Source organism: Polaromonas sp. JS666 (assembly GCF_000013865.1).
Classification (GTDB): Bacteria; Pseudomonadota; Gammaproteobacteria; order Burkholderiales; family Burkholderiaceae_C; genus Polaromonas.
Map to the genome: position 1 here is coordinate 4,294,990 of NC_007948.1, position 112,016 is coordinate 4,407,005.

The window sequence follows — 112,016 nt, forward strand, 5'->3', positions numbered from 1 at the left end:
GACACACAGGCCGCAGCCAATGCCGGTGCTCCAGGTGACGTAGGCGCAGTTGCCCATGCCCTGCAACGCACCCCAGCGGCGCTCGGCTTCCAGCGCGCCTATGCCGTCGTTTTCAATGCGCAGCGTGGTGGGGGTGCCGCGAAACTTCTCGCGCAGCGGCGCCTCCAGCAAGGCGCTGGTCCAGTCATTGGGCAGGCCGCGCGCCGGCCCAGCCAGGCCGCCGCAGATGTTGGGTGCCGCGAGCTCAATCATGCCCGCCTTCATCACAAACGGGCCGCAGGACGACACGCCAACCGCCACGATGTCATGCTCGCCGATGCCAGCTTCCGCGCAAGCCTCGCCCAGCATGCGCAGGATCTGCCGTGCGACGGCGTCCGGTGTGCCGGTCTTGGCGGTGGGCTCGGAGCGACGGGCCTGCAGCGCGGACAGCGGCGGCACGGCGGCAGCCCCGGTCAAGCCGCGGGTCAGGCTGAGCGCTACCTTGGTGCCTCCCAGATCCACGCAGGCTTTCATGGCAGACCTCTCACATTCCTCAGATCAACTGGGCAATCAGGCTGGCGACAAAGCTCAGCAGGATCGTGGTGGTCAGCGGGATAAACCATTCCCGCCCAAACAGGCGAAAGCGCAGGTCGCCGGGCAGCTTGCCAAAGCCCAGTTTCTGCAGCAAAGGGCTGAACCAGCTGATGAAAACCAGCGCGAGAAAGATGACGATGAACCAGCGGATCATGTTGCTAGTTTAGGGGTTGAAGCCCGCTGCGGGGAGCGCGCGGCGAAAGCCCTGTAACAGGCCCTGTAACAAGCCCTGTAACCCCCTCCGGCATCCCCGGACGGGCTACAGGGTATGCGTGCGGTCACCAGCGGAAAAGCCCATGGGTTCCCACGGTGCACCTTTTGAGAATGCGATGACCTTGAACAGCTCGCCCATCTCGTGCTCGGCAATCAATTTCTGCACCATGGCGCGCTCGGCGAGGTTGGCACTGTCAACACCGCCTTCCATACCCTCCAGCAGCCCGCAGTTGAGCAGGAAACGGCCCTGGCTGGTGTAGCCCAGCACCTGCAGGCCGGCGTCCTGCCCGGCCAGTGCGATGCCGGTGAAGTTGACATGGGCGGTGATGTCCTTGCTGCCCACATCCAGCAGCGCATCGGTGTCCGACAGGTGGCCACGATGGCACATCACGGTGCCCATGCTGCGCTGCGGATGGTAGTACTCGTGCTCGGGAAAGCCGTAGTCCAGCAGGAACACCGCACCCGCTTCCAGCCGGTCGGCCAGCGTGCGGATAAAGCCTTCGGCCTGCGGGTGAATTTCGGTGAGGTAGTCGTGGGCGCCGGCCACTTCCAGCGGCGGCCGCAACTCAGTGCGCTGGTCGGCCCAGGTGAAGCGTTCTTGATGGACCACCACGCCGCGCTCATGCCAAACCTTTTCCAGACGCGACAGCAGCTTCACCGGCATGGCATCGAGCACTTCATTGCCCACCACGACGCCGCGCATCTCCGCAGGCAGCTCGCTGGCCCAGTGCACCTTGCCAGCATGCGCAGCCAGCCGTTCGCGCTGGCGCTGCATGAGGCTGCCGGACACATCCACAATGGTGTAGCGCGCCACCAGCGGCCCGAGCGTGTCCAGAAGCTGCAGCGCCAGGGCGCCGGAGCCCGCACCGAATTCCCAGACTTCCGAGGTGCCGGTGGCCTGCAGGGCCTGGGCCAGCTGGCGCGCCAATGCCTGGCCAAAACGCGGCGAGAGCTCGGGCGCCGTCACAAAATCGCTCCCGCCGTCCTTCACGCCACCGGGCATCAGGCCGAATTTGCGCGAATCATTGGCGTAGTAGCCCAGACCAGGTGTGTAGAGCGCCAGCGCCATGAACTGGTCAAAGCCGATCCAGCCGCCGGCCTCTGCAATGGCCTTGGCAATGTGGGCCTGCAGGCCGGTCGTTAAAATGGGGGGGTGGCTGTTGTTGGTCACGCCCCTGATTGTCGGCGATACCGCCCTGGCCCCGCCACCAGCCCCTGCCCAAAAACCCAACCTCCAGCCTGATGACCGCCACCCCGTCCCTCCCCGTTGTTCTCGTGACCGGCGCCGCCAGGCGGCTGGGCCGCGAGATCGCGCTGGCGCTGGCAGCCGGCGGCTGGCAGGTGGCGGTGCATTACCGCGGCTCCGAAGAAGATGCCCTGAAAACGGTCGCTGATTGCACCCGTTTGTCGGGGGCTGCCGCCGCTTTTCAGTGTGACCTGGAACAGGAAGCCGGCGTTCGCGCCCTGCTGCCCCGCGTTGCCGCGCATTTCGGCCGCGTTGACGCGGTGGTCAACAACGCCTCGACCTTTGAGCAGGACAGCGCCGCCAGCTTTGGCTTTGCCGCCCTGGACAAGCACCTGCACAGCAATACCGGCGCGGCCATCCTGCTGGCCCAGGCGCTGCATGCGCATGTGAGCAGCCGCAACGCCAGCGGCGCCGTCGTCAACCTGCTGGACCAGAAGCTGTGGAACCAGAACCCCGATTTCTTCAGCTACACCCTGTCCAAGGCCGCGCTGGAGGCGGCCGGTACCATGCTGGCGCTGGCGCTGGCGCCGCAGGTGCGCGTGGTCGGCGTGGCGCCCGGCCTCACCCTGACCAGCCACCTGCTGAGCGACGAGCAATTCGAGGCGCGGCACAAGCTGTCGCCGCTGGGCCGCTCCTCCACGCCGGCCGACGTGGCTGCCGCGGTGAAGTTCGCGCTGGAGAACAGCTCCATGACAGGCACCACCCTGCTGGTGGACGGCGGCCAGCACCTGATGAAATTTGAGCGCGACTTCTCGCTGATGTGAACGCAAACGCTGGAAAACCGCCTGCACACCCCGGCCCCAATCACCCCCAGACTGACCCCATGTACAACACCCTAGGCACCCAGATCCTGACGCTCACCGGTTTGCGCTTTGACGCCAACCTGGGCATTCTGGATCACGAAAAAATCGCGCCGCAACCGATCCAGGTTGATGCCGAACTGAGCCTGGGCACGCAGCCGCTGCTGCCCAGCGACGACGACATCATGCATGTGCTGGACTACCGCAAGGTGCGCCAGATCATCATCAACGAGTGCACGGCCGAGCATGTGAACCTGCTGGAAAGCCTGATCGGCAAGCTGGCGCACCGGCTGATGCTGCTGCCCGGCGTGCTGGGGGTGCGGGTGAGGATTGCCAAACTTGAAATTTTTGACGACTGCGAAGTAGCCATTCGCGTCGAGACAGGACAGTGGTGACACCGATGAGCGCCGTATGGATGGACGAACAGGTTGAGAGTTCTGCACGGGTGCAGAACAGCCTGAAGATCGAGCGTGAGGACCACAAGCTTGAAAAGCGCCTGTGCCGCGAAGTCGGCCGTGCGATTGTCGACTTCAACATGATTGAAGAGGGCGACAAGGTGATGGTGTGCGTCTCTGGCGGCAAAGACAGCTACGCCATGCTCGACATTTTGCTGAAACTGCAAAAGCGCGCGCCCATCAGGTTCGACCTGATCGCCGTCAACCTGGACCAGAAGCAGCCTGGCTTCCCGAAGCATGTGCTGCCTGACTACCTGGGCAAGCTGGACGTGCCTTTCCACATTGAAAACCAGGACACCTACAGCATCGTCAAGCGCGTGATTCCGGAAGGCAAAACACTGTGCTCGCTGTGCTCGCGCCTGCGGCGGGGCATTTTGTACCGTGTGGCGGGCGAACTCGGCGCCACCAAGATCGCGCTGGGCCATCACCGTGACGACATGCTGCAGACATTCTTCCTGAACATGTTTTTTGCGGCCAAACTCAAGGGCATGCCACCCAAGCTGGTCAGCGATGACGGCAAGAACATTGTGATCCGGCCCATGGCCTATGTGCCTGAAAAAGACCTGACGCGCTGGGCCCAGGTGCGCGACTTCCCCATCATTCCGTGCACGCTCTGCGGCAGCCAGGAAAACCTGCAGCGCAAGCAGGTCGGCAACATGCTGCGCGAGTGGGAGAAAAAGCACTCGGGGCGGCTGGAGAACATGTTTTCTGCGCTGCAGAACATCGTGCCCTCGCACCTGATGGACAGCAAGCGCCATGACTTCAAGAACATCCGGACCACCGGTGTTGCCGATGCCGAAGGGGACAAGGCATTTGACGCGGAAGAGTTCAGCGAGCCGCAGCGACCCGGCCTTTCCGTGATTGACATCGCATCGCGCTGAGCAACAAAATATTCAGAAAAGTTAGCCTGCAGCCCTTATGAAACGAGCATTTTTAGCTGCTATTTCAATAGCATTTCTCGCGTTCCTCATGGGAGGCTGCTCGACCACGCGCCTGGTCGACAGCGACGTCACGGCTTTTCCCAAATGGACCGCTGCGCCGCCTGGTCCCGGCACCGCTTACCGGTTTGAACGTCTGCCCTCGCAGCAGGCCGCCGGGGCACAGCAGGACCGCATTGAAGCATTGGCCCGCACCGCCCTGTCCCGGGTGGGCATGGAACTGAGCCCCACGGTGGCGCGCTACGGCGTGCAGGTAGTGCTCAATACCCAGGTCATCGACCGCGGGCCCTATGACGACTTCGGCTTTGCGACCCCGGGAGTCTTTATGGCTGGCGGCAGCCGTGGCGCTTCCGTTGGCTTTTCATTTCCGATGCGTTTTCCGGAGCCGCCTTATTTCAGGCGCGAACTGGTCATCCTGATGCGCGACCTGACAACCCAGCAAGTGGTCTTTGAAACCCGCGCATTGCACGATGGCGTATGGAGCGATTCCCTCAGCGTGCTGCCGGCGATGCTGGACGCCGCACTGCGCGGCTTTCCCGAACCGCCGCCGGGCAGACGCCACATCAATGTTGAAATCCCCCGATAAAATGCGGCCCCCACGTTCGCTCACTGCGTGTAGCTCTCTGCCCCCCGAGGGGGCCGCTGCGCCTGCGGTCTGGCAAAGCCAGTCCCGCGGCCCCTGCTGGGATGAAGAGCCCCCACGTTCGCTCACTGCGTGTAGCTCTCTGCCCCCCGAGGGGGCCGCTGCGCCTGCGGTCTGGCAAAGCCAGTCCCGCGGCCCCTGCTGGGATGAAGAGCTCCCGCGCTCGCGAGACGCTTCGCCTCTGTCGCCTGTCGCAGGGCACCCGCCAAGGAATCCCGCCCGATGACTGAAGCAACCCGCATCATCGCCATTCGCCACGGCGAAACCACCTGGAATGTGGATGCGCGCATTCAGGGCCATCTCGACATTCCGCTCAATGACACCGGGCATGGCCAAGCCAGGCGGATGGCCCAGGCGCTCGTGGATGAACCGATCACCGCAATCTACACCAGCGATCTGAGCCGCGCCTGGGAAACCGCGCAGCACCTTGCTGGCGCTCTGGGCGTGGAGGTGATCAGGGAACCGGGCCTGCGCGAACGCTGCTTTGGCGAGTTCGAGGGCAAAACCTTTGCCGAGATCGAGGTGCTGCTGCCCGAGCAGTCACTGCGCTGGCGCAAACGCGACCCGGAATTCGCCCCACCCGGCGGCGAATCGCTGCTGGACCTGCGCCGCCGCGTGGTGGGCACCGCGGAGCGGCTGGCCGCGGAACACCCCGGCGAGCTGATCGCGCTGGTCGGCCACGGCGGCGTGATGGACATCCTGTACCGCGCGGCCACCCGGCTGGACATCCAGGCGCCCCGCACCTGGGCGCTCGACAACACCGCGATCAACCGCCTGCTCTGGACACCCGAGGGCTTCACGCTGGTGGGCTGGGCCGACACCCAGCACCTGAACGGTGACGCACCCCATGACAACCGATTTACCGACGACGCCGCCCCCGCTCCCGGCACCACCCACACCCAATGAGTGAATCCCCGCACACCATGAGTACATCGTCGTCCCGTTTGTCCGACCTGATAGGCAAGCCCGTCACCGAGGTCGATACACCCGCCCTCGTCATTGACCTGGACGCGATGAAGCGCAACCTGGGGCGCATGGCCGAGTTTGCGAAAAAGCACAGCATTCGCTGGCGTCCCCATGCCAAGATGCACAAGAGTGCGTCACTCGCCAAACTGCAGATCAAGGCCGGCGCGGTGGGCGTGTGCGTGCAAAAGACTGCCGAGGCCGAGGCCATGGTGGCCGGCGGGGTGTACGACGTCTACATCAGCAACGAGGTCATTGCGCCTGCCAAGCTCGCACGGGTGGCGGCACTGACGCAGAAGGTCGCGCCCCATAGCGGCAAGCTGGCCATTGCGGTGGACAGCACCCAGGGCGTAAACCGGCTGGCGCAGGCCATGAACGAGGCCAGGGCCAGCAGCGGCGTGAGCACGATCATTGACGTGTTCGTCGAAATCGACGTCGGACAGGGCCGCTGTGGTGTGGAGCCTGGAGCCGCCGCGGTGACGCTGGCGCTGGAGATCCGCAAACACCCGGCCCTGCACTTTGCCGGCCTGCAGGCCTACCATGGCAAGGCCCAGCATATTCGCAGCGCGCAGGAGCGGCGCGACGCGATTGCCCAAGCCGCAGCCGCCGTGCAGCGCACGCGCGACCTGATCGAAGCCCAGGGCATCACAGTCGGCCTGGTCACCGGCGGCGGTACCGGCAGTTTTGTGCTGGAGGCCGCCAGCGGCGTTTACGGCGAATTGCAGGCGAGCTCCTTCATGTTCATGGATGTCGACTACGCGAAAAACGAGCGCGACCCGGCGCAGCCGCAGTTCGAGCACGCCCTGTTTGTCAAGACACAGGTCATCAGCACCCGCAGCGGCCATGCCGTGTGCGACGCCGGCCACAAGAGTCACGCCATCGATTCCGGCCTGCCGCTGGTGCATACCCTGGATGGCGAGGATGCGCTGGAGTACTTCAACGGCGGTGATGAGCATGGCATCTTGCGGCCCGCTGCGGGCGGCACGCGCCTGCCGGGGCTGGGCCACATCCTGTGGCTGATTCCCGGCCATTGCGACCCGACCGTCAACCTGCACGATGTGATGATTGCGGTGGGCGGTGGCCTGCGCAGGGGCATTGTGCAGCGCATATTCCGGGTGGATGCGCGGGGCGCACTGACCTGAGCGTCGAGGCTCACCAACGAGGCCTGGCGGCGAGTAGCGAACCTGCACGCCAAAGCGCGCCAGCCGCCCATGCAGCGCCGTCAGGTAAACATGTCGTTGCCGCTCACCGGGGGCGCCACACCGAGGTGGCGGTAGGCTGCCAGCGTGGCAATGCGGCCGCGCGGCGTTCGCTGCAGATAGCCCTGCTGGATCAGGTAGGGCTCGATCACATCTTCAATCGTGTCGCGTTCTTCGCCAATGCTGGCGGCGATGTTGTCCAGCCCGACCGGGCCACCGTCAAAGCGGTGGATCACGGCTTCGAGTAGCTTGCGGTCCATCACGTCAAAACCCTGCGGGTCCACATCGAGCATGGCCAGGGCCTTGTTGGCAATGTCCAGGGTGATCTGGCCCGTGCCCTTGACGTCGGCATAGTCGCGCACGCGGCGCAGCAGGCGGTTGGCAATGCGCGGCGTACCGCGTGAGCGGCGTGCAATCTCAAAACCGCCCTCCTCATCCATCGGCGCATTGAGCAGGCTGGCGCTGCGCCTGACGATGCGCCCGAGCTCCTCGGCGGTGTAGAACTCCAGCCGCGCGACGATGCCGAAACGGTCGCGCAAGGGGTTGGTCAGCATGCCGGCGCGCGTGGTGGCGCCTACCAGCGTGAAGGGCTGCAGGTCGAGCTTGATGCTGCGCGCCGCGGGACCTTCACCAATCATGATGTCGATCTGGTAGTCCTCCAGCGCCGGGTAGAGGATTTCCTCGACCACCGGGCTCAGGCGGTGGATTTCGTCGATGAAGAGGACGTCGTTTTTTTCCAGGTTGGTCAGCAGCGCCGCCAGGTCCTTGGGTTTTTCGAGCACCGGGCCCGAGGTCTGGCGCAGATTGACGCCCAGCTCATGCGCAATGATGTGCGACAGCGTGGTCTTGCCCAGGCCCGGCGGGCCGAACAGCAGCACATGGTCGAGTGCTTCACTGCGCTTCTTGGCCGCGCCAATGAAAATCTCGAGCTGCTCGCGCACCTTGGCCTGGCCAACGTACTCGTCAAACAGCTTGGGCCGCAGCGCGCGCTCGATCGCTTCCTCATGGGGCGAAGCGGGCGCGGCCGACATCACGCGCTTGACGGGCGGCAGATCGGCTGCGGAGAAATCGTCGGTCTGAATGCTCATGATGTTTCACACCAAAGTTTCGGTCGCTGCGCTCCCACGATACTTTGGCGTGGGCAACCCAGCAAAAAAGCTTGGGGCGGCCCGGCGCTTTTTTGAGAAATAAGAACCATCAGGAGAAACATCATTTCGCCAGAGCCTTCAGCGCCAGCTTGATGCCATCGCTGACGCCGATATCCTTGGGCAAGGCTTTCAGCGCCAGCGCCGCATCGCGGTCGCTGTAGCCCAGCGCCACGAGTGCCTGCAGGATGTCGGACTGGCTGTCGCTGCTGACACTAACCTGCACGCCGATGTCGGCGCCCAGCTTGCCCTTGAGCTCCAGCAGCAGCCGTTCGGCGGTTTTCTTGCCGATGCCGGGCACCTTGATGATGCGGCCGGCCTCCTGGTGAGTCACGGCCTGGGCAAGCTCCTCGACGCTCATGCCGCTCAGCACACTCAGCGCGGTGCGCGGGCCGACGCCCGAAATCTTGATGAGCTGGCGGAACGCGGCGCGCTCGGTGGCGCTGCCAAAACCGTAGAGGATTTGCGCGTCCTCGCGCACCACAAAATGGGTCAGCAGGCTGACTTTTTCGCCCAGCCCGGGCAGGTTATAAAAGGTGCTCATGGGCACCAGCACCTCATAGCCGACGCCGTTGCAGTCCACCAGGACTTCCGGTGGATTTTTTTCGGCCAGCTGGCCTGAGATTCTTCCGATCATGGCCAAATCTTATCAGTCAGGCAGGCGCGGAAATTTGGGGGGACAATCTCGCGAGAACCCACCCTTTCAGAAAAAGCCGCGCCTTGATCCTTCGCTACACCTTCACGCCGCCCAACAACACCCGCATGGGGCATCTGTGCGGGCCCATGGACTCCCATATCCGCACCATCGAGGCCGCGCTGCAGGTGACGATTGCGCACCGGTTCGAGCAGTTCAAGATCGACGGCCCCAAGGTCAGGGCCCAGCAGGCGCTGGAGGTGCTGCAGGCGCTGTACGAGATGGCCCAGCGGCCCATTGCCGAGGAAACCGTGCAGCTCATGCTGGCCAGCGACACCCCGATGAGCGCGGCGCCCGACGGTGCCATGGCGCTGTCGACGCGGCGCGCCGACCTGCGCGCCCGCACCACCAACCAGGGCCAATACCTCGAGAACATTGCCACCCACGACATCACCTTTGGCATTGGCCCGGCTGGCACCGGCAAGACCTACCTGGCGGTCGCCTGCGCGGTCGACGCACTGGAGCGCAGCACCGTGCAGCGCATCGTGCTGACGCGCCCGGCCGTGGAGGCGGGCGAGCGCCTGGGCTTTTTGCCGGGCGACCTGAGCCAGAAGGTCGACCCTTACCTGCGCCCGCTCTATGACGCGCTGTATGAACTGATGGGCTTTGAACGCGTGCAAAAAGCCTTTGAACGCCAGCAGATCGAAATCGCCCCGCTGGCCTTCATGCGCGGCCGCACGCTGAACCACGCCTTTGTGATCCTGGACGAGGCGCAGAACACCACGCCCGAGCAGATGAAGATGTTTCTGACCCGCATCGGCTTTGGCGCCAAGGCGGTGGTGACCGGCGATGTCAGCCAGGTCGATTTGCCGCGCACGCAGCTCAGCGGACTGATCGACGCCGAACGCGTGCTGCGGCGTGTCAAGGGGATTGCGATCACGCGCCTGACCAGCGCCGACGTGGTGCGGCACCCGCTGGTGGCGCGCATTGTGGACGCCTACGACAAACAGCGCACTCCCGAAGTGGCCTCGGTTGACGCTATCGATTCAATAGGCCCCATCAAGCGCCCTTCGCGGGTCAGGAGCCGAAATGGCTCCTGATGTTCCGCTCAGGCAGCTCGACCTTTCCCTGCAGTTCGGCCAGTTCCCCGGCGTCGCCCGGCATCGCGCCGCCCTGCCGCGCCGCCGCGTGCAGCGCTGGATCAGCCATGCACTGAAAACCGATGCCGAAATCACGGTGCGCATCGTCGATGCCGAGGAGGGCCAGTCGCTCAACCGCGACTACCGCCGCAAGGACTACGCCACCAACGTGCTGACCTTTGACTACACCCGGGAACCCGTGGTGACCGCCGACCTCGTGCTCTGCGCCCCGGTGGTGGAGCGCGAAGCCCGCGAACAGGGCAAAACACTGGAGGCTCACTACGCCCACCTGCTGGTTCACGCGACGCTGCATGCGCAGGGCTACGACCATGAGACCAACGAGCGCGACGCACTGGAAATGGAAGCGCTGGAGATCCTGCTGCTGGCTTCGCTGAGATTTGCCAACCCCTATTGAAGCGGAGGGCCCTGCAACGGCGGCTACTTCACCGGCGGGCTCTTCAGGCGGTAAAGGTGGATCGCATTTTCGCTGGCCACCTTGGGCGCCAGGTCTGGCGGCAGTTGCTCGATCAGGCCGCGCAGATTGTTCAGCCCCTCTTCGCTGGAGCCCCGGGCGATGCCATTGCGGGCATAAAACGAATCGCTCCCCAGCATGAAGCGGTCGGGGAACTCCCGCACCAAATCGGTCCAGGTGGCCTTGAGCTTTCCGTCCGGGTCCAGCGCTGCGGCCGGCCGCGGCGCGCCGCGGTTCAGGCGAAAGCTCATGTACAGGTTGGGATAGTCCTGCAGCATTTTCCGCACCCGCTCGGGGTGACGCGTCAGCAGGGGTTCAAACCCGACGTGCACCCAGACTATTTTGGTCATGCTGTTGTGGGAGAGCAAACGCCGGAAGGCAGGCAGGTTGCCCTCCAGCAAGGGAGGATTCAGTGCGTTCGCACGGAGCATCTCGGGCAGCGGCATGTCTTCCGGCACGAGATCGCAATGAAGATCAATGGGGATATTGTTTTCAGCCGCAATGTCTGCCAGCAGCAAGAGCAAAGGGTGATCCGCAGGGACATTTTCGTAGGCATGCCGGGGGCCCATGGCCGGTATGGACAGATGCAGTACTGAGATCTCGCCAAATCCGACCGCACCGAGCGCCACAATGTCCTGCGCACGCTTGCGAAAGCGGGCACGCACGGCGTCATCCACCGCGTCGGCCGGCGTGCCGTGGATCATGAGGTTCAGCGAGCTGCCCCCCAGCACGGCAAACCGTTCCGGGTTGGCCTTGACGGTGAAGAGAAGGTCTTCGATGTCGTAAAACCACTGCGGCGTCAGCGTGGCAAACGGTTGCGGCATCAGCAGCGACCGGGCGATGTTCATGCGGTCCATGGTGGCCAGCGCGGTCTTGTGAGAAGCTTCAAGTTCCTTGTAGGGAATGGTCTGAAAGTGGGCGTGGGTGTCGATGAGGGGCAAGGCGTCAGCCTGGGCCCAGGCCGCGAATACGGCCAGCGTCGTTGCCACAACTGTTTTTTTCATCGAAGCTTCTTTTTTCAGGACTGATGCGGGGACTGCGGGGCAAGCAAGGTGAGCGGGGTGAGCCGGGCAGGCCATCCATCGCGACAAGCCATCATATCGACCCAAACCGGCCCCGCCCTCCGATTGGAGATCACCGGCCAGCGCGCTCAATTTTTCATGCAAAAGCTGTCTGCAAGCCCTGTAAAACACACGCAATACGCTACTGAATTAATAGCATTCGGCGTTCCGGTCAGGCTGCCGGATCGATGTGCAAGGGAATGGTCACCGGCCCGTCATTGACCAGGTGCACCTGCATGTCGGCGGCAAACTGCCCGGTCTGGACCATGGGATGCAAGGCTAGAGCCTGCGCCACAAAGTAGTCGTACAGCCGGCGCCCCTCATCAGGGGCCGCAGCATCCGTGAAGCTGGGCCGGTTGCCGCCCGACACATCGGCGGCCAGCGTGAACTGGCTCACGATGAGCAGGCCGCCCTGCTTGCCTGCGCCATCGAGGTCTTGCACGCTGCGGTTCATCTTGCCGGCCTCGTCCGAAAAAATCCGCAGCTTGAGTATCTTGGCCAACAGCTTGTCGGCCTGCCCTTCTGCGTCGCCGCGTTCGGCGCACACCAGCACCAGCAAACCCTGACCGATCTGGCCCACGGTCTCACCGGCAACCACCACGCGGGCTTCGGCCACGCGCTGCAGCACGGCCTTCATGGCAGCGTTCTCTTGTCAACACTCATTTCAAATCAGGTCTTTCTCGTCGTCAAAATGGGCCTCCACATCGCTGGGCAACAGCTGGATGGTCGCACGCAGCCCCGGCACGGCGCTCATCAGCGCCTGCTCGACGCTGGTGCGCAGCGCAGCCGCGCGGCCCAGCGACCAGCTGGCCGGCATGTGCATGTGCATGTCCACAAAACAGCGCTGGCCGGAGCGACGCGTGCTCACGTGGTCAAAACGGATGGTGGGGTGCCTGAATTCTTCCAGCGTCCTGTGGATGTCGGCCAGCACCTCGGGCTCGACCGCCTCATCCATCAGCCCCTGGGACGAGCGCCACATCAGCCGCGCGCCTTCCCGGAGAATGTTCAACGCCACGCCGAAGGCCACCACCGCATCGAGCCACAGCCAGCCGGTGACCAGCACGGCCGCTATGCCGACCACGACGCCGACGGAGGTCCAGACATCGGTCACCAGGTGCCGGGCATCGGCTTCCAGGGCAATCGAGCGATGCGCCCGGGCCGAGCGAAACATCACCCATGCCAGCAAGCCGTTGAGGCCGGAGCTGACAATAGACAGCGCCAGGCCCCAGCCGAGCTGCTGTAGCGGCTGGGGCTCAAAAATACGGTGCCCCGCGGCCCACATGATGGCCACGGCGGCGCCAATGATCAGCGCGCCCTCAAAACCGGACGAGAAATACTCGGCCTTGTGGTGGCCGTAGGGATGGTCCTCGTCGGCCGGTCGCTGGGCAATGGTGACCATGGCCAGGCCAAAAAGCGCGCTGGCCAGGTTGACAAAGGATTCCATCGCATCCGACAGCAGGCCCACCGAGTCGGTGATGTACCACGCGCCGGTCTTCAGCACGATGGTGATCGCCGCCACCGCCACGGAGGCCTTGAGCAGGCGTTGCGGCGTCAGAAATTGCAGGTCCAGTCGACTCATGCGCCCATTGTGAGCGATGCCGGGCCACGCCAACAAGCTATGCAAGAATGCGGCGATGCTGCAACTGCGACAACGTTGGCTGGTCTGGGCCGTCCTCTGGTGCGCCATCACGGCACTGGGCTGCGTGGCGCTGGTGCGCCTGGAGCTGGCCCAGCTGCGCGAGAATTTTGAAACCGACGCCCGCATTGCGCACCGGCTGCTGAGCCAGCGCGTGGTGCAGCACGACGCCGTCCTGGCCACGCTGGCGCTGCTGCAGCCCGCTGCCGACGCATCCCGTCCCGAGCAGCGCCTGCCGTCGGTCTACCCGCAGATCATTGGCGTGCACCGGCAGGACCGCGATGCCGTCTGGCCCAATGAACGCCTGCGCAATGCGGCGCCCCTGTCGCGGGCCCTGCGCAGGCCGGTGCTGGCGGAGGCGGATCTTGCCCGCGGCCGCTATCAGCTGGTGTTGGCCGCCGACCCTACGAGCTACGCGCTGCAACTGGACTTGCGTGCCGTGGTGCCCTGGAGCGAATGGCCCATGGCGCCGGACACCAGCCCGGTGCGCGTGACGCTGGAGCATGAAGGGCAGATTTTCGTGCTGCAGCCCGGCCATCTTCGCGAGGGCGGCTGGCGCTTTGAATTCCACAAGCACCTGGCCGCCGAGAGCCAGCCGTTTGACGTGTTTGCGCTGCGCCAGGTCGGCTGGGGCGAACTGCCCTGGGGCTGGATGCTGGCCTGGGCGCTGCTGGTGGCTGCCGTGCTGGCGGCCTGGCAGGCCCTGCTGCGCCAGCGCGCCGAGCGCCAGCGCGCCGAGGAACTGCTGCGGCTGGGCCAGGTGGGGCGGCTGAACACGCTGGGCGAACTCGCGGCCGGCATGGCCCACGAGCTGAACCAGCCGCTGACCGCCGTGCTCGCCAACACCCAGGCCGCTGGCCGGCTGCTCAACGACGAGCCGCCCGAGCTGGCCAGCGCCCGGGCCGCCATGGCCCAGGCCGTCGAGCAGGCCCGCCGCGCGTCCGAGGTCGTGGGCCGCTTGCGCCGTGCGGTAGAGCGCCCAGGCCTGGCTGCGCAACCCGTGGTGCTGCAGGGCGCGGTGCGCAACGCGCTGTACCTGCTGGAGCCCGAGCTCAAACGGCGCGAGATAACGCCCCAGCTGGAGATGCCGTCCGCCCCCGTCACGGTTCTGGCCGAGCCGGTGGCGCTGGAACAGATCATTCATAACCTGCTGATGAATGCCCTGCAGGCCCTGGAACAGGTCCCGGCCACCGAACGCCGGCTCGGCGTGACGCTGGCTGAGGCAGACAGGCAAGGGGTGGTGACCATCAGCGACTGTGGCCCAGGCATGGCGGCCGACGTGCTGCCGCGCATTTTCGAGCCCTTCTTCACCACCCGCGACGCCGGCCTCGGGCTGGGACTGAGCCTGTGCGAAACACTGGCCACCGGCATGGGCGGCAGCCTGACGGCGGCACACAACCTGCCGCGCGGCGCGGTATTCAGGCTGTCCTTACCCCTGGCAGACACACCATGAAAGAACGCTCCGGCAACGCACCCCGGGGCGCGGCGGGACCCCATGAGGAAAAAACCGCGGGGGCCCTGCTGTCACCGCTGATCCACCTGATCGACGACGACGAGGCGGTGCGCAGCAGCCTGGCGCTGCTGATCAGCACGGTCGGCCTGCGGGTGCAGAGCTGGAGCGACCCGCAGGCCTTCATCAGCGGCTTTGACCGCCAGGGCATTGGCGCCATCGTGCTGGACGTGCGCATGCCCGGCATCAGCGGTCTGACCATACTGGACACGCTGATGGCCCAGGGCGTGGACCAGCCGGTGATCATGCTGACCGGGCACGGCACGGTGGACATGTGCCGCCGCGCCTTCAAGTCCGGCGCGGCCGAATTCCTGGAAAAGCCCGTCGATGACGAGCAACTGCTGGAGGCATTGCAAAACGCGGTCCGCCAGCATGTGAAGTCGCGCGAGCGGCGCCAGACCGACCAGCAGGCGCGGCAACGCTATGCGCAGCTGTCGGAGCGCGAACGCGAGGTGCTGGGCCTGATCGTCGCCGGCCTGACCAACAAGGAGATCGGCCGGGCGCTGGCTGTCTCGCCGCGCACCGTGGAAACCCACCGCGCCAACCTGTTTGCCAAGCTGGAGGCCGAGTCATTGGCGCAGCTGATCCGGCAGTATGCGACGCTGGCAGACGAAGCCGACGGTCGATAGGTATTCACCGAAAGCCAGTCCAAGCCGCGGAACCGGCTTCGCCGGGCCGCAGGCGGGCGGCCCCCTCGGGGGGCAGGGAGTTACGCGAAGCGAAGGACCGTGGGGGCAGTATTTCTACGGAGCCTGGCGCGTAACCCTACGAATAGGCAAAACAGCGGCCATTTCTTAAAGTTCTCCCACGGTTGATCGAACCGCCTTGAACGGTTTTTGAACCGTTTCCAACAACTACTTTCTGGAGAACACCATGCGCAACATCATCAAGGCTTCCGCCCTTGCCCTGTCCCTCGCGGCCACCGCGGCCAGCGCCCAGGCCGTACGGACCGAAAAAAACATGTCACTCGAGCTGGCCAACCAGATTGCCGCCGCCAGCGTGGCGGCCTGCGCTGCCAACGGTTACGCGGTTGCTGCCACGGTGGTGGATCGCGCGGGCACCGTGCGCGCCGTCCAGCGTGCCGACAATGCCGGCCCGCACACACTGGGTGCCAGCCTGCAAAAGGCGTTCACCTCGGCCTCCGCCAAAAACAACACCCAGGCCATGCTGGAGATTTCGCAAAAGAACCCCGGCGCGGCCACCCTCGGTGACATCCCCGGCTTCCTGCTGCTCGGCGGCGGCGTGCCGGTGAGGGTCGGCAATGAAGTCATAGGCGCCGTCGGCATCGGTGGCGCGCCCGCCGGCAACCTCGACGAACAGTGCGCCATGGCCGCGCTGGACAAGGTCAAGGATCTGCTGAAATAAGCCCCCGGAGCGCCACCATGAACCGACGCCCTGCCGGACTGCTCCTGAATGCCCTGACGCTGGCCGCTGGCTGCGGGCTCGGCGCCCTGGCGAGCGCGCCCGCCGCGGCTCAGGTGGCCCCGAGCGCCGCCGAGGCCGCGCACTACAAGGGTCTGCACGCCGCCGCCCACCAGGGCGACGTGGCCCGCATTGACAAGCTGGCCGCGGCCAAAGCCGATCTCGATGCCCGGGATGGCAATGGCCGCACACCGCTGCATGTCGCCACCTTTGCGAGGCAGCCGGGCGCGATTCGCGCGCTCGTGAAAGCAGGCGCCAGCCTCAACCTGCTGGACCATGACCGCTACGACGGCGTGACGATTGCCTCGGTCGCCGATGACGAGGAAACGCTGCGCGTGCTGCTGGCCCTGGGCGCCAGCGCGAAGCAGGTGACCAGCCGTTATGACGGCACCGCACTGATCGCTGCCGCCCATCTGGGGCATGACGGGGTGGTCCGGCAGCTGATTGCCGCCGGCGCGCCACTGGACCATGTGAACAACCTGCACTGGACGGCCGTGATCGAATCCATCGTGCTCGGCAATGGCGGCGCCCGCCACCAGGCCACGCTGAAGGCCCTGATCGACGCCGGGGCCAACCTGCAGCTGACCGACCGGCAGGGCAACACACCCTTGCAGTTGGCCCGCTCACGCGGCTACGGCGAGATGGTGAAGCTGCTGGAAAAGGCTGGCGCGAAGTAGACGAGCGACGGGACAGAATGCGAAGGCTTACTGCGCGGGCGCTACAGGCCGGTTCGGGTACACATGCAGGTGCGGCATTGACTGCGCCAGGGCCAAAAAATCACGGTCGTTATGCACCAGCAAGGCCCCCTGTTCGAGCGCAATCGCGGCAATCAGACAGTCGGTCGATTTGCGAATCGTCAGACCCTGCTGGCGGGCTTGCCGGTACAGCTGCGCGGCGGCCGCGAAAGTTTCCAGCTCGTCCAGCGGCAACAACATGGTCTGAGCGCCCAGGATCTTTTGCGTGACCGCAAACTGCCGCTCCGACGACACGCCCTGCAGCACTTCGAGGTAAATCATCTGGGTCAGGGCCAGTTCTTCCTGCCCCTCTCTGGCCTGCACGAAACGCACCGCATCGGTGTCCGAGCCGCGCAACCAGTCGATCCAGACGGAGGAATCGATCAGCAGCATCAGGCTTTCTTTTGCCCCGCTGGCCTGACAGTTTTCTTGACGGACTTTTTGACAGGTCTTTCGACAGATTCGGCCAGGGGCGCTTGCGCCGCAGGGTAGATCGCCCGGGGCTGCTCTACCCGAAATTGCCCCACTTCATGACCTCGTGCCCAAGGCGCCTTGGGATCGTAGTCGGGGTCAACCCCTCCGATGCCGAACAACTCACGAATCGAGGGCCGCCGGGCCCGCGCCACCATTTCGCGCAGGGCTCGGTCAACCACCTCGCGCTTGGTACGCGCGCCGGACAAGCGCATGGCCTCGGCCACGACGACTTCATCAATGTCGATGTTGGTGATCATGGGTATAAATTGTACAGTCTTTGTACAATTTATACCCCTTCACCGCAATCCGTAACCTGGTTATTCAGGTCAGCGTCACCCGCGCAAACTTGCGCTTGCCCACCTGGAGAACATAGGTGCCGGCGCCCAGCTTCAAGGCCTTGTCACTGACCACGCTGGAGTCCACGCGCACGCCGCCGCCATCAATCAGGCGGTTGGCTTCACTGCCTGAGGGGGCGAGCCCGGCCTGCCGGAGCAGGGCGCCGATGCCGAGCGGCGCACCGCCCTCGGCCAGCGTCAGCGCCACCTCGGGAATCTCGTCGGGAACCCCGCCCTTGCTGCGGTTGATGAAATCCTGCTCGGCCGCATCGGCGGCGGCCGCGCTATGGAAGCGGGCGGTAATTTCCTTGGCCAGCGCCACCTTGGCATCCTTCGGGTTGCGGCCGGCCAGGACCTCAGCCCGGAGCGCGGCAATCTCGGCCTCGCTCCTGAACGACAGCAGGGTATACCAGCGCCACATCAGCACATCCGAAATGCTCAGCACCTTGGCAAACATGGTGTTGGCATCTTCCGAAATACCAATGTAGTTGTTCTTGCTCTTGGACATCTTCTCGATGCCATCAAGCCCCTCCAGCAGCGGCATGGTCAGGACGCACTGGGGATCCTGGCCGTACTCGACCTGCAGGTGGCGGCCCATCAGCAGGTTGAACTTCTGGTCGGTGCCGCCGAGTTCCAGGTCGGACTTGAGCGCGACCGAGTCATAGCCCTGCATCAGCGGGTATAAAAATTCGTGGACACTGATCGACTGGCCGGCCTTGAAGCGGTCGTGGAAATCGTTGCGCTCCATCATGCGGGCCACGGTGTAGCGCGAGGCCAGCTGGATCATGCCGCGGGCACCCAGTGGATCGCTCCATTCGCTGTTGTAGCGGATCTCGGTCCGGGCCGGGTCCAGCACCAGGCTGGCCTGCCTGTAGTAGGTCTGGGCGTTGACCTCGATCTGCTCGCGGGTCAGCGGCGGGCGGGTGCTGTTGCGGCCCGACGGGTCGCCAATCATGGTGGTGAAGTCGCCGATCAGGAAAATCACCGAATGGCCCAGATCCTGGAGCTGCCGCATTTTGTTCAAAACCACCGTATGTCCGACATGAATGTCAGGTGCGGTCGGGTCCAGGCCCAGTTTGATGCGCAACGGCACGCCCGTGGACTCGCTTCGGACCAGTTTTTTGACCCATTCGTCCTGCGGAATCAGTTCATCGCATCCGCGCAAGGAAACGGCCAGGGCCGTCTTGACACGGTCAGACAGCGGGATATTTGTAACAAGTTCTTGATTCATAAGGGTTTTTCAGATGCGGGGCTTTATCCGACAGATATAATTCGTGCTCTCCTGCGTCAGGCTGCCATTTTAGTTGGCCCGCAACTTGCTGATCAGGATAGAAACGTTTTAAGTCCGGTGACGCCGGACCCTCACACCAGCAGTGCGGGCCAGTCACCGATCACCTTATATCGCAGTCAGGCGCACCAACCTCGGTTATCGCGCCTTGGGTGCACTTTAGTTGGGAATTTTCGTGTTTCACCTGCCCTCCCACATCCTGACATCCCTCGCGGACAGCCTTCGTCGCCACCCCAAACGAGTTACCGGCAGCCTTGCCGTGTTGCTGCTGGGCACCGGTGTGACCGCGTTTGGCGTCGCACCCCTGGCGCCCGATGCCGCCAACCTGCCGGTCCATCAGATCCTGGAGGCCGTGCAGCCCCTGCCAACGCAAGTCCAGACCGACGCGCTGGGCGAGTTCCGCTTCAACCTGTTTCGCACCGAAGGCACGCGCAGCAGCGACACCGCCGACAGCCTGCTCAAGCGCCTGGGCATCAATGACCCGGCCGCAGCAGCCTTTCTGCGCAGCGACGCCAACGCCCAGGTGATCCTGGCGGGCCGCACCGGAAAAAATGTCACGGCAGAAGCCAGCGACAGCCAGCAGCTCCAGAAACTCAGCATGCGCTGGCCCACCGACGACGAGACCCTGTTCAAGCGCCTGGTGATCGAACGCACCGCCTCCGGCTTCAGCTCCCGCATAGAAACCGCGCCCTACACCAGCTCGGCCCGGCTGGCCAGCGGCAGCATCCAGACCTCGCTGTTTGCCGCCACCGACGAAGCCCGCATTCCCGATGGCGTGGCCGTGCAGATGGCCGAGATTTTCTCGGGCGACATCGATTTCCGCCGCGCACTGCGCAAGGGCGACCGCTTCAACGTGGTCTATGAGACCCTGGAAGCCGACGGCGAGGCACTGCGCACCGGCCGCGTGCTGTCGGCCGAGTTCGTCAACGCCGGCAAGGCCCACCAGGCCATGTGGTTCCAGCCCCCGGGCCAAAATACCGCAGGCGCACCCAACAAGGGCGGCTACTACACGCTGGACGGCCAAAGCCTGCGCCGCGCCTACCTGAGCTCACCGGTGGAGTTTTCCCGGATCAGCAGCGGCTTTTCCATGCGCTTTCACCCTGTCTTGCAAAAATGGCGTGCGCACCTGGGCACCGACTTTGCCGCCACCACCGGCACGCCCGCGCGAACCGTGGGCGACGGGGTGGTCGAGTTTGCCGGCGTGCAGAACGGCTACGGCAACGTGGTTTTCATCCGCCACCGCAACAACCACGAAACCGTGTATGCGCACCTGAGCAAGATCTCGGTGCAGCGCGGCCAAAGCGTCAGCCAGGGCCAGACCATTGGCCTGGTCGGCTCCACCGGCTGGGCCACCGGCCCCCACCTGCATTTTGAGTTCCGCGTCAACGGCGCCCAGCAGGATCCGATGACCATTGCCAAGCAGAGCGAGACCATTCCGGTCTCCACAGCGGCCCTGCCGGCGTTCAGGCAGCAGGCAGCCGGCGTCCGAAACCAATTGCTCGCTGCGGCCACCATTTCGCAGACCCGCGCGGAATAAAGGCCCCCACGCTTTTCACTGCGTGTAATGCGCTGCCCCCCGAGGGGGCCGCTGCGCCTGCGGTCTGGCAAAGCCAGTCCCGCGGCCCCTGCTGGGATGAAGAGCCCCCACGCTCGCTCACTGCGTATAGCTCTCGAGCCCTTGCAGGCCGGGAGCCGCAGGCTCCAGCCCCTCGGAGGTTGAACTTGCTTGGGGCGGCCCGGCGCGGCGTTCCTCGGGCCCCCACGCTTTTCACTGCGTGTAATGCGCTGCCCCCCGAGGGGGCCGCTGCGCCTGCGGCCCGGCCAAGCCGGTTCCGCGGCCCCTGCTGGGCTGGAGAGCTACCCCTTGCTTGGGCGGCGTTCGTTGCCCCCATGTTCGCTCACTGCGCGTCGCTCTCCATTCCCGAAGTAGTTAGTTTTTCCTCGGGCCGGTCCGCGAAATTTTGGGGCCGGGGCTCAAATGACCTGCAAGTAACGCTACCCCGCTCGCTCCCTGCGGCAAAATAGCCGCATGCTGGATTACTACATTGGCCTGATGTCGGGCACCTCACTCGACGGCGCGGACGGGGTGCTGGTGGACTTCTCCGGCGACAAACTTCGCGTCGTGGCGGCGGTCACCGAACCCTTTGCCGACAGCTTCCGGGCGGAATTGCTGGCGCTGAACACACCCACCCACAATGAGCTGCACCGTGCGGCGCTCGCGGCAAACCAGTTGGCCGCGGTCTACGCCCGGGTGGTCAAGACCCTGTTGATCGAGGCTGGCGCACAGGGAATCACTCCGGAACACATAGGCGCGGTGGGTGCGCATGGACAGACTGTCAGGCACCAGCCGCAGCGAACCTCGCTGGATGCCGAGGGGGCAGGCTACACGCTGCAGCTCAACAACCCGGCCCTGCTGGCCGAGCTCACCGGGCTGGACGTGGTGGCGGACTTTCGCAGCCGCGATGTGGCCGCCGGTGGCCAGGGCGCGCCGCTGGTTCCCGCCTTTCACCAGCGTATTTTTGGCCGGGCGGACAGCACCGTTGCCGTGCTGAACATCGGCGGCATCTCCAACCTCAGCGTGTTGCCCCGCGACGGCGAGGCGCCCGTGCTGGGTTTTGACTGCGGGCCGGGCAATGCGCTGATCGATGCGTGGTGCCTGCAGCACACCGGCCAGCCATTTGACGCCGGCGGCGCCTGGGCGGCCAGCGGCAAACTGCTCTCCGGGCTGCTGGCCAGCCTGCTGGACGAACCCTATTTTGGCCAGGCCCCTCCCAAAAGCACGGGCAGAGACCTTTTCAGCCTGGCGTGGCTGGCTGAAAAACTGCAACCATTCGCCGCAGAACGCCCCGAAGACATCCAGAACACCTTGACCGAATTCACGGCCAGCGCCTGTATAGCCGGTGTTACCGGCTACGGGAAAGACAGCAAGGAGCTGATTGTGTGCGGCGGCGGCGCTTTCAACCGGCACCTGATGCAGCGCCTGCAGGCCGGCTTGCCATCGCTGGCGGTGACCTCATCGGCGACCCATGGCCTGCCGCCCCTGCAGGTCGAGGCCGCCGCTTTTGCCTGGCTGGCCCGCCAGGCCGTCGAAAGGCAGCCCGGCAATCTCGCGAGCGCCACAGGCGCCGCCGGCCCGCGGGTGCTGGGCGCCGTCTATCCGGCCTGACACCCGGGCTGGAATGATCAGGGCTGACAAGCGCCCAAGACCCGTACAAACCAAACCAAAAGCAAAAAGCCGCCCGAAGGCGGCTTTTGATGGTTAGAGGAGAGCGGACGGCTCAGGCGGAAAAACTGGAACCGCAGCCACAGGTGCTGGTCGCATTCGGGTTCTTGATCACGAACTGCGCGCCTTCGAGGTCGTCCTTGTAGTCGATCTCGGCGCCGACCAGGTACTGGTAGCTCATGGCGTCGATCAGCAGCGACACGCCATTTTTGGTCATGGTGGTGTCGTCTTCGTTGGTGATCTCATCAAAGGTGAAACCATACTGAAAACCGGAGCAGCCCCCACCCTGCACAAACACGCGCAATTTCAGGTCGGGATTGCCCTCTTCGGCAATCAGCTCGGCGACCTTGGCTGCCGCGCTGTCGGTGAAGACAAAGGGTGCGGGCATTTCGGTCTGGATAATTTCAGCAACTGCGCTCATGGAAACTCCGTAATTCTGGTCTCAACAAACAAATAGTACAGCAAATCGATCAACCATAGGACTCATACGTCTAAGCAGTGTTCCACGGCTGCCAGACTGGCTTTCGACTATTTACTGTAAGTACTTACTGTCTTTGTTTCGTCAGCAATGTTCAGGCTGTTGTTGGCGGCCAACTTCAAGGGTGGCTTTTCTTCCAGCTGCTGGAGCGTTGTGGGCCGCAACTGTCCAAAGATGACGGCGCCCTGGTGCATTTCAAGCGCCTTGTATGCCACGTCCCCTTCAATCCTGGCCTTGGGCTGGAGTTCCAGCAGTTCCGAGGCGTGAACGGGGCCCATCACGCGGCCATTGATGATCACGTGGTCCGCATGCACCAGCCCGGTCACCACGGCCGACTCGCTAATCACCAGAATGCTGGGGCTGCCTTCGTTGGCGCGAATGTCACCAATCACTTCGCCATCGATCCGCAGGCCGTCGGTGAATTTGAGGCTGCCTTCAATGCAGCTACCCTGGGCAATCAGGCTTCTAATGGGGGGCTGCTTCTTTTTACCGAACATATACGGGTTCCTCGAGGTGGGGCTGGATTGGAATGGAGGACGAGGCGGGAAGTCAGAGCTTGAAGGTCTGAACGGAGCGGACTGTCGTGCCTTCAAGCACTTTGGCGGTCACGGTTTTTACCACGGCCTGGGGAGGCAAATCGAGGACACCTTCCACGCGGCGGTACTGTTTGAACTGCAACGCCTGCGGACCACCGGGCAAGGTCATGGCCCAGGGCTCGCCGGCCTGTGTGCCGTTCACCGTCAGGTCGAGCCTGCCATTGAAAACCGGGGCATTCTTGAGCGGCTGGATCACCAGCACCTGCCATTTGAGCTGGGTCTCCGACAACACCTCGGCCTGCAAGCTGCGCAGCGAGGCCACTTCGGCGCCCCCTGAGGGCAACAGCTTCTCGAAAAACCCGAGGTCGTCGCGCAGCGCGCGGTTGTCCGATTCCAGCTGGCGGATCTGGCTCATCATTTTCTCCTGCAGCGCCTTCTCGGCCGTCAACAGGCTGCCGGAGGTGTTGGCAACCGACTGCGCCTTGTCGCGGTCCGAGCGCAGGCTGGCGACTTCCTGCCGCAGCAGGCTGAGCTCCTGCTTGGCGTTGGTGTCCAGCCCCGCAATACTCTTGCCAAACTCGAAGGCCCACAAGGCGATGGCGGCAGAAAATCCCAGCATCAGGGCGCCGGCGATCCAGCGCAGGGGCCAGGGAAGCGAGCTGCGGATGGCCATGCGCGGCGAACTGATGGTCAGGCGGCGGCGAAACAGGCGAAATTTCAAAGGGCAGGTCCAGCGTTTTCGTTCGGGAGGCTGCATTGTGCACGCAGACAGGGCCCGGCCCGGCCTCTGTGCGGCAGGCAACGTAAGGGATTGCATCAAAGGGTTGCAAGGCGTTGCATCAAGGCGGCCAAGCAGGTCCATCGCTTGGAAAATCCATGAAAAAGCCCATGCAAAAGACCATGAAAAAAGCCGCCAGGCGAACCATGGCGGCTTTTTTCGGGCAGGGAAAGCGGATTAACGCTTGCTGAACTGCTTGCGGCGGCGAGCCGAACGGAAACCGACCTTTTTACGCTCGACTTCACGTGCATCGCGCGTGACAAACCCAGCCTGGCTCAGGGCCGGCTTGAGTGTTGCGTCGTAGTCAATCAGCGCACGGGTAATGCCGTGGCGGACTGCGCCGGCCTGGCCGGACTCACCACCGCCGTGGACGTTGACCATGATGTCAAACGTCTCGACGTGGTTCGTCAGAAACAGGGGCTGACGGCAGATCATGATCGAGGTTTCACGACCGAAGAACACCTGGATGTCACGGTCATTGATCGTGATCTTGCCGGTGCCTTTTTTGATAAACACGCGAGCGACGCTGGATTTGCGACGGCCGGTGCCATTGTTCCATTCACCAATCATCAATGGCTCCTTAGATGTCCAGCACTTTAGGCTGTTGGGCGGTATGCGGGTGCTCTGCACCACCGTACACCTTGAGTTTCTTGATCATCGCGTAGCCCAGCGGGCCTTTTGGCAGCATGCCCTTGACGGCTTTTTCCAAAGCGCGGCCAGGATGCTTGGCTTGCATGTCGCGAAAATTGGTGGCTGTAATGCCGCCGGGATAGCCCGAATGGCGGTAGTACATCTTGTCCAGCGCCTTGGCGCCAGTGACGCGCAGCTGGGCTGCGTTGATGATGACAATGAAGTCACCGGTATCGACGTGAGGCGTATAAATGGCCTTGTGTTTGCCGCGCAAACGGAGAGCAACTTCGCTGGCTACTCGTCCGAGGACCTTGTCGGTCGCGTCAATCACAAACCACTCGTGCGTCACGTCAGCGGGTTTGGCGCTGAACGTTTTCATGAGTTTTCTCTTTTCGAGTTGGTTTGGCGGGTTCTTTTCCACGGTCGGTGTTCTTCTGATGAGAACCTCTTAGGTGGTCATTTGCGCGAAATTCCGAGGAAAGCCAAGCCGTCCATGAAGCTTCATGCAACTCTGCCGCGGAACCACATGTGCGCTGCAGAGCCTTGGATTATATGAAAAATCAAGGGCTTACGTCAATCCACCCTGGCATTTGGCCCGCGAGAAGGTAGGATAGGCCCCATGTTTTCCTACCGCCACGCCTTCCACGCAGGCAACCACGCCGACGTGCTCAAGCACACCACGCTGATCGCGTTGATGAAGTATTTGACCCAGAAAGACACGGCGCTGACCGTGATTGACACCCATGCCGGGGCCGGCCTGTACCGGCTCGATGGCGACTACACCGAGACCAGCGGCGAAGCGCTGGAGGGTATTTTCAGGCTTCTTTCAGCTCAAAAACCATCATCACCCCCCAAAGACACCGACTCAGCCGCTACAAAAAAGGTAGCAACCACCAAGCCACCCGTCCCGGCCAAGACCAAGGCTGCGGGCGCTTGGGCCCCGGCCCTGCAGGATTACCTGGACGTGCTGAAGGGCCTGAACCCCCAGTTCGCCCAGACCGGCGACCCGGCCCACCTGAAAATTTACCCCGGCTCCCCGTTTATCGAACAGCAATTCCTGAGCGGGCGCGACAAGCTCAAGCTGTTTGAACTGCATCCCACCGATTTCAAGTCGCTGGCTGGCAACATCGAGCAACTGGGCGTCGGCCGGCAGGTGGCCGTGGCCCGCGAAGACGGTTTCGAAGCCTTGAAGACCTTTTTGCCGCCGCCGGCACGGCGCGCCATGGTGCTGTGCGACCCCAGCTATGAGATCAAGAGCGACTACGCGCGGGTGAGCGTCTGCATGGCCGACGCGGTCAAACGCTTCGCCACCGGTACCTATGTGGTCTGGTACCCCATCATCCCGCGTCCCGAAGCGCACGATTTGCCGCGAAAGCTCAAGACGCTGGCCGTCAAGGCCGGCCGAAGCTGGCTGAACGCCACCTTGACGGTGAAATCGAGCAAGTTAACCACCGGTACCGAGGGAGAAGTCATACGACCGGGCTTGCCCGCCAGCGGCATGTTCGTGATCAACCCACCGCATACGCTCAAGGCGGAACTGCAAGCCGCCCTGCCCCAGATGGTGGCGCTGCTCGGGCAGGACCGCAACGCCGGCTTCACGCTGGACCACGGCGGCTGAGTCGACCGCGATACGTGAGACGCAATAGATAGAGACAGCGAAGCGCCGGCTATTGCCAGCTACTGCAACAGCTTGTCAGGCGGAATTTTTCCCTGCACGGCCCAAGCCCGCGCGGTCAGGGCGATCGAACCATCGGCGGCCGCAACCAGCCGCGCCCTCAATGTGTCGCGTATGCGATCACGAGTGCCAGCGTCTAGGCCCGCAAGGTAGGTGGGCGCTGCGCCCTGCCTCCCCAAAAACGGGGTCCAGTAGTCATCGAAGTCCCGAAAAACTGTGGCGACATCAATGGCGCGCACGGACACCGAATTCAGGCCGACCTCGCGAAACAGCATCTCCAGTGGTTCAGGCTGGCAGATTGGAAAGCGCTGGGCCTGATCAACGCTGGAGTCTTGCGGATTGATCTGCACCGCGACGTCCCAAAAGTGCCGCATCATCTGCATGCCACCGCGATAGTCCCAGACATAGGCCGCTACCGTGCCTTCAGGGCGCGTTACCCGCACCATCTCGGCGGCCATGGCCTTGGGGTCTGCCACGAAGTTCAGCACGAGCCCCGAAACAGTGGCGTCGCATGACCGGGCCGGCCAGGCGAGCGCCAGGGCATCGCCAAGGTCAAACTGCACTCTCGGGTCCTGGACCCTCTCGCGTGCGGCGCGAATGAACCCCTCGGCGCGGTCCACGGCCAGGACCAAGGCCGGGTCATGGCGTTCGAGGATGCATTCCGAAAGAGCGCCCGTCCCGCAGCCCACGTCGCCCCAGGTCAGGCCGGGTTCAACATTCAGCCATCCGAGAAACTCTCTCGCCACCGGGCGGCTCCAGCGTCCGACCCATTGCTCGTAGGCATTGCCGGCGCCCCATGTTTCGTTCGCGCTGTCAGCCATGTCGACTCCCTCCTGCCCCACCGGGGGCCAGGATAGATGCTACTGCCGGACGGGGCCCTGCAGCTCAATATTTCAGCGCGGTGCTCTTGCCCCAGAACACGCGGTAGGCAAACACCGTGTAGCCGATGATCAACGGCAGCACCACGGCGGCGCCGGCCAGGATCACGCCCATGGCCTCTGGCGCCGAGGCTGCCTGCCAGATCGTCATGCTGTCAATCACCAGCCACGGAAACAGGCTGTAGGCCAGCCCGTAAAACGCCAGCAGGAACACGCCCACCGTCGCGCCAAAAGGCACCCAGGCGCCATATTCATTGCCCTGTGCCAGCCGCACCGGCAGGCGCTGCAGGCTGCGATAGATCACCGCAAACAGCACGGCGGTTGCCGCAGGAATAGGCAACAGCAGCACAATGTTCGGAAAGGAAAACCACTTGGAAAAAATACTCGGGCTGACCAGCGGCGTCGCAATCGAAATCGCGGCAATGCCGGCCACGGTGAACAGCAGGCTGCGGCGCGCCCAGCGCACGGCCTGCAGCTGAAGCTCCCCCTCTGACTTGATGATGAGCCAGCCCGCGCCCATCAGGCAATAGGCCGCCACCAGCGCCAGCCCGATCACGGCACTGAAGGCGACGGCCCAGGCCGTGGAGGCAAAGCCGGTGATCAGCGCGCCCAGCATGTAGCCCTGCGACCAGCTGGCCAGCAGCGAGCCGCTGTAAAACATGCGGTTCCACAGCGGCTTGTGGGACGCGTGCGCCTTCACGCGAAAGTCGAAGGCCACGCCCCGCAGCGTCAGCCCGATCAGCATCATCGCCACCGGCAGATACAAGGCGCCCAGAATCACGCCGTGCGCCAGCGGAAACACCGTGAGCAAAATGCCCACGCCCAGCACCAGCCAGGTTTCATTGGCATCCCAGAAGGGGCCAATGCTGGCGATCATGGTGTCCTTGTCGTCGTCGCTGGCGCGGTGCATCAGCATTCCCACACCCAGGTCATAGCCGTCCAGCACCACATAGGCCAGCATGGCCAGGCCCATCACCACCAGGAAAACAATCGGCATCCAGCCTGCGGCCTGCGTCAGATCAGGGGCAAGATCAAGCATTGGCGGCTCCTTCCTTTTTCGGGTAGCTCACGGGATTGAGGGTGTCTTCCATGCCGGCGCCAGACGGCCGGTCGGCATGGGTCTTGTGGCGCGCCAGGTAAAACACCACCGAGATATAGGCCGCGATCAGCGCGGCATAAAGTGCGAGGTAAAGCGACAGGGTGAAGGCAATCCGTGGCGCCGGCACTTTGGATGCGGCATCAGCCGCGGTCAGCACGCCCGTGACCAGCCAGGGCTGGCGGCCAATCTCGGTGACATACCAGCCGGCCACCAGTGCTACCCAGCCGGCAAAGGTCATGGCCACCAGCACCCGTGCGTGCCATGGGGTCAGGGTGCGTGCCGGGTCTTTCTTCCACGGTGCCAGCTGGTACACAGTCGCCCAGCTCACGGCCAGCATCAGCATGCCCACACCCACCATGATGCGAAAGGCCCAGAACACCGGCGCCACCGGCGGATGCTTGCCCTCGAACTGGTCGAGCCCCTTGACTTCGCCGTCCAGCGAATGGGTCAGGTACAGCGAGGCCAACTTCGGAATGGCAATTTCATAACGGTTTTCCCGTGCCTCGGCATCAGGCAGCGCAAACAGCACCGCAGCCACGCCCCGCTCCGTCTTCCAGATGCCTTCCATCGCGGCGAGTTTGGCGGGCTGGTATTCCAGTGTGTTCAGGCCGTGAAAGTCACCCGCCACAATCTGCAGCGGAATCAGGATGGCGGCGAGGTACACGCCGGTCTTCAGGCTGGCCATGACCTCGGCGCCGCGCTCGTTGCGCAGCCAGCGGTAGGCAGAAATACCCGCCACCAGAAACGACACAGTGAGGCCCGAGGCCAGCAGCATGTGCGTGAGGCGGTACGGAAACGACGGGTTGAAGATCACCTGCAGCCAGCTCGTCACATGCGCCTGCCCGTTGATCATTTCAAAACCGGCCGGTGTCTGCATCCACGAATTGAGCGCCAGGATCCAGAACGCCGACAGCGTGGTGCCGCCGGCCACCAGCAGCGTGGCGATGGTGTGCATGGTTTCGCTGACGCGCTCACGCGCAAACAGCATCACCCCCAGCATCGTGGCCTCGAGGAAGAACGCCGTGAGCACCTCGTAGGCCAGCAACGGCCCGGCGATGTTGCCGACCTTTTGCATGTAGCCGGGCCAGTTGGTGCCGAACTGGAAGCTCATGGTGATGCCGCTCACCACGCCCAGCGCAAACGTCAGCGCAAAAATCTTCACCCAGAACTGGTAGGCATCCATCCAGTACTGGTCCTGCGTCCTGACGAAGCGCAGCTTGAAGTACAGCAGCACCCAGCCCAGCGAAATGCTGATGGTAGGGAACAGGATATGGAAGGTGATGTTGGCTGCAAACTGGATCCGGGCCAAAAGAAATGCGTCAAGTCCTTCCATTGTCAACTCCTGTTTTTATCGGCAAGGTTGGCAGGCGGCGCTGCGGGCCCTGGCGGGCCGTCAGACTTCGCCGCCACTGTGCTTGATGCCGCCCGGCCTGTCAAACCGGCCTTGACGGTGCTGGTCACCTTGTCTTTCATCTGCAGCAGCTTCTGCACCTTGGCGCCCATCTTCATCAGGCTCATCAGCGTGGCCGAGTCCATCTTCTGCACGTCGGCCAGCCAGCCCGTCATCAGCTCGATCAGGTCGTGCATCTGCTTCATGCGCGCCTGGGCGTGGATGTCGTCCTGGTTCGCCGGCTGCTCCATCAGCGCATCGCGCAGCATCGACAGCGTCGGGTCAATCTCACGCTTGCGCCGCTCCTCGGCCAGGGTACGGAAAATCGCCCAGACATCATCCGGCGCGCTGAAATATTCGCGCCTGTCATTGGGCAAGTGCTGCAGCCGCACCAGGTTCCACGACTGCAGCTCCTTCAGCCCCATGCTCACGTTGGAGCGCGAAAACGCCAGCGCCTCGCCAATTTCATCGGCATTCAGGGCGCGGGGCGACACGTAAAGGAGCGCATAAATCTGCCCCACGGTGCGGTTGATGCCCCAGCGGCTGCCCATTTCACCGAAATGCAGGACAAAACGCTGGGTCAGGGGGGCTAGATTCATGCGTGGACTTATTGAATTTTCAGGAATTACTGAAATTATAGTAAGCCCGGGATTTTTTTGCTCTGGAGCGTCTTATGGCCCAATTTATTGTTCATCGGAGGCTCTGCCAGCTACGGCGCTGACGTCATTTGCCACCAATCAAGACAGGGGATGTGCCGTGGGCCGATGCCCCCTACTCTGCCCAACTGTCACCACATCGGTATTACCAGTCATGCGCCCGGGCCCAACACAGGGCAGCAGCCTGACTTTCTTTGCCTCTTACAGCGGCTAATGGGCCGCAGCTGCGCCCGCCGGCACCGTGCTGTACTTCGGTGTGCCGGTGGTGCCGACCATCAAGTGGTTGACCACGCCCATGACATCGTCCACCAGCATCACGGCACGCTCCATCGCCAGGGCCTGCTCTTGCGACTGCACGCATCCCATCAATGTCACCAGCCGCCGTTCACCCAGCACCCAGACGCTGGTGTCGCCAAAACGGCCATCCTGCTGGAGATAGATCGCCACCCTGGGAATGATCTCCTTGTCGTAAAGATAGGAGTTGGGCAAACGGCACCGCCCGGATCGAAAACAGCTGCCGCCATGCTGGGCGCGCACGTGCGCCTCTGCGCGTACCTGCTCTTGTGTGAAGGACGGCCCTTCAGGCACGGGGCAAGCCGCCATGGCTGAGCTCACCCGCAGGAAAGGGTCATCAAAGTAGTTTTGCCGGTCTTGCGCGACGGCGGGCATTAACAATACCAACCCGCCCATGACCAGCCAGTTGCTCAGCCTGAACTTCAGCCTCATCCTGATCTCCATGGGCCGGCGACGCAGCCACCCGTGTTTATTGTCAGATGAAATCGGGCGGCGACAAAATCCTGCAGATGCCGGTCGCAGCCGCACGAACGCCGGCGCCCCGCGCGCGGGAATGCTCAGGCCGTGGGCTTGGGCGCACCGACCAATTCAGCCAGCTGGTCCGTGCATTGGCCCCAGCCTTCGTGGAAACCCATTTTCTCGTGCGCCTCGCGGTCGGCGACGGTCCAGTGCATGACCCGGGCGGTGTATCGGGTCCCAGGACCGTTGGGACCGGCTTCCTCTTCAAAGGTCAGCACCACCGTCATGAACGGCTTTTCAGACGGCTTCCATGCCTCGGTGTAGGCATCGGTGAAAACCAGCCGCTCGTTGGGGACCACCTCAAGGTAGACGCCGCGATTGGGAAAGTCCGTGCCATCGGGGCCGCGCATGACAACAAAGTTGGCGCCGCCGGGTCGCACGTCGAGCTCTGCGCGCGGCGTGCTCCAGGGTTTGGGCGCAAACCATTGCGTCAGGAGTTCGGGCGTGGTCCAGGCCTTGAAGAGCTTTTCACGCGGAGCCTCGATATGGCGGGTCAGTACAAGCTCGCGGTCGGAAGTTGTGGCGGTGCGGTGTGAAGTGGTGGTCATGCGATTCTCCTGGGGCTGGTTGGTATTTACCACGGCCAAACACGGCCGGCAATACTTTTGCAGGCCCTTTGCAGGCCGCCTACCTGTACGACGAAGCAGACACGGCTTTCTCGACACTCAGGAGTTCAATCAACAATAACAATTTGTATTTTCTGCCCGGGACACCCACCGCACAAGGCCAGCCCGAACCAGCCCCGAACACCTTTCACAAGTCAGGTTTCTTTTTGATGTCCTGCGACATACGCCAGCAACAGAAAGCCGCCCGCCATCGCGGTGTTCTTGAGGAAGCTCAAAAGCTGCGCGTTGAACTGCGGCGGTTCAGCGGCCCAAAAGGCGTGCGCGATCAATGCCGACGCCAGGGTGAAGGCGCCCATGACGCCAGCTGCAAGCCGCAGCCTCCAGCCCAGCACAAGCGCGATACCGCCACCGATCTCTAGCGCTACCGTCAATGCCAGTGCAATTTCAGGCAGCGGAATGCCGAGCTTGTTGAAGTAGCCCACGGTGGCTCCCCACGCCAGCAACTTTCTCATGCCGGCCACCAGGAAGATGAGGGCCATCAATGCGCGCGCTGCAAACAATATGTTGCGATTTTGAATGGTCATTTTTGTCTCCGGATGAAAGGAAGGACCTGGCCCGGGCTCAGTCGAGGGCAATTCTGGAGCGCTTGACGATTTCAGCGAAGCGGAGCTTGTCGGCTTCAGCGGCCTTCGTCACATCCGAAGGTGGCGCAATCCAGGGCTCAAAACCGAAATTCGCCAGCCTGTCCTTGATGTCGGCATCCGCCAGCGCCTTGGCCACCCCGGACTGGATCCGGTCAACCACCGGCTTGGGCGTTCCTTTCGGGGCATACATCGCCACCCAGGTCGGCAGCTCGAAACCGGCCGGGCCACCGGATTCAGCCACCGTCGGCACATCGGTATAACCTGCCATGCGGTTGTGCCCCGCATAAGCCAGCAGCCTGACCTTCTTTGCCTTGTACAGAGGGCCAACGGTCGCAGCGGTACCAAAAGCCCAGTCCACCTCGCCGGTTGCCACGGCGGTGTAAAGCTGGGGGAGCTCCTTGAAGGGCACGTGCGTCATCTTCGCGCCGGTGGAATGCTCAAACATGGCGGTGCCGACATGGGCCACGCTGCCTATGCCCCAGCTTCCGTAGGTCAGGTGCCCGTCTTTGGCTTTCGCTGCGGCGATCAGTTCCGTCACGTTTTTCCACGGAGCGTTGGCGCCGACGACGATGAAGAAGTTTGTCCTGTACAGCGGCGCCACCGGTTCAAAATCCTTGGCCGGGTCAAACGGCAGTTGCTTGTAGAGGTGCGGCTGCAGCGTCATGTGCGTGGAATCCACGGTCATCAACGTGTAACCGTCCGGCTGCGCACGCTTGGTTTCGCCGATCGCCAGCCAGCCGTTGGCGCCGGGCTTGTTGTCGACGAGCAGTTGCTGGCCCCAGTCGCGCGTGAGCTTTTCGCCGACGCTGCGCATCACCGAGTCCGGGCCGCTGCCGGCGGAATACGGCAGTACGGCGCGTACCGGCTTGACCGGAAAGGTCTGTGCCGCCGCCGGGAGCATGGCGCAAGCCAGCAGCACGGCGGCCGCGCCTGTCAATGTTTTGATCTGCAGAAATTTCATGGTGTTGTCTCCGTGGGTCTCGTGGTGGGGGCGTGATCGGGTGGCGGGGAAATGAACTTCAAATGACTTCAAATGATTTCAAAGGGCTTCAAAGGCCGCGGTGAAGTGCGGGTCGCGCTGCTTCAGGTCGTCGTGGCTCACCTGGCCGGTGCGCCGCATGTAGTCGTAGGCAAAACTGACCGGGTCCAGATGCAGCTTGCCGGCCACGTTTTCATACCAGTCCAGGCTTTTGGCCGCGGCGTTCTGGAAGCTCGATGACGCCGGCCGCCGCGTGGCCTCGAACGCGGCAAAGGCCAGTGCCAGGTCGTCCGGGTGCGCAGCCAGGCCCTTGTGCAGCGCAATTGCGTCCTGCATGGCCATGCGTGTGCCGGAACCAAGCGAGAAATGAACCGTGCGCAAGGCATCGCCCAGCAGCACGATGTTGCGATGGGTCCACTGCTCGTTCTTGACGATGTTGGCTTCAAACCAGAGCGAGCGGTTGGTCAGCAGCACGTTGGCGCCCAGCTCGGCGCCAAACACCTGCGTGCAGTAACGGCGGCTCTCGTCTTCGCTGGCCGCGTCCAGCCCGGCGCGCTTCCAGGTGTCGGGGTCAACCTCGACGAGGAAGGTGCTCAGCTCGGCGCTGTACTGGTAACTGTGGGCAATGAAAACGCCGTGCGTGGTCTCTTTGAAGATCAGCGACACCGGATGAAAGCGCTGGCGCGTGCCGTACCAGGCAAACTTGTTGCGGCGTTTTTCAAACGTGGGACGGAAGTGCCCGGCAAACTGTGTGCGCACCGCGCTGTTGCCGCCGTCAGCAGCAATCAGCAAATCCACTTCCGCCGCGAGCGCAGACACGTCGCCGATGCGCTGCCCATAGTGAATGCGCACACCCACGCGCTCGCAGGCCCGCTGCAGCGTCTGCAGCATGTCGATGCGAGCGGTGCGTGAAAAGTGATTGCCGTGGATCTGCACATGACATCCGCGGTGCACCACCTCCATGTAGTCGCACTTTTCATGGTGGGCCGTGAATTCGGCAAAGAATTCCGCGTCGGCCTCCTTCAGGAAGGCCAGGCCCACGTCGGAAAACACCACGCCCCAGCCGTAGGTGGCGCCTTCGGGGTTTTGCTCATACACATTGATCTCATGCGCCGGGTTGTGTTTTTTGGTGAGCAGCGAGAAATACAGCCCGGCCGGCCCGGCGCCGATGACGGCGATCTTCATGGTGTGCTCCTCTCTGGCGTGATGGAAGGCGCTGCGGCGCAGGCTGCCTGGTAGCGCTCCAGTGCAGCGCGGAACGCCGGCGGGATCTCTATCGAACGGCGCTCGTCGCGCGCCACGCACACCGGCGTCAGCGTGGCGACAAAAATCACCTCACCTTCCAGCGTGCGGCCGGTCACGTCCAGCACATAGGTGCGGCTTTGGATGCCGGCCACGGTGACCGTCATGTCGAACTCGTCATCGGGCCGCAATGAACGCCTGAAGTCAAACGCCAGCGCGCGGCTGGGCGTGCCAAAACCCTGCTCGTGTTTGGCGCGCTGCGGCGTTGTGTGGAACAGCGAGCCATAGAAGAGCTCGGCCGCCGAGATCACGTATTCGGAAAACATCGGCGTGTAGACCACGCCCGCCGGGTCGCAATCGCCCCACTTGACGCGGCGGCGAATCACCAGCGGCCGCTCGCCCAGCACCTGCTCGGTGGCGATCATGACGGGCTCCCTGCCGCCTCGGCGGCCAGCTGGTCGGCGATGCGCTGCTTCAATGCGGGCTTGTCGATCTTGCCCACGCGCGTCAGCGGGTAGCTGTCAACGATCTCGACCCGTTCCGGGCACTTGTATTTGGCCAGGCCCAGGCCGACGAGGAAGGCGCCGAGCGCCTTCACGTCGGGTGCAACCATGCCGGGGCGCGGAACAATGAAGACGCAGGCCTTCTCGCCGTAGAACGGGTCGGGCATGGCAACCAGCTTGGCGTCGGCCACGGCCGGGTGCTGGCTGACGAAGCCTTCGACCTCTTCGCAGCCGATTTTTTCGCCGCCGCGGTTGACGTTGTCGCGCAGCCGGCCTTCAAAGGCATAGCAGGTGACGCCGTCGACGACGTGCGCGGTCATCATGTCGCCGGTGCGGTAGAAGCCGTCGGAGGTGAAGGCTTTGGCGTTCGCCTCGGGATTGCCGAAGAAGCCGGTCAGGCTGGACGGGCCGCGAAAGCACATCTCGCCCATCTCCCCGGGCGGACTCGGTTCTTCGGTTTCGGGCACCAGCAGGCGGATCTCGTCGTGCGCGCAACCCGAAGTGCCTTGCGTGTGGTGCCGCGCAAAGGCCGGCGCATCGGCGGGCGAGCCGAGCAGCAGCCCTTCGGTGATGCCGTACAGGTTGGAGCAAGGCACGCCAATGTGCTTTTCCAGCTTGTCGGCGCGGCTCATGGTGGCAAAGAGCTGCAGCGACGACAGGTCGTGCCTGGCGATGTCGGTATACGCCAGCAGCTGCGGCGCGATCGGGCCGATCGACAAGGCATGCGTGATGCGGTGTTCTTCAATCAGCGCCAGCATGCGGGCAATATCCACCCTGGGCATCAGCACCACGGTCACGCCCATCAGGGCCGCGGGCATCAGTGTGTACAGCTGGCCGGCGTTGTGCAGCAGCGGCAGGGACCAGATCACGCGGCTGCCGGCGTCGATGCGGTAGCGCCGCATCCATGCGGCGGAATGCCCCAGGTATTCGGCATGGAAGCGCGGAATGATTTTGGGCACACCGGTGGTGCCGCCGGAAAGCTGGAAGCTCAGCACGTCTTCCATGCCGAGCGCAATATGGCCCAACTGCTGCCGCGCCTGCTCAAGGGGCATGTCGGCGATCAATGCGTCGATGCCGGGCAGGCCGGCGACCGCGCCGCGCACCACGACCAGATGTTCCAGTGACGGGTGCCGGGCCGCCATGGTCCGGGCTAAACCGACCAGGTCGAAACTGCCGAAATCGGTCTGCACAAAATAGCCGCGGGCGCCCGACTGGGCGGCGAGCTGGCCGATTTCAACCTCGCGGTGCTGCGGCAGCGAGCAAACCGGCACGATGCCGGCCTTGTAGCAGGCCAGCAGCACGATGGCGGTATCCACCGTCGTGCCGAGCTGGAAGATGGCGCGGTCGCCCGTCGCCAGCCCCATGGCCAGCAGCGCAGCGGCCAGGCGATCCGTTGTCTCGTCCAGTTCGCGAAAAGTCAGGCTTCGCTCATCGCTGATAAAGGCCTGCCTGTCGGGGTAGCGCGCCGCCGTGGCGCGCAGGCAGTCGCCCACGGTGGAGGCCACCCAGGAACCATTCGCCAGCGAGGCGGCGGCGCGTTGGTCGGACGGGTAGGTCACGCCCTCGATGGGGCTTTGAATGTCTCGCATGCTTGTCTCCGGGGTCTCTTTGGTTCTCTTGGGTTTCAGCGTGTGCTCAGGGCCGGGCCGGTGCAATGACCACACGGTCCCGCTCAAACACTTCAATGTGCCCGCGAACCCCGCCGGTGAACAGCCCGTACCAGACGGCGGGTTTGAGCCCCAGCGCCTTGCGGCGAAATTCCATCGCTTGCCCGGCCTCGATCAGGTCGTAGTCACCGACCGCCGTCACGCGGCATTCGGGCCGCGCCGCGGCGTCGTGGACCAATGCCGAGAACTCCGCGAGCCGGGGCACGTAAATGGCCACGGCCGAGCCCACGCGGTCGCCAGCGCCGCCGCGTTCATCCAGCAGTCTGGCCTTGGCGGACCAGATGTCGTCAATACGGGCCAGATGGCTGCCGCGCCGCACTGCGGCGTCTTCAGCCTCCAGCGCGGCCTGCAGGGTCAGCGCGCCGTCGTCGGCATCAAGCCGGTCCAGCGGGCGCAGCTTGCGCGTGAACTCGACAAAGTAGCCGTTGGGGTCGCGCACATAGATGGACTCGATGACTTCATGGGCGGTTTCCACCGAGACGTTCAGCCCCTGGGCCTCCAGGCGCTGTTTCCAGGCCTGGAGTTCTTCGGCGCTCTCGACGATCCATGCGGTGTGGGTTGCGTCGAACACGTGGTCGTCGGGCAGTGGCGGCTTCGATGCCCGGTCTTCCATCGTGGCCGGCTGGTCGGAGCCCAGGTAATAGAAGAAGGCAATCGTGCTGCCGTTCCCGCTGTCGAAGAAAAAATGCAGAAAGTCCGGGTGCGTAGCCGGGCCCCAGCCGCGAGCCGAGATGACATGCACCAGGGGCAGCCCCAGCTTGTCGCGGTAAAACTCGATGGTTTCGCGCAGCTTCCAGGTGGGCCGGGCGGTGTGGTCAACGCCGCGCAATGCGGGTTGGGGAAGCAGGTCACGGGCTGACATGGTGGTCTTTCTGTCGTGAGGGTGAAAAAGGTTGTGCGAAAAGGCGCGGGGCCATCACTGCGGGAAGCGTTCCTGGAGCCAGGCGCCGAGCAGCCGGCCGGCCTCCAGCCGCCCGGGCTCTTCACCGGGCGACAGCGCACGGCCGTGGTGGTCGCCGCGCACGCGCAGGTGGCGCTTGTCGGCGCTCGCGAGCGATTCGAAAATCTGACGCACGTCGCCCGGAAAGCAGGCCTGATCGCCGGTGTACTCGACCACCAGCACCGACTGTGTGATGGCCGCGGCGGTCTTGGCCAGCGTGGCGTTGGACGAGATGCCCGACCAGGTGGAAAGCCAGCTCTCCGGCGTGCACTGCCGTGCAAAGCCGACCGCGCCATAGTTGGAGGCAAAGGGCTCGGCGCCCCACAACGATCCAAACTTGCGGTCCGACGGGTCCAGCGACAAATCAAGGCAGCGCAAATCGCCATCGGTGCGCCAGACGTTGATGATGGGCGTGTGGCCTGCCAGCCGCCGGTCTTCGTCGCTGGCGCCCATGCTCGCGCCGTCAACCGCGGCCTTGCCCGCGGCGTCAACCGCGGCCTTGACGCGCCGGCGCGCGGCCAGGCGTCGCTCGATCAGTGCGCGGGCCGTCGCGTCCAGGCGGGCGACGCGGTCACGCTGGGCTGCCCGGTAGCGCGCCACAAACTCCGGCGCATAGCGCGTGGCTTTCGGGCCGGCATAACCGTTCGCCGGGTTGAGCGGGTCGAGCGAGGCGTCAACCGACAGCGCATCATTTTCGTCGGCCACCGAAGGGTCGATGCAGTTCATCAGCAGCGCGCCCTGCCCCGCGTGCGGGCCGATGAACACCATGCCATCGGGCACGGGCATGTCCAGCTCTGCCAGCTGGGTGGGCTTGCCGCCGGGTGTTTTGGCAATGCGCACCTGACCCGGCAGTGCGGCCTGCTGCGCATAGAAGGCATACAGGCCGGCGCCGCCTGAGTTGCCCAGCAGCACGATGCGCCTGAAACCGCGCGACCGGAGATAAGCCAGGCCGGTGGCCACGTCGTGCAGCGCGAATTCATGTTCGAGCCGCAAGTCGTTGCCGACCGAGCGCGGCGCCTGCGACCAGGCGGCATAACCCGCCCCGACGATGTCCGGGATCAGGTAATGGCAGGCCATGAATTCCCGCGGGTGCATGACGCACACCACGGTGTCCGCCGGGGTGGCGGGCTGGTACAGCGAGCCGCTCGTGGCGGCGCCATCGGCGGTACGCAACACCACATTGGTGGTGCGCGTGCCTTGCGGCACATCGCGCGGGTTCCAGTCGGTATTCAGAAATCCCGCGGTCGCCTGTGAGGCGGGCTGTGACGCGGTGCTCGCGGTTTTGCCTGGATCGGTTGCTGTCATCTGTCAAGCCGCAGCGCGGCCCCGTCATTGATTTGGATCAATGATAGGTAGATTCGACAGAAGTGTCAATTATTTGACGTTAGTGTTAACCCGAATGCCGGGACGGCTTCTTTTTCAGGTGGTTGTCGAAAGCGGTCAGCGCGTCCCGCATCTGGCTGACCGCCTCTTCCGCCGACCCCGCACGTGCGCGTTGCGCGTGGTCAGGCAACAGCGCGCGCAGGCTGAAGTCGGCGATGGACTCGGCCACGCCGCTGGCCGGCACATTGCCCTTGGCGTCGAACCACCAGGCGCACCAGTTGCACATGCCGATGATCGAAAACGCGGCGATATGGGCGTTGGTGTCGCGAAACTGGCCTTCGTCGATCCCGCGCTGTATCACGCGCACAAAGTGGTCCAGCACCGCGCGGCGGGCCGCCTCGGCCGCCGACCGGTGCGGCTCGGGCAGGTTGCTCTCGCTGCGCTCCACCACCCGGAACTGCAGCGGATGCGAAAGGATGAGGCCCGCATGCTGCAGGATCAGCTGCCGCAGCGCATCCCGCGGTGGCAGGAGATCGCGCTCCGAAACACTGGCGGCGAGCAGGCTGGCTTTTTCGGTAACTTCTTCGGTCAGCGCCTCCAGCATCGACTCCTTGCTGGGGAAGTAGTAATAAAGCGCCGTTCGGCTCACACCGACCGCGTCCGCGATGTCATTGATGTTGGTCCCGCCGAAACCTTTTTCGATAAACAGCAGGGACGCCGCGTCCAGGATGGACTGGCGCTGCGCGTCGTTGCGCGTGGGCCGGGGCCTGGCTTCTTTTGCTTTGCTCGTCATGTTCAAAATGTAGCGCACTCGCGCGCCGCCGAAAGAGGCGGCCAAGAGCCCAAAAGCCCGCTACAGGGCGTTGCCCCCTGAGCGGCCCTGGTGCACCTTGCGCGCACGGCGTTTTTTGGCCACCGGTGGCACGGGCGCCTCGACTACCGGCGTGGACTCCGGCACCAGCAGCAGCACGTCTTTCACGCCCAGTCCCATCATGCCCAGGGCCTCGGCCGCGGCGCGGCTCACATCGATGACCCGGCCCGCGCCGAAGGGGCCGCGGTCGTTGATGCGCACCTCGACCTCGCGTCCCGTCACGAGGCTGCGCACGCGCACCAGCGTGCCGAAGGGCAGGGTCTTGTGGGCTGCCGTCAGCGCATGCATGTCGTAGCGTTCACCGCTGGCCGTGCGCCGGCCATGAAAGCGGGGCCCGTACCACGATGCCTGGCCGCGCTCGAGTTCGCGGGGTACCTCGCCGGCCAGCAACTCCGGCTCGGCCGCCACGGACGGGTTGGCCGGCGCGGGACCCCCCATCGGATCTGCCGGTGCCGTCGGAGCAGTGACCGCAGGCTTGGTGGCCGGGCCGGGTGGAAAGCCGGACGGCGGCTGCACCGGCGGGGCTGTCGCACAGCCCGCCAGCACGGCCAGCAGGCTTGCAACAATCCAGACCCTGACAGCGCCCTGGTGCACAGGCTTACCTGGTGCAGTGTTGCATGCCATCAGGCCCTGTACTGCAAACGCCGAAGAATCTCCGTCGTCGCAGCGGCCTGGTTCATCGTATAAAAATGAATGCCGGGCACGCCAGCCGTGCAGAGCTGGTCGCACAGCTCGGTGACCACGTCGAGGCCAAAGCTCTTGATGGACGCCGTGTCGTCGCCGAAGCCCTGCAGCCGCAGGCGGATCCAGCGGGGGATTTCCGCGCCGCAGGCATCGGAAAAGCGCATGAGCTGCGTGGAGCTGGTAATGGGCATGATGCCGGGCACCACCGGCACATCCAGGCCAAGTTTGCGCACATCGTCCACAAACCGAAAGTAGGCGTCCGCGTTGAAAAAGTACTGGGTGATGGACGAATTGGCGCCGGCCCTGACCTTGGTGGCAAAAGCCTGCAGGTCGGCATCGGCCGACTTGGCCTGCGGGTGAACTTCAGGATACGCCGCCACTTCAATGTGAAAAGCGTCTCCGGTTTCTTCACGGATGAAAGCCACCAGGTCGCTGGCGTAATGAAACTCACCGCCAATGCCATAGCCGCTGGGCAGATCACCGCGCAGGGCGACCAGGTACTTCACGCCCATGGCCTGCAGGGTCGCCAGCTGCTGGCGCACCGTGATCTTGGTCGCGCCAATGCACGAGAAATGACAGGCCGCGATCACGCCTTCGTCCAGGATTTCCTTGACGGTGCCAAAGGTGCCTTCTTGCGTGGAGCCACCCGCGCCAAAGGTCACGGAGCAAAACTCCGGCTTGTGCGCGTACAGGGCCTGGCGGGTCACGCGCAGCTTGTCTGCGCCCTCAGGCGTCTTGGGAGGAAAGAATTCAAAACTGATGGGAAGGTTCATCGCAAGATCTCAATCGTTGTCGGTTTTCTTGTCGCGCCGCTTGCCGCGCGCCGGTCCCGGCTGGCCCGCATGCGCGGCTTCCGGGTCTTCATGCGGTTCGCGCGAGGCAGCGCGGGGAAGGCGCTTGGGCGCCTTGCGTTGCGGGGCAGCGGGCAGCGGCTGGCTCTCGCCGGCGTTGTCGTGGCCTTTGACCGCATAGATGAAAAACTCGCGGTTGCCGTCACCGCCGTCAATCGGCGAAGCCAGCCAGGCCTTGACGTCCAGCCCCAGCGCAATACAGGCATCGCGCAGGCGCTTTTCCACAAACTCAAACAGCGCCGCTTCGCGCACAATGCCGCCCTTGCCTATCTGGCCCGGCTGCAGCTCGAACTGCGGCTTGACCAGCATCAGCACATCGCCGCCGGGCTTGAGCAGGCGCACCACGGCGGGCAGCACCAGCGTGAGCGAAATGAAGGACAGGTCACCGGTCAGGAAGTCAAAGTCCGCATCAAGGGGGGTCTCGGCCTCCAGCCCGGCTTCATCATCATCAAATCCGCCCTCATCAGCCCCCGCTTCATGGGCAGGACCAGCGATCAGGTCCATAGCCGTCATGGACCGCGCATTGACGCCTTCGATGCAGACAACCCGCGGGTCAGCACGCATGCTGGCGTGCAGCTGGCCATGGCCCACGTCCACGCCCACCACCTGCGCCGCACCGTGCTGCAGCAGGCAGTCGGTAAAGCCGCCGGTCGACTGGCCGATGTCCAGGCAGCGCAGGCCGGTGACATCGACACCCGTGCTTTTCAGCGCCCCTTCAAGCTTCAGGCCACCGCGCGAGATGTATTTGGCCTCGGTGTTGTCGAGCACCTGCAGCTCGGCGCCGTCCGGCACTTCATCGCCGTTTTTGGCAACCTTTTTCCACGCACCGTCTTCTTCGGCGCGCCACTGCACACCCGAGGCAATCAGGCGCTGGGCCTGGGAGCGGGTGGTGGCAAAGCCATGTTCGACGAGGAATAAGTCAGCGCGCATGTAGCTCCATGGAGTGAGCCTCTCGCCTGAAGGCATTCAGACGGAGGCTTTGTCTTGCCCAGAGGGGCCTGTCTTGCCCCCTCTCCCTTTGGGAGAGGGTTGGGGTGAAGGCCAGCGGCCTTAAAAAAGCTCGCTTGACAACTGACGCCGCCAGCCCTCACCCCTGCCCTCTCCCAGGGGGAGAGGGAGGAATACCCGCCGCTTGATCAATAGCGGTAGGTGTTGGCCTTGTACGGGCCTGCCTTCGACACACCGATATAAGCCGCCTGCTCGTCGCTCAACTCGGTCAGCATCGCGCCGACCTTCTTGAGGTGCAAACGCGCGACCTTTTCATCGAGGTGCTTGGGCAGCACATAGACCTTGCCCACTTCGTAGTCGGCCTGCTTGGTGAACAACTCGATCTGCGCAATGGTCTGGTTGGCAAAGCTGGACGACATCACGAAGCTGGGGTGGCCGGTGCCGCAGCCCAGGTTCACCAGGCGGCCCTTGGCCAGCAGGATGATGCGTTTGCCATCGGGGAAGATCACGTGATCGACTTGCGGCTTGATCTCTTCCCAGGTGCATTTTTCCAGCGAGGCGACGTCGATTTCATTGTCGAAATGGCCGATGTTGCAGACGATGGCCTGATCTTTCATCTTCGCCATGTGCTCGTAGGTGATGACGTTCTTGTTGCCGGTGGCGGACACAAAGATGTCGGCCTTGTCGGCGGCGTATTCCATGGTCACGACCTTGTAGCCTTCCATCGCGGCCTGCAGGGCGTTGATCGGATCGATCTCGGTCACCCACACCTGGGCGCTCAGGGCACGCAGGGCCTGGGCCGAGCCCTTGCCCACGTCGCCGTAACCGGCCACGCAAGCCACCTTGCCGGCCACCATCACGTCGGTGGCGCGCTTGATGGCGTCGACCAGCGACTCGCGGCAACCGTAGAGGTTGTCGAACTTGGACTTGGTGACCGAGTCGTTGACGTTGATGGCGCGCAGGGCCAGCGTGCCCTTGGCCGACATTTCATTGAGGCGCAGCACGCCGGTGGTGGTTTCTTCGGTCACGCCGATGATGTTCTTCAGGCGGCGGCTGTACCAGGTCGGATCTTGCGCCAGTTTGGCCTTGATCGAGTTGAACAGGCAGATTTCTTCTTCGCTGGTCGGCTTGGAGATCAGGCTGGCGTCTTTTTCGGCCTTGGTGCCCAGGTGCATCAGCAGCGTGGCATCGCCGCCGTCGTCCAGGATCATGTTCGGGCCTTCTTCAGGCGTGCCCTTGGCACCGCTGAATTCGAAGATCCTGTGGGTGTAGTCCCAGTAGTCGGCCAGGGTCTCGCCCTTGATGGCAAACACCGGCGTGCCCTTGGCGGCAATCGCGGCGGCGGCATGGTCCTGCGTCGAGAAAATGTTGCACGAAGCCCAGCGCACGTCGGCGCCCAGCGCCTGCAGCGTCTCGATCAGCACGCCGGTCTGGATGGTCATGTGCAGTGAGCCGGTGATGCGCGCGCCCTTCAGGGGCTGTGCCTTGGCGAATTCTTCGCGAATGGCCATCAGGCCGGGCATCTCGGTCTGGGCAATGTTCAGTTCCTTGCGGCCCCAGTCGGCGAGCGACAGGTCGGCAATGATGTGGTCGGCGGCGGCAGATACGGGTTTCAGGACAGCGCTCATACGGTTCTCCAAATTCAAACGTCAACTGGGCAAAATCGCCACGGGCATGGGGCTTTCGGGGGCGGGAGAATTCAGTCATTCACCCGGCTTGAGAGCACATGCGGGTGAGCGTGGTTGCAATGAAGTCCTGAGCCTGGTCCACGTGATGTGGGTTGCAACGCTCCTCAGGAAGCCTGAATTATACCGAAACCGCCCCGCAGGCAATGCACCAGCAGGGGCCGCGGGCGTAGCGGCCCCCGAGGGGCTGGAGCCCGCGGCTCCAAGCCTGCCTGCGCAGGCTTGGACGGGCGACAGAGGCGAAGCGTCTGGCGAGCCGCGGCCTGCAAGGCCTCGGGCGCTACACGAAGTGAGCAACCGTGGGGGCACCCCAGCATGCGAAAATTTCACGATGCAAGAACTCGACAACTGGCCCGCTGACGAGCGCCGCCGGATCTCCGGTGTTTTCACCGACATCGACGACACCCTGACCACCGAAGGGGCGATTACCCTTGATGCGCTGGAGGGCTTGGCTGAATTGAAAGCCGCCGGGTTCAAGGTGGTGGCGATCACCGGACGGCCGGTGGGCTGGAGCGAACCTTTCGCGGCAAGCTGGCCGGTCGATGCCATCGTGGCCGAAAACGGCGCGGTGGCACTGCTGCCGGAGCCCCAAAGCGCCGCGCCGCGGCCGCTCTCAAAAATCTACCAGCAGGACGCGGCCACGCGTGCAGCCAACGTCAGCCGCATGCGGGCTGTGCTGGCGCGCATAGAGCGCGAACTGCCCGGCATCCACCGCGCCACCGACTCGCCAGGCCGCGAAACCGACATCGCCATCGACCACAGCGAGTTCGCGCAGCTCAGCGAAGCGCAGATCGCCGTGGTGGTGGCGCTGATGAAAAGCGAGGGCATGCACGCCACGGTGAGCAGCATCCACATCAACGGCTGGTACGGCGGCCACAACAAGCTTGAAGGCGCGCGCTGGATTGTTCGTGAACTCTGGCAGCGCGACCTCGACGCCGAGATGGCGCGCTGGGTCTACGTGGGCGATTCGACCAACGACCAGCTGATGTTCAAGGCCTTTGCCAACAGCGTGGGCGTGGCCAACATCGCGCGCTTTGTGCCGCAGCTGGCGCACCTGCCGCGCTATGTGACGCGGGGCGAGCGCGGCGCGGGCTTTGCCGAGGTGGCGAAGATTTTGCTCACCCCTGCTGACACTCACTTCGTGTAGCGTCCCCTCCCCTTCCAGGGGACGAAGAAACATCACCCCTATCGGACGCGCACTTCGTGTCGCGCCTTTTCCCCTTCCAGGGGACGGCGCCTGCAGCCCGGCAAAGCCGGTTCCGCGGCCCCTGCTGATTAACGGAGGGCGGCAGCGCGGCGCAAAGCCGTCCAGCGCAGCCAGGCGCCCAGGGCGGCCACCGCCAACACCAGCGCCGCATACCCTTCCACCGTGACCGGCAGGCCCAGCGGCGCGATCAGCCGGCCGGCCAGCATGGCCGGCACGCTGAAAGCCAGATAGCTGGTGGCATACAGCCCGGCAAACAGCTCTGCCCGCTGATGCGGCTGCGCGAGCGGGGCAAGCGTCTGTACCTGCGCCGAGAAGGCCGAGCCGCCGCCGAAACCGGCCAGCGCCGTTCCCGCGAAGAACAGCCCCACAGAATGCGTGGCCAGCGACACGGCCACGAGGCCGGCGCCCGCGGCCAGCAGGCTCATGCCCAGCGCGCTCATGCGCACAGCCGGCAGGCTTTTGAGCAAGGTCGGTGAAGCGGCGCCCAGGCCGAAAAAGGTGGCGATCGCCAGGCCGTTGACGATGCCGTCGTGGATGCCGAAGATTTGCTGCAGCACCGAAGGCACCAGCGACAGGTACAGGCCCGCGAGCGACCATACCGCCAGCATCGTCGGCACCCCGCGCACAAATTCAGCACGCGCCTGCACCGGCACCGAAATGCGCGGCACCAGCGAGGCCAGCGCGCCGGGGCGCGGCGTGACGCTTTCCGGAAGGAACAGCGTGGCCACCGCACCCGTCACGCAGATGGCGGCCAGCACGCCGAACACCAGCGGCACCGGGTGCAGCGCGAGCTTGACCGCGATGCCCGTCAGCAAGGCGCCCACGGCCAGCCCCGCCAGCGGCGAGACGCTGCCTATCATCGCGCCCAGCCGTTTTTGCGACGCCGGGGCCGCTTCCACCACCGCCGCCGTCAGCGCGCCGCTGACCATGCCGGTCGCGATGCCCTGGACGACGCGCGCGGCGATGATGCCGCCTATGCCCTCGGCCAGCAAAAAGGTCAGCATCGCGCCGGCCTGCAGCAGCAGGGCGACAAACACCACGGGGCGCCGGCCGATGTGGTCGGACAGCGATCCGGCCACCAGCAGCGAGGCCAGCAGCGCAATCGCATAAATCGCGAACGCCACCGTCAGCAGCGCCGGCGAAAAGCCCCACTGCTGCTGGAATACGACAAACAGCGGCGACGGCGCGCTGCCCGCCACGAAGAACGCGAACAACAGGACCGCCAGCAGCGGGAAGGCGGCCGCAGGCGACAGTTGCCAGCGGGCGGCCGTGGCGGAGGAAGAGGCGTGCAAAGAGGGGACGGCAGGTGCGGTCATGGGAAACGCTCGACTTTCTTAAAGCAAATTTATTTGCGTTTGTGAATTCTACGCCCAGTTTTAAATTAACGCAAATATCATTGCTTTAAGCTAGAATCAGCGCATGAACACCCCCATGACGCCCCAGATCAAACGCCCCGGCGGCCGCAGCGCGCAGGTGCAGTCCGTGGTGCGAAAAGCGCTGGAAGAACTGATTGCCGAGGAAGGCCGCGACAAGGTCACCGTGCCGGCCGTGGCCGAGCGCGCCGGCGTCAGCGCCTCCAGCATTTACAGGCGCTGGGGCGACGTGAACGGCCTGCTGGGCGAAACCGCGACCGAGCGGCTGGACCCGAACCGCCCGCTGCCCGAGACAGGCAACCTGAAAGCCGAACTCGCGGCCTGGGCCCGGGGGCTGATCACCCACCTCAACAAGCCCGGCAACACCTCGATGCTGAAGGCGGCGGCCGCGCTGGCCGGATCGGAAGAGACCAACTGCCTGAAAAACCGCCGCGCCGAAGCCACCGTGCTGGTGAACCGGGCCCAGGCGCGCGGCGACGCCACACCCAGCGTGCAGCAGGTACTGGACCACATGATGGCCCCCATCATTTACCGGCTGATTTTTGGCTCCGGCGTGGAGCCTGCGCTTGCCGACCAGCTGGCCGACGAGCTGTTTGCAATGGCCGGCATCACACATACCCGTTCGTCCTGAGCAAGATATTCGTCCGCGGGCCGAAAGGCGTTTGGAAGAAACAGCGGGCGCGCGAAGGTGCTAGTGTGCGTGGCGTGGAGTCTCTGGGATCAAGACCGATCGATTTTTGGTGCCTTTGTGCCCGTCCCTGAGTATGGTTGCGACATCGTCGGCGAGTATGGTGAGCAGGCCGCGCCGCATTGTGGTGATGTGCCCGTATCCCGATTGAGAGACTGAGCTTTACGACATGTCCATGCCCCAGAAGCTTTCACGGTAACTCAACGGTGAAGGACTTTTATGGCAATGAAGGCACGCAAGCCCGAATGGACGATCACGCACCCTGATGCCGCAGGCATTGACGTAGGGTCGGCGTCGCATTTTGTGGCGATTCCCCCGCAGCGCCAAGAGCAAACGGTGCGCGAGTTTGGCTGTCACACGGCCGATCTTGGTCAACTGGCCGACTGGCTGGTAGCCAGCGGCGTCAAGACCGTTGCGGTGGAATCTACGGGGGTGTACTGGGTCGGGCTGTATGAGGTGCTGCAGGCGCGTGGACTGGACGTGTGGCTGGTCAATGCCAAGAGCGTGCGCCACGTCAGCGGGCGCAAGTCTGATGTACTCGATTGCCAATGGCTGCAGCAGCTGCACACCTTTGGCCTATTGCAGCGCGCGTTTCGCCCGACCTCGGCGGTGTGTGGTTTGCGCGAGATCGTGCGCTTGCGCCAGACCCAGTTGCAAGAGCGTGCGCGCCATGTGCAGCGCATGCAAAAGGCACTGACACAGATGAATTTGCAACTCACCAATGTGCTCAGCGATATCGTGGGCAACAGCGGCCTGGCCATCTTGAGAGCCATCGTGCAAGGCGAGCGCGATACGTACAAGCTGGCGGCCTTGTGCAACTACCGGGTTCGGGCCAGTCGGGACGAGGTCGCCAAGAGTTTGGAAGGCACTTGGGCTTTCGAGCACCTACTGTGCTTGAAGCTTGAATTAGCGGCCTTCGAGCACGCCAGCGCACAACTGGGTGAGATTGATGAGCACATTCAGACCCTGCTCAAAGGCTTTGCCGTGCATGAGCGAGAGGCCAAAGCCGACCCGAACAAAGGACGTGGCAAGAATGCGCCCAGGTTTAATCTGCGCACGGCGCTGCTCAATTGGAGTGGCGTGGACTTGACGGCCGTGCCCGGCATTGACGCGACCACAGCCATGAATGTGCTGTGCGAGTTGGGCTGCACGCTGCACGAGTTTGCCACTGCAGGGCATTTCTGTTCATGGCTGGGCTTGTGCCCGGGCACGCGCATCACGGGCGGCAAGCGCCTGTCCGGCGCCACCAAGCGAGTGCCCAATCGGGTCAGCTTGGCGCTCAAGCTGGCCGCGCAAGGGCTGACACGCGCCCACTGCGCATTGGGCGGGTATTACCGACGCATGGCGCTACGCATGGGCACAGCCAAAGCCATCACAGCAGTGGCTCACAAACTGGCACGCATCATTTACGCCATGCTCACCAAGAGCCAAGAATTTGTTGAGACTGATCAATCGGCGTACGAGCAACGCAGCCAAGCCAAGAGGCTCAAGACCGTTCAGCGCCAAGCTGCACAAATGGGCTTCGACCTTGTCCCAAAGACCTGCCCCATCGCCGTTTGAGCCTCAAAGCACCGCCAACACAAATACGCTAACCTATTGAATAAAAAAGAGATTCTTAGCTGTTTCTTGAGAGCCTGTCGAAGGACATTCCCATGCCCCACAGGCTTCGACAAGCTCAGCCCGAACGGTTTTAACGGTTGTGCATGGTCCAGCAGAGGCCGCGGAACTGGCCTTGGCCTGTCCTGAGCCTGTCGAAGGGCCTGGCCGCAGGCACCGTCCCCTGCAAGGGAAAAAGAGGCTACACGCAGTGTGCCTCGATAGGGGTGTGCTATTTCCCAGCAGGCGCCACGGAACCGGCTTAGCCGGGCCGCAGGCGCCGTCCCCTGCAAGGGGAAAAGGGACTACACGCAGTGAGTCCCGATAGGGGTGTGCTACTGATCACGATAGGGGTGTGCCTAATCTTTAGGCTTGGCCAACCCGAGCTTGTCGATCAAGACCTTCTCCCGGCCGACCGTGTTCTGCGCGAACTTCGTGTATTCGGCCGAGCTCATGTAGTTGGGCAGCATGTCGTAGCGGCCCAGGGCCGCGACGTAGCTGGGTTCTTCCATGGCTTTTTTGAAGGCATCGTGCAGCCGCTTGACGACCTCGGGCGGCGTGCCCTTGGGTGCGCCAATGCCAAAGGGCGAGTTCTGCACGATGTCGTAGCCCAGCTCTTTCAGCGTGGGCGCATTGGGGAATTTGTCGAGCCGCTTCTCGCCCCAGGTGTTGAGTACGCGCAGCTTGCCGGCCTCGACCTGCGGCGCAAAGCCGGTGCTGTCGGCGCCCGCCATCAGCTGGCCGCTGACCAGTGCGAGCATCATGTCGGCGCTGCCTTTGTAGGGCACATGCTGCAGTTCGATGCCGGCCTTTTGCGCGATCAGCTCGGTCGTCAGGTGCGGGCTGGTCAGCGTGCCGGTGGAACCGTAGGTCAGCTTGCCGGGATTGGCCTTGGCGTAGGCGACAAAGTCGGCCCAGGTCTTGAACGGGCTGTCGGCCGGCACCACGATGCCGAAGGCGTAGCCGGTCACATTGATGATGTAGCTGAGGTCCTTGACCGGGTCCCAGTTGATCTTGGTGGTGTAGCCGAGCCGGAACACGCCCAGCGGAATCTGCGCCAGCGTGTAGCCGTCGGGCGCCGAGGTTTGCAGCTGCTGGGCCGGCAGCGTGCCGCCCGCACCGGGCTTGTTTTCCACCACCACCGTCTGGCCCAGGATTTTCGACGCGTTGTCGGCCAGCGAGCGCATGGTGATGTCGGTCGGCCCGCCTGCCGGGAAGGCGACGATCAGCTTGATGGGCCGGACCGGAAAGCTGGAGACCTGGGCCTGCGCGACACCCAGCGCGGCCAGGGTGGAGGTGGCCAGCGCGGCGGCGGTTTGCAGTAATTGGCGGCGTTGCATAAGGGACTCCCGAAGTGATGGCGTGGTTTATCTGCCGCCATCATGCATGCGCCAGGCCCCCACCACATCAGGGCAACACCTGAAGGCCTGTCGCACCCGTGTCAGGCGATTTCACGCCTCAAACCCGCGCCAGCACACTTTGCAACGCTTTCCCGGTGTGCGTACCGAGTTTGACCACGGCTTCCGGTGGCCCCGCGGCAACGATCTGTCCTGCGGCATCGTGCCATCAGCGCCCAGTTCCCCCGCATAATCCGGTGACAGCTGCACGCACTACACCCTGGCAAATCCTGTGGAGGTGGCCAACAGGCACCCACAGCAGGGAAAATTGCCGCTCGAAGATGATGCGCAGACACCTGAAGGTGGTAAGCGGGACTTACCACCTTTGCCGCCAGAACTGGCGGAGAGGTTGCCCGCCCCGGGTCAGCGGATGGGTGAAACAGCCTTACGCCAGCTCATCCGTGATTTGTGCGGGTGGCAACCGTTGCGGGGTGAGGAGCTTGCCACCTTGCTCGGCAAGGACCTCAAGTACCTGCGCAACAAGCACCTGTCAGCCATGGTTCAGGCGGGCAAGCTGGCCTTTCAATACCCAGAATCTCCAAATCACGCGTTGCAGGCCTACAAGCTTCCGAAAAAACACTGAAATTGTCCTTTAGCCCAAATAAATCGGGCGCCACAACCACAAATCCAATAGCAAACCAGCGCACCTTACACCCTCGCCAGCACACTTTGCAACGCATTCCCGGTGTGCGTGCCCAGCTTCACGACAGCCTCCGGCGGCGCCGAGGCGACGACCTGCCCACCGGCGTCACCGCCATCGGGACCCAGGTCAATCACCCAGTCGGCCTCAGCCACCACGTCCAGGTCGTGCTCGATGACCACTACGCTGTGGCCGCCGTTGACCAGGCGGTGCAGCACGTGAATCAGCTTTTCCACGTCGGCCATGTGCAGGCCCACCGTGGGCTCGTCCAGCACGTACAGCGTGTGCGGCGCCTTCTGGCCGCGCCGCGTGATGTCGTCGCGCACCTTGCTCAGCTCCGTCACCAGCTTGATGCGCTGCGCCTCGCCGCCCGACAGCGTTGGCGAAGGCTGGCCCAGCGTGAGGTAGCCCAGGCCCACATCCTTGAGCAGCTGCAACGGGTGGGCAATGCTGGGCATGGAGGCAAAAAACGCCACCGCCTCATCCACTTCCATTTTCAGCACGTCGCCTATGCTTTTGCCGCGCCAGGTCACGGCCTGCGTCTCGGGGTTGAAGCGCGCGCCGTGGCAGGTCTCGCACAGCACCTTCACGTCGGGCAGAAAGCTCATGCCGATGGTGCGCACACCGGCGCCCTCGCAGGTCGGGCAGCGCCCCTCGCCGGTGTTGAAGCTGAAGCGCCCGGCCCCGTAGCCGCGCGCCCGCGCTTCCAGCGTGTCGGCAAACAGCTTGCGAATCGTGTCCCAGAAACCGATGTAGGTGGCCGGGCAGGAGCGCGGCGTCTTGCCGATGGGTGTCTGATCAACTTCCAGCACGCGGTCCACCGCGGCGTAGCCCTCGATGCGCTCGCAGCCCGCCCAGTCAGGCGTCTTGCCCTTGTCGTCAGCATCGCGCCCGGCCTTGGTGGAGCGCAGCATCACGCCCGCATGCACATTGGTCAGCAGCACGTCGCGCGCCAGCGTGGACTTGCCGGAGCCCGACACGCCGGTGACCGCCACCAGCCGGTACAGCGGCACATCGACCGACACGCTCTTGAGGTTGTGCAGGCCGGCATTGACCACGGTGAGCCAGGAGGTGAATTTGCTCGCGGCAGCGGGTGCGGCGTTGTGCAGCGCACTGGCGCTTGCTGCGGCCGCCTTCAATGCTGCGGCTTTCAGCGCGGCCTGCTTTTGTTTGCTCAGGGGCTTGGCAGGGGAGCCCTCACCCCCGCCCTCTCCCAGAGGGAGAGGGAGCAAGCCCGTTTCGCTCCCTCGCCCCTCTGGGGAGAGGGCTGGGGTGAGGGGCTTCTCCGTTTCGCGGCGGGCATGCAGCGGATGGATCAGCGGGTGTGCGAGGTAGCGGCCGGTCAGCGACTCCGGCACCGCAGACAATTGCGCCGCCGTGCCCTGGGCCACCAGTTGCCCGCCGCGCTTGCCCGCGCCGGGCCCGATGTCGATGATGTTGTCGGCACGGCGTATCGTGTCTTCGTCGTGCTCCACCACCACCAGCGTGTTGCCGCGGTCGCTGAGCTTGCCCAGCGCGCTGAGCAGGATCTGGTTGTCGCGCGGATGCAGGCCGATGGTGGGCTCGTCGAGCACGTAGCAGACGCCCTGCAGGTTGGACCCCAGTTGCGCCGCCAGCCGGATGCGCTGGGCTTCGCCGCCCGACAGCGTGGGCGCGCCGCGGTCCAGCGTGAGGTAGCCCAGGCCCACGTCCTCGAGAAACTCCAGCCGGCTTTTGATTTCGGGCACCAGGTCGCGGGCAATGCCGGCCTCGCGGCCTGCCAGCGCCAGTTTTTCAACCCAGCGGCGAACATCCGTCACCGACAGGCCGGCGATGTCGGCAATGCCCACACCGGCAAATTTCACCGCGCGCGCCTGTTTGTTCAGGCGCGTGCCTTCGCAGGTGGGGCAAGCGGCATCGACCACATCGTCGACCTCCGGCTCGCCAAAAGTCTGCTCGCGGCCCTTGTTGTCGTCGTCGCGCACCGAGTCGTCAAACACCTTGCGCTGCTCCTTGCTGAGCTTGACGCCCGTCCCCACGCAATCGGGGCACCAGCCGTGCTTGCTGTTGTAGCTGAAGAGGCGCGGATCGAGTTCGGGGTAAGACGTCGAGCAGACCGGGCAGGCGCGCTTGGTGGAGAAGGCCTCCAGCCGGCCCAGGCCCTTGGTGGAGGCGCCCGCCATCATCGCGCCGCGCAGGCCGTCCAGCGGGGCCAGCACATGCACCACGCCCTTGCCATGCTCCAGTGCAGTGGCCAGCGCAACCCGCAGCGCGGCTTCGTTCTCGGGCGTGACGTGGATGTCCGCCACCGGCAGCTCGACCGTGTGCTCCTTGAAGCGGTCAATGCGCGGAAAACCGGTGGTCGGCAAAAACTCGCCGTCGATGCGCAAATGCGTATAGCCGCGCGGCCGGGCCCAGTCGGCCAACTCGGTGTAGACGCCCTTGCGGGCAATCACCAGCGGCGCCAGCAGGCCGATGTGCTGGCCGCGGTAGGTCTTGAGCAACTGGGCCGCGATGCTCTCCGGGCTCTGCGGCATCACCGCCGCACCGTCCTTGGTGCAATGCTGCACCCCCAGCTTCACATACAGCAGGCGCAGGAAATGCCAGACCTCGGTGGTGGTGCCCACGGTGGACTTGCGCCCGCCGCGCGACAGGCGCTGTTCGATGGCCACGGTGGGCGGAATGCCGTACACCGCATCAACTTCAGGCCGCCCGGCCGGCTGCACGATGCTGCGCGCATAGGCATTGAGCGACTCGAGATAACGCCGCTGACCTTCGTTGAACAAAATGTCAAAGGCCAGCGTGGACTTGCCCGAGCCTGACACGCCGGTGACCACATTGAACTTGCCGCGCGGAATGTCGACCGACAGGCTCTTGAGGTTGTTTTCCTTGGCGTTGACGATCTGGATCAGGTTGGAGAAGGCCGGCCGCGTGGTCCAGGCCTTGGGCCGGACCTCTTCCACGCCATGCACCTGGCCCATGGCCAGCTCGTACTCGCGCAGCGCCTTGGCGGTGTGCGAGGTCGGGTGCTGGCGCACCTCTTCGGGCGTACCTTGGGCCACCAGCAGGCCGCCCCCCTCGCCGCCCTCGGGCCCGAGGTCGATCAGCCAGTCGGCCGAGCGAATCACATCCAGGTTGTGTTCAATGACGATCAGCGAATGGCCCGCATCCATCAGCTTGCGCAGCGCGCGCATGAGTTTGGCAATGTCGTCAAAGTGCAGGCCGGTGGTCGGCTCGTCAAACAGGAACAGCGTGCCGCGGCCCGGGTGCTTGAGCGCCAGCGCCTGCTTGCTTGCACTGCTCTTGCTTGCCGTCCTCGAGGCTTCGGCCAGAAAGCCAGCCAGCTTGAGGCGCTGCGCCTCGCCGCCCGACAGCGTGGGCACGGGCTGGCCCAGCTTCACGTACTCCAGGCCCACATCCACGATGGGCTGCAGCGCGCGCAGCACTTCGCGGTCCTGCGCGAACAGCTGCACGGCTTCGCTGACCGTCAGCTCCAGCACATCGGACACATTCATCAGCACCGGCTTGAGCTGGCCGATGGCCTTGCGCTCAATCGTCACCTCCAGGATTTCCGGCCGGTAGCGCTTGCCGTCGCAGTCGGGGCAACGCAGGTACACGTCACTCAAAAACTGCATCTCCACATGCTCGAAGCCCGAGCCGCCGCAGGTCGGGCAGCGCCCGTCGCCGTTGTTGAAACTGAATTTGGTGGCGGTGTAGCTGCGCTGCCTGGCCAGCGGTGACTGGGCAAACAGTTCGCGCACCGCATCCCAAGCGCCTACATAGCTCGCGGGGTTGGAGCGCGCCGTCTTGCCGATGGGCGACTGGTCGACAAACACCACGTCGGTCAGGTGGTCGGCCCCCATGAGCCGGTCATGCAGGCCCGGCGTTTCCGTGGCCTTGCCAAACTGGCGCAGCAAGGCGGGCGCGAGGATGTCCTGCATCAACGTGGACTTGCCGGAGCCGCTGACACCGGTGACGCACACCAGGCGCTGCAGCGGGAACTCCACCGTCAGATTTTTCAGGTTGTGGTCGCGGGCGCCTTCGAGGATGAGGCGCGGAGTGTTGTCGCTCACCGCGCGCTTGAGCCCCAGGCCCACCCGCTTGCGCGAGCCCAGGTAGGCGCCGGTCAGCGTGTCGGCGTGCCGGAGGTCCTCGGGCGTGCCGTCAAACACGATCTGCCCGCCCTTCTCGCCCGGGCCGGGTCCCATGTCTATCATGCGGTCGGCCGCCAGCATCACGGCGGGGTCATGCTCCACCACCACCAGCGTATTGCCGGCATCGCGCAACCGGTGCATGGCCTGGGTGATGCGGTTCATGTCGCGCGGATGCAGGCCGATGGACGGCTCATCGAGCACGAACAGCGTGTTGACCAGCGAGGTGCCCAGCGCGGTGGTGAGGTTGATGCGCTGCACCTCGCCACCCGACAGCGTGCGGCTTTGCCGGTCCAGCGTGAGGTAGCCAATGCCGACATCGCACAGGTATTTCACGCGGGTCTGGATTTCCTCGAACAGCAGTTTGAGGGCCTTCTGTTCCGCATCGTCCCCTTCGGCGGCCAGCGACAGGCTGGCAAAGAATTTCTGCAGGCGGTCAATCGGCAGGCGCATCAGGTCATGCAGGCACAGGCCCGGCAAGGCTTCGAGCTGCTGGCGGCTCCACTGCACGCCCACCGGCATGAAGCGCTGGCCAGGCGGCAGCACCGCATCGGCAGCCTCTTTGGAGCCAAGCCGCCAGAGCAGCGACTCCAGCTTGAGGCGCGCGCCGCCGCAGGTCTCGCACTGGGTGTAGCTGCGGTACTTGGACAGCAGCACACGGATGTGCATTTTGTAGGCCTTGCTTTCCAGGTAGGCAAAGAAGCGCTTGATGCCGAACCAGTGCTGGTTCCATTTGCCGTTCCAGCTCGGCGAACCGTTGATCACCCAGGCCTGCTGCTCGGGCGTGAGCTTGTACCAGGGTGTGTCGCGTGGAATGCCGGCCGTTTCGGCATGGCGCATCAAATCGTCCTGCGCTTCCTGCCACGCCGGCGTCTGCATGACCTTGATGGCGCCGGCGCGCAGCGTGAGCTTGTCGTTGGGTATCACCAGCCCGTAGTCGACGCCGATGACCCGGCCGAAGCCGCGGCAGGTCTCGCAGGCGCCCATGGCCGAATTGAAGGAAAACAGCGACGGTGTCGGGTCGGTGTAGCGCGTGTCGCTGTCGGGGCAATGCAGGCCGGTGGAGAAGCGCCACATCTCTTCGGGCGTGGCGGAAGAGGGCGACGCGGGGCCTGCGCCCATCACATACACATTGAGCCGGCCGCCGCCGCGTTTCAGCGCCATTTCGATGGCTTCAATCGCCCGGACTTTTTCGGTGGTCTGGATGCGAAAGCGGTCAGCCACCACGTCGAGCAGCTTGTGCGGGCCGGCCGGTGTGCTGATCTGCCGCTCGGCATGCACCCGCGTGAAGCCGCTGGCGGACAGCCATTGCGTCACCTCTTCAGCGCTGGTGTTGCCGGGCAGCTCGACCGGGAAGGTCATCACAAGACGGACCCCCACGCTTGTCGCTTCGCGTGCCTCCGGCGTTGCGCTGCCCCTTTCATCATGAAGAGGGGCTAATTCTCGCTGGGGTGGCGCTGCCGAAAGTTGGGCTTGCTCCACGGCTGCCGTGCGCGCCATCAGTCCCGCATAAATCGATTCCGGCGAATCATGGCGCACCAGCTGTGCCGTCTGTTTGTCAAACAGCTGGGCGGAGCGGGCATACAAGAGCTTCAGGTGGTCATTGAGCTCCGTCATCGTGCCCACGGTGGAGCGCGAACTGCGCACCGGGTTGCTCTGGTCGATTGCAATGGCCGGCGGCACGCCCTCCACCTTGTCGACAGCGGGCTTGTCCATGCGGTCCAGAAACTGCCGGGCGTAGGCCGAGAACGTCTCGACATAGCGGCGCTGGCCTTCGGCGAACAGCGTGTCGAACACCAGCGAGGACTTTCCCGAACCACTGGGGCCGGTGACCACCGTCAGCTCCCCGGTGCGGATATCCAGGTCAAGATTTTTGAGGTTGTGCTGGCGCGCGCCGCGGATGCGGATGGTTCCCTGGGACATTGCTGGGTCTTTCCTGAAGAGGTCAAACATTCTAGACAGAGGCTCCTCGCGTGCGGAACGTAGGGTTAAAGCATTACACCTGCCGCGCTTCAACCTCGCCGCGCCGGCGCTCCTGCCCATGATTTCCTGTTCGTGGTTTCCTGTTCGTGATTTCCCCACTTCCTTATTCAGCGGGGATGCGTAAACTGAACTCCACCAGGAGCAAAACATGAAAAAACTGAATTTATGGTGCGGCGCCATCGTGCTGATGGCCTTGGGTCACGCCAGCCAGGCGCAAATCCTGATCGGACAGACCGCCGGGTTTACCGGCGCGGTGGGCGCAGGTGTCAAGGAAACCACAGAAGGCGCCAAGCTTTACATTGACACCATCAACGCCAAGGGCGGTGTCAACGGCCAGAAGATTGAGCTGGTCTCGCTCGACGACAAGTTCGACCCCAAGCTGGCGGCCGAAAACGCGCGCAAGCTGATAGAAGAGCAGAACGTGGTGGCAATGTTCCTGACGCGCGGCACGCCCCACACGGAAGGCATCATTCCCATCCTTGAAAAAAATGGCGTGCCGCTGATAGGCCCGTCCACCGGTGCCATGGTGCTGCACCAGCCCGTCAAGAAGCATGTCTTCAATGTGCGCGCCACCTACCAGCGCGAAGCCGAAAAGGCCATCACCCATCTGCATTCCATGGGCATCACGCGGATCGGCATTGTCTACGCGGACGACAGCTTCGGCGCCGATGGCGTGGCCGGCGCGCAAAAAGGCCTGACGACGGCCAAGCTGCAGCCCGTTGTGCTGGAAAAATTCAACCGCGCCAAGCCCGACTTCGGGCCGATTGCTCCCAAGGTTTTTCAGTCCAATGCGCAGGCCATCATGATGGTGGCCTCCGGCCAGGCGGTGGTGGATGGCGTCAAGGCCTTCCGCGCGGCGGGCTCTGCGGCACAGATTGTGACGCTGTCCAACAATGCCTCCAGCGGTTTTGTGAAGAGCCTGGGCGAGAACGCGCGGGGCGTGATCGTCACGCAGGTCTTTCCCTACGAGCGCTCCATTGCCTTCCCCATGGTCAGGGAAGCCCAGGAAATGGCCAAGGCGAAGGGACAGGGCGAAATCACTCCGGCCATGCTGGAGGGCTTTGCCGCGGCCAAGGTGCTGGTGGAAGGCCTGCGCCGGGCCGGCGCCAAACCCACCCGCGAAAAAATCCAGGCAGCCCTGGAAGGTCTTCGCAAACTGGATATTGGCGGACTGGAAGTGAACTACAGCGCAGAGGACCACACCGGGCTTGATTTCGCCGATCTGTCCATCATCGGGACCGACGGGAAATTCAAGCGCTGAGGTGAACGCCCCGGCATCATGTCGAGACGGGGCCCTGTCATGCCCGGAGCACGGTAGCGCCACTCGCCGTCGCGGCCTCAGTCATACAGGGCGCGCTCCAGCTCCCTGAATTTCTCGGCACCCACGGCCTCCTGAATTCGCGGTGCCAACTCCTTCAGCTTCTCCAGGTCGCCGGCGGCTTCTACTGCGAGGTTGAGCCGAAAGCCCCGCAACCCCAGTCCGGCCGTGAGCCGCGTGGCCACTGGATAGGCCCTTGAATAATGTTCCTGCGCATTCTGGGTCGGTGTTCCGTCGGGTTTTTGCGCGGCGGCCACAGACGCGGCCCGGGGCGGTGCCGACACGGCGGGCGCGGCGCCCGCGATAACGGCCAGCAGACCCAACGCCACCAGGTGATTGACATCATCCGAAGTGACCCCCAGGCCGGCCGTTGCCTTCAGAACATCGTCGGTGCGGCGCTTGCCGTCGAACATGATGAATGCCGAACGCTGCCGCGGCAGCAGCGCCAGCGAGCGGCTCTGCAGGGCAGACTGACCCAACTCGGTCTTTCCATAAATCATCAGCATGTCTCCGCTGGATGCGCTCTTGATCCGAAACCACGCAGTGCCGGTGCTTCAAGCGCTTGTTGTGTATGGCTGTTCCGCCATTCGCCGGTGGATTTAACCGATTTGCAGGTCAGATCAATCGATTCATTCAGCCGGTCCATTGTTCATGCGGGGATGCGCAACCAGAACGCAACACGGGCCCCTTTGCCACCCTGCCAAGGGGTGCAACCGGCTTCAAGCTACGGACCTGGCACCTTCATCAGCCAGCATGACGACCGGCGCTAAAGCTGGCGCTGCGCCATGCTTTTCACCACTGATGTCTATATCGCCGCCCTGGTTCAGCAGAAACAGGGCGAGCACTGCAAACACGACAAATCCAAGCGCAATTTTCCACATTTTCTTTCTCCAAAAAAAGGCCCCCGGCAGATGATGACGAAGGCCTTTGAATTTACGGAATCGTTCTGGTCAGCACGGGCAGCCAGGGCCCGCGCCGCCTCAAGATCAGTCAGTCGTTGGCGTAGATGTCAACGTTCTTGGTTTCCCTGATGAACAGGGTGCCGATCACAAAGGTAGCGCCGGCAATGATGATCGGGTACCACAGGCCGTTGTACATGTTGCCGGTCTGGGCCACGATGGCGAAGGCGGTGGTCGGCAGCAAGCCGCCGAACCAGCCATTGCCGATGTGATAAGGCAGGCTCATGGACGTGTAGCGAATACGGGTGGGAAACAGCTCCACCAGCATGGCGGCGATCGGTCCGTACACCATGGTCACCAGTAGAACCAGATAGAACAGGATGGCCGTGACCATGACCTTATCCACCTTGGCGGGGTCTGCCTTGCTGGGGTAGCCGGCGGCCTTCAGGTCATCCGCAACCGCCTTCTTGAACTCGGCGTCCTTCTTCTTGGCTTCGTCGGCGCTCAGGCCTTTGGAGGAGTAGCTGGGAATGGCGGTTTCGCCAATCTTGATGGTGGCGACAGTACCTGCAGGCGCTTCGGCGTTTTCATAGCTCACCGATGCCCCGGCCAGCACCTGCTTGGCGATGTCGCAGGAGCTGGTGAACTTGGCCGTACCGGTCGGGTTGAACTGGAACGAACACTCTTTCGTATCTGCAGTCACCACCACCTTGTTCTTGGCTTGTGCTGCAGCCAGATCAGGATTGGCGGCTTTGGTCAGTGCGCCGAACACCGGGAAGTAGGTAATCACCGCGAGCAGACAGCCTGCCATGATGATGGGCTTGCGGCCAATCTTGTCAGACAGCGCGCCGAACACGACGAAAAACGGCGTGCCCAGGATCAGCGAATAAGCCACCAGAACGTTGGCGGTAGGACCGTCGACCTTGAGCGCCTGCGTCAGGAAGAACAGCGCATAAAACTGGCCGGAGTACCAGACCACGGCCTGGCCGGCGGTCAAACCGATCAGCGCCAGAATCACGATCTTCAGGTTTTTCCACTGGCCGAAAGATTCGGACAGCGGCGCCTTGGAGGTCTTGCCCTCTGCCTTCATTTTCTGGAAGGCAGGCGACTCGTTCATGGACAGGCGGATGTACACAGACACGGCCAGCAACAGGATCGAGACGATGAAGGGAACACGCCAGCCCCAGTCGGCAAAGGCGGCCTCGCCAATGGCGGTGCGTGTGCCCAGAATCACCATCAGCGACAGGAAGAGACCCAGCGTTGCCGTGGTCTGAATCCACGAGGTATAAGCACCGCGCTTGTGTGCCGGCGCATGCTCGGCCACATACACCGCCGCACCGCCGTACTCGCCACCGAGTGCCAGGCCCTGCAACATGCGCAATGCGATCAGGATCACCGGAGCGGCAACGCCGATGGAGGCATAGCTGGGCAGCAAGCCCACGATGAAGGTCGACAGGCCCATGATCACGATGGTGACCAGGAAGGTGTACTTGCGTCCAATCATGTCGCCGAGGCGGCCGAACACCAGCGCGCCGAAGGGACGCACGATGAAACCGGCGGCGAATGCCAGCAGTGCAAAAATGAACGCCGAGCCGGCGTCCAGTCCGCTGAAGAACTGCTTGGCAATGATGGCGGCGAGTGAACCGTAGAGGTAAAAGTCATACCACTCAAATACGGTGCCCAGCGATGAGGCGAAGATCACTTTCTTCTGCTCAGCTGTCATGGGTCGGTTGTCGACTGCTGTTGACATGATGGTTTGTCTCCAAAATAGTAGGGCTTCCGACGTGGAAGCTGAGTCCATTATTTTGCTGACCGCTGACCCAGCTCTGACGTGAAACCAACAGGAGCTTGCGCCAAACTTATGCGTGGCTGACAAGTCGAGGGAAAACCCGAACGCTTTGCCCGGAGCCCAGCCCGCCCCAATTGATTGTCATCAGGAAGTCCGCACGGATAAAATGAAACGAAAGCAGAATGCCCGCTTTTCTCTCAGATGCCGATCGGGTACTTCATGCAAATTCAAGGAGACAGTCACCCATGTCCGAACTCCAGGCAAGCACCGTATTGCGCAAGACCGAAGCCGGCATCAACGGCATCAAGCAAAGGGACCCGCGGCTAAGCCCAAAGCTGCGCATGTCGCTGATTTTGGTGGACGGTACGAAGTCCGTCGCGGAGCTGCTCAAATCTTTGCCCAACCCGGAGGAAGTCATGCAGATGCTGACGCAGTTGCTGGGCGTCGGCTTTGTCTCCATCGTTGACGCGCCCCAGGCTGCGCCCAAGCCGGCGCTGGCACCCACTCAACCCGCCAAGGCCAAAGACAATGAACCGGATGCCGCCGACCTGACGGCGGCGATGCGGCGTGCAACACACTTGCTGGACGTTATGCTTGGACCGGATTCCGAGGTCCTCTGCCTGCAGATCGAGCGCTGCACCTCCAGCGTGCAATTGAACGTCAAAATCATTGAGATCTCGCGCATCGTCGCGGCCATGCGCTCAGAGAAAAAAGCCGCAGAGTTCTTGCTCGCCGCCACCTCATAGCCCCAATACCGTTCAGTTAAGCCCTTGCCCCTGGTTTGTCATCCCGGACTTGATCCGGGATCCATGGATTGCGGGTCAAGCCCGCAATGACAAGTCAACGTTTTGTCATTCCGGCTCAGGGTGAATAACTTACTGAACTGTATTGCTCCTAGCCCGACCAGTCCCGGCGAGAAGACTCCGTAAAAAACCCCGCCAAGGCGGGGTTTTTGATTCAGCTGCGACCGTGCTCAGTGGCCGGCACCGGCAGCGGCAACCTTGCCATCCAGGCTGGGGTAACGCACATGCTCCACCAGCTCCTGAACGTCCTTGCCCGGGGCCTTGGTCAGCAGCGACACAACGATGATTACTGCAAAGCCCAGCGGCACACCAAACAGGCCGGCCGAGATCGGGGCAATATCCCACCATGTATTGGCCTTGAGGATTTCAGGCGTGATGGCGGCTCCGCTGTGGGTCAGCTTGTAGAGCCATGGCTGGGTGGTCATCATGTAGTAGAAGGTGGTGCCCAAGCCTGCGATCATGCCCAGCGAGGCACCCCACTTGTTGGCGCGCTTCCAGAAGATGCCCAGAGTCAGCGCAGGGAAGAATGCCGCCGCGGCGAACGAGAACGCAGCCGACACCAGGAACAGGATGTCCGCTGGCTTCTGGGCCGCCACATAGGCCGCACACAAGGCAACAACCAGCAACAGCACCTTGGACACCATCACACGGCGTGCGGTAGACGCATTCGGATCCAGCACCTTGTAGTACAGATCATGCGACAGCGCGTTGGCAATCGTCAGCAGCAAACCATCCGCGGTAGACAGCGCAGCCGCCAGACCACCCGCAGCCACCATGCCCGACACCACGTAGGGCAGCCCGCCAATCTCAGGCGTGGCCAACACAATGATGTCGCCACCAATGCTGATTTCGGCCAGCTGCAGGATGCCGTCCTTGTTGATGTCCACCACCGACAACAAGGTCGGGTCGACGGCGTTCCAGCGCGCGATCCAGCCTGGCAAACTGTCAAACGGCGTGTTCACCAGCACGGTGTACACCTCATATTTGGCCATCACCGCCAGCGCCGGCGCCGTGAAGTAGAGCAGGAAGATGAAGAACAGCGACCAGCTCACCGACTGACGCGCTTCCTTCACCGAAGGCACGGTGTAGTAACGCATCAGGATGTGCGGCAGTGCGGCGGTACCGATCATCAGGCAGAACACCAGCGCCAGGAAGTTTTTGCGCGAAATATCCTGCGCAGCTTCATCCTTGCCCGGGAAGGGTTGGGCATGACGAATCGGTGGCGCAGACCGTGCGGCGTTCCCGACACGCGCGGCAGTGTAGGCAGCCCTGGCCGCAGCCTCATCCTTGGGCAGTCCTGCCAAGGCTGCCTCAGCGGCCCGGATGTCGGCCACAGCGCCGTTCGCAGCTTTCAGGTCGTCCAGCCTCTTCTGCGCGGCGGCCTTGTCGGCAGCCATGGCAGCGGGAACGTCCTTCAGTTTGGCAACAGCCGCTTCCGAACGCGCCTTGAAGAGATCACGTACTTCGAGCTCTTTCGGGTCCTTCAGCAACTGTTCTTCCTTGGCTGTCACCTTCTGAAGCGTGTAGCCATAGACCGCCTGCGGAACCGGCACGCCGGTGTGCTTGACCGACAGCCAGATCACCGGCAGCAGGTAGGCAATGATGAGAATCACGTACTGCGCCACCTGGGTCCAGGTCACGGCACGCATGCCGCCGAGGAACGAGCACACCAGAATGCCGCCCAGACCGGCAAAGATACCGATCTCGAATGCCAGTCCGGTCAGACGCGCAGTGATCAGGCCCACGCCATAGATCTGCGCCACCACGTAGGTGAAGGAGCACAGAATGGCGGCGAACACACCAATCAGGCGCGGCAGGTTGCCCTCATAGCGTGCGCCCAAAAAGTCTGGAATGGTGAACTGGCCAAACTTGCGCAGGTAAGGCGCCAGAAAAAGCGCCACCAGGCAGTAGCCGCCGGTCCAGCCCAGAATAAAGGCCAGCCCCCCGTAACCGGTCAGGTACAGCGTGCCGGCCATGCCAATGAAGGAGGCCGCCGACATCCAGTCCGCCCCGGTGGCCATGCCGTTGTACATGGCGGGCACGCGACGCCCGGCCACGTAGTATTCGGCCGCATCGCTGGTGCGGCTCATGACCCCGATGCCCGCATACAGCAGCACCGTCGCGGCCAGGAACAGGTAACCGATCCAGTTCTTCGGTAGCCCCAGCTGCTCCAGGATCGCCAGCACGATCACAAAACCGATGAAGCCTCCCGTGTACCACCCGTAGACCTTGTGCAGGCCTTTCTTGAAGTCGCTCTGCGACTGATTTGCGGCGCCAAACATTCCCATTATTCTTCTCCTTCGGCCACGCCGTATTCGTTGTCCAGGTTGTTCATGTAGCGCGCGTAGAACCAGATGATCACGCAGTACACCACCAGAGCCCCTTGCGCCGCCACCCAGAACGAGAACGGCCAGCCAAAAAAGCTGAACGTCAGTTCACGGGCGAAATACGTCATTACGAAGGTGACAAAAAACCAGATGCCCATCAATATGGCAGTGATTCGCAGATTTTTGCTCCAGTATTCCTGGTGCCTCGCCGAAAGTTCCATTGCTTTCTCCTCTAGTAATTACTAAAAACCCCCCCGACAAACCGCCTGTTTAATTTCCGACCGCCAGCCCGGTCTCACGCTCCAGCTGGGCCGCCACCTTGGGCTCGAACCCTTTCAGGTGCCGAATGACCGCGCGTGCTTTCTCCGGCTGCTTCAAGTCCACATGCACGCGCGCCAGCTGGTACCAGCCAAACGGGCTCATGGGCTGCAATTTGGTGTTGAGCCGGAGCGCCTCCACGGCCTCTTCCAGCCGCCCCAGGCGCACCAGCACCAGCCCCAGGCCGTACCAGGCCCGGTCCATCTTTTCCTCTATGGCGATGGCGGCACGAAACCCGCGCTCGGCGTCATCCAGCCGCCCCAGCTCTTCACACACAAAGGCCTGGTTGAAATGGGCATTGGCGCTATTGGGTTGCAGCTGTGCCACCTGCTCGAAATAACTCAACGCCAGCACGCGGTGGCCACTTTGCAGTACGTCATAAGCTACGCTGTTCAGCGCAGCCACATCGTTGGGAGAACGCGCCAGAATGCCGTTGAAAACCGCCATCGCATGCTTGCGCATGCCCAGCATGAGCAGCATCCGGGCCTTCCAGTGCAGCACAAAGCGCTCCAGACCACCCATGCCGGATGCACCCGGGTCGGGGCGAGAGATGTTTACTGACATGCTGCAACCCCCAGTTGAAGGCACAAATCGACCTTCACCTTGACCACCAATACCCAGGCCACGGTGAGCCAGCTCGCTGCGGCCAGTGGAATGTGCTGGTCCAGAATCAGCTTGGGACTGATGCGACGCGTCAGCCACAGGGCAGGCCTGGCCGCCACATCCAGCAACTGCCAGAACACATTGGTTTGGCGCTTGGCACCGGCGAGTAAACCCAGGATGAAGCGCGCCACGATGAACATGAGCGACAACTCGATCAGACTTTTTGCGATCACGACTGCTAACAACATGAAGCTTTGTTCTTTCCTTGAGGGTTTTGCCGGGCCCTTACGCAATCTGAACACCTGTCCTGACCAGATGCTGACTGTGTACTGAATGCAAACTTACAAACCGAGGACTAACCAGAGGTTTTTGTTTCATAATGCAGAAAATCGACTCCGGCGCGCCTCAACCTAGGGAATAACCTAATCAGGCCAATGCCTACAATTCGACGATATCTTGAGGAGACACGGCCATGCATCGCTCCGACATCACGGGTCAGCGTCTGGTTGCCATCGTTCTGCTGGGTTGCGTGCTGTTCAATTACCCGGTGCTCTCCCTCTTCAGCAAGCCCGACGCATTGTTCGGCATCCCGCTCTTGTACTTCTACATCTTTGCGGTATGGGCCCTGCTCATTGGCCTGATGGCCTACGTGATTGAACGGCGCGAGTGATGCTACAAGGCTGGGTCATCATCAGCGTGTCCTTTGCCTACCTGGGCGTTCTGTTTGCCATTGCCTACTACGGCGACAAGCGCGCCGATGCGGGACGCTCCATCATCGCCAATCCGGCCATTTACGCCTTGTCACTGGCGGTCTACTGCACCACCTGGACCTTCTACGGCAGCGTAGGACGGGCCGCTTCGTCAGGCATCGGCTTTTTGCCCATCTACCTGGGCCCCACACTGATCGCCGGCCTCTGGTGGTTTGTGATGCTCAAGATCATTCGCATCAGCAAGGCCAACCGCATCACGTCCATCGCTGACTTCGTGGCCTCGCGCTATGGCAAGAGCCAGCTGCTGGGCGGGATGGTGACCGTGATTGCGGTGGTCGGCGTTGTTCCCTATATCTCGCTGCAGCTGAAGGCCGTCTCCAACAGTTTCACGATCCTGCTGCACTACCCCGATATCGTCATGCCCACCAAAGCCACCGCGCAGGCCCTGTGGCAGGACAGCGCGCTGTACATCGCCATGATCCTGGCCGCCTTCACCGTGTTGTTCGGCACCCGGCACCTTGATGCCACCGAGCGGCATGAAGGCATGGTGGCGGCAATTGCGTTTGAATCGGTGGTCAAGCTGCTGGCGTTCCTGGCCGTGGGCTTGTTCGTGACCTTTGGCATTTTCAACGGCATGGGCGACATCTTTCAGCGCGCCGACCTGGTGCCCAAACTCAAGTCACTCATGACCGTGGCCGACACCGGTAGCAGCTATGGCAGCTGGTGGTCGCTGACCATTCTCTCCATGCTCTCGGTCATGCTGCTGCCCCGGCAGTTCCAGATTGCCGTGGTGGAAAACGTCAATGAGCAGCACCTGCGCAAGGCGGTCTGGCTGTTCCCGCTGTACCTGTTGCTGATCAATATCTTCGTGCTGCCGATTGCCCTGGGTGGCATGCTGCACTTCCCGGCGGGCAATGTGGATGCCGACACCTTCGTGCTGACCCTGCCGATGGCCCAGCGGCACGAATCACTGACCCTGTTCGTGTTCATCGGGGGCCTCTCCGCCGCCACCGGCATGGTGATTGTGGAGACAATTGCGCTGTCCACCATGATCTGCAACGACCTGGTGATGCCCCTGGCGCTGCGTATCAAGGCCTTGCGCCTGAACGAGCGGCAGGACCTCTCCGGCTTGCTGCTGGGCATACGCCGCTGGGCAATTGTGGCCATCCTGTTGCTGGGCTACATCTACTTCCGCGCCGCGGGTGACGCTTACGCGCTGGTGAGTATCGGCCTGATCTCGTTTGCCGCGGTGGCCCAGTTTGCGCCGGCCATTTTTGGCGGCATTTACTGGAAAGGCGGCACCCGCAACGGCGCCATGGCCGGGCTGCTCGGGGGCTTCGCGGTGTGGGGCTACACCCTGCTGCTGCCTTCGTTCGCCAAATCGGGCTGGTTGCCATCCACATTTCTGCGTGAGGGCCTGTTCGGACTGGAACTGCTGCGGCCCCAGCAACTGTTCGGCCTGTCCGGGCTGGACGAGATTTCGCACAGCCTGTTCTGGAGCCTGCTGGTCAACATCGGCTTCTATCTGGGCGTGTCTTTGCGTGGCCAGCCATCCGTGGTGGAAACACGGCAGGCCACGGCTTTTGTCGACGTGTTTCGCCACACCGCCAGCGCAGCGGACGGTTCGCGCCTGTGGCGCGGCAGTGCCCAGGTGCAGGACCTGCTGCCGCTGATCGGCCGCTTCCTCGGGCCGGTGCGTGCGCAGGAAGCCTTCCTGACCTATGCACGGGGACGCGGCCTGTCATCCGTCGCGGAATTGAAGGCCGACGCGGACCTGGTGCATTACGCCGAGACGCTGCTGGCCGGCGCCCTTGGCGGCGCTTCCGCGCGGGTCATGGTGGCCTCGGTGGTGCAGGAGGAACCGCTGGGCATTGACGAGGTGATGAACATCCTTGATGAGGCCTCCCAGGTCCGAGCCTACTCCCGGGAACTCGAACTCAAGTCGCAGGAGCTCGAAGCCGCCACCGCCAAGTTGCGGGCCGCCAATGACCGCCTGAAGGAACTCGATCGCATGAAGGATGACTTCATGTCCACCGTGACCCATGAGCTGCGCACGCCCCTCACCTCCATTCGCGCACTCTCGGAAATCCTGCTGGAAACCCCCCAGGCAAGCCTGGCCGAGCGCCAGAAGTTCCTGGGCATCATCGTCAAGGAAGCCGAGCGCCTGACCCGGCTGATCAATCAGGTGCTGGACATGGCCAAGATCGAATCGGGCAATGCCGAATGGCACACGTCGGAGCTGGACCTGCGCGAAGTGATCGAGGAATCAGTGGCGGCCACCTACGCGACGTTCAACGACCGGCATGTGACACTGACGCAAGACCTGGCATCCCACACACCGCGCATTCGGGCTGACCGCGACCGCCTGATTCAGGTGATGCTCAACCTGCTGTCCAATGCGGTCAAGTTCTGCCACCCGACCCGGGGCCAGGTGCATGTCTCACTGCGCCAGGAACCCGGCGGTCTGCGCGTGGACGTTCGGGACAACGGCAGTGGCATCAGTGCCGCCAATCAAAAAATCATTTTTGAGCGCTTTCGCCAGGTCGGCGATACCATGACCAACAAGCCCCAGGGTACCGGGCTGGGATTGCCGATCAGCCGGCACATCATCGAACGTTTCGGCGGTCGGCTGTGGGTGCAAAGCGAACCCGGCAACGGGGCCACATTCTCGTTTACACTGCCCTTCAGTCAGGGCACCGGGGCCGCAGCGCCTCAATAGCCAGATTGGACCAGCACATGAGCAAACGCATCCTGATTGCGGACGACGAACCCAACATCGTGGTGTCGCTCGAGTTTCTGATGAAACGCGAAGGGTTCGATGTACAGGTGGCCGTGGACGGAGAGGCGGCGCTGCAGGCCATCGCCGCGCAGGTGCCGGACCTGATCCTGCTCGACATCATGCTGCCCAGGAAAGACGGGTTTGAGGTGTGCCAGCAAATCCGCGCCAACCCCCAGTGGCAATCGGTCAAGGTGGTGATGCTCACCGCCAAAGGGCGCGACACCGAGGTCAGCAAGGGCCTTGCACTCGGCGCGGACGCCTACATGACCAAACCCTTTTCCACCAAGGATCTGGTTGCACAGGTGCGTCAACTGCTCGGACTGCCAGTGCAGTAGCCGTCCATTGGTCGACGTGCCCGCCCAACCCATTGCCCAGCCGCCATGACCCCTCGAATCCGGCTCGCTGTGGGACTCGGCGGTCTGTATGGACTGCTGGTCGTGCTCTTTGGCATCCTGGGTGCGGTGCTGTGGGCCGACATGCGGGACGCCGAGCGGCTGGCGGTGCTGGCCATCATGCGGGAGCGTTACGCGCTGGCCTTGGTCATCATCCTGCTGGCCTGGATCGGGCTGGGGCTGCTGGCCTGGGGTCTGTTCCGGATCTATGTGCTGGCCCCTTTGAGCCTGCGTGAACAGGCCCTGGTGATGGTCAATTCCAACCCGGCGCTGCGACTGCAAGAGCTCGGCGCCCCCGAGATCCGGACGCTGGTGCAGGTCGTCAATACACTGGCCGACCAGCGCGAATCGCTGCTGCGCGATGTAGAGCAGAAAATCCTGCAAGCCAAGGCCTCGGTCGAGGAGGAAAAAAACCGTCTGGCCGCGTTGATGTCGGAACTCACGCAAAGCGTGGTCGTGTGCAACCTGGATGGACGCATCCTGCTCTACAACAACCGTGCGCGCCTGCAGTTTCAGGTGCCTGGAGATGGCGCGCAAGGTGGCAGCGCAGCCTTGATCGGCCTGGGCCGTTCCATTTTTGCCCTCATGGAACGCGGTCTCATCACGCACGCCCTGGAGCGCGTGCAGCACCGCCTCAGGCACGGCAGCGCACAGCCCTCAGCCAACTTCGTCACCACCACGCGCACCGGGCAACTGATACGCGTTCAAATGGCCCCGGTCTTCAGCAACGCCTGGCGCGATAACGACGCGCAGGACCGCGCCACCGGGGAGCGGGTCATCAGCGGCTACGTGCTCCTGCTCGATAACATCACCCGCAATGTGGAAACGCAAAGCCGGCGCGACCTGCTCCTGCAAACGCTCACCGAAGGCAGCCGCGCCGCGTTGGGAAATATACGGGCGGCGGTAGAAAACCTGCTGCAATACCCGGACATGGAGATCGGCCAGCGCGACCGCTTCGTGGGCGTGATCCGCGACGAAGCGGAGGCCATGAGCCAACGCATCAACCACGCCAGCGCCGAGTTCGCCGACACACTCAAGGCGCGCTGGCCGCTGGAAGACATGCATGGCGCAGACCTGGTGCAGGCCTTGCAGCGACGCATTGAACAAAAGTCCGGTTTGAGCGCCAGCAGCGAAGAGGTCGCCAGCGGCCTGTGGGTCAAGGTGGACAGCTACTCGTTGCTGCAGGGCCTGAGCTACCTCGCCGCCCGGCTCAGGGATGAGTGCGGCGTGGGCGCCGTGACCTTGCGTCTGCGGCCGTCCGGGCGGCTGGCACAGCTGGACCTGCTCTGGTCGGGCGCCGCCCTGGACGCGGCGATGCTGGCGAACTGGGAACAGTCCCCGATGAACTCTGACGGCGAAGGCATCCCATTGACGCTGCGCGAAGTGATCGAACGCCATGGCGGCGAACTCTGGCACCAGCGCGACCAGAATACGCAGCAACCCCTGATCCGGATGCTGCTGCCCACCGCCGCGGCGCAGGATGCGGCCGACCCGGCCGTATGGCTGCGCCATGAGAGCCGCCCCGAGTACTACGACTTTGACCTGTTCAAGCAAACCGAGGAGACACGTGCGCTGGATGATCGCCTGCTGACGCAACTGAGCTACACGGTGTTTGACACCGAGACCACCGGACTGGAGCCTTCGGCCGGCGATGAGATCATCCAGATTGGCGCCATCCGCATCGTCAACGGTCGCTTGCTCAGGAACGAGACCATCGACCAGCTGATTGATCCCAGGCGGCGGCTCAAGCCCGAATCCATTGCCATCCACGGCATCACCGAAGACATGGTCAAAGGGCAACCGACGATTGAGCAGGCTCTTCCCGCCTTTCATGAATTCTGCGAGGACACGGTGCTGGTGGCGCACAACGCCGCGTTTGACATGCGTTTCCTGCAGCTCAAGGAGGCATCCACCGGCATCGTGTTCCGGCAACCGGTGCTGGACACCTTGCTGCTGTCGGCGCTGCTTCATCCCAACCAGGAATCACACCGCCTGGAGGCCATTGCCGGGCGCCTGGGCATCAACGTGATCGGGCGCCATACGGCCCTGGGCGATGCGATCGTTACCGGAGAGATTTTCCTCAAGATGATTCCCTTGCTGGCGCAACAGAACATTCACACCTTGCGCCAGGCACGCGAGGCGGCCGCGCGCACCTATTACGCCAGAGTCAGTTACTAAAGGTGACATCATGGAGCCAGCCCCAGACCCCGACCCGCGCCATGATTTCCAGGCCATGCACAGCCCGCTGAGTCAGATTGCACGGCGCGAGCCGGTGACAGTCACGCTGGACACGCCGCTTGGCGAGGCGCTGGCGATCATGGACCGCATGCGCATCGGCTCCATCATCGTGGTGGATGCCCAGGGACAAATGCCCCTGGGCATCTTCACGCTGCGCGACCTGCTGCACCGCGTGACGCTGCCACAGGTCAATCTTGACCAGCCGATTGCCAGCGTCATGACCGGCGGTGTGATCACGGTCAAACCACACACCACCGCCTATGAGGCCCCGCTCATCATGGCCCGACGCGGCCTGCGCCATCTGCTGATGGTGGATGAGGCCGGACACCTGGTCTCCATCGTGTCGCAAAACGATTTGTTTGCCTTGCAGCGCACCAGCATCAAGGATGTCAGCAACGACATCCGCCAGGCCCGCGATCTGCCGAGCCTGCAGGCCTGCGCCAAGGACATCCAGCGCATCGCCCTGGCTTTGCTCACGCAGGGCATGGCAGCGGGGCAACTAACGCTGTTCGTCTCCACGCTCAACGACCTGCTGACCCTGCGCGTGATTGAACTCACCCACGATGAATTTGACCTGCCGCAAGTCAGGTGGTGCTGGCTCGCGCTGGGCTCCGAGGGGCGCTATGAGCAAACGCTGTGCACCGATCAGGACAACGGCATCATTTTCGCGTGCGAGAACGAAGCGGCCACCGAAGCGCTGCGTCAGCGCTTCCTGCCCTTTGCCCAGGCGGTCAACCACAAGCTTGATGCCTGCGGTTTTCCGCTCTGCAAGGGCGGCATCATGGCGGGCAACCCGCAATGGTGCCTGTCCCTGCCCGAATGGCGCGCCAGGTTCACCGCCTGGATTGAGCACCCGCAACCCAAGGCCTTGCTCAACGCCGCGATTTTTTTCGACTTTCGCCCCCTCTATGGCGACGAGAGCCTCAGCGACACCCTGCGCACCTGGCTACTCGATCAGACCCGCAACGCGCAACTGTTCCTGCGCCTGATGACCGAAAATGCGCTGCAATGCGCGCCACCGTTGGGCCTGATTCGCGATTTCGTATTCGACGGCGACAAGGACTTCCCCCACACCATCAACCTCAAGACATATGGCTCCAGGCCCTTTGTCGATGCGGCGCGCCTGCTCTCACTCGCGCACGGGGTACGGCAGACCAGCACCGCGCAACGCCTGCTGGCCGCTTCCCGGGCCGTGAACTTCGGCGGCGACGATGTGGCGGCCATCGTGGACAGCTTTTACTACATCCAGCTGCTGCGATTGCGCCACCAGCATCAGGTTCTGGACGCATCAGGCGGGGGCAACCGCATCAACCCCGACCTGTTGAATGAACTCGATCGCCACATCCTGAAGGAAGCCTTCAAGCAGGCGCGCAAGCTGCAAAGCCGACTCAAACTCGACTACCGGCTATAGCGAGCTACAACGGGCTATAGCGCGAAATGGGCTCAGGACGGTCGACGCACAGCACCCGTTTTGACCGCGCCGACGCCCTCCCAATGCCCTTGCGCAAACCAGGCAGCATTCGCCAGATAGTCGCGCAGCATGGGCAAGGCATCCAGCCCCCAGAACAGTTTGTCATCGACCCTGAAAGCGGGCACGCCGAAGACACCCTGCGCAACCGCGTCGTCGGTATTGGCTTTCAGTTGCGCCTTGACCTCGTCGCCCTGCATGTCGCGCCGCGGGGCCAGCTGCTGCACCAGGGATGCGAGGCGCTGCGCATCAACGGCGTCAGCGCCACCACGCCAGGCGTGGCGAAAAACGGTTTCGCACACATAGCGATTGGGTGCGCCCGGCTCTGCTTCGGGCGCGCACGCCAGGGCCAGCCGCAACAGGGGCAAGGGGTTGAACGGATGGCTGGCCGGCATCTGCATGGGAATGCCCCGGCTGTGGGCCAGCCACAGCACATGCCGGTACGTCCACTCGCGCTTCGGGGCGATCTCCGCCGGACCCAGCTGGCCATGGTGCTTGAGCATGCCAGCGAAGAGCACCGGCGTGTAGCTGACGCTGTAGCTCACGCCCTTCAAGGCTTCAGGCAGGTGTTCAAACGCCAGGTACGCATACGGCGACAGGAAGTCGAGATAAAACGTGATGTGCTTCATGGGTCGTTCCTGCGTGTTGGCGTTGGGGCGTTGGGGCGTTGGGGCGTTGGGGCGTTGGCCGCTGGCAAGCTGGTGAGGCTCCCGTTCAGCCCTGAAGTCCTGCGATGCGCTGCCCTATGGTCAGCCAGAGTGCACGTTGGGCATCCGGTCCGGAGCGGCTCCAGGCCGAAATCTCGCCGAGCGTGCGAAAGCAGCCTTCGCACCAGCCGGTGTCCGCACTGATGCGGCAAACAGAGATGCAGGGGGAAGGAACCCCATCGCCGTCAGCGCTGACGGTGCGCGAGCGCTCGGTCACCAGCCTGATGGCGTTCTGGCGGGCCACGTGTTCTTCATCAACGTCTACCGCCACGTCAACCACAGGGGCGCCCGTCAACAGCTCAAGCTCTTGCGGCATGAGCTTGAAGACCGCATGCGGGTGGCCGGCAGCAGCCCACACTTCATCGAAGCGCAACAGACTCAGGTCCACCAGGGTGATCACGTCCGCGGCATGCGGCAGCGGAGACACGCCGCCGATGGAAAACCCGGTTTTGGCTTTCACAAACGCGGCGTCGGCCCGGCCAATGCGCTTGCTGTCATGGCACACCAGGGCCTCGACTTTTCGCTCGTCGACCCGCCTGTCGCCAGAGGTGACCACCAGCACGGCGGCGTCATCCGACTTGCGGCGAAAGACGATGCTCTTGGCAATCTGCCCCAGTTGGACACCCAGCGCATCGGCCGCCTGCTGGGCCGTGCGCGCCGCATCGTCCAGCATGACCGGGAAATGGGGGTGGCCACTTTCCTGCAGGAACGCCGCCACACGTTGAACGCCTTCCGGCAAGCTCTTTAATTCAGCTCCGCACATATAGGACCCCCACGCTTTTCACTTCGTGTAATACGCTGCCCCCCGAGGGGGCTAATTTTCCTTGGGGCGGCCCGGCGGAAAATTGTATGCCTCCACGTTCGCTCACTGCGTGTAGCTCTCGAGGCCTTGCAGGCCGCGGCTCGCGAGACGCTTCGCCTCTGTCGCCTGTCCAAGCCTGCGCAGGCAGGCTCGGAGCCGCAGGCTCCAGCCCCCCTCGGGGGCGCTGCGCCTGCGGCCCGGCTAAGCCGGTTCCGCGGCCCCGGCTGGATTGTGCAGGGTCAGCCCGGCGGAAAATGGTCAAGCCGTCGCTTATGTGATTACACATTAGTTCAGTCGTTTGTTAAGGAGCGCGGTCGCCGCGCGTGAGTTGGGCTTGCGCTCCAGGAAATCGCTGATGAATTTCCCGGCATCGATCAGCTTGTCCATGTCAATGCCGGTCTCGATACCCATGCCGTGCAGCAGGTACACCACATCTTCAGTGGCCACGTTGCCGGTGGCACCTTTGGCAAACGGGCAGCCGCCGAGACCGGCCGACGAGGTATCGAATTGCCAGACACCCATCTGCAGGGATGCCAGGGTGTTGCTCAGGGCCTGCCCGTAGGTATCGTGGAAGTGGCCCGACACGTCGTCAAGCGCATAGTGCTTGAGCGCAGCCTCCAGGGCGCGCTGCACCTTCAGGGGCGTGCCCACGCCAATGGTGTCGGCCACGCCGATGTGCTGCACGCCGATGTCCTTCATGAGGCGCGCCACCAGCTCGACTCGTTGCGGTGCGATCTCGCCTTCGTAGGGACATCCGACGGTGCAGGAGATGGCGCCGCGGACATAGATGTTGTGGGCCTTGGCCGCCTCCACCACCGGGCGGAATCGTTCAATGCTCTCGGTGATGGAGCAATTGATGTTGCGCTGGCTGAAGGCCTCGCTGGCGGCGGCAAACACCACGATCTCATCGGGCCACAACTCACGCGCCGGCGCGAGCGCCGCCTCAAAGCCTTTCATGTTGGGCGTCAGCACCGAATAGCGCACGCCCGGCTTGCGCCGTATGCCGGCCATCACTTCCGCGTTGTCGGCCATCTGCGGCACCCATTTGGGCGAGACAAAACTGGTGACTTCGATTTCAGTGAGGCCGGCGTCCTGCAGGCGGTGCACCAGCTCGATCTTCACGGCGGCAGGCACCGGTGCTTTTTCGTTTTGCAAGCCGTCGCGCGGGCCGACATCGACGATTTTGACTTTGGATGGAAGTTTCATGGGGCTCCTTCAGGAGATAGGGTGGTCGCGAGCCGGGGACCGGTTCTCAGCCAAGCAGGGGCCGCGGAACCGGCCTTGGCCTGTCCTGAGCGTGTCGAAGGGCCGGGCCGCAGGCGCAGCGGGCCCCTCGGGGGCAGGGAGTTACGCGAAGAGAACGACCGTGGGGGCAACATCAGTATCCTTTTTTTGGGTCAACCACACCGGCAAGGCTGGCAATCGGCGTGCCACTGTGCAGCGCGCGTATCTTCCCCGCAATCTGCGCAATGCTCTCTTCGCGCAGCGTTCGGGCCGAGGTGTGCGGCGTCACGGTGATGCGGGGATGCGCCCAGAATGGATGCGAGGCGGGCAGCGGCTCCGTGCGGAACACATCCAGCATGGCGCCCGCGATGTGGCCGCTGTCAATCAGGGCGATCAGGTCTTCGTCCACCAGATGGCCGCCCCGCGCCACGTTGATCACATAGGCGCCGGGCTGCAGCCGGGCCAGCGTGTCGCGCCGCATGATGCCCTCGGTGTCCGGCGTCAGCGGCAGCAGGCAGACCAAAATCCGGGTGGCCGCCAGGAATTCAGGAAACCCCGCCTCGCCGGCAAAGCATTGCATGCCGGCCACGTTTTTTGCCGAGCGGCTCCAGCCCATCACCGGAAAGTCAAACTGCGCCAGGGCCTGGCCCACGCGCTCGCCCAGTACACCGAGCCCCATCACGCCAACCGGAAAGTCCTTGCGCAGGCGGGTTTTCCGGTACGACCATTTGCCCTGCGCCGCATCGGCCTCATAACCGTCGAACTCGCGGAAATGGCGAATCACGGCATGGCAGACATACTCGGCCATCTGCACCGACATGCCCGCATCGTCCAGCCGGACGACCGGTATGCCTGCTGGCAGGCGCAGTTTCATCAGCGCATCCACGCCAGCGCCAATGTTGAAGATGCCTTTGAGCCGGGTCTGCTCATCCAGAAATTGTTGCGGTGGCGCCCAGACGACCGCGTAGTCAGCCAGCGCCGCGCCCGCCGACCACAGCTCAACCTGCGAATCAGGCAGGGCGGCGCGCAGGCCTTCGAGCCACGGCTGGGCTTTTGTGTCGGTACAGCAAAAACTGATGCGCATCGGATTCATCCATGAAAATTCAAACCGCTATTTTCAGCAATTCCGCGCCTTCGGCGACCTGATCGCCCGGCGCGTAGAGCAATTCCTGCACCACGCCGTCGGCCGGCGCCGCAATCGTATGCTCCATTTTCATGGCTTCCATCACCGCGAGCGCCTGGCCCTTGCTGACCTTGTCACCCGCCTTGACGCCGAAGGACACGACCTTGCCCGGCATGGGGGCCGTCAGGCGTCCGCCTTCCGTGTGACTCTCGCCCGCATGGGCCAGCAGATCGATGGCCGTGATCTGGGTTGCGCCCCTTGCCGTAAAGACGTAATCCACCTCGCCCTGGGTATAGACCGCCGCCGTCAGGCGCTGGCCCGCAAACTGGATGTCGATGCCTTGTGCGCTTCCGGCAAACACCAGCGGCCCTGACACATTGCCCACCTTTAATTGCAAGGCGCCGTCATGCAGATAGGTCAATGCCGCTTTGGAGTGCTCGCCGCGGAAGTCGAACTCGAAAGGCCGCTGCGTCACGCCATGGGTTTGCCAGCCGTCACGGCGACTGAAAGGGTCACTGTCTTCACTGGCTTTTTCTTGCAGCAGCGTCTGGGCAATCGCACAGGCCGCGGCCATCGCCAGCCCCACGGGTTCCTGCTTGAAGAGCACGGCCTCTTCGCGCGGTATCAACGCGGTGTCCAGGTTGGCTTGGGCAAACGAGGGGCTGCGCAGCACGTAGCGCAAAAACTGCATATTGGTGTTCAGGCCCACGATATGGGTTTGCGCCAGCGCCTCGTCGAGCCGGGCCAGCGCTTCCTCACGGGTCTGGCCATGCACGATCAACTTGGCCACCATCGAGTCATAAAACGGTGAAATCGCATCGCCTTCGCGCACCCCGTCGTCCACGCGAACCGGGCCGCGCTCGAAACTGCTGCAGTTCGGCTTCTGGTACACATGCAAGGTGCCGGTGGCGGGCAAAAAGTTGTTGTCGGGGTTTTCGGCGCAGATGCGCGCCTCGATGGCGTGGCCGTTGATGCGCAGCTGCTCTTGCGCCAGCGGCAGTTTCTCGCCAGAGGCCACGCGCAACTGCCATTCGACCAGGTCCAGCCCGGTAATGGCTTCGGTCACCGGGTGCTCGACCTGCAGCCGGGTGTTCATCTCCATAAAGAAAAAATTCATGCTGCCGTCGGCGCGCTGCTCGACGATGAACTCCACCGTGCCCGCCCCGACGTAATTGACGGCCCGTGCGGCAGCCACGGCGGCCAGCCCCATTTGCTGGCGCATCTCGGGTGTCATGCCGGGCGCGGGGGCCTCTTCCAGCACCTTCTGGTGGCGGCGCTGCACCGAGCAGTCGCGTTCGAACAGGTAGACGTAGTTGCCGTGCGTGTCGCCGAACACCTGAATCTCAATATGCCGGGGCCGCTGCGCGTATTTTTCCACCAGCACGGCATCATCGCCAAAGCTGTTGATGGCCTCGCGCTTGCAGGAAGCCAGCGCCGCGTCAAAGTCTTCGGCCTTGTCCACCGCACGCATGCCCTTGCCGCCGCCGCCCGCGCTGGCCTTGATCAGTACCGGGTAGCCGATGCGGTCGGCCTCGTGCTTGAGCATCACCGGGTCCTGATCGCTGCCGTGGTAGCCAGGCACCAGCGGCACGCCAGCCTTTTCCATGAGCTGCTTGGACTCGGCTTTGAGGCCCATGGCCTTGATGGCCGACGCGGGCGGGCCGATGAAGACCAGGCCCGCGCGGGCACAGGCCTGGGCAAACTCCTCGTTCTCGCTCAGGAAGCCATAGCCCGGATGAATCGCCTGCGCCCCCGTGGCTTTGGCCGCTTCAATAATGCGCTCCCAGCGCAGGTAGCTGTCTTTGGGTGCGCTGCCGCCAATGTGAATGGCTTCGTCGCAAACGCCGACATGCTTGGCGTTCGCATCGGCATCCGAATACACCGCGACGGTTTTGATGGCCATGCGCCTGGCCGTGGCGGCGACGCGGCAGGCGATCTCGCCCCGATTGGCAATCAGAATTTTTTTAAACATGTGGGTCGTTCTTTGAAAAGGGTGACTTCAAGGTAAAAGCAGGCGACAGGCCCGGATCCGGCTTGCCGCTGAAAATGCGGGCGACGCGGGTAAACAGCTGCATTAAAAAGCGCCAGCAAATGCGAATCAGCCAGACACTGGCCACCAGCACCAGCGCGAGCATCAACGCAAACACCAGCGGGTGGGCAATGGCCAACCACAAACCCAGCGGCACAAGACCGTCTTCGAGCAGCGACGCGCCGACGTTGGTGAAAGGCTCGGGGGAGGTATTGATGGCGGCGCGCGTGGTGGCCTTGGCTGCGTGACTGGTGGCCGCCAGCGTGCCGCCTAGCAGGGCCGCGATCAGCGCCATCATGCCGCTGTCGGCGCCAAAGACGCCGGCAGCAAGCGCCGCACCGGCAGGAATCCGGATCACGGTATGCACCACGTCCCACAGCGAATCCACGCCGGGAATCTTGTCGGCAAAAAATTCCATGAACACCATGAAGCCGCTGACACCCAGCACCACCGGATGGGCCAGCATCTGCAACCCTGGCGGCAGCGTGACCCAGCCCATGAAGCCGGCCAGGCCCGTGAGGAAAACCACCAGGTACAGGCGCACGCCGCTGGCCCAGCCCAGGACACCGGCCAAGGCGATCAGTTGCGCGGTGTCGAGATTCATGGAGCCCCCACGCTTTTCACTTCGTGTAATACGCTGCCCCCCGAGGGGGCGCGAGCTTGCTTGGGGCGGCCCGGCGCGGCGCTCATCGGCTGCATCAGCAGACCCCCCCGAAGATCAGGCGAGGCACAACTCGAAACCCAGCGAACACCGCGGGACCGGCCTTGGCCTGTCCTGAGCCTGTCGAAGGGCCGGACCGCTGGTGTTACCCCCTTGAGGGGGGAGGCGGCTACACGAAGTGAGCAAGCAAAGGGGGGGAGCATCAGATGATCCAGGACGGCTTGCGCTTTTGCAGGAAAGACTGCACGCCCTCCTTGCCCTGTTCGCTGGAACGAATATCGGCAATGCCCTGCACGGTTTGCGCGATCAGGGCGGGCGTGATGTCGTGCTGTGCCACATCCTGCACCAGCCGCTTGCAGGCTTTCACCGCCTGCGGGCTGGCATTGACCAGCGCCTGTGCAATCTCGGCCACCTTGGCATCGAGCGCGACGGCGCTCACCACTTCATGAATGAAACCGATGCGATGCGCCTCCTGGGCATCAAAACGCTCAGCCGTCAAAAAATAGCGGTGGGCTGCGCGCGCGCCCATGGCGCGAATCACATAAGGGCTGATGGTGGCTGGGATCAGGCCCAGCTTGACTTCGCTGAGGCAGTACTGCGCCGTGTCGCCAGAGACGGCGATGTCGCAGGCCGCCACCAGCCCCATGCCGCCCGCATACACATCGCCCTGAATGCGCGCCACGGTGGGTTTCGGGCATTCATAAATGGCACGCAGCATCTCGGCCAGTTGCGCCGCATCGGCCAGGTTTTCCTCGCGCGTGTAGTCCGCCATGCGCCGCATCCAGTTCAGGTCGGCGCCAGCGCAAAAGGCCGGCCCTTCGGCCGCCAGCACCACCGCGCGCACGTCCTCGCGCCGGCCTGCCTGCGCGAACGCCGCTGTCAATTCGGCGATCACTTCATCGTTGAAAGCATTGCGCACCTCCGGACGACTCAGGGTGAGGGTCAGCAGCGGCCCCGCTTGGGTAATTTGAATTGCAGCCATGGCTTACATCCTGAACAAACCAAACTTGGTCTCTGGAATCGGCGCATTGCGCGCAGCGCTCAAGCCCAGCGCCAGCACACGGCGCGTATCGGCCGGGTCGATCACACCGTCATCCCAGAGCCGCGCCGTCGCATAGTAGGGGTGGCCCTGGTGTTCGTACTGCTGGCGTATCGGCGCCTTGAAGGCCTCTTCCTCCTCGGGCGACCAGGCGCCGCCCTTGGCTTCAATGCCGTCGCGCTTGACCGTTGCCAGTACGCCGGCGGCCTGGTCGCCGCCCATCACGCTGATGCGCGCGTTCGGCCACATCCAGAGGAAGCGCGGCGAATAGGCGCGGCCGCACATGCCGTAGTTGCCCGCGCCAAAGCTGCCGCCGATGATGATGGTGAACTTGGGCACCGCCGCCGTGGCCACGGCCGTGACCATCTTGGCGCCATTGCGCGCGATGCCTTCGTTTTCGTACTTGCGGCCCACCATGAAGCCGGTGATGTTCTGCAAGAACACCAGCGGAATCTTGCGCTGGCAGCACAGCTCGATGAAATGCGTGGCCTTGAGCGCCGACTCGCTGAACAAAATGCCATTGTTGGCAATGATGCCGACCGGCATGCCCTCGATATGCGCGAAGCCGCAGACCAGCGTGGCGCCGTAACGCGCCTTGAACTCGTCGAACTCGCTGCCATCGACGATGCGGGCGATGATCTCGCGCACGTCGAAGGGTTTGCGCGTGTCCACGGGAATCACGCCGTACAGCTCTTTTGCCATGAATTTAGGAGCTATTGACGCCTGTACCGTCTGGGCTGAGGCCTTGTTTTTATTCAAATTCTTGACGGAGGCACGGGCCAGCGCCAGCGCATGCATGTCGTTTTGCGCCAGATGATCGGCCACGCCCGACAGGCGGGTGTGCACATCGCCACCGCCCAGGTCCTCGGCGCTGACGACTTCGCCCGTCGCCGCCTTGACCAGGGGCGGCCCACCCAGAAAAATCGTGCCCTGGTTCTTGACGATGATGCTTTCGTCGCTCATGGCAGGCACATACGCACCGCCCGCCGTGCAGGAGCCCATCACCACGGCAATCTGTGCGATGCCCTGCGCGCTCATATTGGCCTGGTTGTAAAAGATGCGGCCGAAGTGATCGCGGTCAGGAAACACCTCGTCCTGGTTCGGCAAATTGGCGCCGCCCGAGTCCACCAGGTAAACACAGGGCAAGCAGTTCTGCTGCGCGATTTCCTGGGCCCGCAAATGTTTTTTGACCGTGAGCGGGTAGTAGGTGCCGCCTTTGACGGTGGCGTCATTGCAGACGATCATGCAGTCCACGCCACTGACGCGGCCTATGCCCGCAATGAGGCCGGCGCAGGGCGCATCGCCGTGGTACATGCCGTGCGCGGCCAGCGGCGCCAATTCAAGGAATGGTGTGCCCGGGTCCAGCAGCATCTGCACGCGCTCGCGCGGCAGCAGCTTGCCGCGGGCCGTGTGCTTGGCGCGCGCGGCGTCACCACCGCCGGCCGCCGCCTTGGCAATCTGCACATGGAGGTCGTCCACCAGCGCGCGCATGGCGTCGGCGTTGGCCTGAAAATCGGCCGAGCGGGGGTTCAAATTGGTATCGAGGATGGTCATTCAGACTGTCTCTTTCAAGCGGTTTTGTCTTCTTCCAGCCCCAGCTGGTGCTTCATTTCGTCGCGAATCTTGAACTTCTGGATTTTGCCGGTCACCGTCATGGGAAAGCCCGACACAAAACGAATGTAGCGCGGTACCTTGTAGTGCGCAATCTGGCCCTTGCAAAAGGCGCGAATCTCTTCCTCATTCACAGACTGGCCGGGCTTGACGATGATCCAGGCGCAGAGCTCCTCGCCGTATTTCGGGTCGGGCACGCCCACCACCTGCACGTCCTGCACCTTGGGGTGGCGGTAGAGGAATTCCTCGATCTCGCGCGGGTAGATGTTCTCGCCGCCGCGTATCACCATGTCCTTGATGCGGCCGACGATATTGACATAGCCTTCGGCATCCATGGTGGCCAGGTCGCCGGTGTGCATCCAGCCTTCGGCATCGATGGCCTCAGCCGTCCTGGCCTCGTCCTCCCAGTAGCCGTGCATGACCGAATAGCCGCGCGTGCACAGCTCGCCCGAGACGCCCGGCGCGACGATCTCGCCGCTTTCGGGGTCGACGATCTTGACTTCCAGGTGCGGCTGCACCAGGCCCACGGTGGCCACGCGCTTTTCCAGTGGCGTGTCGGTCGAGCTCTGGCAGCTGACCGGGCTGGTTTCGGTCATGCCGTAGGCGATCGTGATTTCAGACAGGTGCATCTCACCGACCACGCGCTTCATGACCTCGATCGGGCAGGGCGAGCCGGCCATGATGCCGGTGCGCAGCGTGGACAGATCGAACTCCTTGAAGCGCGGATGGTCGAGCTCGGCGATGAACATGGTGGGCACGCCGTGCAGGCCCGTGCATTTCTCGTCCTGCACGGTTTGCAGCACGCTCAGCGGGTCGAAACCGTCGTTCGGGTAGACGATGGTCGCGCCATGCGTAAGGCAGGCCAGGTTGCCCAGCACCATGCCGAAGCAGTGGTACAGCGGAACCGGAATGCACAGGCGGTCGGCCGGCGTGAGCTTCATGGCCTCGCCGATGAAAAAGCCGTTGTTCAGGATGTTGCGGTGCGTCAGTGTCGCGCCCTTCGGGAACCCCGTGGTGCCGCTGGTGAACTGGATGTTGATCGGGTCGCCAGCCTTGAGCGTGCGGGCCACCTCGGCCAGCCGCGGGTCCTGCGGCTGGCCGCTGGCCAGCAGCGCGGAAAAGCGCAGCAGGCCGGGCAAGTCCTCGTCCAGCTCGGCGCCCTGCCCCGGCTCGTCGATCCAGGCCACGGTGTGCAAATGGGGCAGCCTGGCCGACTCCAGCCGGCCCGGCTGCGCGTGCGCCCATTCCGGCGCCAGCTCGCGCAGCATGCCGAGGTAGTCGCTGGTCTTGAAGCGCGCCATGGTGACCAGCGCCTTGCAGCCCACCTTGTTGAGCGCGTACTCGAGCTCGGCCACACGGTAGGCGGGATTGATGTTGACCAGGATCAGCCCGACCTTGGCCGTGGCCAGCTGCATCAGCACCCACTGTGCATTGTTGTGCGACCAGATGCCCACGCGGTCGCCGGACAGCAGACCCAGCCCGAGCAACGCGCTGGCCAGCCGGTTGGCCTCGGTTTGCAGTTCGCGATAGGTATAGCGCAGCTTCTGGTGAACGCTGACCAGGGCCTCGGCTCCGGGCTGGCGCTCCACCATGGCATCAAAAAAGTCGCCCAGGGTCTGCGCTATCAGCGGCACCTCGGTGGCGCCGCACGCCAGGCTCAGGCCGGTTGGGGCCGAGGGGGTTTGCGTCATGTCTGTCTCCATGCAGGCCGGTGGTTTGAGAAACCGGGATTGGGTCTTCAAGCATAAAGCGAGGACCGGATTCATACCGGCCATGGAGGTTGCAAATCGTGCCACAGCATGGCAGTAGATGTGCAGTCTGCTGCTCCTCGTTGCAGCGCCGTTTCACTTCACGCCACCGCAGGAAATACCGTCATCAAGGAAAAACTATCGCGTAACGTTGCTTGAGTTCGTGGGAAGTCCAAGCTGCAGGGTTGGACGCCGCTTGCATCACTTGAGCAGTTTTTCCGTTCGAAGAAACTCTCGAAGTGATTCTTCAAGTCTTGACTTCACACTTTCAATTTGTACAAACGCGTCTTCCTTTGCTTTGCGAGTGACATCATCTTTGCGAAAGTTTTCCACTGAATGCTTGAAGCGATTGAAGCAATCAATAGCCTCACCATGAAGCTCCAGGAGCTTGGACGGAAGGAGGAGCCGAATTTCCCCCTCTTGGGCTGCCCAGTCGACAAGGAAAACATCAAGGTTCGCGAGAAACTCATCTTGCGTGAATGTAATTTTTCCGTCGGGCTGACGATGGGCATCTGCGTTCGCGGTGCGCTGGCACATACGATAGTGGCGGTAAAAGACCCCGTAGTATTCAAGAACGAGATCAAGATAGCGGTCGTAACTTGACTTGGCGAGGCCAAGCTCATGTTTCATCTCTTCGAGTTGTGCCTGTAGTGCAGATTGCTCGCGTTGCAGGGTCCGTTTTGCCCAAAGATCGGCGAGGTAAGTTGACAGGCCGATGACGATCACAGCGCCACCACCGAAGGAGATAGCGACTGCGCCGATGAGTGTGAGCCCGTCTTCGATTGTCATTGGTGCGCGACAGTGTTAAGCGACTTCACGTTTGAGCTCACCGGGATGGACGCCGCAGGCGGCCAGTCCGGTGCAACGAGGTGTTCGAGGTGCTGGACTCAACTTCATCAACTGCCTTCGGGAAAGTGTTTCCCGAACTGGGCAATGAGTTCTAACTCACCTAACTCACCAAATGACGAAGCTACCAAGGTTCGTGTCGAGCCGTAATGCTTTCTCCAAAGCTTCCGAATATCTGAGAAGTACGGCTCGCCGCGATTAACGCTTATCACGAATCCACCGGATTGCTCTGATTGATATACGACGGGAACCCCCAGCCCAATAGTAATGCCCAGCCATTTGTTAACCACCCCGAACCAACGAACCTTCTCCAGTGGACGGCTAAAGTCCAAGAAGAATACACAGTCTTCCAACGGCAGATCGACCTTCGTAACTGCGAAGTTGTGCGGGTGTTCGTGGAATCCAAATAGTTGCAGGGCCATGCCTTTGATTCCTAACGCAATGTCGACCGTACAGTCTGCGGCGCAATCAGATACCCCGCAGTACAGTGCGGGCAGCCACTTCGATCAGAGCCCTTATGCAGTCTGCATTTTTTCAAAATCGTCATACCTGCTCCCTGCTAAAAATCCTGCCAAACCCAGCAATCAGTCAGGCGCATTCTACTGACGAGGCACGCGGCCATGGTCCAGCGTCTGATCCAGGCTTGGCCCCAGCGCCGCCTTGCGCCGGTACTCCGCCGGCGAGTCGCCCGTCCATTGCCGAAAGGCACGCGCAAAGCTTTTCTCGTTGCGAAAGCCGACCGCCAGCGCGACCTGCTTGATGGGGCGCGTGGTGCGGCGCAGCGCGTCCATGGCCTGCGCCTGCCGGACCTCGTCTTTCAGCGCCTGCAGTGAGGCGCCCTCTTCCTGCAGCTGGCGGTGCAGCGTGCGGGGCGACACATTCAAGGCGTCGGCCAGTGCCGCGGCATTGGCGGGGGCGGCCTGGCTTTGCAGCAACAGGCGCACGCGCTGCACCAGCAGCCGGTCGCGCCGGTAGGGCCGAACCACCAGGGCGAGCGCCTGCGGCAGCATGGCGGTCAGGGCTTTTTCATCCCGGCGCAGCGGCATGGCGAGGTAACGCGCGTCAAAGCGCAGGCTCGCTTGCGGCGCGTCAAACTGCACTGGCCCGGGAAACAGCACCGGGTACACCGCCGCATGCGCCGGGGCGGCAAACGGAAAGCACGCCGCCTGCAGCGGAATACGCGAATCAATCAGCCAGCAGGCCACGCCATGCAGGTTGCGCAGCAGGGTCACCAGGCAAAATTCACGCATGGCGGGGTTCACCCCCTGGTCCAGCAGTGTCAGGCTCGCCACCTCGTTCGCCACCGACAGGCTCAGCACCACATCGCCCGTCAGCAGGCCATGGTGACGGCACCAGCGCTTGAGCGCCACGCCCAGGTCGGGCGCGCTCAGGGATGCCCTGAGCAGCATGCCGTAGCTGCCCCAGGGCAGCTTGCGCGAGAACCAGCCCAAGGCCTCGTCGTCGAGTTCGCGCATGGCCTGGGCCGCCAGAACCTCCAACTGCTTTGAGGTGATGGCGCCACCCGGCTGCCGCAAGGCTGCTGGCGCAATTTGTGCCCTGGCCAGGGCGCCGGCCGGATCAACACCATAGCGCGCATACGCCAGCAGCAGCGTCCTGACAAACGCGAGCGGTGTGACTGAAACGGGTTTCATGAATCAGAGTGTAGATGGGTTCGATTTGGCAGAATCAGACCCTTCGCTGGCCACACATGCACCCTCGTCCACCCTAGTGTGGTGTTGCACGCCATCTGGCACATAAAAATGCGTCTTTTCGGCCATGGCGGCGTTGCAAATCCTCGCAATAGTGGAACTATTGCTGCGGTTTGCGCCTTGCCTTGACCAAAAATCCATCATTTTTATTTGTGCCATCAAGCATGCAACACCACACTAGACTGCAAATGAACGGAATGCCCACATGATCACACTTCACCACTGCATGAGCGCCCGCTCGTTCCGCCCCCTGTGGGTGCTGGAAGAACTCGGCCTGCCCTACACGCTGAAGATGCTGCCCTTCCCGCCCCGGGCCTTGGCGCGGGACTATCTTGAGATCAATCCCCTGGGCACGGTGCCGCTGCTTGAAGACGGGGAACTGCGCATGAGCGAGTCGGTTGCCATCTGCCAGTACCTCGTGGCGCGGCAGGCCCAACAGGCCCCCACGCCGCTGAACGTGGCGGTGACCGAGCCCGGCTTCGGCAGTTGGCTGAACTGGCTGCATTTCGGCGAGGCCACCCTGACCTTTCCGCAAACCCTGGTCCTGCGCTACTCGCGCTTCGAGCCCGCGCGTTCGCTGCAGGCGGTGGCGGACGACTACACGCGCTGGTTCCTGGCCCGGCTGCGCGTGCTGGATGGCGCGCTGGCACAGCAGCCGTTTCTCTGCGCCGGGCGCTTCACCGCCGCCGACGTCTCAGTGGGCTATGCGCTCATGCTCGCGGAGCATCTGGCGCTGGAGCCGCGCTTCTCGCCTGCGGTGCGCGACTACTGGCAGCGACTGAACAGCCGCGAGGCCTTCCAGCGCGCGATGAAGGCCCAGTGGCAGGCGGCCGTGGACCAGGGCGTATCCACCGTCGCGGCGCCGGACACACGCCCGGCGTGACCATCGCTCCCGCCCACGCTCAGTGGCGGAAACAGGCTTCATGCCTGCGAGCCTGGGAGGGTTTGAGGTGGCAGGATGCGGCCCCGCCTCCAGCCACCAATTCAGGCTGCGCGCGGCTTGAGCGCCCGCCGCATGTGGCTCGGCGCACTCAGGTGCGCAACCCACGATACCGAAGACGAGCCGCCCTTTGCCTTAACGAGCGACCATGATGTCTAGCGAGCCGAGCCGGAAGAAGTCATCAGCCCCATGGCAATGGCGTTACCCGCCTTGTCCTTTACGGACGTGATCGCCTTGAACGCCGTGGCCTGCACACGATCGGGAAGCCGCACGAAGTTGTTTTCCTGGACCAGTGCGTCGCCATTGAGAAACGCCCACACGAAGAACCTGAGCGCGGGCAGGGTTTGGGCGGGCTGGTCCGCAACCTTAGGCACAAGCGCGAAGGTGCCCATGGTGATCGGCCATGTTGCCTTGCCGGCCTTGTTGGTCAGCGTGCTGGTAAACGATCCGGTGCTGGCCCATTCGCTGCTGGAAAGCGCGGCCCGAAACGCGACGATGGACGGGCTGACAAACTCGCCGTCGAGGTTCTTCAGCTGCACCGTCGTGAGCTTATGGTCCCTGACGTAGCCGTGGTCCACATAGCCGATCGTGCCAACCGTTTCCCTGACGTTTTTGACGACAGCGTCGCTGCCCTTGACCGCCACAAAGGTGGCCGGCCAATCGACACTGGTCTTGACCCCGTATTTGGCTTTCCAGGTGGGGCTCAGCTTGGCCAGATAGTCGGCGAAGTTGTAGGTGGTTCCGGAGCCGTCACCGCGCACCACCACCTTGACCGGCAGATCGGGCAGCTTCAGGCCCGGGTTCAGCTGCACGATCTCGGCCGCATTCCACTGCGTGATCTCGCCCAGAAAGATGCGCGCAAGGACCTCGCCGGTCAATCGCAACTGGCCGTCCCCTACCTTGGGCAAATTCACGACCGGCGAGATGCCGGTAATCGCAACGGGGAAGACAAGCAGCCCGCTCGCGGCCAGCTCGGCCTCGGTGGGCGCGACGTCCGAGGCGCCGAAACCCGTCTCATGGGCACGAATTTTCTTCAGGCCGGCGGACGAGCCAACCGGCTCATAGGCCAGGGCCGCACCTGTCGATTTCTGGTAGGCGCGAGCCCAAGCCTGGTAGATGGGTGCGGCAGCCGAAGATCCGGCGCCGGAAATCGTCTCAGCCGAGGCAGCGCCGGCCTGCGCAAAAAACAAAACGGCCGTGAAGGCCGTGAAAATAGCGAATAAATTTTTCTTCATGCTTCAGAGTGTCATTAAAACGTCATCAGGAGTTTAAGGGGCCAGGCCAGGCATTTGACGCACTGCAACAAATTAGCGGTGCGCCCTGAGTGTCTGCAAGGCAGGCGGTCATCGCCCATGGCCATGCGAACCATGGCAGTCGGCCACGCCCCGTCGCTGGGAACTGGTTGGCAACTGCCCTTCCATAACCGTCCGGCAGCCGTCGCCTCAGCGCTCTGCAATGTAGTGCGACATGCGCGCGGTTTCGCCGTGCGCCAGGAAGGCGCGCACCTCGGCTTCAAGCGTGTGATCGGCCACGGTCGCACGAGCGCGCTGGCGCAGGTAATCGGCCCATGAGGTCACCAGGAAACGCTCGACATAACGGGACGGTTCGCCCAGGTCCTTGTAGACGCGCCAGAAGGTGGCACCATCGCGCCGGCGCGGCGCCTTCATCTGGCCGATGGTGTCGAGAAAGGCGTGGTCTTCCCCGGGGCGGATGCGGTAGGCCACCTCCACCGCCACCGGGCCGGCCTCGGGGCTGGGTTCGGCCGCCACGAACAACTCCTCCCAGGGCGTGCCCTGTGTCACTTCGTGGTCCGCGCCCACGCGCAATGGGAACGGGCGCGCCAGCAGCAAGCCGGCGGCCATCAGCAGGCCGGCCGCGACCAGCGCGGCTGTCAGGCCGGCGATGTCGGACACCGCGCCCCAGAACGCCGAGCCGAAGGCGAAGGCGCCCAGCGCGGCCACGATATGCAGCGCCACCGCGCGCGAGCGCACCCACGGCGGCGCGCTGGACTGCGTGGCGGTGTTGAAGGTCGACATGGCCGACATCCACGCGGCGCCGCCCACCGCCATGGCGCCATAGATCAGCAGCGGCACGCGGACCCACGCGGTGAGCAGCATGACGGCAGAAAACGCCACGCAGCTGGCGCCAACGACAGCGTCGAGTCCGAAACGCACGCGCATACGCCCGATGACCAGACCGGTGACCACCGCGCCCGTGCCCATGCAGCCCATCAGCAGGCCGAAGCCTTGCGCGCCGGCGCCCAGCTGGCGCTGTGCGATCACAGGCAGCAGCGCCCACAGGGCCGAGCCGGCCGCGCCAAAGGCCATGGCCCGCACCAGCTGCGCCAGGATCATGCGCGAGTGCCAGGCAAAGCGCAGCCCGCTGAGCGTCCCGCTCCACAGGCGCTCGGCCGGCAGGCGCGACGGCGGGTGAGCGCGCGGCGGCCAGCGGCGGATCGATTCCCACATGACCAGCGTCGTGAATACCGTGACAGCGAACACCCAGCCCGCACCCAGGAGTGCGAACAGCACACCGGCGAGCGTGGGGCCTATGGCGCGCGCCACGTTGTAGGCAATGCTGACGGCGGTGATGGCCTGCGGCCATTCGGCCCGGGGAACCGGGTCCACCACGGACGAGTTCCAGGCCGGCGTCAGCACCGCCGTGCAGCAGCCGCACACAAACACCAGGAAAAGTACCGATGCCGCCCCACCCCAGCCGCCCAGCACCAGCAAGGCCAGCAGCGCGCATGCGGCCACCTGCGCCAGCAGCGCGCTGGAGATCAGGCGCCGGCGATCGCTGGTGTCGGCCAGCACGCCCGCAGGCAGTGCCAGCAGGAACATGGGCAGGAAAACCGCGGTCTGCACGAGCGCGGCGAGGAAGGACGAACCGGTCAGCTCGACCATGAGCCAGGCGGCCACCATGGACTGCATGCCGTTGCCAATGAAAAAGACGCCGCCGCAAAACCAAAGCCCGCGAAAGGCGGGCTGGCGCAGGGGACTCCAGATAGAGGGAGAGAGCGTGATCGGCACGGGATCATTCATAGGATCATTATTTCCCAGAACGGGTAGCCATCAGCCGACCATCGCGCTTGACCGGGTTGCAGCGCCCGCGACTCTTCACTTGAGCTGGGCGACTTACCGGACTCAGTCAACGGGCAGTGAGTCCTGCCCTGGGTTGGGACCGGTTAAAACGGCCGCAAACGACACTGCGCCATGATCCGAGGTGACTTCCTGACGGACCGCAATGGGCCTATGCTGTTGAAAAAACCCGGTTACGCCCCCCGATCCAGACCCGTTGAGAAGCAAACCCCCGAAAATGGATATAGATTCACGTTAATTGATAAAGACACCCATGAACGAAGCCACTCCCACTCCCACTCCCACTCCATTCCCCCCGCTGCCCGACCGCCTGTCGATTGACCCGCGCAGCCCCCATCACATCGCGGCCGTGTTCGAACATGACGTGGGCATTCGGTTGAATGACAAGGAGCGACTGGACGTCGGGGAATACTGCATCAGCGAGGGCTGGGTCAAGGTGCCCGCCGGCAAAACGCTGGATCGCAAGGGCAATCCGCTGATGATCAAGCTGAAGGGCAAGGTCGAAGCGTTCTACCGATAGCGGCTTCGCCTCGCCAGGGCTGCCGCCCCACCACGCCGGCGGCCAGCGCCGCGCGGCAAGAGGTCTGGCGCGGCTGATTCGCCTGTTTACTGTGGCTCTATCTTGGCGTCGCGGATGGCCTTGGCCCACTTGGCGGTTTCCAGCCGGCTGCGCTGGGCCAGGGCTTCAGGCGTTCCGGGCTCGACCACGAAACCAATCGGCGAAAATTTTTCCTGCAGGTCCTTGCTCTGCGCCGCGGCATTGATGGCCTGGTTGAGCTTGGCAACGATCTCGGGTGGCGTTCCCGCTGGCGCAAACATCGCGAAGTAGGCGATCAGCTCATAGTCCTTGAGCCCCAAGGCCTCATTGACGGTGGGCAGTTCCGGAATCGCGGGCGAGCGCTTGGTCGAGGTCACCGCCAGGCCGCGGATCTTGCCCGCCTTGACCTGGGGCAGCGTCACGGCAAAGTCGGCCGTGAACATCATCACCTGCCCGCCGAGCAGGTCGGTCATGGCCGCTGGGCCGCTTTTGTACGGCACGTTGGTCATTTCGATGCCCGCCATGTTGGCCAGCATCTCGGAGGACACCAGCTGCGAGGTGCTGGCACTGGCAAAGGTGAGATGGCCGGGCTTGGTCTTGCCCAGGGTCACCAGCTCGCGCAGCGTCTTGGCCGGCACGTCGTTGTTGACCGCCACGATGAGCGGCACCGAGCCCATGTAGCCCAAAGGCGCAAAGGCCGTATCCTGGTCATAGGGCAGCTTCTTCATCAGGCTCTTGAGTGCCGCGTTGGTGCTGTTGGTTCCGATCAGGATGGTGTAGCCGTCGGGAGCAGCCTTGGCGACGGCATCGGCCCCCAGCATGCCATTGACGCCAGCCTTGTTCTCCACCACGATGACCTGCCCCAGCGTTTCCGACATCTTGGCCGCAAACGCGCGTCCAATCTGGTCCGTGGCGCTACCCGCGGCAAACGGCACGATAGCCTTGATGGGCTTGTTCGGGTAGGCCTGGCCGAAGGCGGCGAGCGAGAAACTCGCCACCGCCAGGAAAAGAATCGACTTGCACTTCATGTTGATGTCTCCTGTTAAAAACTGTTTGTTGAATACGCCAAGCTTATTCGATGGCCAGGCCAAGGATGGCGGAACTCAGGCACTTGCCATGCGCATCCAGCGCAAGAGAGCGGGTCACGCCCCCACCCAGCGCGTCGTGCAGCACAAAGTTCAAGGCCCCCAGCTGCGGCACCACGTAGCGTTCAACCTCGCCTTTGACGATGTCAGCATACAGCGCACGCACACGTTCCGCCGTCACGGCGCGCTCGATCGCAGGGAAGTCCTTGAGATCGTAGGCAATGACGGAAATGGTCGACCGGTTTCCCTTGTCTCCGGTACGGGAATGGGCAATTTCTCGCAGCAGCATTTTTAAAGCTCCATCGTGGTGACAGTTGGCTGGACAAGGTCGCGCGGAACCAGCGTGGAAGCCGCGGCGATCACCTCGCGGACCGACTTGGTGACACCGCCGCCGCTGGCGGGCCCGTTGAGGTACATCGCCTCCACCTCATTGGCCACCCGCTCGGCGTCCTGCCTGGTTTCCACCCGCATGGCCACGCGGGCGCGGACTTCATAAGGCTCATAGCCGCGGGCCAGGGTTTCCCCATGAATGGCGTTCACGCCGATGAGCTCGTACCGGCTATCGAGCGCCTGGATGCCCGAGCTCTCCAGGCGCTGCCGCAGTACATCCAGGGCCAGCCGGCCCCGCGCCTCGGCCCCCAGGCCGGCGTAGGAAATCTGCCCTTCCCCGATGAATCCGTCACGGTGTCCCACGGTCACCTTCAAGGTTGCCGGGCGCGGATGACCAGTGGCACCGTCGATCTGTACCCGGTCGGGCCCGACTTGGGTCAGCGTGACACCTGAAAAATCCGCGACCACATCCGGCTGCAGGTAGCTGGCGGGGTTTTCGACCTCATACAAGAGCTGCGCCGCGCAGGTGGCGGTGGTGACGCAGCCGCCCGAGCCCTCCACCTTGGTGATGATGGCGCGCCCGTCTTCGGATACTTCGGCCAGGGGAAAACCAAGCCTGGCCAGGTCAGGCACATCGCGGTAACCAGGATCGGCAAAATATCCGCCCGTGACCTGCCCCGCGCACTCCAGAAGGTGCCCGACCACAATGCCCCGGCCCATCATGTGCCAGTCCGACATGGACCAGCCAAACTCATGAATGAGGGGGGCGAGAAACAGGGCCGGATCGGCGACACGTCCCGTGACGACCACATCGGCGCCCAGGCGCAGCGCCCTCACCAGCGCCTCGGCACCGATGTACGCGTTCGCTGAAAGCACGGTGTCACCCAATGAGCGAAGCGGCGCACCACTCTCCATGATGGTCAGCTCGTGATCATGGAGGCGCGGCAGCACATCGTCGCCCTGGACCACCGCCACCTTCAGCCGCTGCAGCCCCAGCTCCCGCGCGATCCTGATGATTTCTTCACCCGCCGCCTGGGGATTTGCGGCCCCCATGTTGGTGATGATCTTCACACCCTGGGCGACGCATGAAGGCAGCACCGCCTCCATGCGGTCCCGGAGCAAGGGGTCAAAGCCCAGACGGGCATCCCTGCTTCGCTCCAACTGGGCCAGCGCAATGGTGCGCTCTGCCAGGCACTCAAACACCAGATAGTCCAGGTTGCCCTTTTCGGCCAGCTCTACGGCGGGCGGAATGCGGTCCCCCGAGTAACCAGCACCGGCACCAATGCGGATGATTTTCATGGAATGGTCTTTCAAAAATGTCTCTATGTCGCAGGGCAGCGGAACCGGGCCACACCGGTCGTATCGGTCGTACAGGCCGCACCAGACGAACTATGGCCGAAGCAAAAGCCCCTGTAAATTACCGGCGTGTGAGGCTTTACCATTGGGGCATGAAAACAACCTACATCCTTGGCGCCATCCTGGCCTGCAGCGTAACCGGAACCCTGGTCGGCGCCCGCTCGGCAAAAACCGCACTCCTGGTGGTATCCGCCGTGCTCTCGCTCTATGGCCTGGTTCGCCTGCTGGGTTGAGCGGACGGGATGGTTCTGGCCGATGAGGTTGCAGCCGGACTGAATGCCGGCGTGCGCTGCCTGCTGCCGGGCCGGCATTCAACTCATTGAGCGGGATTCTGCCGCTCTCCCAAAGCGATGTCGACCATCATCTCGCGGGCCAAGGTGCCGAGTTCCTGTCGCAACGCATCGACGGACAGGGCGGCAGGCACCAGCAAGTGCGCTTCGATCTTGAAGGTCTGTTTGCCGGACACGCCGCTGCGGATGATTTCGGTATGAATGCTCTCGATGCTGATGGCGCGCTCGGCCAGTATCTTCGTCAGCTTGCTGACGATGCCGACCCGATCCTCGCCGACCAGCTCAAGCTCAACCACGCGCAGCGAGGTGGGCACCCTGGCGCCGTCGCTCCGGGCAATGACCACCTGCAAGCCGCTGGACTCGAGTCCGCGCAGCGCGGCCGCCAGTGCGTCCGCGTTCTCGGGCGGCACCTCGAAGTGAACCGTGCCGGCAAATTCATTGGCCAGTTTTGTCATGCGGCTCGCCGCCCAGTTGGCACCGAAACGCTCCGCCCGTTCGGCCAGCGAGCTCACGATGCCATGGCGGTCAGCCCCCACGATAGAGACGACAAGCGAGGTGGTCGTCGAGGAGACCTCCTCGGTCAACACGACCGACTTGCGGATCATGGGGGCCTTGGTGGCAAAGCCCGGATCTTGCGGGTAGGCGGGAACGGAACCCTGCATGCGGGCGTGATGAACCACCTTGCGCAAAAGGGCCAGACCCATCGGCGCCAGAGCGCGCTCCCATAATTCGCGCGCCGTCTCGCCCTTGGCGACAAAGCACCAGTCCTGGGCGGCGATGGCGCCCGCGTCCCACCCGTCGGCCAGGTGATAGATCGAGCCACCAGCGATCGGGTCGCCTTCCAGAATCGTCCATTCGACGGCGGCGATGCCACGATGCCGGGGCAGCAGCGAGGGGTGATAACCGACGCCGCCCAGGCGCGAACGCGCGAGCGCCTCGTCGCTCACCCGTGCGTGCGTGTGCGCGGCGATGATGAGGTCGGTGCCCTCGGCAATCGCGTTGCCCGGCACGAACCTGGGGTTCTCAAGCACATGCACCGCGACGCCGGCCGCCTGCGCAGCCAGCGCCAGCCGATCGTCCACAGCGGGAGCGACGATGCTGGTGAACTCGATGCCTTCTTCCTTGCGTAGCGCCTCAAACACCGAAGCAGCGAAAAAACGGGACCCCACCAATGCACATTTCATTGACACATCTCTTCATTCATTAAAAGGAAAAGTAAAGGAAAATTCCTGAAGGGGAAGTTCCGGCGCCGGCCGGTCTTCAGCCAGCCAGGGCGTCGGCAGCCACACGCTCCACCAGCCCGATCCGATCCAGCGCACCGGCCAATTGCCCCACCGTGCGATCCGACTGGTGCCACTTCTCGAGCCCGAACAGCCCGACGCGGAAGGTCATGAAGTCAGCGCCTTCGTCACATTGCAGCGGCACACCGGCAGCCGTCTGCAGCCCCTGGGCCATGAACTTTTTGCCGGACTGGATCTCGTGGTCGGTGGTGTAGCTGACCACCACGCCGGGCGCCTTGAATCCGTCGGCGGCGACGCTGGGCAGGCCGCGGCTTTCGAACAGTGCGCGCACTTTGCCGCCCAGTGCCTCCTGCTCGGCGCGTACCTTGGCAAAACCGTAGGCTTGGGTTTCCTTCATGGCGGCGCGCAGGCGTGTGAGGGCGTCGGTAGGCAGGGTGGCGTGGTAGGCGTGGCCGCCTTTTTCATAGGTCTCCATGATCTGCAGCCACTTCTTCAAATCGCAGGCAAAGCTGGTGCTGGTGGTGCCTTCAATGGCCGCGCGGGCGCGCTCGCTGAGCATGACCATGGCGCAGCAGGGTGAACTGCTCCAGCCTTTTTGCGGCGCAGAAATCAGCACGTCCACGCCCGTGGCTTTCATGTCGACCCACATGGCGCCCGAGGCGATGCAGTCGAGCACGAACAGGCCGCCCACGGCGTGCACAGCATCGGCCACGGCGCGCAGGTAGCTGTCGGGCAGGATCATGCCGGAAGCGGTCTCCACATGCGGGGCAAAGACGACGGCAGGTTTTTCTTTTGCAATGGTGGCCTGCACTTCGGCGATCGGTGCGGGCGCCCAGGGCGCCTGCGCACCAGGGCCGGTTTGGTGGGCCTTGAGAACGGTGGACGAGGCAGGGATGCTTCCCATGTCAAAGATCTGCGTCCAGCGGTAGCTGAACCAGCCGTTGCGAATGACCAGCACCTGCTTGCCGGTGGCGAACTGGCGCGCCACCGCCTCCATGCCGTAGGTGCCGCTGCCAGGCACCAGCACGGCCGACGGGGCGTTGTACACCTCCTTCAGGATGCTGGAGATGTCTGTCATCACGCCCTGGAAGCTGCGCGACATGTGGTTCAGCGCGCGGTCGGTGTACACCACCGAGAATTCAAGCAAACCATCAGGGTCGACGTTGGGCAGCAGTCCGGGCATAGGGTTTTCTCGGGGTAGTTGAAAAAAAACGACTTGGCAGCTTAGCATGCCGAGCCTTTTTCCCCCGCGGGTTTTGCGCAGCGCCGCCGGTCAGCAGCTCAAGGACGAAGTGCGAGCGAGAAAGCGAAGGATTTTCCGCAACGACCTACTGGTTAAATGCCTGCTCAAAAAACCCAATAGGGTGCAGCTCGATCGCCCAGCCGACGTTTTCGCCCAAGGTGGCCGCCGGATGCAGCGAAGCCACCCGCACCGCCTCGTCCCGGTCAGCCGCCTCAATGATGAAAAAACCGCCAACCATTTCTTTGGCCTCGGCATAGGGGCCGTCGGTCACTTGAGGTTTGCCAACGCGCGGGCGCAAGGCGAAGGCGGCCTGCGGGCCCTCGAGCGAGGCGCTCACCACCAGGCGGCCAGTCTTCTTCAGCTCGGCGTCTTTGGCTGGGCACTGGCTCACCAGGGCCTCGACCTCGCCAGGGGCCAGTGCGGCGAATTTTTCGGGATTGTAGTAGGCGAGGCAGAGGTATTTCATGGGGAAGTCCTTTCAGATTTTGAACCTTACACCCCTACGACGAACGACAAACCTGCATTTCGACACCCGATCCGCAAACCTTGAAAAAAAGAGTTCGCTCCCTTGCAAATGTCCGGCTCTCAAGCTGGCAGCGCGACAGTTATGCGCCGGGACAGCGCCGACTCGCGTTGCCGCAGAAAGGCGCGCAGAAATTCAGGGTAATCAGGACGAACCGCGTTGCGGACCGATTCACGTTGTGCCAGCGCGCGCCGCCAGGCCTTCACCTTGGGCGTATCGGCGAAAACACCGAAATCACCGATTTCGTCGAACACGTCGAAGTACCGGAAGACCGGGCCGAAGACCGCATCCACCATGCTGAACTGTTCGCCAGCGAAGTAGGGGCCGCTTCCCAGGGCCGCTTCGACCAGCTGGAACTTTGCGCGCAGCTCGGCGGCGCGGGCCGCCAGGGCTTCCTCACTGGGCGCGTTATAGAAGGCGCCGATGGTGTTGAGGATCGCAGAACCGAACTCCATCCAGCTGCGGTGCCGGGCACGTTGCAGGGCGCCCTCGGGGTGCAGGCGGGGTGCGGCTGTTTCGTCGAGGTATTCGCAGATGACGGCGGATTCAAAAATCGCTTCGCCGTCCACCCGCAGCACGGGCGTCTTGCCCAGCGGCGAGACCTTGAGGAACCAGTCGGGCTTGTGGGCCAGGTCAATGTCCTGCCGCTCAAAACTAATGCACTTCTCGGCCATGACAATCGCCGCGCGCTGGACATAAGGGCACAGCTTGTGGCTGATCAATGTGAGTTGGGAGGCCATGGTGCTCCTTCACAAGGCCGGCACAAAACGCAGGCTGCGGCGCAGGGCGAAGGCGCCGTCGCCGGCGAGCCAAAGCGCCACGGAGGCCACTGTCAGGAAGACGGGGTATTCCCAGCCGCCGCCCTGGCTGGTGTGGACCCAGCCGTTACCCAAATGCACCGACGCGGCCACGGCCATGATGGGCGCCAGCGCCAGCGACACCTGGCGGGCATACAGCCCGAGCAGGATGGCCAGGCCGCCCAGCAGTTCCGCAGCGAACACGGGATAGGCCAGCACGCCGGGGAAGCCCACGCTCGCAAAAAACTGCGCCGTTCCCGGCAAGGTGAAAACCAGCCATTTCAACAAGGCGTGGGCCATCCACATCACGCCCAGGCTGATACGAAGCAGGGTCACGCCGTAAGGGGCGGTGTTGTTGGCTTCCGGTTGCAGCATTGCATTGCTCCATTGAGTTGATTGAAGAGAGATTGATGGGACTGATGGAGGTAATGTAGGATTGCAATGAAGCAATGAAAATAGGCACGAGTGCAATCCATGAATGCAGCAACGCAATACAAACTCAGCGCCCCGGATATCGAGGTCGTGCTCGCGCTGGTGCGGGCCAACACCCTGGCCGAAGCCGGTGAGCGGCTCGCGGTGGACGCGTCGACGGTTTTCCGTTCGCTGCAGCGCATCGAGAAGGGTCTGGGCCAGCGTCTGTTCGAACGCTCAAGGACTGGCTACCAGCCACTGGAACTGGCGCAGGTGCTGGCAAGCCACGGCGAGCAACTGGAGGTGCAGCTGGAGTCGGCCCGTTCTGCCGCGCAGGCCAGTCCCGAACAGGTCTCCGGCAGCGTGCGCCTGACCACCACCGATACCGTGCTGCATGGCCTGGTCGCGCCGGCGCTCAAGTTGCTGCAGTCAACCCACCCGCTGCTGGTCTACGAGTTGCACGCGGGAAACGAGTTGGCCAGCCTCACGCGGCGCGATGCCGACATTGCCGTGCGTGCTACCAAGCGGCCGCCGCAGCACCTGGTGGGCAAGCATGTCGGTCCGATCCGGGTGGCGCTGTTTGCCGCAAAAAAAGGCGGCCCCAGGGGCTTCGATGCCGACGTGGCCAGCAAAGTCGACTGGATCGCCCCGGATGACGCCTTGCCGGAGCACCCCTCAGTGGTCTGGCGCAAGAAGCATTTCCCCAAGGTGTCGCCGCGCTATCGGGTCAGCAGCATACTCACCGTCGCGGAAATGGTGGCGCAAGGCATGGGCATCGGGTTGTTGCCGCTTTTTCTTGCGCAAGGCCGGGCCGACCTGGTGGCCTTAACAGGCGCGCTGGATGAGTGTCAGACCGAACTCTGGCTGTTGACGCATACCGAATCGCGGCACCTGCGGCGGGTCTCCACGGTGTTCAGCCATCTGGCTCAACACATGGCGCTGCGCTGAGAGCTACGCGGGCCAATGCTGCTGCGTTTTGCCGTCAGCACCGCGTGGCCTTTCTAGTCGACCACCCTGGCACGCGACAAGGCACGCGAGAGCGCCGACACACTGGTGTACCCAGAGTCTTTGGCGGCCCTCTTCAGCCCCAGCCCTGACTGCACGGCGCGGTGGGCAATCGACAGGCGCACCTGGCCCAAATACTTGCCCGGCGGGTGGCCCATGACTTCGCGAAACCGGGTGGCAAACGAGGTACGGGACATGCCGGCCTGTTTGGCCAGGGTGTCCAGGTTCCAGTCGTTTTGCGGGGCGGCGTGTATGGCCACCAAGGCGGCAGCAATGCGCGGATCGGACAGGCCGTTGAAAAGCCCGCGCGTGCTGCGGGGGTGCGCAATCAGGTGCCGCAGCAGGCCAATCAACAGAATGTCGCCCGCCCGGTCCAGCAGTGCCGGCTGGCCGCAACGCGGCTCCAGAAGCTCGGAAGAGATCAGCTCGATCACATGCCTCAGTGAGGCATCCGCGCCATCCAGCGGCACCACCAGTGGCCGGGCAAATTCGCCCAGCAGCAGGGAGGCCACGGGGCCGTCGAAAAAGGCCTGAGCGCTGGTCAGCGGTTCAAATGCGTTGCCGGACAGCGGCTGCAAGGCGTGCGCGGTGTCGGCGCGGCAAATGACGATGGCGGGCGCGGGGACGGCAACCGGGTCCTGGCCGGGAACGCTCAGGCGCACTCCGCCTTGCGCCACCAGGTGCAGATACAGCAGCTGGCCTGGCGTTGCAGCCAGGCTGAGTGCCGCTGCGCCGGGCACTGGCCGCATCATCTCTACCCGGGGCGCCAGTCCTTCGAGCAAGGCGGAGAGGCGGTCCAGTCGGACGGGAGGGATCATTTTGAACGAATGGCTAACATAAGTGAACTTTTGATTGCAAATCATACTTCATACTGCAGGCATCGGACAAACCCAAAGGGCGCAACTCATCTGGCTGTCGCGCCTGCTCCCGCTGACTTTGGCGTCCGCCATTTGGCCATGTTGGCTGCTACTCCCCAAGGATGACCCCATGAGAACACAGGCCCTGATGCCGCGCTACCCCGTTCCGGCCCTCAATGTCCCGCTGACCACGGAGGGCCGGTTTGTCCTTGGCGCCAGCCCTGGACCCCTTTTTGACCTGGTGGTTTTTTACCGGGGCCTGCATTGCCCGATTTGCGCGAAATACCTGCTGGAGCTAGAACGCCTGGCACCGGAATTCGCGACACGCGGGGTTCAGGTCATCGCCGTCAGCAGCGACGACGAGGAGCGCGGCAAGCAGATGGCCGACAAGGTCAAGGCCAGCGCGGTCAAGTTCGCCTACGGTCTGAGCCTGAAGAGCGCCCGGGAGTGGGGCCTGTACATCAGTGCGTCGCGCGGCAAGACGTCCCTCGGCATTGAAGAGCCCGCCTTGTTCAGCGAGCCCGGGGTCTTCCTGGTCCGGCCGGACGGGACGCTGTATTACGGCGCGGTTCAAACCATGCCGTTTGCCCGCCCGCAGTTTCAGGACCTGCTGGGCGCGGTTGATTTTGCGATTGCCAAGGACTACCCGGCACGCGGTGAATACACGGCGCCCGTCTGATGGACCGATGAGGCGAGTCCGAACCGCCCCGTCAATGCGAACGTCAACGCAAGCGCGTCCGGCCTATCAGCGCGCCGCGAATGGGCTTGACGCCCTGCATCAGCCCCTGATTGCGGCGCTCGCGGAAGCTGACCATCCAGTCCTCGGTCAGCGGCCGGCCCGTGTGGGCTTCGATGGTGGCGGTCTCGTCCTTGACGGCCTTGCCGACGAAGATGCGCATGCATTCCTCGGGGCTGAGCTTCCAGCCCAGCTCTTCCAGCATGTCGCGCAACACGCTGTTGGTGATGGTTTCGCTGTCTACCCGCACGCCATCACAGTCAAACAACACCGCATCAAATTTCAAAGCAAACACCTTTCAACTTCAGGTTGAGTCCCTCCCCGTGTTACCCCATCCCGCCTTTGGGGGAAGGAGCAAGAGGGGCACAGAGGGAACGGATCAGGGCCACGGTGCTGTGACCTGTGTTTTGTCTTGATCACCGCGTATCGCCGTCCACATAGTACCAACGGCCTGCCTCGTGCACGAAGCGGCTGCGCTCGTGCAGACGCACAGCCGGGCTGCCGGGGCTTTTCTGGCGGGCAACGAATTCGACCTCGGCGTGGGTGGCATCCAGCTGGCGGTGTTGCCGCACTTCCAGGCCCAGCCATTTGACGCCCGGATCAAAGTCAATCGATGGCGGCCGCTGGCTGGCGTGCCAGGTGGCCAGCAGGTAGTCGGCTCGTTCCCGCACAAAGGCGCAGTAGCGGGAGCGCATCAGCGACTCGGCATCGGGTGCGGGCGTGCCCGCAAAGTCATCCAGGTAGCGGCCGCAGCATTGGGCAAACGCGAGGGGTTTTCCGGATGCGCCCAGGCGGCCGCAGGGGCAGCCAGCGCCAGGTAGCAGAGCAGCCGGCATCAGCCCTTCCTGGCCTTGCGCTTTTCGCGGTCTTCCAGCGTTTCGGTGGGCGCGCCCTGCTTCACCCACTCGGCGTAACCGCCGTCGATGTGGGCGACGTTGGTCATGCCCATGTCCTGCAGCGTCTTGGCGGCCAGTGCGCTGCGCCAGCCGGCGCCACAGAACAGGATGAACTCCTTGCCCTCATCGGCAAACACGGGCTTGTGGTATGGCGAGGCGGGGTCCACCCAGAACTCGAGCATGCCGCGGGGCGCATGGTAGGCGCCCACCACCGTGCCGCCCGCCAGCTCGCGCACATCGCGGATATCGACGATCTGCACTTTGGGATCGTTGAGTTTTGCCATGGCCTCTTGCACGCTGTAAGTTTTGACCTGCGCCATGGCCTCATCGACCAGGGCACGGAATCCTTTGGTAATGGGCATGTTATGTCTCCTTCGGGGGTTACGGGCTCAGGCAAGGGCCTGCTGAATGATGATTTTCTGCATGTGTAGCCAGAGGTGACTCCCTGCCGTTACCTGCCCCCGTCGACAAGGTTGCCGCCCACGATTCTCCCCCCATTTTGGTGTACTTGCTGGCAACACCATTCGGAGGCAGGAGTGCTAGACTTTGCTGCATGAAAGCCACATTGCAACCCGTTGAACACCTTGGCAAGTTTGAGCGCCTTCAGTTGGTGGAAGACCTGTGGGATGAGTTTGCCGCTGAGACTGCCCCTGAAACCAGAGATGACGTTCTGGACGAACTTGAACGCCGTGCGGTCTGGCGTGACGCCCACCCCGCTCAGGGCAAAAGCCTGGCCCAGATCGCGCAATCGCTTGGCGTGCGTCTGTGACCGCGGGTTATTTTTGAAGCAGCGGCACAAGCCGAAATTGCCGAAACATTCGACTGGTACGAGCAAAAATCCTACGGCCTGGGAGGCTATTTTTTGCGGGTGGTCGCAGCGGCCGAAGAACAGCTGGCACGCAACCCCGAGGCCCTTCCGCCCACAAGAGAACGGTTCCGCCGTATTTTGCTTCGGCGGTTTCCTTATGCCCTGCATTTCGAACTGTTAAGCGACCACAGCGTCTCCGTTCTGGCCTGCCTGCATCACCGTCGCAGCCCGGCCCGCTGGCCAGGCAACTGACTGCCTGCTGCGCCGAGGTCGGAAATATGTCGCGGCACAAGGCGACGAGATGGCTGGATTCCAGCCACGAATTCAGAGAGTCCTGGTCGGTTGATCACTTGCAGAACGCTTCGCATTACTACGGTCCGTCTCGCAAGGTATCAGGCCAAAGCGCGCTGAATGATGATTTTCTGCACGTCCGAGGTACCTTCGTAGATCTGGCAGACCCGCACGTCACGGTAGATGCGTTCCACCGGGAAGTCGCTGACATAACCATAGCCACCCAGTGTCTGGATGGCGGCGCTGCAGACTTCTTCGGCCATCTCGCTGGCGAACAGCTTGGCCATGGCGGCTTCCTTCAGGCAGGGCCGGCCGGCATCGCGCAGGCTGGCGGCGTGCCAGATCAGCTGGCGCGCGGCTTCCAGTTTGGTGGCGCACTCGGCCAGGCGGAAGCCGACCGCCTGGTGGTTGAAGATGGCGGTGCCGAAGCTCTGGCGCTCTTTGGCGTAGCCCAGCGCAAATTCAAACGCGCTGCGTGCCATGCCCACGCTCTGGGCCGCGATACCGATGCGCCCGCCCTCCAGCGCACCCAGGGCAATCCTGTAGCCCTCGCCTTCGGCGCCGATCAGGTTCTCGGCCGGGATGCGGCAGTTGTCGAAGTTGATCTGCGCCGTGTCGCTGGAATGCTGGCCCAGCTTGTCTTCCAGCCGGGCCACCACGTAGCCCGGCGCATCGGTGGGCACGATGAAGGCGCTCATGCCTTTTTTGCCGGCGCCCTTGTCCGTGACGGCAATGACGATGGCCGCGTGGCCGTTCTTGCCGCTGGTAATGAACTGCTTGACGCCGTTGATGACGTAGCCGTCGCCGTCTTTCACGGCGGCGGTCTTGAGCGATGAGGCATCGCTGCCGACATGCGGCTCGGTCAGGCAGAACACGCCCAGCATCTGGCCCTGCGCCAGCGGGGTGAGCCACTGCTTTTTCTGCGCGGCGTTGCCGTAGCGCATCAGGATGGCATTGACCGGGCAGTTGGTCACGCTGATGGCCGTGCTGGTGCCGCCGTCGCCCGCGGCGATTTCTTCCAGCACCAGCGCCAGCGTCACATAGTCGAGGTGGGCGCCGCCAAATTCCTCCGGCACGCAAATGCCGTAGGCGCCGAGTTCGGCCAGGCCCTTGTGCGCTTCCTTCGGGAAATGGTGCTCCTTGTCCCAGCGGGCGGCGTGGGGCCAGAGCTCTTGCTGCGCAAAGGCACGCACGGCGTCGCGGATCAATTCCTGGTCTTGTGTCAACAGCATGTGGTCACCATGATTCGAATGGGCGCCCGTCATAGTCGAGGAACGCGCCTTTGTGTTGGGCCTTCAGCGAGGCAATGGTTTTGCGCAGGGCGGCCACGCTGTCGCTGACCGCCAGCGGCGCACCCGGACCGCCCATATCGGTCCGCACCCAGCCGGGCGACAGCGCCGCCAGAATGGCTTGGGGGTAGTCGTGCTGGGCCGCAACCACGGCCATGTTGAGTGCGGCCTTGCTGACGCGGTAAGTCCAGCCAAAGCTGGAGCCCACCCCGCCGATCCGCCCCATGCCGCTGGTGACGAAGACAAACTTGCCGCCCGCCGCCTCCACCAGCGGCGCGACCTGCGGGATGGCCTGCATCGCCCCCAGCACGTTGGTGTGCAGGGCGCGGTCAAATTCCTCGCGCGTGGGCGGCGTGGTGGCGCCCGCCGTGGTGTAGACGCCCGCCACGTACAGGGCCACGTCAAGTTTCTCACCATCCAGCTGCCAGGCCAGGCCGCTGACACTGGCCGGATCAGTCACATCCACCTTCAAGGCGTGGGCATCGAGCGCGCGCAGCCGCTGCAGGCCGGCATCGTCGCGTGCCGTGGCGATCACGCGGTCGCCGGCCTCGCGGTACTGGCGGACCAGTTCCAGGCCAATCCCGCGGGAAGCGCCTATGACCAGCACCGTGCTCATGCGAAAGATCTCATGTAGAAGCCAGTCCGGGCCACCTCGCGCGGATGCGGCCAGCAGACCTGACGACAAAACATTACATCAGCTCAACCGCCAGCGCCGTGCCTTCTCCGCCGCCGATGCACAGCGTCGCCACGCCTTTTTTCAGGCCGCGGGCTTTCAGCGCATGGATCAGCGTGACGATGATGCGGGCACCGCTGGCGCCAATCGGGTGGCCCAGCGCGCAGGCGCCGCCATTCACATTCACGATGTCGTGGCTGATGCCGAGTTCTTTCATCGCGGCCATGGGCACCACGGCAAAGGCTTCGTTGACTTCCCACAGGTCCACGTCTTTCACGCTCCAGCCGATCTTCTTGAGCAGCTTTTGCACCGCGCCCACCGGTGCGGTGGTGAACCACTCGGGCGCCTGGGCAAAGGTGGCATGGCCGACGATGCGGGCGATGGGTGTGGCGCCCAGCTCTTTGGCGGTGGATTCGCGGGTCAGCACCAGCGCCGCGGCGCCGTCATTGATCGACGAGCTGGATGCGGCGGTGATGGTGCCGTCTTTCTTGAAGGCGGGCCGCAGCGCCGCGATCTTGTCAAGCTTGACCTTGCCCGGACCTTCATCGATGGAAATCACGGTGTCGCCGGCCCGGCCTTTCACGGTGACCGGCGTGATCTCGGCCTTGAAGGCTCCAGACTCCGTGGCCGCCTTGGCGCGCTGCACGCTGGCCACCGCGAAAGCGTCCTGCGCTTCACGGGTGAACTGGTATTTTTCGGCGCACTGCTCGCCAAAGGTGCCCATGGCGCGGCCGGGCTCGTAGGCGTCTTCCAGGCCGTCCAGCATCATGTGGTCAAAGATGCGGTCGTGGCCGATGCGCACACCGCTGCGGCCCTTGAGCAACAAATGCGGTGCGTTGGTCATGCTTTCCATGCCGCCGGCCACCATCACGTCACGGCTGCCCACCATCAGTTGGTCGTGCGCCAGCATGGTGGCTTCCATGCCGGAGCCGCACATCTTGGAAAGCGTCACGGCACCTGCGCTGGCAGGCAGGCCGCCCTTGAAGCCGGCTTGCCGCGCCGGCGCCTGGCCCTGGCCCGCCATCAGGCAGTTGCCGAACAGGACTTCGTCGACTTTTTCAGGCGCGATGCCCGCGCGCTCAATGGCGGCCTTGATGGCTGCGCCGCCGAGGTCGTGTGCGGCGAGCGAACTGAAGTCGCCCTGGAAGCCGCCCATGGGGGTACGGGCGGCGCCGAGAATAACGATGGAATCCGACATGATGTGTGTCCTTTCAGGGTTGAATGAAAACTGTGGTGCTGTTCTTGCCGTGCTTTTTGCGCGCTTGCCAGGCTCTTGCCGCGCTTAGGGGGTCATGCCACTGAGGCCGGTCAGCATCGGCTCGGGCGGAAGGTGGGTCAACAATTCGTGGTCATTCCGGCCGGGGGAATGGCGCCGGGTGAAGCGCTTTTCCCGCTCATAGGGGAAGACGTCGTGCACATGGCCGGCCTGAATGCGGGCCTGGTGGCTTTGCCAGAACTCGGCATCCAGCAAGTCGCCGTGGTGCTTCATGAAAACCTCGCGCACCGCGTCATTGCCGAGCAGGAAGGGGGCGAAGGTTTCGGGAAAGACGTCTTTGGGCCCCACGGAATACCAGACCTCGCCGCTCATTTCCTCTTCATCATTGCGCGGCGCCGGCACCCGGCGGAATTTGCAGTCGGTGATGTATTCAATCTCGTCGTAGTCATAGAACACGACCTTGCCGTGGCGGGTGATGCCGAAGTTCTTCCACAGCATGTCACCCGGAAAGATATTGGCTGCCACCAGGTCCTTGATGGCGTTGCCGTATTCGACAACGGCACGTTCGATCTGGTTTTTTGCAGCGGGCTCGCCGACGCCGGCGTCAAACGCTTCCTGCAGGTAAATGTTCAGCGGAATCATGCGCCGCTCGATGTAGACGTGCTTGATGATCACCTCCGTGTTGCCGTCGCGGTCGCGGTCGCTGATTTCGAGCTGGCTGGGTGCAAACTTTTCAATTTCAGCAATCAGCTCATCATCAAACCGGGCGCGCGGAAAGGCAACTTCACTGTACTCCTGGGTATCAGCCATGCGGCCCACGCGGTCATGCTGCTTGACGAGCAGGTACTTGCCCTTGATCTGCTCGCGGCTGGTGTCTTTTTGCGGCGGATAGTAGTCCTTGATGACCTTGAAGACATAAGGAAACGAGGGCAGGTCGAACACCAGCATCACCATGCCCTTGATGCCGGGCGCAATGCGGAACTTGTCGGTCGAGTGCCGCAGGTGGTGAAGGAAGTCTCGGTAGAACAGCGTCTTGCCCTGCTTGGCCAGGCCGAGCGCGTTGTAGATTTCCGCGCGCGGCATGTGCGGCATCATGCTGCGCAGAAACTGCACATAGGCCGACGGGATGCCCATGTCCACCATGAAGTAGGCACGCGCAAAACTGAACAGGATGAGCAGGTCATCCTCGCCAAACAGTGCGGCGTCTATCACCAGCTTGCCGCTCTTGCTGTGCAATATCGGCAGGGCAAGCGGCACTTCATTAAAGCCGTTGATGATCTTGCCGACGACGTAAGCGCCCTTGTTGCGGAAAAACAGGCCCGACAACACCTGTATCTGGAAATTGGCGCGCAGTTTCACGTCGCTGAGCCGCTCGCTGACGGCCTCCAGCACATAGCCGGCATCGCGCTCCAGGTCTTCAAACTCCAGGCGCAGGTCGAAGTCGCGCACCAGCCGGACGATGATCTCGCGCAGGTTGTCGCGGGTCGGGTAATACGCACGGTAGGTGGGTTGCGCCGTCGGCTCCTCGTTTTCAATGTACTCGGTGCTGACGGCTGGCCGGACGAAGATGAAGTCGTTCTGGAAATAGCTGCGGTGCAGTATTTTGGTGGTGACCGAATTGAAGAAGGTCTCAGCCAGTTCGGGCTGGTGGTGATTGACCAGCAGGCCGATGTAATGCAGCTTGACCTGGTGCCAGACATCCATGGACTGCTCGCCGGCCTTGAACTCACGCTCCAGCCGCGTCGACGCTTCGCGCACGCGCAGGTCGTAAAACTCGATACGCTCGCGCTGGGCGCGTTGCTGGCCATGCCAGTCGGCGGTTTCGAAACGGTGCTTGGCACGCGCCGACTCGGTGCGAAACAGCTGGTAGTGGCGGTTGAACCCGTCCATCATCGCTTTCGCAATGTCGTAGGCGATGGTGGAGTCAAGGCGCTGGGGAAACACGGCGAGTCCTGGTTCTGGCGCTGTCTGGCGTTATCTGACGTTACCGGCTGTTCCAGAGGTCCCAGACGCGGTCCACCGCCTGCCGGTAGCGGGCATCCAGCTCCTCGGGGTCTGAGACGCTCATCTGCAGGTCCTGCAGCAGGCCGTCGTGCACACCGAATGCCCAGCCGTGCACAGTGACGTCCTGGCTGCGGGCCCAGGCGTCCACCATCACGGTGCTGACCGACACGTTCACCACCTGCTCGATCACGTTGATGTCGCACAAGGCATTGGCCCGCACCGCATCGGGCAGGCTGTCGAGCAGCTGGCGGTGCCGGTGGCGCACGTCCTGGATGTGGCGTATCCAGTTGTCGGCCAGGCCAATGCGCGCGCCTTCCAGCGCGGCCTGCACGCCCGAGCAGCCGTAATGACCCACCACCATGATGTCCTTGACCTTGAGCCGCTCCACCGCGAACTGGATCGCGGACAGGGCGTTGAGGTCGGAGTGCACCACGATGTTGGCCACGTTGCGGTGGACAAACACCTCGCCCGGCTCCAGCCCGGTGATCTGGTTGGCCGGCACGCGGCTGTCGGAGCAGCCAATCCACATGTATTTGGGAGTCTGCTGCTTGACCAGGCTGGTGAAAAAGCCCGGCCGTTCGGCTTCCATTTGTGCCGCCCAGGCGCGGTTATGGCTGAAAAGGCTTTCAAGTGATGCTGTCATGGGAACGATCTTAATCAGTTGCAGGCCGGGCGGCCTCACAGGGTCATCCCTTGGCCATTCGTTGCGCCAGGGTACGGGCCTCAGCAGGTTTCGGCAAACAGTTCACGGCCTATCAGCATGCGGCGGATCTCGCTGGTGCCGGCACCGATTTCATAAAGTTTGGCGTCGCGCCAGAGGCGTCCGAGCGGGTAGTCGTTGATGTAGCCGTTGCCGCCAAAAATCTGCACACCCTCGCCGGCCATCCAGGTGGCCTTTTCGGCGCACCAGAGAATGACGGAAGCGCAGTCCTTGCGGACCTGGCGTGCATGCTCCGCGCCCCGCATGTCCAGGTTTTTGGCCACGGTATAGGCGAAGGAGCGCCCGGCCTGCAGCACGGTGTACATGTCGGCGACCTTGCCCTGGATCAGCTGGAATTCGCCAATGCTCTGGCCAAACTGCTTGCGGTCGTGGATGTAGGGCACCACGTTGTCCATCACCGCCTGCATGATGCCCAGCGGTCCGCCCGTCAGCACGGCGCGTTCGTAGTCAAGGCCGCTCATCAGCACCTTGGCGCCGCTATTGAGGCCGCCCAGGATGTTTTGCGCCGGCACTTCGACATTGCTGAACACCAGCTCGCCGGTGTGGCTGCCGCGCATGCCGAGCTTGTCGAGCTTTTGCGCCACCGAAAAGCCCTTCATGCCCTTTTCGATCAGGAAGGCGGTCACGCCGCGGGCGCCCAGCTCAGGCTCGGTTTTCGCGTAGACCACCAGGGTATCGGCGTCGGGGCCGTTGGTGATCCACATCTTGCTGCCGTTGAGCAGGTAGTAGCCGCCATTGTCCTCGGCCTTGAGCTTCATCGAAATCACGTCGCTGCCGGCGCCGGGCTCGCTCATGGCCAGCGCGCCGACGTGCTCGCCGGAAATCAGCTTGGGCAGGTATTTCTGGCGCTGCGCGTCGGTGCCGTTGCGCTTGATCTGGTTGACGCACAGATTGCTGTGCGCCCCATAGGACAGCCCCACGGAGGCGCTGGCCCGGCTGATCTCTTCCATGGCCACCATGTGGGCCAGGTAGCCCATGCCTGCGCCGCCATATTCTTCGCCGACGGTGATGCCGAGCACGCCCAGCGCGCCCATTTTTTGCCACAGGTCCATCGGGAACTGGTCGTTGCGGTCAAGTTCGGCGGCGCGCGGCGCGATTTCGGCTTGCGCAAATTCACGCACGGCGTCACGCAGGGCGTCGGTCTCTTCGCCGAGCTGGAAGTCAAGTCCTGGCAGGTTGGTCATGATGGCGTCTTTCGCGGGAGGTTACAGAGGTAGCCAGGTGCATGGGGGCGACCGGGCTGGTTCTTGCGGGTTGTCAGTAGGTCTTGGGCACGGGAACGAGCGTCTGCTGCATCAGCGCGCAGGCGCTTTCCTTGCCATTGGCGTCGACGTGCACCACGTCGGCGGTGGTCACGATGATGCGCTTGCCGGCCCGGGCGACACGGCCGGTTGCCCGGAGCTCACCATCCCTGAAGGCGGCCAGAAAATTGATCTTGTATTCGACCGTGGTGACTTCGGCCTCGGGAGGCGCCACCGTCAGCGCGGCATAGCCGCCGGCAATGTCTGCCAGCGCGCCCATGGCGCCGCCATGGAAGCCGCCCTGCTGCTGGGTGACACGTTCTGAGTAAGGCAGTGCAATTTCGCACAAGCCGGCCTCCACCCGCAGCAGCCGCGCACCGAGGTGCTGCATCATGCCCTGGCGTAAAAAGCTCGCTTCAATGCGCTGAAAAAGCGCTGACGGCGCGGAAAGTGCGTCCATGGGGAAAGCCTTCTTTCGGGAGTGGAGGGGGTCACGACGTCAATTGACGTTTACGTAAACGTCAATTATGAACCATTTGACCCCACCGCAACAAGCCTCCAGGCAATTGTTGATATTGCTGAAATGGCTGAAAAGGCTGAACTCGTCGATCAACGCAGGAACCGGGGGAACTCAAACCTGGCTGGTTTTGGGTTTGGGTTTGTCTTTGGCCTTGACGGTCTTGTCGAGCAGCGCCTTGGCCTCTTTTTCGTGGGTGCGAATCTCGTCCAGGTTGGCCTGCAGGTCCAGCATCTGCGCTTCGAGCTTCTTGCGGTGCTCGGTCAGCACGGCCAGGAATTTCTTCAGTTGCGGGGCGGTGTCGCGCGGACTGTCATAGGAATCGATGATTTCCTTGGCCTCCACCAGCGACAGGCCCAGCCGCTTGGCGCGCAAGGTGAGCTTGAGCCGGGTGCGGTCGCGCGCCGTGTAAACGCGGTTGCGCCCGCCCGGCCCCATGCGCTGGGGCTGCAACAGCCCCATGTCTTCGTAAAACCGCATGGCGCGGGTGGTCAGGTCAAACTCTTTGGCAAGATCGCTGATGGTGTAAGTCGTGGCCATGATGATTGAGTGGGTACGAACAGGGGCAGGCAAGGACACGGACAAAGGTGACAGCGCCGGGCGGGCGTCATCACTACAATGGCTCCACGTGACGTTTACGTAAACGTCAAATATAGCGCGAATATTACATGAACCTCCTTGAACAGCGGCTCGATTACCCACTGGCGGATACCCTGCCCGAGGCAGGCGAGGCACTTGAGATTGCACCGGGCGTCAAGTGGATACGCATGGCGCTGCCATTCGCGCTGGACCACATCAACCTGTGGCTGCTGCGCGATGAGCTCGATGACCCGCACAACGCGGGCGTAAAAATCCAGGGCTGGAGCGTGGTGGACTGCTGCATCAGCAGGGAAGAGTCCAAGGCGCAATGGGAAGCGATTTTTGCGACCCAGCTTGAAGGCCTGCCCATCCTGCGCGTCATCGTGACCCACATGCATCCGGACCACATAGGCCTGGCGCACTGGCTTTGCCAGCGCTGGTCAACTCCTGCGGGGCCCGCCGACGAGCCGCCTCTAGGCGGGCCCGGCCCCCTCGGGGGGCAGCAACCCGCGCAGCGGCGGAGCGTGGGGGCGCCATGGACTTGTCGCCTGTGGATGAGCGCCACCGACTACCACAGCGCCCGCATCGGCACCCAGAGCACCACCGGTTTTGGCGGAGACAGTGCCGCGCTCTTTTTCACCGCCCACGGGCTGACCGACCCGGAGTCCGTCGAGAAGATCAGGGGCCGCACCGGCTACTACGCCAGCATGGTGCCCGAGGTGCCGGGCAGCTTTCGCCGCCTGGTCGACGGGCAGATGATCCGCATTGGCGGGCGGGACTGGCGCTGCATCAGTGGTTATGGCCATGCGCCGGAGCACATGGCGCTGTACTGTGATTCGACCCGGGTGCTGATCAGTGGCGACATGGTGCTGCCCCGCATCTCGACCAACGTCAGCGTCTACGACATGGAGCCGGAATCAAACCCGCTTGCGCTGTTCCTGCAGTCCATCGACAAATTCCGGCCCCTGCCGCCCGACACGCTGACCCTGCCCTCGCACGGCAAGCCGTTCCGTGGCCTGCACGAGCGTATCCAGCAGTTGCACGACCACCACCGCGACCGGCTGGCCGAGGTGTTGCAGGCCTGTCAGGCCCGGCCCTGCAGCGCAGCCGACATCCTGCCCGTGATGTTCAGGCGAAAGCTGGACCTGCACCAGACCAGTTTTGCCATGGGCGAATCAGTTGCGCACCTGCATGCACTGTGGTTTGAGGGACGGGTGCACCGGCGGATCGATGCC

The 112,016-nt window shown here is 63.4% G+C and carries 111 protein-coding genes, 1 pseudogene and 1 riboswitch (2 of these 113 only partly in view); of the genes and pseudogenes, 34 read left to right on the forward strand and 78 right to left on the reverse strand.

The genetic code is table 11. The features are described from left to right. The 3 genes from BPRO_RS20400 to BPRO_RS20410 form a co-directional block, all read right to left on the reverse strand. A protein-coding gene (locus BPRO_RS20400) for an ROK family protein (RefSeq protein WP_011484967.1) crosses the window boundary here: on the reverse strand, positions 1–513 show its 5' portion. It extends 459 nt beyond the left edge of the window; only the first 513 of its 972 coding nucleotides appear in the window; the start codon lies at positions 511–513; the stop codon falls past the left edge of the window. Between the two features lie 19 nt (positions 514–532). Next, positions 533–727, reverse strand: a complete 195-nt coding sequence (locus tag BPRO_RS20405) for a DUF2905 domain-containing protein (RefSeq protein WP_011484968.1) — start codon at positions 725–727, stop codon at positions 533–535. A 105-nt stretch (positions 728–832) separates the two neighbouring features. Next, on the reverse strand, positions 833–1,966 hold the full coding sequence (locus BPRO_RS20410) for a class I SAM-dependent methyltransferase (protein WP_081430586.1): 1,134 nt from the start codon (positions 1,964–1,966) through the stop codon (positions 833–835). A 62-nt stretch (positions 1,967–2,028) separates the two neighbouring features. Here BPRO_RS20410 and BPRO_RS20415 point away from each other — a divergent pair, with 62 nt between their 5' ends. The 6 genes from BPRO_RS20415 to BPRO_RS20440 all read left to right on the forward strand — a co-directional run bounded on the left by BPRO_RS20415 (position 2,029) and on the right by BPRO_RS20440 (position 6,973). Beyond that, positions 2,029–2,796: an SDR family oxidoreductase gene (locus tag BPRO_RS20415; RefSeq protein ID WP_011484970.1), complete on the forward strand. Its 768-nt coding sequence runs from the start codon at positions 2,029–2,031 to the stop codon at positions 2,794–2,796. 59 nt (positions 2,797–2,855) lie between these two features. Continuing rightward, positions 2,856–3,227 (forward strand): dihydroneopterin aldolase, encoded by a 372-nt coding sequence (locus BPRO_RS20420; protein ID WP_011484971.1) that lies wholly within the window; start codon positions 2,856–2,858, stop codon positions 3,225–3,227. Between the two features lie 5 nt (positions 3,228–3,232). Then, on the forward strand, positions 3,233–4,168 hold the full coding sequence (gene ttcA / locus BPRO_RS20425) for a tRNA 2-thiocytidine(32) synthetase TtcA (RefSeq protein WP_011484972.1): 936 nt from the start codon (positions 3,233–3,235) through the stop codon (positions 4,166–4,168). A gap of 37 nt (positions 4,169–4,205) precedes the next feature. Further along, positions 4,206–4,811 (forward strand): DUF4136 domain-containing protein, encoded by a 606-nt coding sequence (locus BPRO_RS20430; protein WP_011484973.1) that lies wholly within the window; start codon positions 4,206–4,208, stop codon positions 4,809–4,811. 279 nt (positions 4,812–5,090) lie between these two features. Then, positions 5,091–5,774: a histidine phosphatase family protein gene (locus BPRO_RS20435; RefSeq protein ID WP_011484974.1), complete on the forward strand. Its 684-nt coding sequence runs from the start codon at positions 5,091–5,093 to the stop codon at positions 5,772–5,774. A 17-nt stretch (positions 5,775–5,791) separates the two neighbouring features. After that, entirely contained in the window at positions 5,792–6,973 is a 1,182-nt protein-coding gene (locus BPRO_RS20440) for a DSD1 family PLP-dependent enzyme (protein WP_041388982.1), read from the forward strand. 80 nt (positions 6,974–7,053) lie between these two features. On the opposite strand, the gene ruvB is transcribed toward BPRO_RS20440, so the two are convergent. Together ruvB and ruvA are read right to left on the reverse strand one after the other, a co-directional pair. Then, the gene (gene ruvB, locus BPRO_RS20445; protein WP_011484976.1) at positions 7,054–8,118 is read right to left on the reverse strand and encodes a Holliday junction branch migration DNA helicase RuvB; all 1,065 of its coding nucleotides are present in this window, start codon (positions 8,116–8,118) and stop codon (positions 7,054–7,056) included. A gap of 121 nt (positions 8,119–8,239) precedes the next feature. Next, on the reverse strand, positions 8,240–8,812 hold the full coding sequence (ruvA, locus tag BPRO_RS20450) for a Holliday junction branch migration protein RuvA (RefSeq protein WP_011484977.1): 573 nt from the start codon (positions 8,810–8,812) through the stop codon (positions 8,240–8,242). An 83-nt stretch (positions 8,813–8,895) separates the two neighbouring features. Between ruvA and BPRO_RS20455 the strand changes: the two genes are divergently transcribed. Together BPRO_RS20455 and ybeY are read left to right on the forward strand one after the other, a co-directional pair. Then, complete coding sequence (locus BPRO_RS20455; protein ID WP_011484978.1) at positions 8,896–9,909, forward strand: PhoH family protein; 1,014 nt, start codon at positions 8,896–8,898, stop codon at positions 9,907–9,909. Then, positions 9,899–10,363, forward strand: coding sequence for an rRNA maturation RNase YbeY (ybeY, locus tag BPRO_RS20460; RefSeq protein WP_011484979.1), 465 nt, complete (start codon positions 9,899–9,901; stop codon positions 10,361–10,363). Before BPRO_RS20455 ends, ybeY begins: the two co-directional genes overlap by 11 nt. A gap of 23 nt (positions 10,364–10,386) precedes the next feature. Here ybeY and BPRO_RS20465 read toward each other — a convergent pair whose 3' ends face one another. The 3 genes from BPRO_RS20465 to BPRO_RS20475 all read right to left on the reverse strand — a co-directional run bounded on the left by BPRO_RS20465 (position 10,387) and on the right by BPRO_RS20475 (position 13,060). Then, positions 10,387–11,424: an amidohydrolase family protein gene (locus tag BPRO_RS20465; protein WP_041388983.1), complete on the reverse strand. Its 1,038-nt coding sequence runs from the start codon at positions 11,422–11,424 to the stop codon at positions 10,387–10,389. A 229-nt stretch (positions 11,425–11,653) separates the two neighbouring features. Then, positions 11,654–12,118 carry a D-aminoacyl-tRNA deacylase gene (gene dtd, locus BPRO_RS20470; protein ID WP_011484981.1) on the reverse strand — a complete coding sequence of 155 codons (465 nt, stop codon included), beginning with the start codon at positions 12,116–12,118 and terminating at the stop codon, positions 11,654–11,656. A 27-nt stretch (positions 12,119–12,145) separates the two neighbouring features. After that, complete coding sequence (locus tag BPRO_RS20475; protein ID WP_011484982.1) at positions 12,146–13,060, reverse strand: cation diffusion facilitator family transporter; 915 nt, start codon at positions 13,058–13,060, stop codon at positions 12,146–12,148. Positions 13,061–13,115: 55 nt separating this feature from the next. Here BPRO_RS20475 and BPRO_RS20480 point away from each other — a divergent pair, with 55 nt between their 5' ends. The 4 genes from BPRO_RS20480 (at position 13,116) to BPRO_RS20495 (ending at position 16,726) form a co-directional block, all read left to right on the forward strand. Then, positions 13,116–14,570 (forward strand): sensor histidine kinase, encoded by a 1,455-nt coding sequence (locus BPRO_RS20480; RefSeq protein ID WP_011484983.1) that lies wholly within the window; start codon positions 13,116–13,118, stop codon positions 14,568–14,570. Further along, positions 14,567–15,256: a response regulator transcription factor gene (locus BPRO_RS20485; RefSeq protein WP_011484984.1), complete on the forward strand. Its 690-nt coding sequence runs from the start codon at positions 14,567–14,569 to the stop codon at positions 15,254–15,256. The genes BPRO_RS20480 and BPRO_RS20485 overlap by 4 nt, the downstream gene beginning before the upstream one ends. 244 nt (positions 15,257–15,500) lie before the next feature. Further along, positions 15,501–15,992: a GlcG/HbpS family heme-binding protein gene (locus tag BPRO_RS20490; RefSeq protein WP_011484985.1), complete on the forward strand. Its 492-nt coding sequence runs from the start codon at positions 15,501–15,503 to the stop codon at positions 15,990–15,992. A gap of 17 nt (positions 15,993–16,009) precedes the next feature. Beyond that, on the forward strand, positions 16,010–16,726 hold the full coding sequence (locus BPRO_RS20495) for an ankyrin repeat domain-containing protein (protein WP_011484986.1): 717 nt from the start codon (positions 16,010–16,012) through the stop codon (positions 16,724–16,726). Positions 16,727–16,753: 27 nt separating this feature from the next. Here BPRO_RS20495 and BPRO_RS20500 read toward each other — a convergent pair whose 3' ends face one another. From BPRO_RS20500 to tyrS, 3 genes are all read right to left on the reverse strand, one after another. Beyond that, positions 16,754–17,176 (reverse strand): type II toxin-antitoxin system VapC family toxin, encoded by a 423-nt coding sequence (locus BPRO_RS20500; protein WP_011484987.1) that lies wholly within the window; start codon positions 17,174–17,176, stop codon positions 16,754–16,756. Further along, positions 17,176–17,514: a type II toxin-antitoxin system VapB family antitoxin gene (locus tag BPRO_RS28740; protein WP_011484988.1), complete on the reverse strand. Its 339-nt coding sequence runs from the start codon at positions 17,512–17,514 to the stop codon at positions 17,176–17,178. The genes BPRO_RS20500 and BPRO_RS28740 overlap by 1 nt, the downstream gene beginning before the upstream one ends. A gap of 64 nt (positions 17,515–17,578) precedes the next feature. Next, the gene (gene tyrS, locus BPRO_RS20510) at positions 17,579–18,823 is read right to left on the reverse strand and encodes a tyrosine--tRNA ligase (RefSeq protein ID WP_011484989.1); all 1,245 of its coding nucleotides are present in this window, start codon (positions 18,821–18,823) and stop codon (positions 17,579–17,581) included. A 232-nt stretch (positions 18,824–19,055) separates the two neighbouring features. On the opposite strand from tyrS, the gene BPRO_RS20515 reads away from it, so the two are divergent. Then, positions 19,056–20,417 carry a M23 family metallopeptidase gene (locus BPRO_RS20515; RefSeq protein WP_198140953.1) on the forward strand — a complete coding sequence of 454 codons (1,362 nt, stop codon included), beginning with the start codon at positions 19,056–19,058 and terminating at the stop codon, positions 20,415–20,417. A gap of 492 nt (positions 20,418–20,909) precedes the next feature. After that, positions 20,910–22,046 (forward strand): anhydro-N-acetylmuramic acid kinase, encoded by a 1,137-nt coding sequence (locus BPRO_RS20520; protein ID WP_011484991.1) that lies wholly within the window; start codon positions 20,910–20,912, stop codon positions 22,044–22,046. 112 nt (positions 22,047–22,158) lie between these two features. On the opposite strand, the gene erpA is transcribed toward BPRO_RS20520, so the two are convergent. The 5 genes from erpA to rplM all read right to left on the reverse strand — a co-directional run bounded on the left by erpA (position 22,159) and on the right by rplM (position 24,904). Next, entirely contained in the window at positions 22,159–22,524 is a 366-nt protein-coding gene (erpA, locus tag BPRO_RS20525) for an iron-sulfur cluster insertion protein ErpA (protein ID WP_011484992.1), read from the reverse strand. Positions 22,525–22,631: 107 nt separating this feature from the next. Beyond that, positions 22,632–23,078 carry a bactofilin family protein gene (locus tag BPRO_RS20530; RefSeq protein ID WP_011484993.1) on the reverse strand — a complete coding sequence of 149 codons (447 nt, stop codon included), beginning with the start codon at positions 23,076–23,078 and terminating at the stop codon, positions 22,632–22,634. A 52-nt stretch (positions 23,079–23,130) separates the two neighbouring features. After that, positions 23,131–23,838 (reverse strand): DUF6776 family protein, encoded by a 708-nt coding sequence (locus tag BPRO_RS20535; RefSeq protein ID WP_011484994.1) that lies wholly within the window; start codon positions 23,836–23,838, stop codon positions 23,131–23,133. A gap of 234 nt (positions 23,839–24,072) precedes the next feature. Then, the gene (gene rpsI / locus BPRO_RS20540; RefSeq protein ID WP_007867568.1) at positions 24,073–24,465 is read right to left on the reverse strand and encodes a 30S ribosomal protein S9; all 393 of its coding nucleotides are present in this window, start codon (positions 24,463–24,465) and stop codon (positions 24,073–24,075) included. A gap of 10 nt (positions 24,466–24,475) precedes the next feature. Beyond that, positions 24,476–24,904, reverse strand: coding sequence for a 50S ribosomal protein L13 (gene rplM / locus BPRO_RS20545; protein ID WP_011484995.1), 429 nt, complete (start codon positions 24,902–24,904; stop codon positions 24,476–24,478). Positions 24,905–25,144: 240 nt separating this feature from the next. Here rplM and BPRO_RS20550 point away from each other — a divergent pair, with 240 nt between their 5' ends. After that, positions 25,145–26,143, forward strand: coding sequence for a 23S rRNA (adenine(2030)-N(6))-methyltransferase RlmJ (locus tag BPRO_RS20550; RefSeq protein ID WP_011484996.1), 999 nt, complete (start codon positions 25,145–25,147; stop codon positions 26,141–26,143). A 59-nt stretch (positions 26,144–26,202) separates the two neighbouring features. Here BPRO_RS20550 and BPRO_RS20555 read toward each other — a convergent pair whose 3' ends face one another. From BPRO_RS20555 to ahcY, 18 genes are all read right to left on the reverse strand, one after another. Next, a complete protein-coding gene (locus tag BPRO_RS20555; RefSeq protein ID WP_011484997.1) occupies positions 26,203–27,021 on the reverse strand; it encodes a class I SAM-dependent methyltransferase in 819 nt (272 codons plus the stop codon). Positions 27,022–27,085: 64 nt separating this feature from the next. Continuing rightward, positions 27,086–28,117 (reverse strand): cytochrome d ubiquinol oxidase subunit II, encoded by a 1,032-nt coding sequence (locus BPRO_RS20560; protein ID WP_011484998.1) that lies wholly within the window; start codon positions 28,115–28,117, stop codon positions 27,086–27,088. Beyond that, complete coding sequence (locus BPRO_RS20565) at positions 28,110–29,510, reverse strand: cytochrome ubiquinol oxidase subunit I (RefSeq protein WP_011484999.1); 1,401 nt, start codon at positions 29,508–29,510, stop codon at positions 28,110–28,112. The genes BPRO_RS20560 and BPRO_RS20565 overlap by 8 nt, the downstream gene beginning before the upstream one ends. A gap of 2 nt (positions 29,511–29,512) precedes the next feature. Continuing rightward, positions 29,513–30,166, reverse strand: coding sequence for a GbsR/MarR family transcriptional regulator (locus BPRO_RS20570; RefSeq protein WP_011485000.1), 654 nt, complete (start codon positions 30,164–30,166; stop codon positions 29,513–29,515). Positions 30,167–30,433: 267 nt separating this feature from the next. Then, the gene (locus BPRO_RS20575) at positions 30,434–30,949 is read right to left on the reverse strand and encodes a BON domain-containing protein (RefSeq protein ID WP_011485001.1); all 516 of its coding nucleotides are present in this window, start codon (positions 30,947–30,949) and stop codon (positions 30,434–30,436) included. Between the two features lie 125 nt (positions 30,950–31,074). Beyond that, the gene (locus tag BPRO_RS20580; RefSeq protein WP_011485002.1) at positions 31,075–31,584 is read right to left on the reverse strand and encodes an SRPBCC family protein; all 510 of its coding nucleotides are present in this window, start codon (positions 31,582–31,584) and stop codon (positions 31,075–31,077) included. 212 nt (positions 31,585–31,796) lie between these two features. Beyond that, positions 31,797–32,186, reverse strand: a complete 390-nt coding sequence (locus BPRO_RS20585) for a DoxX family protein (RefSeq protein ID WP_011485003.1) — start codon at positions 32,184–32,186, stop codon at positions 31,797–31,799. A 37-nt stretch (positions 32,187–32,223) separates the two neighbouring features. Next, the gene (locus BPRO_RS20590; protein WP_011485004.1) at positions 32,224–33,207 is read right to left on the reverse strand and encodes a Bug family tripartite tricarboxylate transporter substrate binding protein; all 984 of its coding nucleotides are present in this window, start codon (positions 33,205–33,207) and stop codon (positions 32,224–32,226) included. A gap of 78 nt (positions 33,208–33,285) precedes the next feature. Next, complete coding sequence (locus BPRO_RS20595) at positions 33,286–34,410, reverse strand: FAD-dependent monooxygenase (protein WP_011485005.1); 1,125 nt, start codon at positions 34,408–34,410, stop codon at positions 33,286–33,288. Next, a complete protein-coding gene (locus BPRO_RS20600) occupies positions 34,407–34,892 on the reverse strand; it encodes an acyl-CoA thioesterase (RefSeq protein WP_011485006.1) in 486 nt (161 codons plus the stop codon). Before BPRO_RS20600 ends, BPRO_RS20595 begins: the two co-directional genes overlap by 4 nt. Next, the gene (locus BPRO_RS20605; RefSeq protein ID WP_011485007.1) at positions 34,889–36,559 is read right to left on the reverse strand and encodes an AMP-binding protein; all 1,671 of its coding nucleotides are present in this window, start codon (positions 36,557–36,559) and stop codon (positions 34,889–34,891) included. The genes BPRO_RS20600 and BPRO_RS20605 overlap by 4 nt, the downstream gene beginning before the upstream one ends. Positions 36,560–36,605: 46 nt before the next feature. Beyond that, complete coding sequence (locus BPRO_RS20610) at positions 36,606–37,499, reverse strand: VOC family protein (RefSeq protein WP_011485008.1); 894 nt, start codon at positions 37,497–37,499, stop codon at positions 36,606–36,608. 54 nt (positions 37,500–37,553) lie between these two features. Beyond that, entirely contained in the window at positions 37,554–38,882 is a 1,329-nt protein-coding gene (locus BPRO_RS20615) for a hypothetical protein (protein WP_011485009.1), read from the reverse strand. 85 nt (positions 38,883–38,967) lie between these two features. Continuing rightward, the gene (locus tag BPRO_RS20620; protein ID WP_011485010.1) at positions 38,968–39,693 is read right to left on the reverse strand and encodes a TetR/AcrR family transcriptional regulator; all 726 of its coding nucleotides are present in this window, start codon (positions 39,691–39,693) and stop codon (positions 38,968–38,970) included. 60 nt (positions 39,694–39,753) lie between these two features. Next, positions 39,754–40,395, reverse strand: coding sequence for a septal ring lytic transglycosylase RlpA family protein (locus BPRO_RS20625; protein ID WP_011485011.1), 642 nt, complete (start codon positions 40,393–40,395; stop codon positions 39,754–39,756). After that, on the reverse strand, positions 40,395–41,228 hold the full coding sequence (metF, locus tag BPRO_RS20630; RefSeq protein ID WP_011485012.1) for a methylenetetrahydrofolate reductase [NAD(P)H]: 834 nt from the start codon (positions 41,226–41,228) through the stop codon (positions 40,395–40,397). Before metF ends, BPRO_RS20625 begins: the two co-directional genes overlap by 1 nt. 9 nt (positions 41,229–41,237) lie before the next feature. Further along, the gene (locus BPRO_RS20635) at positions 41,238–42,236 is read right to left on the reverse strand and encodes a TlyA family RNA methyltransferase (protein WP_011485013.1); all 999 of its coding nucleotides are present in this window, start codon (positions 42,234–42,236) and stop codon (positions 41,238–41,240) included. A 206-nt stretch (positions 42,237–42,442) separates the two neighbouring features. Continuing rightward, complete coding sequence (ahcY, locus tag BPRO_RS20640; RefSeq protein ID WP_011485014.1) at positions 42,443–43,882, reverse strand: adenosylhomocysteinase; 1,440 nt, start codon at positions 43,880–43,882, stop codon at positions 42,443–42,445. Positions 43,883–43,981: 99 nt separating this feature from the next. After that, a riboswitch (S-adenosyl-L-homocysteine riboswitch) is annotated at positions 43,982–44,054 on the reverse strand. A gap of 216 nt (positions 44,055–44,270) precedes the next feature. On the opposite strand from ahcY, the gene BPRO_RS20645 reads away from it, so the two are divergent. Continuing rightward, a complete protein-coding gene (locus tag BPRO_RS20645; protein ID WP_011485015.1) occupies positions 44,271–45,086 on the forward strand; it encodes an HAD-IIB family hydrolase in 816 nt (271 codons plus the stop codon). A 128-nt stretch (positions 45,087–45,214) separates the two neighbouring features. Here the strand turns inward: BPRO_RS20645 and BPRO_RS20650 are convergent, their stop codons facing one another. Further along, positions 45,215–46,462, reverse strand: coding sequence for an MFS transporter (locus BPRO_RS20650; RefSeq protein WP_011485016.1), 1,248 nt, complete (start codon positions 46,460–46,462; stop codon positions 45,215–45,217). A gap of 103 nt (positions 46,463–46,565) precedes the next feature. On the opposite strand from BPRO_RS20650, the gene BPRO_RS20655 reads away from it, so the two are divergent. Both BPRO_RS20655 and BPRO_RS20660 read left to right on the forward strand, forming a co-directional pair. Continuing rightward, positions 46,566–47,150 carry a TetR/AcrR family transcriptional regulator gene (locus BPRO_RS20655; RefSeq protein ID WP_011485017.1) on the forward strand — a complete coding sequence of 195 codons (585 nt, stop codon included), beginning with the start codon at positions 46,566–46,568 and terminating at the stop codon, positions 47,148–47,150. Positions 47,151–47,426: 276 nt separating this feature from the next. Continuing rightward, the gene (locus BPRO_RS20660) at positions 47,427–48,767 is read left to right on the forward strand and encodes an IS110 family transposase (RefSeq protein WP_011485018.1); all 1,341 of its coding nucleotides are present in this window, start codon (positions 47,427–47,429) and stop codon (positions 48,765–48,767) included. A gap of 395 nt (positions 48,768–49,162) precedes the next feature. Here BPRO_RS20660 and BPRO_RS20665 read toward each other — a convergent pair whose 3' ends face one another. After that, positions 49,163–50,143, reverse strand: a complete 981-nt coding sequence (locus BPRO_RS20665) for a tripartite tricarboxylate transporter substrate binding protein (protein WP_011485019.1) — start codon at positions 50,141–50,143, stop codon at positions 49,163–49,165. 325 nt (positions 50,144–50,468) lie between these two features. On the opposite strand from BPRO_RS20665, the gene BPRO_RS20670 reads away from it, so the two are divergent. Then, on the forward strand, positions 50,469–50,783 hold the full coding sequence (locus tag BPRO_RS20670) for a hypothetical protein (RefSeq protein WP_157045841.1): 315 nt from the start codon (positions 50,469–50,471) through the stop codon (positions 50,781–50,783). 65 nt (positions 50,784–50,848) lie between these two features. Here the strand turns inward: BPRO_RS20670 and BPRO_RS20675 are convergent, their stop codons facing one another. After that, entirely contained in the window at positions 50,849–56,893 is a 6,045-nt protein-coding gene (locus BPRO_RS20675) for an excinuclease ABC subunit UvrA (protein WP_041388985.1), read from the reverse strand. Positions 56,894–57,101: 208 nt separating this feature from the next. On the opposite strand from BPRO_RS20675, the gene BPRO_RS20680 reads away from it, so the two are divergent. After that, positions 57,102–58,214, forward strand: coding sequence for an ABC transporter substrate-binding protein (locus BPRO_RS20680; RefSeq protein WP_011485021.1), 1,113 nt, complete (start codon positions 57,102–57,104; stop codon positions 58,212–58,214). Between the two features lie 77 nt (positions 58,215–58,291). Here BPRO_RS20680 and BPRO_RS20685 read toward each other — a convergent pair whose 3' ends face one another. The 3 genes from BPRO_RS20685 to BPRO_RS20690 all read right to left on the reverse strand — a co-directional run bounded on the left by BPRO_RS20685 (position 58,292) and on the right by BPRO_RS20690 (position 60,920). After that, complete coding sequence (locus tag BPRO_RS20685; RefSeq protein ID WP_011485022.1) at positions 58,292–58,771, reverse strand: hypothetical protein; 480 nt, start codon at positions 58,769–58,771, stop codon at positions 58,292–58,294. A gap of 219 nt (positions 58,772–58,990) precedes the next feature. Beyond that, positions 58,991–59,152 (reverse strand): hypothetical protein, encoded by a 162-nt coding sequence (locus tag BPRO_RS30180; protein WP_198140954.1) that lies wholly within the window; start codon positions 59,150–59,152, stop codon positions 58,991–58,993. 109 nt (positions 59,153–59,261) lie between these two features. Next, entirely contained in the window at positions 59,262–60,920 is a 1,659-nt protein-coding gene (locus BPRO_RS20690) for an MFS transporter (RefSeq protein ID WP_011485023.1), read from the reverse strand. Positions 60,921–61,204: 284 nt separating this feature from the next. On the opposite strand from BPRO_RS20690, the gene BPRO_RS20695 reads away from it, so the two are divergent. Next, the gene (locus BPRO_RS20695) at positions 61,205–61,705 is read left to right on the forward strand and encodes a hypothetical protein (RefSeq protein ID WP_011485024.1); all 501 of its coding nucleotides are present in this window, start codon (positions 61,205–61,207) and stop codon (positions 61,703–61,705) included. A gap of 227 nt (positions 61,706–61,932) precedes the next feature. On the opposite strand, the gene BPRO_RS20700 is transcribed toward BPRO_RS20695, so the two are convergent. The 4 genes from BPRO_RS20700 to BPRO_RS20715 are packed head-to-tail and all read right to left on the reverse strand — an operon-like array spanning position 61,933 to position 65,258. Beyond that, the gene (locus tag BPRO_RS20700; RefSeq protein ID WP_011485025.1) at positions 61,933–64,050 is read right to left on the reverse strand and encodes a sodium:solute symporter family protein; all 2,118 of its coding nucleotides are present in this window, start codon (positions 64,048–64,050) and stop codon (positions 61,933–61,935) included. Then, positions 64,050–64,310 carry a DUF4212 domain-containing protein gene (locus BPRO_RS20705; RefSeq protein WP_011485026.1) on the reverse strand — a complete coding sequence of 87 codons (261 nt, stop codon included), beginning with the start codon at positions 64,308–64,310 and terminating at the stop codon, positions 64,050–64,052. Before BPRO_RS20705 ends, BPRO_RS20700 begins: the two co-directional genes overlap by 1 nt. Positions 64,311–64,359: 49 nt before the next feature. Beyond that, the gene (locus tag BPRO_RS20710) at positions 64,360–64,971 is read right to left on the reverse strand and encodes a tetratricopeptide repeat protein (protein ID WP_011485027.1); all 612 of its coding nucleotides are present in this window, start codon (positions 64,969–64,971) and stop codon (positions 64,360–64,362) included. Continuing rightward, positions 64,962–65,258 carry a hypothetical protein gene (locus BPRO_RS20715; RefSeq protein ID WP_041388987.1) on the reverse strand — a complete coding sequence of 99 codons (297 nt, stop codon included), beginning with the start codon at positions 65,256–65,258 and terminating at the stop codon, positions 64,962–64,964. The genes BPRO_RS20710 and BPRO_RS20715 overlap by 10 nt, the downstream gene beginning before the upstream one ends. Positions 65,259–65,482: 224 nt before the next feature. Here BPRO_RS20715 and BPRO_RS20720 point away from each other — a divergent pair, with 224 nt between their 5' ends. The 5 genes from BPRO_RS20720 to BPRO_RS20740 are packed head-to-tail and all read left to right on the forward strand — an operon-like array spanning position 65,483 to position 72,540. Continuing rightward, entirely contained in the window at positions 65,483–65,680 is a 198-nt protein-coding gene (locus tag BPRO_RS20720) for a hypothetical protein (RefSeq protein ID WP_011485029.1), read from the forward strand. Beyond that, positions 65,680–68,439: a sensor histidine kinase gene (locus BPRO_RS20725; RefSeq protein WP_011485030.1), complete on the forward strand. Its 2,760-nt coding sequence runs from the start codon at positions 65,680–65,682 to the stop codon at positions 68,437–68,439. The genes BPRO_RS20720 and BPRO_RS20725 overlap by 1 nt, the downstream gene beginning before the upstream one ends. Positions 68,440–68,456: 17 nt before the next feature. Continuing rightward, the gene (locus BPRO_RS20730) at positions 68,457–68,834 is read left to right on the forward strand and encodes a response regulator transcription factor (RefSeq protein ID WP_011485031.1); all 378 of its coding nucleotides are present in this window, start codon (positions 68,457–68,459) and stop codon (positions 68,832–68,834) included. A 45-nt stretch (positions 68,835–68,879) separates the two neighbouring features. Next, entirely contained in the window at positions 68,880–71,069 is a 2,190-nt protein-coding gene (locus BPRO_RS20735; RefSeq protein WP_011485032.1) for a 3'-5' exonuclease, read from the forward strand. A 10-nt stretch (positions 71,070–71,079) separates the two neighbouring features. Continuing rightward, complete coding sequence (locus tag BPRO_RS20740) at positions 71,080–72,540, forward strand: DUF294 nucleotidyltransferase-like domain-containing protein (RefSeq protein ID WP_011485033.1); 1,461 nt, start codon at positions 71,080–71,082, stop codon at positions 72,538–72,540. 32 nt (positions 72,541–72,572) lie between these two features. Here the strand turns inward: BPRO_RS20740 and BPRO_RS20745 are convergent, their stop codons facing one another. The 12 genes from BPRO_RS20745 to BPRO_RS20800 form a co-directional block, all read right to left on the reverse strand. After that, entirely contained in the window at positions 72,573–73,226 is a 654-nt protein-coding gene (locus tag BPRO_RS20745; RefSeq protein WP_011485034.1) for a 2-hydroxychromene-2-carboxylate isomerase, read from the reverse strand. Positions 73,227–73,311: 85 nt separating this feature from the next. After that, positions 73,312–74,043, reverse strand: coding sequence for a YbaK/EbsC family protein (locus BPRO_RS20750; RefSeq protein ID WP_232291439.1), 732 nt, complete (start codon positions 74,041–74,043; stop codon positions 73,312–73,314). A gap of 348 nt (positions 74,044–74,391) precedes the next feature. Further along, entirely contained in the window at positions 74,392–75,312 is a 921-nt protein-coding gene (locus tag BPRO_RS20755; protein ID WP_011485036.1) for a hydroxymethylglutaryl-CoA lyase, read from the reverse strand. Positions 75,313–75,484: 172 nt separating this feature from the next. Next, positions 75,485–76,414, reverse strand: coding sequence for a 2-hydroxyacid dehydrogenase (locus BPRO_RS20760; RefSeq protein WP_041390101.1), 930 nt, complete (start codon positions 76,412–76,414; stop codon positions 75,485–75,487). A gap of 19 nt (positions 76,415–76,433) precedes the next feature. After that, complete coding sequence (locus BPRO_RS20765; RefSeq protein ID WP_011485038.1) at positions 76,434–78,425, reverse strand: acetyl/propionyl/methylcrotonyl-CoA carboxylase subunit alpha; 1,992 nt, start codon at positions 78,423–78,425, stop codon at positions 76,434–76,436. Continuing rightward, positions 78,418–79,086, reverse strand: a complete 669-nt coding sequence (locus tag BPRO_RS20770; protein WP_011485039.1) for a DUF4126 domain-containing protein — start codon at positions 79,084–79,086, stop codon at positions 78,418–78,420. Before BPRO_RS20770 ends, BPRO_RS20765 begins: the two co-directional genes overlap by 8 nt. A gap of 259 nt (positions 79,087–79,345) precedes the next feature. Continuing rightward, the gene (locus BPRO_RS20775; protein ID WP_011485040.1) at positions 79,346–80,125 is read right to left on the reverse strand and encodes an enoyl-CoA hydratase/isomerase family protein; all 780 of its coding nucleotides are present in this window, start codon (positions 80,123–80,125) and stop codon (positions 79,346–79,348) included. 3 nt (positions 80,126–80,128) lie between these two features. Next, the gene (locus BPRO_RS20780) at positions 80,129–81,736 is read right to left on the reverse strand and encodes a carboxyl transferase domain-containing protein (RefSeq protein ID WP_011485041.1); all 1,608 of its coding nucleotides are present in this window, start codon (positions 81,734–81,736) and stop codon (positions 80,129–80,131) included. 14 nt (positions 81,737–81,750) lie between these two features. Then, a complete protein-coding gene (locus BPRO_RS20785) occupies positions 81,751–83,484 on the reverse strand; it encodes an AMP-binding protein (RefSeq protein WP_011485042.1) in 1,734 nt (577 codons plus the stop codon). 258 nt (positions 83,485–83,742) lie between these two features. Then, positions 83,743–84,330 (reverse strand): hypothetical protein, encoded by a 588-nt coding sequence (locus BPRO_RS28085; RefSeq protein WP_011485043.1) that lies wholly within the window; start codon positions 84,328–84,330, stop codon positions 83,743–83,745. A 107-nt stretch (positions 84,331–84,437) separates the two neighbouring features. Further along, positions 84,438–84,809, reverse strand: coding sequence for a hypothetical protein (locus BPRO_RS20795; protein ID WP_011485044.1), 372 nt, complete (start codon positions 84,807–84,809; stop codon positions 84,438–84,440). 177 nt (positions 84,810–84,986) lie between these two features. Continuing rightward, complete coding sequence (locus tag BPRO_RS20800; protein WP_011485045.1) at positions 84,987–86,039, reverse strand: AraC family transcriptional regulator; 1,053 nt, start codon at positions 86,037–86,039, stop codon at positions 84,987–84,989. 262 nt (positions 86,040–86,301) lie between these two features. Between BPRO_RS20800 and BPRO_RS20805 the strand changes: the two genes are divergently transcribed. Continuing rightward, positions 86,302–86,979: a glutathione S-transferase family protein gene (locus BPRO_RS20805; protein WP_011485046.1), complete on the forward strand. Its 678-nt coding sequence runs from the start codon at positions 86,302–86,304 to the stop codon at positions 86,977–86,979. Between the two features lie 212 nt (positions 86,980–87,191). On the opposite strand, the gene pstS is transcribed toward BPRO_RS20805, so the two are convergent. Together pstS and BPRO_RS20815 are read right to left on the reverse strand one after the other, a co-directional pair. Further along, the gene (gene pstS / locus BPRO_RS20810; protein ID WP_011485047.1) at positions 87,192–88,271 is read right to left on the reverse strand and encodes a phosphate ABC transporter substrate-binding protein PstS; all 1,080 of its coding nucleotides are present in this window, start codon (positions 88,269–88,271) and stop codon (positions 87,192–87,194) included. Between the two features lie 207 nt (positions 88,272–88,478). Further along, complete coding sequence (locus BPRO_RS20815) at positions 88,479–90,077, reverse strand: MFS transporter (RefSeq protein ID WP_011485048.1); 1,599 nt, start codon at positions 90,075–90,077, stop codon at positions 88,479–88,481. Between the two features lie 310 nt (positions 90,078–90,387). Here BPRO_RS20815 and BPRO_RS20820 point away from each other — a divergent pair, with 310 nt between their 5' ends. Continuing rightward, positions 90,388–90,654 carry a DUF3297 family protein gene (locus BPRO_RS20820; RefSeq protein ID WP_011485049.1) on the forward strand — a complete coding sequence of 89 codons (267 nt, stop codon included), beginning with the start codon at positions 90,388–90,390 and terminating at the stop codon, positions 90,652–90,654. Positions 90,655–90,740: 86 nt separating this feature from the next. On the opposite strand, the gene BPRO_RS20825 is transcribed toward BPRO_RS20820, so the two are convergent. From BPRO_RS20825 to BPRO_RS20835, 3 genes are read right to left on the reverse strand one after another with little or no spacing between them, the layout of a single operon-like run. Continuing rightward, entirely contained in the window at positions 90,741–91,700 is a 960-nt protein-coding gene (locus tag BPRO_RS20825; protein ID WP_011485050.1) for a Bug family tripartite tricarboxylate transporter substrate binding protein, read from the reverse strand. 43 nt (positions 91,701–91,743) lie between these two features. Next, positions 91,744–92,046 (reverse strand): AtuA-related protein, encoded by a 303-nt coding sequence (locus BPRO_RS20830; RefSeq protein ID WP_011485051.1) that lies wholly within the window; start codon positions 92,044–92,046, stop codon positions 91,744–91,746. Positions 92,047–92,048: 2 nt separating this feature from the next. Beyond that, positions 92,049–93,386, reverse strand: coding sequence for an acyclic terpene utilization AtuA family protein (locus BPRO_RS20835; RefSeq protein ID WP_011485052.1), 1,338 nt, complete (start codon positions 93,384–93,386; stop codon positions 92,049–92,051). A 149-nt stretch (positions 93,387–93,535) separates the two neighbouring features. On the opposite strand from BPRO_RS20835, the gene BPRO_RS29760 reads away from it, so the two are divergent. Beyond that, positions 93,536–93,676 carry a hypothetical protein gene (locus BPRO_RS29760; RefSeq protein WP_157045842.1) on the forward strand — a complete coding sequence of 47 codons (141 nt, stop codon included), beginning with the start codon at positions 93,536–93,538 and terminating at the stop codon, positions 93,674–93,676. 83 nt (positions 93,677–93,759) lie between these two features. On the opposite strand, the gene BPRO_RS20840 is transcribed toward BPRO_RS29760, so the two are convergent. The 5 genes from BPRO_RS20840 to BPRO_RS20860 all read right to left on the reverse strand — a co-directional run bounded on the left by BPRO_RS20840 (position 93,760) and on the right by BPRO_RS20860 (position 97,912). Then, complete coding sequence (locus BPRO_RS20840; protein ID WP_011485054.1) at positions 93,760–94,917, reverse strand: formyltransferase family protein; 1,158 nt, start codon at positions 94,915–94,917, stop codon at positions 93,760–93,762. Positions 94,918–94,993: 76 nt separating this feature from the next. Continuing rightward, positions 94,994–96,157 carry an aminotransferase class V-fold PLP-dependent enzyme gene (locus BPRO_RS20845; RefSeq protein ID WP_041388988.1) on the reverse strand — a complete coding sequence of 388 codons (1,164 nt, stop codon included), beginning with the start codon at positions 96,155–96,157 and terminating at the stop codon, positions 94,994–94,996. 145 nt (positions 96,158–96,302) lie between these two features. After that, complete coding sequence (locus BPRO_RS20850) at positions 96,303–96,683, reverse strand: YciI family protein (protein ID WP_011485056.1); 381 nt, start codon at positions 96,681–96,683, stop codon at positions 96,303–96,305. Between the two features lie 119 nt (positions 96,684–96,802). After that, a complete protein-coding gene (locus tag BPRO_RS20855) occupies positions 96,803–97,480 on the reverse strand; it encodes a glutathione S-transferase family protein (protein ID WP_011485057.1) in 678 nt (225 codons plus the stop codon). 9 nt (positions 97,481–97,489) lie between these two features. Next, a complete protein-coding gene (locus BPRO_RS20860; protein WP_011485058.1) occupies positions 97,490–97,912 on the reverse strand; it encodes a DoxX family protein in 423 nt (140 codons plus the stop codon). 99 nt (positions 97,913–98,011) lie between these two features. Between BPRO_RS20860 and BPRO_RS20865 the strand changes: the two genes are divergently transcribed. Further along, a complete protein-coding gene (locus BPRO_RS20865; RefSeq protein WP_011485059.1) occupies positions 98,012–98,896 on the forward strand; it encodes a LysR family transcriptional regulator in 885 nt (294 codons plus the stop codon). Positions 98,897–98,949: 53 nt separating this feature from the next. On the opposite strand, the gene BPRO_RS20870 is transcribed toward BPRO_RS20865, so the two are convergent. Continuing rightward, positions 98,950–99,771: an AraC family transcriptional regulator gene (locus tag BPRO_RS20870; protein WP_041390104.1), complete on the reverse strand. Its 822-nt coding sequence runs from the start codon at positions 99,769–99,771 to the stop codon at positions 98,950–98,952. Between the two features lie 169 nt (positions 99,772–99,940). Between BPRO_RS20870 and BPRO_RS20875 the strand changes: the two genes are divergently transcribed. After that, a complete protein-coding gene (locus BPRO_RS20875; RefSeq protein WP_011485061.1) occupies positions 99,941–100,489 on the forward strand; it encodes a peroxiredoxin-like family protein in 549 nt (182 codons plus the stop codon). Positions 100,490–100,556: 67 nt separating this feature from the next. Here the strand turns inward: BPRO_RS20875 and BPRO_RS20880 are convergent. The 3 genes and pseudogenes from BPRO_RS20880 to BPRO_RS20890 form a co-directional block, all read right to left on the reverse strand. Next, positions 100,557–100,832 (reverse strand): annotated as a pseudogene (locus BPRO_RS20880) (HAD family hydrolase); the annotation flags it as partial. Between the two features lie 130 nt (positions 100,833–100,962). Beyond that, positions 100,963–101,382: a YchJ family protein gene (locus BPRO_RS20885; RefSeq protein ID WP_011485063.1), complete on the reverse strand. Its 420-nt coding sequence runs from the start codon at positions 101,380–101,382 to the stop codon at positions 100,963–100,965. Further along, positions 101,382–101,804 (reverse strand): rhodanese-like domain-containing protein, encoded by a 423-nt coding sequence (locus tag BPRO_RS20890; protein WP_011485064.1) that lies wholly within the window; start codon positions 101,802–101,804, stop codon positions 101,382–101,384. Before BPRO_RS20890 ends, BPRO_RS20885 begins: the two co-directional genes overlap by 1 nt. Positions 101,805–101,995: 191 nt before the next feature. Here BPRO_RS20890 and BPRO_RS20895 point away from each other — a divergent pair, with 191 nt between their 5' ends. Beyond that, positions 101,996–102,211, forward strand: coding sequence for an addiction module protein (locus BPRO_RS20895; protein ID WP_041388989.1), 216 nt, complete (start codon positions 101,996–101,998; stop codon positions 102,209–102,211). Between the two features lie 36 nt (positions 102,212–102,247). Beyond that, on the forward strand, positions 102,248–102,502 hold the full coding sequence (locus tag BPRO_RS30940; RefSeq protein ID WP_369794716.1) for a hypothetical protein: 255 nt from the start codon (positions 102,248–102,250) through the stop codon (positions 102,500–102,502). Between the two features lie 140 nt (positions 102,503–102,642). On the opposite strand, the gene BPRO_RS20900 is transcribed toward BPRO_RS30940, so the two are convergent. The 8 genes from BPRO_RS20900 to BPRO_RS20935 form a co-directional block, all read right to left on the reverse strand. After that, on the reverse strand, positions 102,643–103,773 hold the full coding sequence (locus BPRO_RS20900) for an acyl-CoA dehydrogenase family protein (RefSeq protein WP_011485066.1): 1,131 nt from the start codon (positions 103,771–103,773) through the stop codon (positions 102,643–102,645). Positions 103,774–103,777: 4 nt separating this feature from the next. Then, positions 103,778–104,446, reverse strand: coding sequence for an SDR family oxidoreductase (locus BPRO_RS20905; RefSeq protein WP_011485067.1), 669 nt, complete (start codon positions 104,444–104,446; stop codon positions 103,778–103,780). A 73-nt stretch (positions 104,447–104,519) separates the two neighbouring features. Further along, a complete protein-coding gene (locus BPRO_RS20910) occupies positions 104,520–105,701 on the reverse strand; it encodes an acetyl-CoA C-acyltransferase (RefSeq protein WP_011485068.1) in 1,182 nt (393 codons plus the stop codon). Positions 105,702–105,785: 84 nt separating this feature from the next. Next, on the reverse strand, positions 105,786–107,663 hold the full coding sequence (aceK, locus tag BPRO_RS20915) for a bifunctional isocitrate dehydrogenase kinase/phosphatase (protein WP_011485069.1): 1,878 nt from the start codon (positions 107,661–107,663) through the stop codon (positions 105,786–105,788). Between the two features lie 40 nt (positions 107,664–107,703). After that, a complete protein-coding gene (gene can / locus BPRO_RS20920; RefSeq protein WP_041388990.1) occupies positions 107,704–108,366 on the reverse strand; it encodes a carbonate dehydratase in 663 nt (220 codons plus the stop codon). An 80-nt stretch (positions 108,367–108,446) separates the two neighbouring features. Further along, entirely contained in the window at positions 108,447–109,628 is a 1,182-nt protein-coding gene (locus tag BPRO_RS20925) for an isovaleryl-CoA dehydrogenase (protein WP_011485071.1), read from the reverse strand. Positions 109,629–109,701: 73 nt separating this feature from the next. Next, positions 109,702–110,145 carry a PaaI family thioesterase gene (locus BPRO_RS20930; protein ID WP_041388991.1) on the reverse strand — a complete coding sequence of 148 codons (444 nt, stop codon included), beginning with the start codon at positions 110,143–110,145 and terminating at the stop codon, positions 109,702–109,704. A 171-nt stretch (positions 110,146–110,316) separates the two neighbouring features. Next, the gene (locus BPRO_RS20935; protein ID WP_011485073.1) at positions 110,317–110,742 is read right to left on the reverse strand and encodes a MerR family transcriptional regulator; all 426 of its coding nucleotides are present in this window, start codon (positions 110,740–110,742) and stop codon (positions 110,317–110,319) included. Positions 110,743–110,870: 128 nt separating this feature from the next. Here BPRO_RS20935 and BPRO_RS20940 point away from each other — a divergent pair, with 128 nt between their 5' ends. Next, a protein-coding gene (locus BPRO_RS20940) for an MBL fold metallo-hydrolase (RefSeq protein WP_011485074.1) crosses the window boundary here: on the forward strand, positions 110,871–112,016 show its 5' portion. Its footprint extends 39 nt past the window's final position; only the first 1,146 of its 1,185 coding nucleotides appear in the window; its start codon is at positions 110,871–110,873; its stop codon lies off the right edge, out of view.

Coding starts and splice junctions, on each gene's coding strand:
- BPRO_RS20405 (WP_011484968.1), bottom strand. CDS start 727: ATGATCCGCTGGTTCATCGTCATCTTTCTCGCGCTGGTTTTCATCAGC.
- BPRO_RS20415 (WP_011484970.1), top strand. CDS start 2,029: ATGACCGCCACCCCGTCCCTCCCCGTTGTTCTCGTGACCGGCGCCGCC.
- BPRO_RS20420 (WP_011484971.1), top strand. CDS start 2,856: ATGTACAACACCCTAGGCACCCAGATCCTGACGCTCACCGGTTTGCGC.
- ttcA (WP_011484972.1), top strand. CDS start 3,233: ATGAGCGCCGTATGGATGGACGAACAGGTTGAGAGTTCTGCACGGGTG.
- BPRO_RS20430 (WP_011484973.1), top strand. CDS start 4,206: ATGAAACGAGCATTTTTAGCTGCTATTTCAATAGCATTTCTCGCGTTC.
- BPRO_RS20435 (WP_011484974.1), top strand. CDS start 5,091: ATGACTGAAGCAACCCGCATCATCGCCATTCGCCACGGCGAAACCACC.
- BPRO_RS20440 (WP_041388982.1), top strand. CDS start 5,792: ATGAGTACATCGTCGTCCCGTTTGTCCGACCTGATAGGCAAGCCCGTC.
- ruvB (WP_011484976.1), bottom strand. CDS start 8,118: ATGAGCATTCAGACCGACGATTTCTCCGCAGCCGATCTGCCGCCCGTC.
- ruvA (WP_011484977.1), bottom strand. CDS start 8,812: ATGATCGGAAGAATCTCAGGCCAGCTGGCCGAAAAAAATCCACCGGAA.
- ybeY (WP_011484979.1), top strand. CDS start 9,899: ATGGCTCCTGATGTTCCGCTCAGGCAGCTCGACCTTTCCCTGCAGTTC.
- BPRO_RS20465 (WP_041388983.1), bottom strand. CDS start 11,424: ATGAAAAAAACAGTTGTGGCAACGACGCTGGCCGTATTCGCGGCCTGG.
- dtd (WP_011484981.1), bottom strand. CDS start 12,118: ATGAAGGCCGTGCTGCAGCGCGTGGCCGAAGCCCGCGTGGTGGTTGCC.
- BPRO_RS20475 (WP_011484982.1), bottom strand. CDS start 13,060: ATGAGTCGACTGGACCTGCAATTTCTGACGCCGCAACGCCTGCTCAAG.
- BPRO_RS20480 (WP_011484983.1), top strand. CDS start 13,116: ATGCTGCAACTGCGACAACGTTGGCTGGTCTGGGCCGTCCTCTGGTGC.
- BPRO_RS20485 (WP_011484984.1), top strand. CDS start 14,567: ATGAAAGAACGCTCCGGCAACGCACCCCGGGGCGCGGCGGGACCCCAT.
- BPRO_RS20490 (WP_011484985.1), top strand. CDS start 15,501: ATGCGCAACATCATCAAGGCTTCCGCCCTTGCCCTGTCCCTCGCGGCC.
- BPRO_RS20495 (WP_011484986.1), top strand. CDS start 16,010: ATGAACCGACGCCCTGCCGGACTGCTCCTGAATGCCCTGACGCTGGCC.
- BPRO_RS20500 (WP_011484987.1), bottom strand. CDS start 17,176: ATGCTGCTGATCGATTCCTCCGTCTGGATCGACTGGTTGCGCGGCTCG.
- BPRO_RS28740 (WP_011484988.1), bottom strand. CDS start 17,514: ATGATCACCAACATCGACATTGATGAAGTCGTCGTGGCCGAGGCCATG.
- tyrS (WP_011484989.1), bottom strand. CDS start 18,823: ATGAATCAAGAACTTGTTACAAATATCCCGCTGTCTGACCGTGTCAAG.
- BPRO_RS20520 (WP_011484991.1), top strand. CDS start 20,910: ATGCTGGATTACTACATTGGCCTGATGTCGGGCACCTCACTCGACGGC.
- erpA (WP_011484992.1), bottom strand. CDS start 22,524: ATGAGCGCAGTTGCTGAAATTATCCAGACCGAAATGCCCGCACCCTTT.
- BPRO_RS20530 (WP_011484993.1), bottom strand. CDS start 23,078: ATGTTCGGTAAAAAGAAGCAGCCCCCCATTAGAAGCCTGATTGCCCAG.
- rpsI (WP_007867568.1), bottom strand. CDS start 24,465: ATGATTGGTGAATGGAACAATGGCACCGGCCGTCGCAAATCCAGCGTC.
- rplM (WP_011484995.1), bottom strand. CDS start 24,904: ATGAAAACGTTCAGCGCCAAACCCGCTGACGTGACGCACGAGTGGTTT.
- BPRO_RS20550 (WP_011484996.1), top strand. CDS start 25,145: ATGTTTTCCTACCGCCACGCCTTCCACGCAGGCAACCACGCCGACGTG.
- BPRO_RS20555 (WP_011484997.1), bottom strand. CDS start 27,021: ATGGCTGACAGCGCGAACGAAACATGGGGCGCCGGCAATGCCTACGAG.
- BPRO_RS20560 (WP_011484998.1), bottom strand. CDS start 28,117: ATGCTTGATCTTGCCCCTGATCTGACGCAGGCCGCAGGCTGGATGCCG.
- BPRO_RS20565 (WP_011484999.1), bottom strand. CDS start 29,510: ATGGAAGGACTTGACGCATTTCTTTTGGCCCGGATCCAGTTTGCAGCC.
- BPRO_RS20570 (WP_011485000.1), bottom strand. CDS start 30,166: ATGAATCTAGCCCCCCTGACCCAGCGTTTTGTCCTGCATTTCGGTGAA.
- BPRO_RS20575 (WP_011485001.1), bottom strand. CDS start 30,949: ATGAGGCTGAAGTTCAGGCTGAGCAACTGGCTGGTCATGGGCGGGTTG.
- BPRO_RS20580 (WP_011485002.1), bottom strand. CDS start 31,584: ATGACCACCACTTCACACCGCACCGCCACAACTTCCGACCGCGAGCTT.
- BPRO_RS20585 (WP_011485003.1), bottom strand. CDS start 32,186: ATGACCATTCAAAATCGCAACATATTGTTTGCAGCGCGCGCATTGATG.
- BPRO_RS20590 (WP_011485004.1), bottom strand. CDS start 33,207: ATGAAATTTCTGCAGATCAAAACATTGACAGGCGCGGCCGCCGTGCTG.
- BPRO_RS20595 (WP_011485005.1), bottom strand. CDS start 34,410: ATGAAGATCGCCGTCATCGGCGCCGGGCCGGCCGGGCTGTATTTCTCG.
- BPRO_RS20600 (WP_011485006.1), bottom strand. CDS start 34,892: ATGATCGCCACCGAGCAGGTGCTGGGCGAGCGGCCGCTGGTGATTCGC.
- BPRO_RS20605 (WP_011485007.1), bottom strand. CDS start 36,559: ATGCGAGACATTCAAAGCCCCATCGAGGGCGTGACCTACCCGTCCGAC.
- BPRO_RS20610 (WP_011485008.1), bottom strand. CDS start 37,499: ATGTCAGCCCGTGACCTGCTTCCCCAACCCGCATTGCGCGGCGTTGAC.
- BPRO_RS20615 (WP_011485009.1), bottom strand. CDS start 38,882: ATGACAGCAACCGATCCAGGCAAAACCGCGAGCACCGCGTCACAGCCC.
- BPRO_RS20620 (WP_011485010.1), bottom strand. CDS start 39,693: ATGACGAGCAAAGCAAAAGAAGCCAGGCCCCGGCCCACGCGCAACGAC.
- BPRO_RS20625 (WP_011485011.1), bottom strand. CDS start 40,395: ATGGCATGCAACACTGCACCAGGTAAGCCTGTGCACCAGGGCGCTGTC.
- metF (WP_011485012.1), bottom strand. CDS start 41,228: ATGAACCTTCCCATCAGTTTTGAATTCTTTCCTCCCAAGACGCCTGAG.
- BPRO_RS20635 (WP_011485013.1), bottom strand. CDS start 42,236: ATGCGCGCTGACTTATTCCTCGTCGAACATGGCTTTGCCACCACCCGC.
- ahcY (WP_011485014.1), bottom strand. CDS start 43,882: ATGAGCGCTGTCCTGAAACCCGTATCTGCCGCCGCCGACCACATCATT.
- BPRO_RS20645 (WP_011485015.1), top strand. CDS start 44,271: ATGCAAGAACTCGACAACTGGCCCGCTGACGAGCGCCGCCGGATCTCC.
- BPRO_RS20650 (WP_011485016.1), bottom strand. CDS start 46,462: ATGACCGCACCTGCCGTCCCCTCTTTGCACGCCTCTTCCTCCGCCACG.
- BPRO_RS20655 (WP_011485017.1), top strand. CDS start 46,566: ATGAACACCCCCATGACGCCCCAGATCAAACGCCCCGGCGGCCGCAGC.
- BPRO_RS20660 (WP_011485018.1), top strand. CDS start 47,427: ATGGCAATGAAGGCACGCAAGCCCGAATGGACGATCACGCACCCTGAT.
- BPRO_RS20665 (WP_011485019.1), bottom strand. CDS start 50,143: ATGCAACGCCGCCAATTACTGCAAACCGCCGCCGCGCTGGCCACCTCC.
- BPRO_RS20675 (WP_041388985.1), bottom strand. CDS start 56,893: ATGTCCCAGGGAACCATCCGCATCCGCGGCGCGCGCCAGCACAACCTC.
- BPRO_RS20680 (WP_011485021.1), top strand. CDS start 57,102: ATGAAAAAACTGAATTTATGGTGCGGCGCCATCGTGCTGATGGCCTTG.
- BPRO_RS20685 (WP_011485022.1), bottom strand. CDS start 58,771: ATGATTTATGGAAAGACCGAGTTGGGTCAGTCTGCCCTGCAGAGCCGC.
- BPRO_RS30180 (WP_198140954.1), bottom strand. CDS start 59,152: ATGTGGAAAATTGCGCTTGGATTTGTCGTGTTTGCAGTGCTCGCCCTG.
- BPRO_RS20690 (WP_011485023.1), bottom strand. CDS start 60,920: ATGTCAACAGCAGTCGACAACCGACCCATGACAGCTGAGCAGAAGAAA.
- BPRO_RS20695 (WP_011485024.1), top strand. CDS start 61,205: ATGTCCGAACTCCAGGCAAGCACCGTATTGCGCAAGACCGAAGCCGGC.
- BPRO_RS20700 (WP_011485025.1), bottom strand. CDS start 64,050: ATGGGAATGTTTGGCGCCGCAAATCAGTCGCAGAGCGACTTCAAGAAA.
- BPRO_RS20705 (WP_011485026.1), bottom strand. CDS start 64,310: ATGGAACTTTCGGCGAGGCACCAGGAATACTGGAGCAAAAATCTGCGA.
- BPRO_RS20710 (WP_011485027.1), bottom strand. CDS start 64,971: ATGTCAGTAAACATCTCTCGCCCCGACCCGGGTGCATCCGGCATGGGT.
- BPRO_RS20715 (WP_041388987.1), bottom strand. CDS start 65,258: ATGTTGTTAGCAGTCGTGATCGCAAAAAGTCTGATCGAGTTGTCGCTC.
- BPRO_RS20720 (WP_011485029.1), top strand. CDS start 65,483: ATGCATCGCTCCGACATCACGGGTCAGCGTCTGGTTGCCATCGTTCTG.
- BPRO_RS20725 (WP_011485030.1), top strand. CDS start 65,680: ATGCTACAAGGCTGGGTCATCATCAGCGTGTCCTTTGCCTACCTGGGC.
- BPRO_RS20730 (WP_011485031.1), top strand. CDS start 68,457: ATGAGCAAACGCATCCTGATTGCGGACGACGAACCCAACATCGTGGTG.
- BPRO_RS20735 (WP_011485032.1), top strand. CDS start 68,880: ATGACCCCTCGAATCCGGCTCGCTGTGGGACTCGGCGGTCTGTATGGA.
- BPRO_RS20740 (WP_011485033.1), top strand. CDS start 71,080: ATGGAGCCAGCCCCAGACCCCGACCCGCGCCATGATTTCCAGGCCATG.
- BPRO_RS20745 (WP_011485034.1), bottom strand. CDS start 73,226: ATGAAGCACATCACGTTTTATCTCGACTTCCTGTCGCCGTATGCGTAC.
- BPRO_RS20755 (WP_011485036.1), bottom strand. CDS start 75,312: ATGAAACTTCCATCCAAAGTCAAAATCGTCGATGTCGGCCCGCGCGAC.
- BPRO_RS20760 (WP_041390101.1), bottom strand. CDS start 76,414: ATGCGCATCAGTTTTTGCTGTACCGACACAAAAGCCCAGCCGTGGCTC.
- BPRO_RS20765 (WP_011485038.1), bottom strand. CDS start 78,425: ATGTTTAAAAAAATTCTGATTGCCAATCGGGGCGAGATCGCCTGCCGC.
- BPRO_RS20770 (WP_011485039.1), bottom strand. CDS start 79,086: ATGAATCTCGACACCGCGCAACTGATCGCCTTGGCCGGTGTCCTGGGC.
- BPRO_RS20775 (WP_011485040.1), bottom strand. CDS start 80,125: ATGGCTGCAATTCAAATTACCCAAGCGGGGCCGCTGCTGACCCTCACC.
- BPRO_RS20780 (WP_011485041.1), bottom strand. CDS start 81,736: ATGACCATCCTCGATACCAATTTGAACCCCCGCTCGGCCGATTTTCAG.
- BPRO_RS20785 (WP_011485042.1), bottom strand. CDS start 83,484: ATGACGCAAACCCCCTCGGCCCCAACCGGCCTGAGCCTGGCGTGCGGC.
- BPRO_RS28085 (WP_011485043.1), bottom strand. CDS start 84,330: ATGACAATCGAAGACGGGCTCACACTCATCGGCGCAGTCGCTATCTCC.
- BPRO_RS20795 (WP_011485044.1), bottom strand. CDS start 84,809: ATGGCCCTGCAACTATTTGGATTCCACGAACACCCGCACAACTTCGCA.
- BPRO_RS20800 (WP_011485045.1), bottom strand. CDS start 86,039: ATGAAACCCGTTTCAGTCACACCGCTCGCGTTTGTCAGGACGCTGCTG.
- BPRO_RS20805 (WP_011485046.1), top strand. CDS start 86,302: ATGATCACACTTCACCACTGCATGAGCGCCCGCTCGTTCCGCCCCCTG.
- pstS (WP_011485047.1), bottom strand. CDS start 88,271: ATGAAGAAAAATTTATTCGCTATTTTCACGGCCTTCACGGCCGTTTTG.
- BPRO_RS20815 (WP_011485048.1), bottom strand. CDS start 90,077: ATGAATGATCCCGTGCCGATCACGCTCTCTCCCTCTATCTGGAGTCCC.
- BPRO_RS20820 (WP_011485049.1), top strand. CDS start 90,388: ATGAACGAAGCCACTCCCACTCCCACTCCCACTCCATTCCCCCCGCTG.
- BPRO_RS20825 (WP_011485050.1), bottom strand. CDS start 91,700: ATGAAGTGCAAGTCGATTCTTTTCCTGGCGGTGGCGAGTTTCTCGCTC.
- BPRO_RS20830 (WP_011485051.1), bottom strand. CDS start 92,046: ATGCTGCTGCGAGAAATTGCCCATTCCCGTACCGGAGACAAGGGAAAC.
- BPRO_RS20835 (WP_011485052.1), bottom strand. CDS start 93,386: ATGAAAATCATCCGCATTGGTGCCGGTGCTGGTTACTCGGGGGACCGC.
- BPRO_RS29760 (WP_157045842.1), top strand. CDS start 93,536: ATGAAAACAACCTACATCCTTGGCGCCATCCTGGCCTGCAGCGTAACC.
- BPRO_RS20840 (WP_011485054.1), bottom strand. CDS start 94,917: ATGAAATGTGCATTGGTGGGGTCCCGTTTTTTCGCTGCTTCGGTGTTT.
- BPRO_RS20845 (WP_041388988.1), bottom strand. CDS start 96,157: ATGCCCGGACTGCTGCCCAACGTCGACCCTGATGGTTTGCTTGAATTC.
- BPRO_RS20850 (WP_011485056.1), bottom strand. CDS start 96,683: ATGAAATACCTCTGCCTCGCCTACTACAATCCCGAAAAATTCGCCGCA.
- BPRO_RS20855 (WP_011485057.1), bottom strand. CDS start 97,480: ATGGCCTCCCAACTCACATTGATCAGCCACAAGCTGTGCCCTTATGTC.
- BPRO_RS20860 (WP_011485058.1), bottom strand. CDS start 97,912: ATGCTGCAACCGGAAGCCAACAACACCGCCCCTTACGGCGTGACCCTG.
- BPRO_RS20865 (WP_011485059.1), top strand. CDS start 98,012: ATGAATGCAGCAACGCAATACAAACTCAGCGCCCCGGATATCGAGGTC.
- BPRO_RS20870 (WP_041390104.1), bottom strand. CDS start 99,771: ATGATCCCTCCCGTCCGACTGGACCGCCTCTCCGCCTTGCTCGAAGGA.
- BPRO_RS20875 (WP_011485061.1), top strand. CDS start 99,941: ATGAGAACACAGGCCCTGATGCCGCGCTACCCCGTTCCGGCCCTCAAT.
- BPRO_RS20885 (WP_011485063.1), bottom strand. CDS start 101,382: ATGCCGGCTGCTCTGCTACCTGGCGCTGGCTGCCCCTGCGGCCGCCTG.
- BPRO_RS20890 (WP_011485064.1), bottom strand. CDS start 101,804: ATGCCCATTACCAAAGGATTCCGTGCCCTGGTCGATGAGGCCATGGCG.
- BPRO_RS20895 (WP_041388989.1), top strand. CDS start 101,996: ATGAAAGCCACATTGCAACCCGTTGAACACCTTGGCAAGTTTGAGCGC.
- BPRO_RS20900 (WP_011485066.1), bottom strand. CDS start 103,773: ATGCTGTTGACACAAGACCAGGAATTGATCCGCGACGCCGTGCGTGCC.
- BPRO_RS20905 (WP_011485067.1), bottom strand. CDS start 104,446: ATGAGCACGGTGCTGGTCATAGGCGCTTCCCGCGGGATTGGCCTGGAA.
- BPRO_RS20910 (WP_011485068.1), bottom strand. CDS start 105,701: ATGTCGGATTCCATCGTTATTCTCGGCGCCGCCCGTACCCCCATGGGC.
- can (WP_041388990.1), bottom strand. CDS start 108,366: ATGACAGCATCACTTGAAAGCCTTTTCAGCCATAACCGCGCCTGGGCG.
- BPRO_RS20925 (WP_011485071.1), bottom strand. CDS start 109,628: ATGACCAACCTGCCAGGACTTGACTTCCAGCTCGGCGAAGAGACCGAC.
- BPRO_RS20930 (WP_041388991.1), bottom strand. CDS start 110,145: ATGGACGCACTTTCCGCGCCGTCAGCGCTTTTTCAGCGCATTGAAGCG.
- BPRO_RS20935 (WP_011485073.1), bottom strand. CDS start 110,742: ATGGCCACGACTTACACCATCAGCGATCTTGCCAAAGAGTTTGACCTG.